General features: G+C 43.6%; 91 protein-coding genes, 13 tRNA genes and 2 rRNA genes (1 of these 106 cut by a window edge). 64 read left to right on the forward strand and 42 right to left on the reverse strand.

Features of this window, described 5'->3' with window-relative positions; translation table 11 throughout:
* Together DS891_RS09860 and rrf are read left to right on the forward strand one after the other, a co-directional pair.
* Window positions 1-2,564: ribosomal RNA gene (locus DS891_RS09860) — 23S ribosomal RNA — on the forward strand (it extends 272 nt beyond the left edge of the window).
* A gap of 239 nt (window positions 2,565-2,803) precedes the next feature.
* Window positions 2,804-2,917, forward strand: a 5S ribosomal RNA gene (rrf, locus tag DS891_RS09865).
* A gap of 925 nt (window positions 2,918-3,842) precedes the next feature.
* On the opposite strand, the gene purU is transcribed toward rrf, so the two are convergent.
* Window positions 3,843-4,673 carry a formyltetrahydrofolate deformylase gene (purU, locus tag DS891_RS09870; protein ID WP_174169706.1) on the reverse strand — a complete coding sequence of 277 codons (831 nt, stop codon included), beginning with the start codon at window positions 4,671-4,673 and terminating at the stop codon, window positions 3,843-3,845.
* Between the two features lie 256 nt (window positions 4,674-4,929).
* On the opposite strand from purU, the gene DS891_RS24370 reads away from it, so the two are divergent.
* The 5 genes from DS891_RS24370 to DS891_RS09900 all read left to right on the forward strand — a co-directional run bounded on the left by DS891_RS24370 (window position 4,930) and on the right by DS891_RS09900 (window position 16,003).
* Complete coding sequence (locus DS891_RS24370; RefSeq protein ID WP_217448626.1) at window positions 4,930-13,113, forward strand: DUF1566 domain-containing protein; 8,184 nt, start codon at window positions 4,930-4,932, stop codon at window positions 13,111-13,113.
* Window positions 13,114-13,255: 142 nt separating this feature from the next.
* Window positions 13,256-13,627, forward strand: a complete 372-nt coding sequence (locus DS891_RS09885; RefSeq protein ID WP_174169707.1) for a four helix bundle protein — start codon at window positions 13,256-13,258, stop codon at window positions 13,625-13,627.
* 15 nt (window positions 13,628-13,642) lie between these two features.
* On the forward strand, window positions 13,643-13,882 hold the full coding sequence (locus DS891_RS24825) for a DUF1566 domain-containing protein (RefSeq protein WP_217448627.1): 240 nt from the start codon (window positions 13,643-13,645) through the stop codon (window positions 13,880-13,882).
* The gene (locus tag DS891_RS09895) at window positions 13,773-15,407 is read left to right on the forward strand and encodes an RNA-directed DNA polymerase (protein WP_254605824.1); all 1,635 of its coding nucleotides are present in this window, start codon (window positions 13,773-13,775) and stop codon (window positions 15,405-15,407) included. The genes DS891_RS24825 and DS891_RS09895 overlap by 110 nt, the downstream gene beginning before the upstream one ends.
* Before the next feature lie 80 nt (window positions 15,408-15,487).
* Window positions 15,488-16,003 carry a DUF1566 domain-containing protein gene (locus tag DS891_RS09900; protein WP_174169710.1) on the forward strand — a complete coding sequence of 172 codons (516 nt, stop codon included), beginning with the start codon at window positions 15,488-15,490 and terminating at the stop codon, window positions 16,001-16,003.
* A 556-nt stretch (window positions 16,004-16,559) separates the two neighbouring features.
* Here the strand turns inward: DS891_RS09900 and DS891_RS09905 are convergent.
* Window positions 16,560-18,938 carry a serine/threonine-protein kinase gene (locus DS891_RS09905; protein ID WP_174169711.1) on the reverse strand — a complete coding sequence of 793 codons (2,379 nt, stop codon included), beginning with the start codon at window positions 18,936-18,938 and terminating at the stop codon, window positions 16,560-16,562.
* Between the two features lie 18 nt (window positions 18,939-18,956).
* Window positions 18,957-19,505 carry an ECF-type sigma factor gene (locus DS891_RS09910; protein WP_174169712.1) on the reverse strand — a complete coding sequence of 183 codons (549 nt, stop codon included), beginning with the start codon at window positions 19,503-19,505 and terminating at the stop codon, window positions 18,957-18,959.
* 220 nt (window positions 19,506-19,725) lie between these two features.
* Between DS891_RS09910 and DS891_RS09915 the strand changes: the two genes are divergently transcribed.
* Window positions 19,726-22,647 carry a hypothetical protein gene (locus DS891_RS09915; RefSeq protein ID WP_174169713.1) on the forward strand — a complete coding sequence of 974 codons (2,922 nt, stop codon included), beginning with the start codon at window positions 19,726-19,728 and terminating at the stop codon, window positions 22,645-22,647.
* A 76-nt stretch (window positions 22,648-22,723) separates the two neighbouring features.
* Here DS891_RS09915 and DS891_RS09920 read toward each other — a convergent pair whose 3' ends face one another.
* Complete coding sequence (locus DS891_RS09920; RefSeq protein WP_174169714.1) at window positions 22,724-26,149, reverse strand: PAS-domain containing protein; 3,426 nt, start codon at window positions 26,147-26,149, stop codon at window positions 22,724-22,726.
* A 411-nt stretch (window positions 26,150-26,560) separates the two neighbouring features.
* Between DS891_RS09920 and DS891_RS09925 the strand changes: the two genes are divergently transcribed.
* The 12 genes from DS891_RS09925 to DS891_RS09980 all read left to right on the forward strand — a co-directional run bounded on the left by DS891_RS09925 (window position 26,561) and on the right by DS891_RS09980 (window position 41,531).
* Window positions 26,561-26,824: a DUF4212 domain-containing protein gene (locus DS891_RS09925; protein WP_010607553.1), complete on the forward strand. Its 264-nt coding sequence runs from the start codon at window positions 26,561-26,563 to the stop codon at window positions 26,822-26,824.
* An 11-nt stretch (window positions 26,825-26,835) separates the two neighbouring features.
* A complete protein-coding gene (locus DS891_RS09930; RefSeq protein WP_010607554.1) occupies window positions 26,836-28,560 on the forward strand; it encodes a sodium:solute symporter family protein in 1,725 nt (574 codons plus the stop codon).
* A 90-nt stretch (window positions 28,561-28,650) separates the two neighbouring features.
* Complete coding sequence (locus DS891_RS09935; RefSeq protein WP_102057515.1) at window positions 28,651-30,489, forward strand: DUF294 nucleotidyltransferase-like domain-containing protein; 1,839 nt, start codon at window positions 28,651-28,653, stop codon at window positions 30,487-30,489.
* A gap of 3 nt (window positions 30,490-30,492) precedes the next feature.
* Complete coding sequence (locus tag DS891_RS09940) at window positions 30,493-31,110, forward strand: 3'-5' exonuclease (RefSeq protein WP_174169715.1); 618 nt, start codon at window positions 30,493-30,495, stop codon at window positions 31,108-31,110.
* Window positions 31,111-31,219: 109 nt separating this feature from the next.
* Entirely contained in the window at window positions 31,220-32,230 is a 1,011-nt protein-coding gene (gene epd, locus DS891_RS09945; protein WP_010607557.1) for an erythrose-4-phosphate dehydrogenase, read from the forward strand.
* A 127-nt stretch (window positions 32,231-32,357) separates the two neighbouring features.
* Window positions 32,358-33,536, forward strand: coding sequence for a phosphoglycerate kinase (locus DS891_RS09950; RefSeq protein ID WP_010607558.1), 1,179 nt, complete (start codon window positions 32,358-32,360; stop codon window positions 33,534-33,536).
* A gap of 198 nt (window positions 33,537-33,734) precedes the next feature.
* Window positions 33,735-34,799 (forward strand): class II fructose-bisphosphate aldolase, encoded by a 1,065-nt coding sequence (gene fba, locus DS891_RS09955; RefSeq protein ID WP_010607559.1) that lies wholly within the window; start codon window positions 33,735-33,737, stop codon window positions 34,797-34,799.
* 529 nt (window positions 34,800-35,328) lie between these two features.
* Window positions 35,329-36,282: a porin gene (locus DS891_RS09960; RefSeq protein ID WP_174169716.1), complete on the forward strand. Its 954-nt coding sequence runs from the start codon at window positions 35,329-35,331 to the stop codon at window positions 36,280-36,282.
* Window positions 36,283-36,583: 301 nt separating this feature from the next.
* Window positions 36,584-37,273: a phosphate regulon transcriptional regulator PhoB gene (phoB, locus tag DS891_RS09965; RefSeq protein WP_010378755.1), complete on the forward strand. Its 690-nt coding sequence runs from the start codon at window positions 36,584-36,586 to the stop codon at window positions 37,271-37,273.
* A 51-nt stretch (window positions 37,274-37,324) separates the two neighbouring features.
* Window positions 37,325-38,653, forward strand: coding sequence for a phosphate regulon sensor histidine kinase PhoR (gene phoR / locus DS891_RS09970; RefSeq protein ID WP_174169717.1), 1,329 nt, complete (start codon window positions 37,325-37,327; stop codon window positions 38,651-38,653).
* Window positions 38,654-38,730: 77 nt separating this feature from the next.
* Window positions 38,731-39,699, forward strand: coding sequence for a PstS family phosphate ABC transporter substrate-binding protein (locus DS891_RS09975; RefSeq protein WP_017216573.1), 969 nt, complete (start codon window positions 38,731-38,733; stop codon window positions 39,697-39,699).
* A 209-nt stretch (window positions 39,700-39,908) separates the two neighbouring features.
* On the forward strand, window positions 39,909-41,531 hold the full coding sequence (locus DS891_RS09980; protein ID WP_010607563.1) for a methyl-accepting chemotaxis protein: 1,623 nt from the start codon (window positions 39,909-39,911) through the stop codon (window positions 41,529-41,531).
* 333 nt (window positions 41,532-41,864) lie between these two features.
* Here the strand turns inward: DS891_RS09980 and DS891_RS09985 are convergent, their stop codons facing one another.
* The 10 genes from DS891_RS09985 to sfsA all read right to left on the reverse strand — a co-directional run bounded on the left by DS891_RS09985 (window position 41,865) and on the right by sfsA (window position 50,064).
* Window positions 41,865-42,272, reverse strand: a complete 408-nt coding sequence (locus DS891_RS09985; protein WP_102057510.1) for a phosphate ABC transporter substrate-binding protein — start codon at window positions 42,270-42,272, stop codon at window positions 41,865-41,867.
* An 11-nt stretch (window positions 42,273-42,283) separates the two neighbouring features.
* On the reverse strand, window positions 42,284-43,477 hold the full coding sequence (locus DS891_RS09990; protein ID WP_102057509.1) for a porin: 1,194 nt from the start codon (window positions 43,475-43,477) through the stop codon (window positions 42,284-42,286).
* A 329-nt stretch (window positions 43,478-43,806) separates the two neighbouring features.
* Window positions 43,807-44,037 carry a hypothetical protein gene (locus DS891_RS09995; protein WP_174169718.1) on the reverse strand — a complete coding sequence of 77 codons (231 nt, stop codon included), beginning with the start codon at window positions 44,035-44,037 and terminating at the stop codon, window positions 43,807-43,809.
* 9 nt (window positions 44,038-44,046) lie between these two features.
* A complete protein-coding gene (gene panC, locus DS891_RS10000) occupies window positions 44,047-44,895 on the reverse strand; it encodes a pantoate--beta-alanine ligase (RefSeq protein WP_010607567.1) in 849 nt (282 codons plus the stop codon).
* A gap of 85 nt (window positions 44,896-44,980) precedes the next feature.
* Window positions 44,981-45,775: a 3-methyl-2-oxobutanoate hydroxymethyltransferase gene (gene panB / locus DS891_RS10005; protein ID WP_010607568.1), complete on the reverse strand. Its 795-nt coding sequence runs from the start codon at window positions 45,773-45,775 to the stop codon at window positions 44,981-44,983.
* A 20-nt stretch (window positions 45,776-45,795) separates the two neighbouring features.
* Window positions 45,796-46,278 carry a 2-amino-4-hydroxy-6-hydroxymethyldihydropteridine diphosphokinase gene (gene folK / locus DS891_RS10010; protein WP_010607569.1) on the reverse strand — a complete coding sequence of 161 codons (483 nt, stop codon included), beginning with the start codon at window positions 46,276-46,278 and terminating at the stop codon, window positions 45,796-45,798.
* Window positions 46,279-47,595 carry a polynucleotide adenylyltransferase PcnB gene (gene pcnB / locus DS891_RS10015; protein WP_029215927.1) on the reverse strand — a complete coding sequence of 439 codons (1,317 nt, stop codon included), beginning with the start codon at window positions 47,593-47,595 and terminating at the stop codon, window positions 46,279-46,281. It abuts the gene before it with no gap.
* A gap of 173 nt (window positions 47,596-47,768) precedes the next feature.
* Complete coding sequence (gluQRS, locus tag DS891_RS10020) at window positions 47,769-48,716, reverse strand: tRNA glutamyl-Q(34) synthetase GluQRS (RefSeq protein WP_174169719.1); 948 nt, start codon at window positions 48,714-48,716, stop codon at window positions 47,769-47,771.
* Window positions 48,717-48,726: 10 nt separating this feature from the next.
* Window positions 48,727-49,170: an RNA polymerase-binding protein DksA gene (gene dksA / locus DS891_RS10025; protein ID WP_017216564.1), complete on the reverse strand. Its 444-nt coding sequence runs from the start codon at window positions 49,168-49,170 to the stop codon at window positions 48,727-48,729.
* Window positions 49,171-49,344: 174 nt separating this feature from the next.
* Window positions 49,345-50,064 carry a DNA/RNA nuclease SfsA gene (gene sfsA / locus DS891_RS10030; protein ID WP_174169720.1) on the reverse strand — a complete coding sequence of 240 codons (720 nt, stop codon included), beginning with the start codon at window positions 50,062-50,064 and terminating at the stop codon, window positions 49,345-49,347.
* Between the two features lie 76 nt (window positions 50,065-50,140).
* On the opposite strand from sfsA, the gene pepB reads away from it, so the two are divergent.
* Entirely contained in the window at window positions 50,141-51,436 is a 1,296-nt protein-coding gene (gene pepB / locus DS891_RS10035; RefSeq protein WP_174169721.1) for an aminopeptidase PepB, read from the forward strand.
* 60 nt (window positions 51,437-51,496) lie between these two features.
* Here pepB and DS891_RS10040 read toward each other — a convergent pair whose 3' ends face one another.
* On the reverse strand, window positions 51,497-51,916 hold the full coding sequence (locus tag DS891_RS10040) for an HPP family protein (protein ID WP_010378791.1): 420 nt from the start codon (window positions 51,914-51,916) through the stop codon (window positions 51,497-51,499).
* 137 nt (window positions 51,917-52,053) lie between these two features.
* Here DS891_RS10040 and DS891_RS10045 point away from each other — a divergent pair, with 137 nt between their 5' ends.
* Complete coding sequence (locus DS891_RS10045; protein WP_174169722.1) at window positions 52,054-52,707, forward strand: DUF2987 domain-containing protein; 654 nt, start codon at window positions 52,054-52,056, stop codon at window positions 52,705-52,707.
* A gap of 21 nt (window positions 52,708-52,728) precedes the next feature.
* Here the strand turns inward: DS891_RS10045 and DS891_RS10050 are convergent, their stop codons facing one another.
* The 5 genes from DS891_RS10050 to gpmM form a co-directional block, all read right to left on the reverse strand.
* Window positions 52,729-53,202, reverse strand: coding sequence for a GNAT family N-acetyltransferase (locus DS891_RS10050; protein WP_174169723.1), 474 nt, complete (start codon window positions 53,200-53,202; stop codon window positions 52,729-52,731).
* Between the two features lie 9 nt (window positions 53,203-53,211).
* Entirely contained in the window at window positions 53,212-53,955 is a 744-nt protein-coding gene (locus tag DS891_RS10055; protein WP_045990310.1) for a divergent polysaccharide deacetylase family protein, read from the reverse strand.
* Window positions 53,956-54,036: 81 nt separating this feature from the next.
* Window positions 54,037-55,248, reverse strand: a complete 1,212-nt coding sequence (locus tag DS891_RS10060) for a S41 family peptidase (RefSeq protein WP_174169724.1) — start codon at window positions 55,246-55,248, stop codon at window positions 54,037-54,039.
* Between the two features lie 38 nt (window positions 55,249-55,286).
* A complete protein-coding gene (locus DS891_RS10065) occupies window positions 55,287-56,432 on the reverse strand; it encodes a murein hydrolase activator EnvC (RefSeq protein ID WP_174169725.1) in 1,146 nt (381 codons plus the stop codon).
* A gap of 12 nt (window positions 56,433-56,444) precedes the next feature.
* Complete coding sequence (gpmM, locus tag DS891_RS10070) at window positions 56,445-57,986, reverse strand: 2,3-bisphosphoglycerate-independent phosphoglycerate mutase (protein ID WP_045990307.1); 1,542 nt, start codon at window positions 57,984-57,986, stop codon at window positions 56,445-56,447.
* 277 nt (window positions 57,987-58,263) lie between these two features.
* On the opposite strand from gpmM, the gene DS891_RS10075 reads away from it, so the two are divergent.
* The 4 genes from DS891_RS10075 to gpsA all read left to right on the forward strand — a co-directional run bounded on the left by DS891_RS10075 (window position 58,264) and on the right by gpsA (window position 60,548).
* Entirely contained in the window at window positions 58,264-58,695 is a 432-nt protein-coding gene (locus DS891_RS10075) for a rhodanese-like domain-containing protein (protein WP_010378806.1), read from the forward strand.
* Window positions 58,696-58,707: 12 nt separating this feature from the next.
* The gene (grxC, locus tag DS891_RS10080; protein WP_010607581.1) at window positions 58,708-58,965 is read left to right on the forward strand and encodes a glutaredoxin 3; all 258 of its coding nucleotides are present in this window, start codon (window positions 58,708-58,710) and stop codon (window positions 58,963-58,965) included.
* Window positions 58,966-59,048: 83 nt separating this feature from the next.
* Entirely contained in the window at window positions 59,049-59,537 is a 489-nt protein-coding gene (gene secB / locus DS891_RS10085; RefSeq protein ID WP_010607582.1) for a protein-export chaperone SecB, read from the forward strand.
* 3 nt (window positions 59,538-59,540) lie between these two features.
* The gene (gpsA, locus tag DS891_RS10090) at window positions 59,541-60,548 is read left to right on the forward strand and encodes an NAD(P)H-dependent glycerol-3-phosphate dehydrogenase (protein ID WP_010607583.1); all 1,008 of its coding nucleotides are present in this window, start codon (window positions 59,541-59,543) and stop codon (window positions 60,546-60,548) included.
* A 32-nt stretch (window positions 60,549-60,580) separates the two neighbouring features.
* On the opposite strand, the gene DS891_RS10095 is transcribed toward gpsA, so the two are convergent.
* Window positions 60,581-60,877, reverse strand: a complete 297-nt coding sequence (locus DS891_RS10095) for a hypothetical protein (protein WP_010378819.1) — start codon at window positions 60,875-60,877, stop codon at window positions 60,581-60,583.
* Window positions 60,878-61,004: 127 nt separating this feature from the next.
* On the opposite strand from DS891_RS10095, the gene DS891_RS10100 reads away from it, so the two are divergent.
* The 6 genes from DS891_RS10100 (at window position 61,005) to msrB (ending at window position 68,981) form a co-directional block, all read left to right on the forward strand.
* The gene (locus tag DS891_RS10100; protein ID WP_174169726.1) at window positions 61,005-61,739 is read left to right on the forward strand and encodes an RNA methyltransferase; all 735 of its coding nucleotides are present in this window, start codon (window positions 61,005-61,007) and stop codon (window positions 61,737-61,739) included.
* Between the two features lie 64 nt (window positions 61,740-61,803).
* Entirely contained in the window at window positions 61,804-65,193 is a 3,390-nt protein-coding gene (locus DS891_RS10105; RefSeq protein WP_174169727.1) for an AAA family ATPase, read from the forward strand.
* Between the two features lie 18 nt (window positions 65,194-65,211).
* On the forward strand, window positions 65,212-65,937 hold the full coding sequence (zipA, locus tag DS891_RS10110; RefSeq protein ID WP_174169728.1) for a cell division protein ZipA: 726 nt from the start codon (window positions 65,212-65,214) through the stop codon (window positions 65,935-65,937).
* 66 nt (window positions 65,938-66,003) lie between these two features.
* Window positions 66,004-68,022, forward strand: coding sequence for an NAD-dependent DNA ligase LigA (gene ligA / locus DS891_RS10115; RefSeq protein ID WP_174169729.1), 2,019 nt, complete (start codon window positions 66,004-66,006; stop codon window positions 68,020-68,022).
* A gap of 4 nt (window positions 68,023-68,026) precedes the next feature.
* Window positions 68,027-68,539, forward strand: coding sequence for a DUF2919 domain-containing protein (locus DS891_RS10120; protein ID WP_010607589.1), 513 nt, complete (start codon window positions 68,027-68,029; stop codon window positions 68,537-68,539).
* Between the two features lies 1 nt (window position 68,540).
* Window positions 68,541-68,981 carry a peptide-methionine (R)-S-oxide reductase MsrB gene (gene msrB / locus DS891_RS10125; protein ID WP_174169730.1) on the forward strand — a complete coding sequence of 147 codons (441 nt, stop codon included), beginning with the start codon at window positions 68,541-68,543 and terminating at the stop codon, window positions 68,979-68,981.
* Between the two features lie 23 nt (window positions 68,982-69,004).
* On the opposite strand, the gene DS891_RS10130 is transcribed toward msrB, so the two are convergent.
* From DS891_RS10130 to DS891_RS10160, 7 genes are all read right to left on the reverse strand, one after another.
* Window positions 69,005-70,636, reverse strand: coding sequence for a response regulator (locus DS891_RS10130; protein WP_010607591.1), 1,632 nt, complete (start codon window positions 70,634-70,636; stop codon window positions 69,005-69,007).
* Between the two features lie 379 nt (window positions 70,637-71,015).
* Window positions 71,016-71,091, reverse strand: a tRNA-Val gene (locus DS891_RS10135).
* 131 nt (window positions 71,092-71,222) lie between these two features.
* A tRNA-Val gene (locus DS891_RS10140) sits at window positions 71,223-71,298 on the reverse strand.
* 130 nt (window positions 71,299-71,428) lie between these two features.
* Window positions 71,429-71,504: transfer RNA gene (locus DS891_RS10145), tRNA-Val, on the reverse strand.
* A 131-nt stretch (window positions 71,505-71,635) separates the two neighbouring features.
* Window positions 71,636-71,711: transfer RNA gene (locus DS891_RS10150), tRNA-Val, on the reverse strand.
* 131 nt (window positions 71,712-71,842) lie between these two features.
* Window positions 71,843-71,918: transfer RNA gene (locus DS891_RS10155), tRNA-Val, on the reverse strand.
* Between the two features lie 65 nt (window positions 71,919-71,983).
* Window positions 71,984-72,059: transfer RNA gene (locus DS891_RS10160), tRNA-Val, on the reverse strand.
* Between the two features lie 521 nt (window positions 72,060-72,580).
* On the opposite strand from DS891_RS10160, the gene DS891_RS10165 reads away from it, so the two are divergent.
* The 8 genes from DS891_RS10165 (at window position 72,581) to DS891_RS10200 (ending at window position 75,568) form a co-directional block, all read left to right on the forward strand.
* Window positions 72,581-72,656, forward strand: a tRNA-Ala gene (locus DS891_RS10165).
* Between the two features lie 75 nt (window positions 72,657-72,731).
* Window positions 72,732-72,807 (forward strand) — tRNA-Glu (locus DS891_RS10170).
* Between the two features lie 99 nt (window positions 72,808-72,906).
* Window positions 72,907-72,982, forward strand: a tRNA-Glu gene (locus DS891_RS10175).
* Between the two features lie 100 nt (window positions 72,983-73,082).
* Window positions 73,083-73,158 (forward strand) — tRNA-Glu (locus DS891_RS10180).
* A 99-nt stretch (window positions 73,159-73,257) separates the two neighbouring features.
* Window positions 73,258-73,333: transfer RNA gene (locus DS891_RS10185), tRNA-Glu, on the forward strand.
* 99 nt (window positions 73,334-73,432) lie between these two features.
* Window positions 73,433-73,508: transfer RNA gene (locus DS891_RS10190), tRNA-Glu, on the forward strand.
* Window positions 73,509-73,607: 99 nt separating this feature from the next.
* Window positions 73,608-73,683, forward strand: a tRNA-Glu gene (locus DS891_RS10195).
* Between the two features lie 295 nt (window positions 73,684-73,978).
* On the forward strand, window positions 73,979-75,568 hold the full coding sequence (locus DS891_RS10200) for a PAS domain-containing methyl-accepting chemotaxis protein (protein WP_174169731.1): 1,590 nt from the start codon (window positions 73,979-73,981) through the stop codon (window positions 75,566-75,568).
* A 121-nt stretch (window positions 75,569-75,689) separates the two neighbouring features.
* On the opposite strand, the gene folE2 is transcribed toward DS891_RS10200, so the two are convergent.
* Window positions 75,690-76,610, reverse strand: coding sequence for a GTP cyclohydrolase FolE2 (gene folE2, locus DS891_RS10205; RefSeq protein ID WP_102057492.1), 921 nt, complete (start codon window positions 76,608-76,610; stop codon window positions 75,690-75,692).
* Window positions 76,611-76,931: 321 nt separating this feature from the next.
* On the opposite strand from folE2, the gene arcB reads away from it, so the two are divergent.
* Window positions 76,932-79,253, forward strand: coding sequence for an aerobic respiration two-component sensor histidine kinase ArcB (gene arcB / locus DS891_RS10210; RefSeq protein ID WP_010607596.1), 2,322 nt, complete (start codon window positions 76,932-76,934; stop codon window positions 79,251-79,253).
* 6 nt (window positions 79,254-79,259) lie between these two features.
* On the opposite strand, the gene arcA is transcribed toward arcB, so the two are convergent.
* The 5 genes from arcA to trmB form a co-directional block, all read right to left on the reverse strand.
* Window positions 79,260-79,979: a two-component system response regulator ArcA gene (arcA, locus tag DS891_RS10215; RefSeq protein WP_010379411.1), complete on the reverse strand. Its 720-nt coding sequence runs from the start codon at window positions 79,977-79,979 to the stop codon at window positions 79,260-79,262.
* 107 nt (window positions 79,980-80,086) lie between these two features.
* A complete protein-coding gene (locus DS891_RS10220; RefSeq protein ID WP_010607597.1) occupies window positions 80,087-80,608 on the reverse strand; it encodes a YfiR family protein in 522 nt (173 codons plus the stop codon).
* Window positions 80,605-82,227, reverse strand: coding sequence for a sensor histidine kinase (locus DS891_RS10225; RefSeq protein WP_174169732.1), 1,623 nt, complete (start codon window positions 82,225-82,227; stop codon window positions 80,605-80,607). The genes DS891_RS10220 and DS891_RS10225 overlap by 4 nt, the downstream gene beginning before the upstream one ends.
* Window positions 82,228-82,391: 164 nt before the next feature.
* Window positions 82,392-83,420 (reverse strand): methyltransferase, encoded by a 1,029-nt coding sequence (locus tag DS891_RS10230; RefSeq protein WP_174169733.1) that lies wholly within the window; start codon window positions 83,418-83,420, stop codon window positions 82,392-82,394.
* 80 nt (window positions 83,421-83,500) lie between these two features.
* The gene (gene trmB / locus DS891_RS10235) at window positions 83,501-84,226 is read right to left on the reverse strand and encodes a tRNA (guanosine(46)-N7)-methyltransferase TrmB (protein ID WP_174169734.1); all 726 of its coding nucleotides are present in this window, start codon (window positions 84,224-84,226) and stop codon (window positions 83,501-83,503) included.
* Window positions 84,227-84,369: 143 nt separating this feature from the next.
* Here trmB and mutY point away from each other — a divergent pair, with 143 nt between their 5' ends.
* Both mutY and DS891_RS10245 read left to right on the forward strand, forming a co-directional pair.
* Window positions 84,370-85,431, forward strand: a complete 1,062-nt coding sequence (gene mutY, locus DS891_RS10240; protein ID WP_174169735.1) for an A/G-specific adenine glycosylase — start codon at window positions 84,370-84,372, stop codon at window positions 85,429-85,431.
* Window positions 85,432-85,496: 65 nt separating this feature from the next.
* Window positions 85,497-85,769 carry an oxidative damage protection protein gene (locus DS891_RS10245; RefSeq protein WP_010379401.1) on the forward strand — a complete coding sequence of 91 codons (273 nt, stop codon included), beginning with the start codon at window positions 85,497-85,499 and terminating at the stop codon, window positions 85,767-85,769.
* Window positions 85,770-85,818: 49 nt separating this feature from the next.
* Here DS891_RS10245 and ispB read toward each other — a convergent pair whose 3' ends face one another.
* A complete protein-coding gene (ispB, locus tag DS891_RS10250; protein ID WP_174169736.1) occupies window positions 85,819-86,790 on the reverse strand; it encodes an octaprenyl diphosphate synthase in 972 nt (323 codons plus the stop codon).
* Between the two features lie 417 nt (window positions 86,791-87,207).
* Here ispB and rplU point away from each other — a divergent pair, with 417 nt between their 5' ends.
* The 7 genes from rplU (at window position 87,208) to glsB (ending at window position 92,014) form a co-directional block, all read left to right on the forward strand.
* Window positions 87,208-87,519 (forward strand): 50S ribosomal protein L21, encoded by a 312-nt coding sequence (gene rplU, locus DS891_RS10255; protein WP_010374575.1) that lies wholly within the window; start codon window positions 87,208-87,210, stop codon window positions 87,517-87,519.
* A gap of 19 nt (window positions 87,520-87,538) precedes the next feature.
* Complete coding sequence (rpmA, locus tag DS891_RS10260) at window positions 87,539-87,796, forward strand: 50S ribosomal protein L27 (RefSeq protein WP_088529763.1); 258 nt, start codon at window positions 87,539-87,541, stop codon at window positions 87,794-87,796.
* A 169-nt stretch (window positions 87,797-87,965) separates the two neighbouring features.
* Window positions 87,966-89,123: an Obg family GTPase CgtA gene (gene cgtA, locus DS891_RS10265; protein WP_010374580.1), complete on the forward strand. Its 1,158-nt coding sequence runs from the start codon at window positions 87,966-87,968 to the stop codon at window positions 89,121-89,123.
* Between the two features lie 379 nt (window positions 89,124-89,502).
* A complete protein-coding gene (folA, locus tag DS891_RS10270) occupies window positions 89,503-89,994 on the forward strand; it encodes a type 3 dihydrofolate reductase (RefSeq protein WP_029215928.1) in 492 nt (163 codons plus the stop codon).
* A 79-nt stretch (window positions 89,995-90,073) separates the two neighbouring features.
* Complete coding sequence (locus tag DS891_RS10275) at window positions 90,074-90,445, forward strand: DUF3718 domain-containing protein (protein ID WP_010607605.1); 372 nt, start codon at window positions 90,074-90,076, stop codon at window positions 90,443-90,445.
* Window positions 90,446-90,653: 208 nt separating this feature from the next.
* A complete protein-coding gene (gene raiA / locus DS891_RS10280; protein ID WP_010374586.1) occupies window positions 90,654-91,010 on the forward strand; it encodes a ribosome-associated translation inhibitor RaiA in 357 nt (118 codons plus the stop codon).
* 86 nt (window positions 91,011-91,096) lie between these two features.
* Window positions 91,097-92,014: a glutaminase B gene (gene glsB / locus DS891_RS10285; RefSeq protein ID WP_174169737.1), complete on the forward strand. Its 918-nt coding sequence runs from the start codon at window positions 91,097-91,099 to the stop codon at window positions 92,012-92,014.
* Window positions 92,015-92,097: 83 nt separating this feature from the next.
* Here glsB and DS891_RS10290 read toward each other — a convergent pair whose 3' ends face one another.
* Window positions 92,098-93,402, reverse strand: coding sequence for an inosine/guanosine kinase (locus tag DS891_RS10290; RefSeq protein WP_174169738.1), 1,305 nt, complete (start codon window positions 93,400-93,402; stop codon window positions 92,098-92,100).
* 259 nt (window positions 93,403-93,661) lie between these two features.
* Between DS891_RS10290 and tadA the strand changes: the two genes are divergently transcribed.
* Window positions 93,662-94,162, forward strand: coding sequence for a tRNA adenosine(34) deaminase TadA (tadA, locus tag DS891_RS10295; RefSeq protein WP_099030450.1), 501 nt, complete (start codon window positions 93,662-93,664; stop codon window positions 94,160-94,162).
* Here the strand turns inward: tadA and DS891_RS10300 are convergent.
* On the reverse strand, window positions 94,159-94,341 hold the full coding sequence (locus DS891_RS10300; protein WP_174169739.1) for a hypothetical protein: 183 nt from the start codon (window positions 94,339-94,341) through the stop codon (window positions 94,159-94,161). The genes tadA and DS891_RS10300 overlap by 4 nt on opposite strands.
* A gap of 129 nt (window positions 94,342-94,470) precedes the next feature.
* Window positions 94,471-95,901, reverse strand: a complete 1,431-nt coding sequence (gene mltF / locus DS891_RS10305; protein WP_069022778.1) for a membrane-bound lytic murein transglycosylase MltF — start codon at window positions 95,899-95,901, stop codon at window positions 94,471-94,473.
* A gap of 201 nt (window positions 95,902-96,102) precedes the next feature.
* On the opposite strand from mltF, the gene purL reads away from it, so the two are divergent.
* The 4 genes from purL (at window position 96,103) to DS891_RS10325 (ending at window position 103,157) form a co-directional block, all read left to right on the forward strand.
* Entirely contained in the window at window positions 96,103-99,987 is a 3,885-nt protein-coding gene (gene purL, locus DS891_RS10310; protein WP_174169740.1) for a phosphoribosylformylglycinamidine synthase, read from the forward strand.
* A gap of 104 nt (window positions 99,988-100,091) precedes the next feature.
* Window positions 100,092-102,644, forward strand: a complete 2,553-nt coding sequence (locus DS891_RS10315) for a YdbH domain-containing protein (protein WP_174169741.1) — start codon at window positions 100,092-100,094, stop codon at window positions 102,642-102,644.
* A 3-nt stretch (window positions 102,645-102,647) separates the two neighbouring features.
* Entirely contained in the window at window positions 102,648-102,827 is a 180-nt protein-coding gene (locus DS891_RS10320; RefSeq protein ID WP_010374602.1) for a YnbE family lipoprotein, read from the forward strand.
* A gap of 9 nt (window positions 102,828-102,836) precedes the next feature.
* Window positions 102,837-103,157: a YdbL family protein gene (locus tag DS891_RS10325; protein WP_010607614.1), complete on the forward strand. Its 321-nt coding sequence runs from the start codon at window positions 102,837-102,839 to the stop codon at window positions 103,155-103,157.
* A gap of 66 nt (window positions 103,158-103,223) precedes the next feature.
* On the opposite strand, the gene DS891_RS10330 is transcribed toward DS891_RS10325, so the two are convergent.
* Window positions 103,224-103,766 carry a DUF1415 domain-containing protein gene (locus DS891_RS10330; RefSeq protein WP_174169742.1) on the reverse strand — a complete coding sequence of 181 codons (543 nt, stop codon included), beginning with the start codon at window positions 103,764-103,766 and terminating at the stop codon, window positions 103,224-103,226.
* A 3-nt stretch (window positions 103,767-103,769) separates the two neighbouring features.
* On the reverse strand, window positions 103,770-105,038 hold the full coding sequence (waaA, locus tag DS891_RS10335) for a lipid IV(A) 3-deoxy-D-manno-octulosonic acid transferase (RefSeq protein ID WP_174169743.1): 1,269 nt from the start codon (window positions 105,036-105,038) through the stop codon (window positions 103,770-103,772).
* Between the two features lie 145 nt (window positions 105,039-105,183).
* Here waaA and DS891_RS10340 point away from each other — a divergent pair, with 145 nt between their 5' ends.
* The 3 genes from DS891_RS10340 to hldE are packed head-to-tail and all read left to right on the forward strand — an operon-like array spanning window position 105,184 to window position 108,711.
* On the forward strand, window positions 105,184-106,629 hold the full coding sequence (locus tag DS891_RS10340; protein WP_174169744.1) for a capsule assembly Wzi family protein: 1,446 nt from the start codon (window positions 105,184-105,186) through the stop codon (window positions 106,627-106,629).
* Window positions 106,630-106,669: 40 nt separating this feature from the next.
* A complete protein-coding gene (locus tag DS891_RS10345) occupies window positions 106,670-107,266 on the forward strand; it encodes an SIS domain-containing protein (RefSeq protein ID WP_010374612.1) in 597 nt (198 codons plus the stop codon).
* The gene (hldE, locus tag DS891_RS10350) at window positions 107,263-108,711 is read left to right on the forward strand and encodes a bifunctional D-glycero-beta-D-manno-heptose-7-phosphate kinase/D-glycero-beta-D-manno-heptose 1-phosphate adenylyltransferase HldE (RefSeq protein WP_174169745.1); all 1,449 of its coding nucleotides are present in this window, start codon (window positions 107,263-107,265) and stop codon (window positions 108,709-108,711) included. The genes DS891_RS10345 and hldE overlap by 4 nt, the downstream gene beginning before the upstream one ends.
* Here the strand turns inward: hldE and DS891_RS10355 are convergent.
* Window positions 108,708-109,421, reverse strand: coding sequence for a 3-deoxy-D-manno-octulosonic acid kinase (locus tag DS891_RS10355; protein WP_174169746.1), 714 nt, complete (start codon window positions 109,419-109,421; stop codon window positions 108,708-108,710). The genes hldE and DS891_RS10355 overlap by 4 nt on opposite strands.
* Before the next feature lie 107 nt (window positions 109,422-109,528).
* Here DS891_RS10355 and DS891_RS10360 point away from each other — a divergent pair, with 107 nt between their 5' ends.
* From DS891_RS10360 to glpG, 6 genes are all read left to right on the forward strand, one after another.
* Complete coding sequence (locus DS891_RS10360) at window positions 109,529-110,596, forward strand: glycosyltransferase family 9 protein (protein ID WP_174169747.1); 1,068 nt, start codon at window positions 109,529-109,531, stop codon at window positions 110,594-110,596.
* Window positions 110,589-111,143 (forward strand): D-glycero-beta-D-manno-heptose 1,7-bisphosphate 7-phosphatase, encoded by a 555-nt coding sequence (gmhB, locus tag DS891_RS10365; protein ID WP_039491386.1) that lies wholly within the window; start codon window positions 110,589-110,591, stop codon window positions 111,141-111,143. Before DS891_RS10360 ends, gmhB begins: the two co-directional genes overlap by 8 nt.
* Before the next feature lie 225 nt (window positions 111,144-111,368).
* Entirely contained in the window at window positions 111,369-112,565 is a 1,197-nt protein-coding gene (locus DS891_RS10370) for a glycine C-acetyltransferase (RefSeq protein WP_010374617.1), read from the forward strand.
* 44 nt (window positions 112,566-112,609) lie between these two features.
* Window positions 112,610-113,635: an L-threonine 3-dehydrogenase gene (tdh, locus tag DS891_RS10375; protein ID WP_010607622.1), complete on the forward strand. Its 1,026-nt coding sequence runs from the start codon at window positions 112,610-112,612 to the stop codon at window positions 113,633-113,635.
* A gap of 104 nt (window positions 113,636-113,739) precedes the next feature.
* Window positions 113,740-114,057 carry a thiosulfate sulfurtransferase GlpE gene (gene glpE / locus DS891_RS10380; protein ID WP_174169748.1) on the forward strand — a complete coding sequence of 106 codons (318 nt, stop codon included), beginning with the start codon at window positions 113,740-113,742 and terminating at the stop codon, window positions 114,055-114,057.
* On the forward strand, window positions 114,054-114,881 hold the full coding sequence (glpG, locus tag DS891_RS10385) for a rhomboid family intramembrane serine protease GlpG (protein WP_010607623.1): 828 nt from the start codon (window positions 114,054-114,056) through the stop codon (window positions 114,879-114,881). The genes glpE and glpG overlap by 4 nt, the downstream gene beginning before the upstream one ends.
* Before the next feature lie 52 nt (window positions 114,882-114,933).
* Here glpG and DS891_RS10390 read toward each other — a convergent pair whose 3' ends face one another.
* Complete coding sequence (locus tag DS891_RS10390) at window positions 114,934-115,329, reverse strand: flagellar basal body-associated protein FliL (RefSeq protein WP_010607624.1); 396 nt, start codon at window positions 115,327-115,329, stop codon at window positions 114,934-114,936.
* Between the last annotated feature and the right edge of the window lie 14 nt (window positions 115,330-115,343).

Consider the following 115,343-nt stretch of genomic DNA (forward strand, 5'->3'; position numbering starts at 1 on the left):
CCGTACACAAAAACTTATCTAAAGTGAAATCGAGTAGGTCGGAGCACGTGAAACTTTGACTGAATATGGGGGGACCATCCTCCAAGGCTAAATACTCCCAACTGACCGATAGTGAACCAGTACCGTGAGGGAAAGGCGAAAAGAACCCCTGTGAGGGGAGTGAAATAGAACCTGAAACCGTGTACGTACAAGCAGTAGGAGCCTACTTGTTGGGTGACTGCGTACCTTTTGTATAATGGGTCAGCGACTTATATTCTGTAGCGAGGTTAACCATTTAGGGGAGCCGTAGCGAAAGCGAGTCTTAACTGGGCGCTTAAGTTGCAGGGTATAGACCCGAAACCCGGTGATCTAGCCATGGGCAGGTTGAAGGTTGAGTAACATCAACTGGAGGACCGAACCCACTAACGTTGAAAAGTTAGGGGATGACCTGTGGCTAGGAGTGAAAGGCTAATCAAACCGGGAGATAGCTGGTTCTCCCCGAAATCTATTTAGGTAGAGCCTCGGACGAATACTTACGGGGGTACCGTAAAGTAATATCCGGGAGACACACGGCGGGTGCTAACGTCCGTCGTGGAGAGGGAAACAACCCAGACCGTCAGCTAAGGTCCCAAAGTGTATGTTAAGTGGGAAACGATGTGGGAAGGCTAAAACAGCTAGGAGGTTGGCTTAGAAGCAGCCACCCTTTAAAGAAAGCGTAATAGCTCACTAGTCGAGTCGGCCTGCGCGGAAGATGTAACGGGGCTAAACATACCACCGAAGCTACGGCTGCGAATATACCACCCAAACTATTTTAAGATTAACGTTGACGCACGAAGTGCCCAACGGTCAAGCGACCAACACGTTGAGTTGGCAAGAGATAGTTTCGGGGTAGCGGGGTAGGGGAGCGTTCTGTAAGTGGCTGAAGGTGTGCCGGGAGGCATGCTGGACATATCAGAAGTGCGAATGCTGACATGAGTAACGACAAGAGGAGTGAAAAACTCCTCCGCCGGAAGACCAAGGGTTCCTATCCCATGTTAATCAGGGTAGGGTGAGTCGACCCCTAAGGCGAGGCTGAAGAGCGTAGTCGATGGGAAACGGGTTAATATTCCCGTACTCGGTATGAATGCGATGGGGGGACGGAGCAGGCTAGGCAAGCATGGCGTTGGTTGTCCATGTGAAAGGCTGTAGGCTGGTGACTTAGGAAAATCCGGGTTGCCAAGGCTGAGAGTCGAGACGAGCCACTAAGGTGGTGAAGTTGTTGATGCCCTACTTCCAGGAAAAGCCTCTAAGCTTCAGTTCATACTGAATCGTACCCTAAACCGACACAGGTGGTCAGGTAGAGAATACTAAGGCGCTTGAGAGAACTYGGGTGAAGGAACTAGGCAAAATTGTACCGTAACTTCGGGAGAAGGTACGCTCTTGTTTGTGAARGACTTGCTCTGTAAGCAAACGAGAGCCGCAGTGACCAGGTGGCTGGGACTGTTTATTAAAAACACAGCACTGTGCAAAATCGTAAGATGACGTATACGGTGTGACACCTGCCCGGTGCCGGAAGGTTAATTGATGGGGTTAGCTTAGGCGAAGCTCTTGATCGAAGCCCCGGTAAACGGCGGCCGTAACTATAACGGTCCTAAGGTAGCGAAATTCCTTGTCGGGTAAGTTCCGACCTGCACGAATGGTGTAACCATGGCCACGCTGTCTCCACCCGAGACTCAGTGAAATTGAAATCGCAGTGAAGATGCTGTGTACCCGCGGCTAGACGGAAAGACCCCGTGAACCTTTACTACAGCTTGGCACTGAACATTGACCCTACATGTGTAGGATAGGTGGGAGGCTTTGAAGCAGRRACGCTAGTTTCTGTGGAGCCGACCTTGAAATACCACCCTTGTAGTGTTGATGTTCTAACTTAGGCCCCTGAATCGGGGTTGAGGACAGTGCCTGGTGGGTAGTTTGACTGGGGCGGTCTCCTCCCAAAGAGTAACGGAGGAGCACGAAGGTTTGCTAAGTACGGTCGGACATCGTACGGTTAGTGTAATGGTAGAAGCAAGCTTAACTGCGAGACAGACACGTCGAGCAGGTACGAAAGTAGGTCATAGTGATCCGGTGGTTCTGAATGGAAGGGCCATCGCTCAACGGATAAAAGGTACTCCGGGGATAACAGGCTGATACCGCCCAAGAGTTCATATCGACGGCGGTGTTTGGCACCTCGATGTCGGCTCATCACATCCTGGGGCTGAAGTCGGTCCCAAGGGTATGGCTGTTCGCCATTTAAAGTGGTACGCGAGCTGGGTTTAGAACGTCGTGAGACAGTTCGGTCCCTATCTGCCGTGGGCGTTTGAGAATTGAGAGGGGCTGCTCCTAGTACGAGAGGACCGGAGTGGACGAACCGCTGGTGTTCGGGTTGTGATGCCAATTGCATTGCCCGGTAGCTACGTTCGGAACTGATAACCGCTGAAAGCATCTAAGCGGGAAGCAGGCCTCGAGATGAGTTCTCACTTTGACTTAGACAACGTTGATAGGCGAGATGTGGAAGTGCTGTGAGGCATTAAGCTAACTCGTACTAATTACCCGAGAGGCTTAACCATACAACGCCAAAGTGGTTTACTAGAATTGTTCCAGACAATTCCTAGCATGACCTCCATCCATGGAGGCCTTAGCTAACAGAAGTTAATAGACTAAAGTAGACAAAAGAATTTAATAGCTTTTCCGGATTTAAGAATTAAACAAGGTGACCAACCTAAGCGGTATCGCGAAATYGGTTCACCTTGCGCAAATGGAATGCTCGTGCGAGGCACGATGTCATTAGACATTTGCACCCAGTTTTCCTGGTGACTATAGCGTTTTGGACCCACCTGACCCCATGCCGAACTCAGAAGTGAAACAAAACAGCGTCGATGATAGTGTGGATTACCCATGTGAAAGTAGAACATCGCCAGGGCCAAATAAGAGAAACCCGTTGCAGCAATGCGACGGGTTTTTTKCTGTTTGGGGTAAAGTACTTCCATGTAGCATCTCCCCTTCTCGCGTCCTTGTGCTCACTTCCTCGAACTGCGAAGCGGTGCTTCGGTTTCTCGTCACCCAAACTCAGAAGTGAAACAAAACAGCCGAAGGGTCGGCCCCGGTCAATGATAGTGTGGATCACCCATGTGACTCTCTATTTAAAAAATGAGAACATCCTACTTCGTAGCGATCCAGGGCCAAATAAGAGGTTGATGAAAAGCGTTCATCCATGAACTTCATCGACATTCGAACACCCATGTACATCAAAACCCGTTGCAGCAATGCGACGGGTTTTTTGCTATGTGTGATTTGAAAATCTCGCGAGGTAAACTCGCTCCCACCACAATATCAGCACAGTGCAACATGCTAAGAGGCGGTTTACCCGCCGAGGGGTTGCAATGAAATTCCGAAAAACCTCGCGAGGTAAACTCGCTCCTACCATAGTATAGGCACAGTGCAACATGGTGGGAGGTGGTTTACCCGCCGATGGCTTACAATGAAAGTTTCGGCTCAAAAGTAATGTGGAACACCCATGTACATCAAAACCCGTTTTAACAATACGACGGGTTTTTTTGCTGTTTGGGGTATAGAAAATCTCGCGAGGTAAACTCGCTCCTATCACAGTATAGGCACAGTGCAACATGGTAGGAGGTGGTTCACCCGCCGATGGGTTGTAATGAAGTTCCGGCAAAAAACCATGTACATCAAAACCCGTTGTAGCAATGCGATGGGTTTTTTGTTGTTTGGGGTATAGAAAATCTCGCGAGGTAAACTCGCTCCTACCACCGAATACACAGCATTGTGGGAGTGCACGCATCCATGCGTTCATTTCCTGAGTTGCTAAACTGCGTTTTTGGACTTGATTATGAAAAGACGACGGTTTTATTGCCGTTAATGAAAAGCTTATGCTCGCAGGCTAATTGTAACGCGTTACAAAATACTGTTTTTTCAATGTCTCTACCGATTTTTGCCATCTCCTCGGCATTTTGAGCATGACTAACTTGCGTGACATTTTGGGCAATAATAGGCCCTTCATCTAATTCATCATTAACAAAGTGAGCGGTAGCGCCAATAATTTTCACGCCACGCTCAAATGCCTGATGGTAAGGTTTTGCACCGATAAAGGCAGGCAAGAATGAGTGGTGAATATTGATAATTTTCCCGTCAAAGCGTGAGACAAATTCCGGTGTTAAGATCCGCATATACTTTGCCAAGCCAACAATATCAGGATCATATTGTTCGATTAAGTCGGCCATTGCACTGTCGTGTTCAGCTCTACTCAACCCTTCATGTGATACCAGATGAAAAGGAATACTAAAGCCTTTAACAAGGGGTTCCAACGTATCATAGTTTGCGATAACTGCTTGTACTTCAATATTGAATGCTTGTTCATATTGTTTAAGCAACACGCCGCCTAAGCAGTGCGCTTCCTTCGTCGCAAGCAGCACCACTTTTGTTCGTTCTTGTCCGTATAGGTTTAATTTGGCGCCAGTTGGTAATGACTGACGAAGTTGTGTCAGAAAGTTATCACTGGGTGTGCCTGTAATCTCTGTACGCATAAAGAAGCGCTGTCCTTCTTTATCTACAAATTCGTTATTACGCGTGATGTTTAGGTCGTGCTCATGGCAAAGGCTCGTGATCTTCGCGATCAGTCCTATGTCATCTTTGCACTCTGTCGTTAGTATGTAACTCATTTCCTCATTCCAATTCGTCCAAGCGAGCTTTCAGAATACTGCTAATTGGCAGTGAGATAAATGCTTACCAACAAAAAACGTTGGTCAATTTTATTTGACCACGACAACTAAAATATCACGTCTTAAAAAAGCACTAAGTGTTGAGAAAGTTCACTTCAAAATACGTGATCAACCTTTTTAAGGTTGGTATTACTGTGGTGACTAATCGTGAATTCGTTTGCAACTTTTGTTGCTTTTACTACCTCAGGGATATTAGATGAGAACTTTTACATTCTGCCTCTATATATTACTACTTTGTGGTTTTTTATCTGCATGCAATGACGCTAATTCAGAAAAAAATGAACAAAACACTAAAACAAGTTATAAAGTGGTCACAACTTATACTGGGGCTGGGTCGATAGTTCCTGAGAGTCTAAATATAGAAGCGGGTTCCTCTGCCACCTTTGAGCTGCGGCCTGACGAAGGGTATTACCTTGCCGATGCTACGGGGTGTCACGGTCTTTTGGACAAGGAGAAGCTTAATTATCATGTCAATAATGTGAATGACAGTTGCAGTATTGACGTTTCATTCAAGCCTTTAAAGTTATCTATAAAAACAAATTTTCCAGAAGGTGCAAGTTTGACGCTGGATAAACCTGACTACTTTTACGGTGATAGTCTTTCTGCTCAACTGATATTGGATGCTAGTCATAAAGTAGAGAGTATAACTGGCTGTCAAGGTCAATTAGTCGGAGAGTATTATCAAGTAGCTAAACTTGTAGAAAGTTGCGAAATATCACTCAAAACCTTAACACCAAAACGAACGTTTACTGATGAAAAAAGCGGTCAGCAACTTCAAGTTAAGGTTCTAGATAATGCTGGAGTTATTGCTACAAGCAGCCAAGGAATTATCTCAAAAGATGAACCAAACTTGCCAGCGATGAGTAACGATATTGTACTGCCATTCCAGTTACTTGCGATAGATATTGCAACAACTCCGGGTGCAGATGTCTTAGTTGAACTAACTTACCCAAGTGCAGTTTCAGAGCAATCTCGTTACATTAAGAGCGATGGGGAAACGTGGTATTTTATGCCTACTGAATTCGCCCAGCTTGCTGCTGATAAGCGTAGTATTGTTTTACATCTCCAAGATGGTGGTTATGGTGATAGTGATGGAGTTGCCAATGGGATAATTAAAGATCCCGGGGGTATAGCAGAATTACAAAAAATAATAGTACAAGGCATTGCTTATGAAGGTGGTAGTATTTCACCTAACACACAAACTGTTAGCTATGGCGACTCAACGATTTTCACGCTTTCGCCTGATGAGGGCTTTGGGATAAGTGATGTTACAGGATGTAGTGGTACTCTGACGGGCAACACATACACTACCGGTATGGTTACTTCTGCTTGCCAAGTCAGCGCTAGCTTTAGTCCGCACACTTTCAATGTAGATGCTAGTGCAGGTGARGGCGGTGGTATTTCACCYAGYACACAAACGRTAAGCTATGGTGATAGCGCCACTTTTACTCTTGTGGCAGATGAAGGCTATGAAATAAGTGGAGTAACAGGATGCAACGGCACGCTTACTGACAACACCTACACCACTGGCGTGATAACGTCTGCTTGCCAAATCAACGCTAGCTTTAGTCAACAAACTTTTACTGTGGATGCGAGTGCTGGTGAAGGCGGTGGTATTTCACCTAGTACACAAATTATTAATTATGGTGATACTACCCGCTTTACTGTAACACCTGATGTTGGATTTAGCATCGCTGAAGTATCTGGGTGTAACGGAACACTTGTTGGCAATGTTTACACGACTGGTCGTATTACCTCAATTTGCCAAATCAGTGCGAACTTTACCCAAGGTTTGCTTACTGTTACGGCAACAGCAAGCGCAGGCGGGAGTATTTCACCCAGTACTCAATCGGTCAGCTATGGTGACACTGCAAGCTTTACCGTTACGCCTGACGATGGCTTTGCAATCGCTAGCGTATCTGGCTGTGGTGGTGTGTTAACTGGCAATACCTATACCACAGGAATAATTACGTCAGCTTGTCAAATCAGTGTGAATTTCAGTTTAGGAAGTTTTGATGTAACCAGTTCCGCGCTGGATGGTTATGGCGTGTCACTTTCTAGTGATGGTGAAAGTTGGCGTGAACTGATAGCTAACGGTACTCGGTTAGAAAAGCGTGCTAATTCAACTTTACAACAAATATATATAAAACTGGATGAACAAGTCTTTGTAACCAGTTGTGAAGTAAGTAATTGTGTGATCACTCCCTTTACATTATTAAAAGCCTATATCGCACAAGCATTTTCTACGAATCAAGCACAATACAGCACTCAGCTCATTAATGAAGTGTTGGGTGTCACCGCGGATCCGTTTATAAGTCAAACGACAAACGAAATGGATAGGGTGAAGTTTGCCAGCTGGGTTACTGAGTCTAGTTTATTGAATGTCATCACTACCTCAGCAGGAGATGCGCTCGACAGCTATCTAGATAGCGACGCTGTAAAACAACTATTTCCGCTTGGCAAAGTAAGGCAAATCGAAACCGTTACCATTGAAGTGGGGGAGCCCCCGAGCTTGGATGAAGGCGAAACTGCGCAGGTCTTTTCTGTTGCAACACAGCAAACAAGTGAGCAACAAGGTAGTACTTCAGGTTATTTGTCAGACTATGTATTACAAACTTCATCTGTGGATGCACAAAGCCAAGAGGTCACAACAGACATTATTTATCTTGGTTTTAATGTAGGTCGTTGGCGCGGACAACTCAATGCTGAAACACACTCATTAACCAGTGTTTTTTTGCTTAATCCGACTTGGCTGTTTTTACCTGAAATTGAAAAAACAGAAATTGCGGAAAAACTACTTGTCAGCTCAACATTCAGCCAAGCCATCACACTTTATCAAAGCATGGTTAGCTCTGGTGATTTTGTCTCTATGGATGACTATACCGCATTGCTAGAGCAAGCCGTTTTGGTACTGCCTGAGTTAGCTTATCCACAACTCAATGTTATTTCTAGCGCTGCAACCAGCTCATACCAAATGAGTGAGTCGTCTTCTGCTATCCATAGTGCCAAACCACAGCACGCTAGAGCGCTACAAGCCGCGCAGCAATGTCAACCGGATTTAAAGCCTAAGCCATTGATTTCAAGCGTACTGATTGACCCGTTAACGTTCGAAAACAAATCTTGCGATGAAACTGTAATCAATTCACGCTTGGCGGTTTGGTATGGCTGGGCAGATAGCGAGACACTGCTTACAAATTCCTTTTGGCAAGAGCTCAGTCACTCACAAATGATCACACCCAAAGAGTTGCTGCGAGTGACGGCTGAGTCGTCACCAGTTACGGTTGAAGTGGGTAAAGAGTATTCGTTATATAAATCACACCCAAATCGTTTAATTTCCAAACCCGGTGTTTTTAATACGGCACGTGGCGTTTCTTTCGTATTTAAAATTATTTTTGGCATGCCGGCCGTTGTTAATAACCAACTCACCGAGAAGATTAAAGCCGTGGCGAAGAAAGCGACAGAGTTTAAAAAGACCTATGAACCGGTTATTACGCTATCAGAGGGGGTAATAGCCTCTTACCAATTGTTATTTGAAGCATTTGAAACCCAATTAAAAGGTCCAGATTCAAATACTGCATTGTATCTAGGCGCAACCAAAGCGCTAAATAACATACAGCTGGGTTTAGATATACTGCAAGAGGTGATAGACACAGGCGCGAATGATGACAACCAGTTTGAGCAGGTTGACTTAAAAGCCTTGTTCGCTGAAATGAAGAACAAAATTAAAAAACGTAATAACTACAAGGTGACTCGACATAGCAAAACCGCAATTCAAATGGCGGTGTTTTATGGCTTGTTGGAGTTTGAAAGTATCGATGGGTATGTGGATATCGGTGGTATCAGGCTTCCCACAAAAGCAGTGGCATACCGTTTAGCCTTGTATGGCTTTCGTAAAGCTTCCTCCGAGGAAGTGATTGTACTTGAAAAGCAGCTCGCGACGGCTGGATTATCAGCAGCTGATATCAAAGCGGTTGTGAATTTAAGCGCAGTAAAAATCAAGGGGCACTTTGCTAAATTATTGACTGATCCTAAATTCAGGAAGGCCTTTTTAGAAACACTCACTGATGTTGACTCTATCGGAAAGGGCGCGGTCGCAACACTCAAGAGCTTGGCATCTGCAACACTCCATAACAAGGATGAAATACTCAAAGCGGTAGTGACGGCGCTACTAGAGAGCACGGCAAATAAGATTTCAAGCAATTTAGTCCCCACCATTATTAAAAGTATGGGTTTCCAGAAGTATGCTCAACTAATTTTATCTGGCGCAGATCTTGGTGTCTTTGCCGCAGATCTTGCGATGAAGCCCGATTTGCTTAAATACACAACTAAAGCATGTGATGATAACGCTGAAAAAGTCTGCTTTGCAGCGGTTGCTCCACCGGTAGAAATATTGCCGTATGTTGTGGCTGTTGAGGACACCAGAGATAACAGCGCCGTTTATTTGCTCGATAGCTCAAATGCGCTGCACAATAGTGTTATTAATAATAGCGAGGCACAGCACGATGACCATAGCTGGCCAGATGGTAAAGGGGTATTCGGGAGTAATATCAATTATCTTGCCGCAACTCCAATCAATAATAACAATAAGAGCAGTGCAATTTTAGCGTTAACGGGGGCAAAATTAAGTTACGAGTTTGATGCCTACATTGCACCTCATCAATTTGAAGCATTTCAGACGTTTATTAAGGGCATGAAAGCCGAGCATCGCAAGCTTGAGTTTGATTGGTTTGTCCACCCATATAAAAACCAATATTGGCAAGAAGCACTTGATGATTTCATCCTTGAGCGCAGCGAAGCTAATGCGCTAAATAACAATTATGTACAAGTACAAGTTGATGCGGCTGAATACGACTGCGACTTGAACAAAACCGGACTACTAAGCCGTAAATGTAAAGACGTGATCATTCGGGCAAAAGCATCCGAGCTCACTAATCCGATTTTAAAGCAGTATGTAAGTACGTTGGAGCTAGTAAATCAGCAACAAGAAGCAGCGCTGCAAGTCGACACTGACAACCTAGCCTTTTTAAGTTTTACTAAAGCGGCCAAAAAAGCCGATTTTGCGGAGGTGGCGACATTCTCAAGTCCAGGTGTGCGCTATGTAAGCTCAAATATGAAGCTTGGAGATGCGACATGGCAAACCGGGGTCAATGTGTTTGTGGTGCCAGATTACAGCAAACATGATGACAGCCACTTGTCCCATCAACAAACCTTTATTAACCAATCTACGCTGTATTACAGTGAACCAAATAACGCGCAGTATTTGGGGGTTAGGCTAGATCGAAGCAGCAGTCCATATAACTACTTTGGTGGCGATACACTAACAACCGACTATCGTATTGATAACCAAGCCTATTACCCAGTCATTTTGGCTAAGCATCAACAAACGAATGAGATAATTTACCTGCAGCACCCTGCGGTGAACGTAAACGGAGCTTCTGAGGATCTCATCAAGCTACATAGTTTGCCCGATGGCTATCGCGCAATAAGCGTATATTTGTACGACTCGGTGTTTGCAAGCTACTTAAATAGCGTTGATGGTGACTTTGTTACTTGGTTTAAAAAGCGCAGGCCAGAAAATCACACACTAATAAATAGCGCTAAAGCTCAGCCAGTTGCATATAACCAATTTGCGGGTCAGCCTTATCTTCGTGTTGACTTAAATAACTCTGAAATCAGTCGTGTAGAAATTACGAATGAGCTCAATCCACCTCAAGATTCAGATGGTGATGGTGTTGCCGATGAATGGGATAGTTTTCCACAGCATAGCCGTTTTGCTTTTGATAGTGATGGTGATGGAATGGCAGACGCGTGGGAAGTATTATATGGTTTTGACCCTTATAGCGCAGAGCCTGATAACGGTATGGGGCCAAATGAAGACTTTGATGAAGACGGTTATTCCAACTTAGCCGAATTTATCAAAACACTGACATTACCAGCAGATTATACAGGCTATGACCCAACGACTAAAACTGCGCAGTGGCAGCAACAAATTTCACCCCTAAGTATTCAACCAAGTCAAACGATCACCAATCTGTTGGCTGACTTTATTACCTTGTATGGCAATCAACAGGTTGCGCAACTCACCTTTAGCTGGCCTGAACAAAGCACTTTGGCATTGCCGCAAGCAACCTTGTCTGCTGATGGGTCAAGCTTGTCGTTTACCATTCCTGCAAGTTGGCCAAGCAATACCAGCTTCACGCTAAATTTGCAGGCACAGCTTAGTTCGGGTGAAATGGTAGTGCGTCAAGTGCTAGCGGATGGCGACGTAACGCCTGAAATCTTTGAATATACTCCACTGACGCTAACAACGTTGGGTGATGGTGTTGACGGCTTTGATTATCCCATCGGCAACAGAGGTTTAGACCAAAGCGGTAACCCAATCCCATTTAGCGAGCATATAGCGGATGAATTAAACCACAGTTATAGCCAAAACTTAGTGACTGACAATCATACTCGTCTCAACTTGGCGACGACTCAGTGGTATAACGCGCAAGATGTGGGGTCATTTTTAGGCAATTATGGCGGAACCCTATTTGGTGGCGTTCACCCCGGTGAGGACTGGAATAACGGCGCTGGCGCTGATGATGCCGGAGAAGTAGTGTTTGCGATCGCCAATGGAGTCATCACGCATTTGCAATCTACCTACCAAAGTGGTTATCAAACGGGTGGTTATACCATGGTGATTGAACACACGCTGGCGGACGGGGAGCAAGTCCACAGTGTGTATACCCATGTAACCGCACACGCCGAAGTCACAGGCACGTTAAGTGCTAGTACAGCTGACTTTCATTTGCAAGTTGGCGATACGGTAAACCGGGGTGATACCATCGCACGAATAGCCACAGGCATGACAGCGGTTTCACCGCACCTGCACTTTGAGCTGCGCAGCATTGCACCGGACACTGATATTTATCCCAATGACAATGGTATAGGTTATTACAGTCACGACGGTAAAAAGCATGTAAGCATGACAGCTGCGCAAATTGTCACGGCATTTAACCGGATGAAAAACGATGAAGGCTTGCTCGACCCCTCCGACTTTATTGATTTTAACCGCAGTGGCGTAACTGGGCGAGTGAACAACATCGTAGTCAACTACCCGCCCAAATTGGGTGAGCAATTTACGCTAATTATTAACGGTCGCAACTTGCCAACCAGCATGGCTGCGGCGGTACATGATGCGACCTGTGGTCCGTTATTCTATATAAGCAGTGATCAAGTTAAGCTAGACTGCACCCCGAACAAAGCGGGCAAGCTTTTTGTCTATGCAAAGCAAACCTCCGGCGGTGTGTATTTGCACGGAGCGGGGAGCTTATGGCTAGATGTTGCAGAGTCAGAAAGTTGGGTACTTGGCGTCGAGTTTGCTGACATCCACTTTGCTCAGTGTGTACGCGAGCACGTAAATAGCCAGCAAGTCACTCGCCTTGCCGATTTAACTGCGCTGAATTGCAGCGGCCGTGGTATTAGCTCGGTGGCTGAGCTTAACCACATAACCGGTCTAGTCAGTGTAAATTTGAGCAATAACACGATTACGACTATTAATCTGGATGGTAATTTAGCCCTGAGCAAGGCGGATTTACGTGGCAATCCATTTGCTCAAGTCACCCTGACTTACTTGGCCAGTGTTACCCATATTGCCGACTTAAAATATCACAATACCGCTCCGCCATTCGGTGGCACCGGCAAACTCAACGACACGGGTATTACCTGGTGCGCCGATGGTAGCACCAACAACCTAGACTGCCCGGTTTCAGGCTATAAAGGCCAAGATGCCGAGCACGGTCGTGATGCGCTGGTCGCTAACGGGCAGTTGCAAAAAGTCGGTGGCGGTAAAGGAGGCTTTGACTTTACTAAGCTTGATGCTAATGGTAACCCGCTACCTGAATCGGCAAGCCAGTGGTCGTGTGTAAAAGATAACCACACAGGGTTAATCTGGGAAGTGAAAACCGACGACGGCGGTTTGCATGATAAAGACGACCACTATAACTGGTATAACCCAGACAGCACCACCAATGGTGGTCACCCCGGATATCAAGATGACGATGGCGATATTTGTTATGGCTATGATGCCAATAATGAAGCCTCCTACTGTAACACCCATGCCTATGTTGAACGGGTGAATACCCAAGGTCTATGTGGCACCAGCGACTGGCGACTGCCCAGCAAAGAAGAGCTGCGCTCAATTGTAGATTACAGCACTACCAATCCAGCAATAGATACCGGCTACTTCCCTCAAACGCGAAGTAGCTACTATTGGTCGAGCTCGCCCAATGCCTACTACAGTAGCAACGCGTGGTTCGTCGGTTTCATGCATGGCCTCGACTACAGCTACGTTAAGAGCAACGCCAGACACGTTCGATTGGTTAGAGCCGGACAGTAATTGGCTTTTGGATTAAGTGAAATGAGCTATAAGCTATGTAGCTGGAGCCGGCGCCGCTCAATAACATCCATGTTATCGCGGCAATGGTGCATCCCTGCACGGCTCAGTAATTGGCTTTTGGTTTAGCGAGGTAAAGTGAGCAATGGACTACAAACAATTACCCATTTGGCGCAAGGCAAATTTGTTGCTAGTTACCATTGAACAGGCTGTGTTGCACTTTCCTCGTTATCACAAATACACCTTGGGGAGTGAATTGCGGCAAAAAGCAATGCGCATTTGCCAGTGTATTCATCGGGCTGTTACTCGCAGGAGCAGTAAAATCAAGCTTGTACAGCAACTTTCAGAGTTAATAGATGATCTTAAATGTCAGGTTCAGTTGGCAAAAGAGCTTCATGCGTTTAAATCATTTAGCCAGTTTCAATCGGTGGTAGAGTTAGTTGTCGGCTTGGGTAAGCAAGCTGGCGGTTGGTTAAAACAAACACGGGCTGAATTGCCTCTCAATAAAGGGAGGTAAGCGTCCCCACTCACTGTGCGCCTCGCTCACTGGTTATCCCGTAATTTATGGTGCCAGTATTACAACGTAATTGGGTGTTACCTAGGTGGATACACTCAACCAACTCAAGTAGCGAGGTTAATTGTGGCTTGGTCGAGCTCGCCCAATGCCAACAACAATAACAACGCGTGGAACGTCAATTTCAATAATGGCAACGACAACAACAACAATAAGAACAACAACAAACACGTTCGATTGGTTAGAGCCGGAAAGTGAGTCAGCTGCACCTTATTTTGATTTGCGCGCGGTTGATACAGCGTATCGCCAGTGCCGCAAACGTAAGCGCAACAAGGTGCGCACTTGTTTGTATGAGCAACAATTATTAGACAATTTGTTGTTAACCAGCCAACAGTTGCAAAACCTGAGTTGGCAACCTTTACCACCGGTTGTCTTTACCGTGCTCAAGCCAAAGGCGCGAGAAGTGTGTGCGGCACAATTTGCCGACAGGGTAGTGCATCACTTGCTTTTTAACTACTTAGAGCCGTTATTAGAAAAAGAATTGATTTATGACGTAGCGTCAAACCGCAAAGGCAAGGGGACCCACTTTGCCGTTAACCGGTTAAAAGGCTTTATGCAAAAATACAGTGGTATTTCGAGTGGCGGTTATTTTTTGCAACTAGATATACGCAACTTTTTCTATTCAGTGCATCAGCACATACTTATAGCACAATTACAACAAAAGCTTAGCAAGTGGGCAAACAAAGGTAACATAACCAAAGCGCTAGCTAAGCAACTATTGTGGTTAACACAGCAAGTTGTGCACCAAAGTATTAACCATTCGGTAGCAGGCGAAAGCTGTATTCGTTTGGGGAGTGCCGCCGAATTTAACCGCATTCCTAAGCATAAAAGGTTAGAAAGTGTTCCTGTTGGGCAAGGGCTGCCTATTGGTAATTTAACCAGTCAACTATTGGCAAACCTGTATTTAAACGACCTTGACCAATTCGTTAAGCACCAGCTGAAATGCAAACATTACGTTCGCTATGTCGATGACTTTGTCTTGTGCCATTCAAATAAACAGCAGCTTCGAGAGTGGCATTTGCAAATTGCTGAGTTCTTGCAGCAGCGCTTAAAGTTACATCTTAAACCCCAATTTACCTTAGCGCCTATTGATAACGGCGCAGACTTTTTGGGCTACATAGTGCGCCCTCATTATACATTGGTAAGAAAGCGTGTACTGGGTAACTTTCACGAAAAAATGCAGTGGTTCGAGCGGTGTATTGTTAAACCGCAAAACCAAGGTGTTTTGTTGGATTTACACCCAGACAATGTAAAAAAGCTAAGAGCGACCCTTGCCAGTTATTGGGGGCACTTTAAACACGCTAATAGCTACCGACTATGTGGGGCATTAGTTAAACGGTACAGTTGGCTTAAACTATTATTTTGCTTTTCATCAGACTGGCAACAAATTTACCCTTTATACGAGCCGCAAACGCCATTGCGATATAAAGGGCAGCAAGGTTTTTTTGCGCAGTATTTCCCGCAATGTTGTTTGTTAATGCAGTGCGGCAATCGCGTACATGTTAACCCTCCAAGGCAGCAACGTAATTACCAAACGTATAGCGTGCCGATGCACAAACTCAATATGCTGCGTCAACAAATGCAAAAGCAGGGGGTACCTTATGTACTCATTACCGAAAACGGGTATGCCCGTATAAAAAATAAACGTCGCGCGGCGCGGTTAATGTCGTTCCCACAAAACGGTTGGCGCGATTATACATCAGCACACCCAACCCCACCTTAGGCGCGATTTGAGATAGAGCAGCGCGCGGAATAAAGCCGCGTCTTCGGTTAACACATTATTAAATAATGAGGAAATAACCTATGAAAACATCAACAACATTTTTACTTACACTACTGGTGTTTGGGGGAGCTTTTAATGTAGCTTACGGGGAATGCAAGGATAATATAACCCCTTCAACCCCAAATAGCCGTTTTGCCCTTAACGAAAACGGCACGGTAACCGATACTCAAACTGGGCTTATGTGGATGCGCTGCAGCTTAGGGCAAACCTGGGATGGCAGCACTTGCACAGGCAGTGCATCTACTTACACTTGGGCACAGGCTTTGGCTAGTGCTGATGAAAGCAACTATGCGGGTTTTAGCGACTGGTATTTGCCTAATATTAAAGAGCTCAACTCAATTGTAGAAACCGCGTGTTATGATCCAGCAATAAATCAAACTGTATTTCCTAACACTCCTAGTAGCGGTTATTGGTCGAGCTCGCCCTATGCCTACTACGGTAGCAGCGCGTGGCTCGTCAGTTTCAGTAATGGCTACGACGGCGGCAACAGTAAGAACTACAACAGGCACGTTCGATTGGTTAGAGCCGGACAGTGACTTAGCTTTTGGCGTTTTGAAATATGCTATGAGTCTCTAGAGCCGGCACAGCTCAATAACATCCATGTTATCGTTGCAAGGGGGCATCCCTGCACGGCTCTGTGTAATCGGATAATCCGCTATATATTCAGTACTTAACTTGGCATGTTAGTTTAAAATGTGACTGGTATACCACAACTTAGTTAGAGCCTCTCGAACAGGGGGGTTGTTCATCGAAGACTTGTTGAGCAACTTCGAGTCGAAATTCAGGAGAATTAGTTGGACGAGTTCTTTTTGTCATGATTGCAACTAATCCGTTATGGTGATTTTATTACCTCTAATCAGGTGACCAAATTTACAGTGCTACTGCACTTTATTTTTAGCATGCTAAGGAGGATTTGTGGGCTCGGGCGAAATGTCACTTAAATAAGTATGGTAAATAAATGTTCAATAATTTCTGTGAGGCTAAAATCTAGCGAAAAGAAAACTCTGATTGAATATAAAGCGGCTATATGCCTATGTTCAATTTACGCTTTCTATTGCCCTTACATTGGGTGTAAGGGCTGTATTTTATACGCTAAAGGCTTTGCACCTCATCTAAACGCTTTTGGACGATTTCAATTAAATGGCTGTCCTGACCATATTGTTTGGTAAAGATGTTTATCGCTTCTCTCCCGTTAGCTATAGCTTGTTCTTTATTTCCCAGTGCTTGGTATACAGGTATACTATTCACTAACACAAGCCCTCTTCTTGGGTGTTCTTGACCATACTCTTGATTGATTAACTCAAGCAGATCTATAAATGCACTTTTCGCTTTTTCATATTGCTGAGTATTTCGATACACAAGGGCTAATCCATTTAATGCGCCTACTTCTAAGTGTGCATCGCTATGCTGGAGCTGTTTGTGGATAGCGAGTGCCTGTTGGAAGTTAGCTTGGGCTGCATCATGTTGTTTTAAGTCCAGTTGTGCATTGCCAAGGTAAGTGTGAGCAAAACCAACATCGGTATGCGGCTCGACATAGAATTGCTGAAGTACATCTTTTGCCTCGGTGAGCATATCAATTGCTTTTTGAGTTTGCTTAAGCTCCGAATAAGTATTTGCAATGTTACTCATTTGTTCCGCAATGATAGGGTGTTTCTTGCTATATATTTCAATGCTTTGGTTGAGCGCTGGCAATGCATATTCTAGAGACTCTTGATATTTACCAATATTGTGCAAGGCAATTGAAACTTCATGTTGAGCATTAGCGATGCTGCTCAAGTCTTCTGGGTAGTGTGTGGTTAATATTTTTAAAACTTGCATTCGCAGTTTTATTGAGTCTTGGTAGCGTGAGAGGTTCAGCAGGTTGATCGCTTGATCAGCGAGTATTTCGGTTTTTTGCTTATGATCGAGAACATAGTTTAATGCTCTGTTATAAAGGGTATCAGCAGATTTATAGTTTTCCAAACCGACTTGGATGCGGCCTTTTAATAAATAATAGCGAGCCAACGCCGACTCGCTTTTGGGTTTACTGCTCAGTAACTCATCAGCTTCGCTGAACTGACTGAGCTGAATACTGTTCTCAGCAATTTCACTGATTAACCAAAAATCGGACTTTTGCTGGTTAGTACTAATAGAAAGAGCTTGCTGGTATGCAACGTTGGCACTCTCATACTCACCTAATGCCGTTAATGAGTCGCCAATTTTTTTGTTTAGTCGATATTGAATAGTCGGATTATCACTAAATTCTAAAATGGTCTTTTTTTGCTGTTTTATGAGTAAGTCTTTAGCGAGAATAGGTTTCCCAAGGTTAACTTCTGGATTGCTTTGATTAAAGGTATCGAACATAAATTCTAAAGCATGATTAGCCAGCTTCTGTTCTTTTTCAAGCGCGCTATTTTGTTGCCATAACGCTGTACTGAAAGCAACTAAAGAGATAATAAAGCTAACACCGAGCATCGACGTTACAGGGTTGCGGCGAATAAACTTGTTACCGCGATAGATATGACTGCTCTTTAAACTGATGGGTTCAATATTACAGTATCGCTCTATGTCTTGCGCTAAAGCCATGACATTGGTATAGCGCTGACTTTTTATATCACAGGCGTGGGCAATGATACTTTTTAGTTCTTCACATTCTGTTGCAAGACTACGCTCAAGCACCTTACCCAAGCTATACACATCACTTTGCGTGGTTAATGGCTCTCCAGCAAGCTGCTCTGGGCTGGCGTAGTCTCTACTTAGCCCATTGATATATGCTGAATAGGTTGCGTTACTTTGCTCGCTTAGCGTATGAGCTACGCCAAAGTCCACCAGTTTTGGCTCGCCGAGTTTATCGACAAGCACATTCTCGGGCTTTAAATCACCATGAATAATTCGGTTTTGGTGAGAGTAGCTTACTGCATCACATATTTTAATCAGCAGCTTGAGTATGTCGTCATCAGTTCGCGTGGCACAAAACTGCTGTAAAGGTTCGCCCTCTATATATTCCATGATTAGGTAAATTAGGCCACTTTCTGTTGTGCCAACGTCGTAAACCTTAGCAATATTGGGGTGGTTTAAGCGGGCCAAATATTGCGCTTCTTTAAACGCGAGTTCTTTTGAGGTTAACAAAGTGATTGATGGCGCAATAATTTTAATGGCGACTTGTTGTTCTAGTTGGCCGTCGCAGCGCTCAGCAAGATACACCACCCCCATACCGCCCGAGCCCAGTAGCGTTTTGAGTTTAAAGTGTTGGATCTGTTCACCGGTGAGTGAAAGCAAATCTTTATCGGTATCTAAAGTATCTACTTGAGCCGCAATGATATTGCTAAACAAAGTTTGCTGCACATTTTGTTCATGTGCTGAGATTAATGCCGTTACTTCATCTCTCAGTTGTGGCGACAATTCGGGTATGCTATTTAAACCCGCGGTCAGGTTTTGAGAATAATTGTCAAGTAAGTGATCAAATACGCTGAGCGCATCATTAAAAGTCATAGGGCTTCCTTTATTATTTTACGCATTTACCCTGATAAAGGCTTTTGCGGCTTTGAGCTCTCTATAAATAGTCGCTGTTGAAATATTAAGTTGTTGAGCCAATTGCTCAGGCTCGAGGCCCAAAAAATAATGCTGTGAAAAAATATCTGCTTTTGTTGGGTGTTGTTTCGCAAGTAGTGAAAGGGCACTATCTAGTGCTAGATATTGATCAGGAGGTGCCTCTGTGGCTTCTTCAATCCAATAAGTAGGTGGTGTTCTCTTTTGTGCTTTTAATTTGCGAATTTCATCTCGTAGCATATTACGTACAAAAAGGCTTAAGTAGCGATTAAAGTGTGTCTTATGCTCAATGCCATAGCTTGGAGGGATCAATTCCATTAAGGATTGGTGCAAAAGGCAGGTAGTATTAGGTAAATGGCTCAGGATGAATGTCGCGTCCACTTGTTTCTTATGTGCTTCAAGGTGCAAACTACACACGGTTTTTAAGTGGTTATAAACTAAGACTTTAAGCTTTTTTTCACTTTCTTTGCAGCCTCTTTGCCAGTCGGCCAGTAGTGCAATGATATCCATACGCATTCCCTATCTTGTTATTACTTTATTATCCTAGCAACAAATAGGTATCAAATGTAATTAATTTCTAACTGGGTGAGAAAATCTCATTGTTTTTTCGTTAGGACGACTTTTGTCAGGCCGTTCTACAGTGAAGCTATCACGTAGGTGTAACTGCATCGCAATGAAAACACGTAAAGAACCGTGTTGCGTTACTTTAAAGGACCGAGGAGGGATATCCATGAAAAATAAATTTACGTTGAGTTGTATTGCCTTGAGTTTGCTATTGGCGGGTTGTGGCTCTGATGATTCATCTTCAGACATTCCAAATAATGATAATTCAGGAGATAAAACCACTGATACTGATAAGGTGCCAGTGATAGCAAACATTTCGGATATAACAGTCGATGAAAAGGCGACAGCAACAATTACAGCAGATGTTGAAGATGAAGGTGAGGTGACTTTTGTTTGGGAACAAATCAGCGGCCCTGATTTGGCCTTAGAGGGGGCGAATAGTAATAAACTTGATGTTACCGCTCCTGCTACAACAGACAATGAAGTGGCAAAATTACGCTTGACGGTGACCGATGCGAGTGAGCAAACGGCTACTACAGATGTAACCGTAAACATTAATCAGCTGTTCGATCAAGTTACATTAGAGGGTAGGGTAATAGGCGTTGACTTGGCGGGGGGGTCTGTCAGTGCTCAGTACGATGAAAACAACAGTGTTGCGCAAATTGATGAAGATGGTGAGTTTAGCGTATCGTTGAAACAAGATGATGACGCACCAACCTCCGCTATTGTTTCTCTATATGCTCAAGGGGTCGATGACAAAAGTACGATCGAGCTGCAGTCCTACACCTTAAGCTTTGCCTCTCTACAATCTCAAGCAGGTGATGACAACAAATTGTCTGATGATGAACTTATACAATTACAATTATCACCGTTTAGCAGTGCAACCGCAGCTTCATTAGAAGCACATAATGGCGATACCATTAAAACTTTAGAGCAACTGCAGCAAAGCTCGGTCAGTATTGATCATGGGCATAGAATGAATAGCGCAATTGTTTATCAATTATATCTAGATGAGCAAAATTTGACTGTGACCTTTCCTCCAGTCAGTAGCCTAGCGAGCGACAGTGATACGGTACCACCTCCAACACCACAAAGCTCCCTAGATTGGCTAAAAGATACAGAGGTATTTAGTCAATACTTGGAAGAAAAAATGGGCTCTCCAGAGTACGCTGACGCTAAAGCAAAATTGTTTGAAACCGAGCAGTTAAGCGTGATCTCATCTTCCCCTGAGACATTGTATTTACCACATGACTTGTATCTGCAAGGAGGGGGAGGTACGAAAGTAACCTTTAGCCCTGATGGTACCGGAACGATTCAGGTTGGCGGTTCAAATGATTCGATAAATTGGCTATTTAAAGAAGGCTCCATAGCGATTACCCCGCAAAATGAGCGTATGCTGGAGTCGAGTTATAGCTATTTTGAATTGGATGAACAAGGTAATGAGACTGAGGTGACTGTTGTCGAGTGGGCGAATAGCATTGCAATTAGTTTAAGAGAGCTTGATCACAAAGCGCTGAGTGCTGAAATGTTAATTAGCGGGAGTAGAGAATATCCAAACGGAGGTGGGGAAAATCGTAATTTTTCCTATATCGCAGAAAGCGCAGCGTATAGTAATAATAATCATCAAAAAATGGATATTACCGTTGGCCAAACGGTTAGCTTACCGTTACTCAGCTACAGTAGTTTAACTGAAGAATCAGGGTTTAGTTCTGCTTTATTCACGTTTGATACTAGCAACAGTGGCACGCTTCATTTATCGAAAGGTGAAACAGCTTCCTTTAATTGGCAGTATTCGGGACAAGGTGTAAATCAAAAAGTCGTAATAGATGTACCAACTTTAGACGTTAACTTTGAATATCAGCTGCTAACACCGCAGGTCGGCAGGTATATGGTTTATGGTAAAGTACAACAGTCAAACGATTCTAGTACTGCCGTCGGAACGGCTTATAATTTAGAACCGGAAGCCAACTGGGATAGAGAAGAAGTCGTGGGCGTATGGAGTAAGCGGTATGCAGGGAACTATTTTGATTCGTTTTGGTATGAGCTCTATGATGATGGTAAGTCGTACTCGGTTTACACTTTTGACTCCAATTATGACGGCTCTCTGACAGAGAATGAGGTTATTGTAGGCTTTGGTAGTTGGGAGCTGGAAAATGGTGAACTTACACTTCATAGCTATCCTGATCCCAACTGTACATTTACTGGCTGCCAAGTATTAAACTCACGTACCTTTACTATTTTGAGTAAAACACCACATAAATATGCTATCCAAGCAGAAGTTAACTATGTCGGTGGTTGGTCTGTCCATCGAGCCTTTGATTTAACGGCTCATACAACCCGTCCATTAAGCCAGTATTTACCTGAGTCACTGATTGGCACTGTGCTACCACAATTTGCACCTAATCATCATGTTCCAAATTTGGTTGATGTTGAGTCATTAATCGATAAAGAGCTCTATACCCTCGAACATGATAACTGGAGTAACCAAGTGATCAGTTCACTCTATTTAGAGCAAGGTGGAGAGTTTACTTATTCAGGAACTCAGGATATGACCGGAGATTACGACCTTAAGGCAGATCACCGTGTTCGTTTAGAGGTTGATGAACGTAGTTTGTATTTTGCTATTTTAGCAGAGCAGGACAACACTTATCTAAGCGGGTTTGATGGTAATGTAAGTCCATATTTTACCCAAAAAGGCAGTGCCGAGCGCTATGCAAAGGCAGTGAAACAAACGGAACCTGTAGCCTCTTTTAAAGACTTACAAGGCCGGGCCATTTTTATGGCTGATAGAAGCCAAGAAGGTGATTGGGTAATTACTTACTTTGTTGTAAATGAAGAAACAATCACAGTATATGCCGATGCTGACTTTAGCGAAGTACAAGCGACGATGGACTACACTCTAAACGAAGATGGCAGTGTAATTATTTCCGGTAATAAATTGTTTATTGCACAGCATAATAGTCAGTTTAGTACAGTGGTCACTGTTGACGGTGAAGGAAGAGATTTTAATTACTTCTTTTATACAGCCGAACAAGTTAGCGACTTCGTAGAAGCTGCAAATCAATTACAGGCACTGGCATTACACTAGTTCTTGCTTAGCTTTACAATAATGGTAAAGCTTTGATATCCGCGACTAAAGCCTAAGTTTACTTAGGCTTTTTTGATCACCGCCCATGGTTGAGCAGAGCCTTGAGTTTTGCTGGCTTTACTGGCTTAGACAGATAATGGATCTGGTCATTCTTAGCGGCGACTTTTACTTCTTCATCCCTCACAGCGGTAATTAAAATAGCAGGAACCGTATCTTGCCACACGGTGCGTAGCGATTTGATCAAAGAGATCCCATCACAGTTATCGTTAAGTTGGTAATCCATTAAAATAACATCTGGTGCGGAATTATGTTTTGCGTAAGCAAGCGCGTCTTCTACTTTGTAAAACAGCTGATAGTGGCAATGCCATTTATCTAGCAGGCTCGCCATGGCTTCTAGGTTTTTCGGGTCGTCATCAACCGCGATGACATTAAGTTGAGTTTTGCTTTGCGGTTTCTGACTAATATCTTCTTTTACTTGGAGTAAATCCACATTGCCATAGGGTATGTCTATGGCAAAGCGGCTGCCTTGATTGACAACCGAGTTCACTGAAATTGTGATGGATAAGAGATCGCATAGACGTTTTACAACACCAAGCCCAAGCCCAATACCTTTATTATCGCCCGCTTGAATACGATAAAAATCGTTAAATATCTTATTTTGCTCATGGTTTGAAATACCTGGACCGGTATCCCATACTTCAAGCCTCAAACTATGTTTACGGCGTCGACAGGCGATAAGCACTTTGCCACTGTCGGTATATTTAACGGCATTGGAAACCAGATTTTGAATGATTCGGCGTAGGTAAGTGGTGTCGCTGTGTACAATGCTGTGGGAGCTTCTTACCTTAAGTTCGAGACCTTTCTCTTTTGAAATGATGGCATACTCATTTGCCAGTGGTAATAAGATATCGTCAATGTTGAAGTGCCTAGGAGTGGGCTTCATTGCACCTTGCTCAAGTTTTGCAATATCCAAAAGCGCGCTCATCAGGTGCACGGTGGAGTCTAGGCTATCGGTGAGTTTTTCAAAGTTACCCTGATCTTTACTTATTAGATTGTGGGTATCAATCGCTGCTAAGTACAGGCGTGCGGCATTGAGTGGCTGCAAAATATCATGACTGGCAAGCGCTAAGAAGCGAGTTTTACTCTCATTTGCTTGTTCTGCTTCTTTTTTAGCGGCCATTAGTGCCTGCTCTGTTTCGTGACGATTGGCTATTTCCGCTTTAAGATCCATATTAATGGTGCGGATCTCTTGGGTTCTGGCTTCAATACGGTTCTCTAGATCCATATTGATTTCTTCCAGTGCGTTTTGCGTCGCAATATGCGTGGTGATATCTGAAAAACTCGTCACAAACCCGCCTTCAGGAAGCGGGTTTCCCGTCATCTCAAATACTTGGCCATTACGGCGGTGGCGAATAAAGTGGTGAGGAGTGCCATTTTTCAGATGTTGAACTCGTTTATCGACGTGTTTATCAATTTCTCCAGGTCCGCATTCACCGCGCTCGGCGTTAAAGCGGATCACTTCTTCTATCGGTTGTCCTACTTCTAAGAAACCATCAGGGTAGGCGAACATCTCGTGATAACGCCTGTTCCATGCAACTAGTTTTAGATCTTTATCAACAACCGAAATCCCATGGCTTAAATTTTCTAATGAGGTATAAAGTAGGTTTTGGTTGAACTGTAATGCTTGTGTGGTTTCATCAAAAAAGTTAACCACCTCTTCAAATGCCATTTGGCGACCCGATGACACGGTACGGATCAGAGCTTGGGCTGATGAAGCACCGAGCACTCCCGTGAGTGCGCGCTCGCAGAATGAGATAAATTCAGGAGCTGGGTACGCGTCATTATCTTCTAAAATATTATTTTGAGCATAGTGCCCGAGCAATTGCTGACTGCGCTGAACCCCCAAGAAGGTTTGTAGTAGCACTTTAAAGTCATACACGGTAGCGCGAACTTGTTTATTCAAGCGTTTAGAGAGCGCAGCCTGATCTTTAGGGTTTACGAATGCCGCGGCCTGAATACGGTCGATTAGGCGCTCCTGTGCGCCGATAGAAAAGCTAATATAGCAACTAATGTTGGCGAGCAGTGCAAGTAAAGTTCCTCGGGTGATAAGGGTCTGGCGCATTTCGTAATCAAGTAATCCTCCAGCTTCCAGAATTGGAAACATAAGAAATAGCATCCAGCAGATAAAACCTGCGATGAGCCCCGCATATACGCCATACGCATGGCCTTTGCGCCAATAAAGTCCACCGACAATTGCAGGCAATAGCTGAGTCACCAATGAGAAGGCAACTAACCCCATATTTGCGAGTGCTTCACCATGACCAAACCATTGCTGGTACATATATGAAAGTAATAAGATTGCGGCGATAACAAAGCGTCGGACTAAGAGTATTTGACTCTTAAAACTGCTGTTAAGAATGTTCTTCTTAAATTTACGCTTGAACAACAGAGGCAATACCACATCGTTTGATAACATGGTACTAAGTGTGAGAGTCGCAACGACTATCATGGCCGTTGCCGCAGATAAACCGCCGATAAATACAAATGTAGCTAGGATCGGATGCTCCATCATGATAGGTAAAGCGAGTACGAAACTATCCGGTGCCGCACCATAGCCAATATCGGGGTGGATAGCGGCGGTAGCGATTGGGATGATCATGGCTGCTATCAATAACAAGTAAAGCGTAAATGCCCAACGTGCGGTTTTTAAGTGTGAAGTATTGTGGTTATCTACCACCACAACATGAAATTGTCGGGGCAAACAGACGATGGCAGCCGCTGCCATAAGCGTTTGTCCAACGAAGTTGAAGTTAAAGAAGTCAAAAGATTGCCAATGTTCGCTCAATGCTTCAAATGAGTCTGGAACTTGAGCTAAAGATTGCCATGCAAGCACGGCAACAATACCGAGTGCGAGTAGTTTAACGATAGATTCAAAAGCAACGGCCAACATCAACCCTGAGCGATACTCAGTCACATCTACCTTTCTGGTGCCAAAGAAAATCGCAAATAATGCCATGATCAAGGTGCCAGCTAATGCGAGCGCAGTGCCAGACACTTGCTCATCCTGCTGTAATAACAAAAAGCTACTACTCAAGGCTTTGAGCTGGAGTGCAATATATGGAATGGTTGCCAATAGGGCTATCATCGTTACCATGACGGCCGTAGTTTGGCGTTTACCGTATCGTGCCGAAATGAAGTCTGCAATGGTGGTGATATTCTGCTTTTTACTGACCAATATGAGTTTGCGCAAAAACCCCTGACCGAACAAAAACAGTAAAATGGGCCCCAATAGAATAGGGAAGTAATGCCAGCTACTGGTGGCCGCAGTACCTACCGAGCCGTAATAAGTCCAAGAGGTACAATAAATCCCTAAGGAAAAGGCATAAACAAACGGATGATGACTAATTTTGAGTGCGCGGGGGGTGGTTTTATCTCCCCAGTTGGCGAGCCAAAAAAGTACACCAATATAAGCAGCGGCAACAAGGAGTAAAATGGCAGTCATAATGTTTGTTATAGTTTTTGGGTGTTAATATTGTCATACTTTAGCAAACAAATGGCACCCATAGTCTAGTTTGCTCTATAATTTTATTTGAGATTTATATCTTATTTAAAATCAAAGTATTAGAGTTTTATTTGGTGAGTAAAGAGGTTCATTCACCATTCAAGTTAGACTAATGTCTTACTGTCGTATCCACTCATTGAAAATACATCTTTATCCAACCTGTTTTGACTTATCTATTTGTTTATAAAGACTTTTTAATTCTAATGAATACCACGTATCTGCAGTTTACGTAAACGTTAATTTGCCGTTACGACTAAGGTCTCAATTTCAACTTACCAAGCCGTTGCTACTCTCATTAAGGTCTATTAACACAGCTTGCTCCATGTTGGAGCGGGTGATAGGAGATTTAAAATGGCTTTTAAAAGTGAAGAACAAGCGAAAGCATATTGGTCAGAAAATCTCGCCTTGATGTTTAAGCTACTCGCTATCTGGTTTGTCGTTTCATTTGGATTCGGCATCCTGTTAGTTGATGTGCTCAACGAAGTTCGTTTTTTTGGATTTAAACTCGGATTTTGGTTTTCTCAGCAAGGCGCAATTTATACTTTTGTTGCGTTAATTTTTGTCTACGTTTCAAAAATGAATGCGTTGGACAAAAAATACGGCGTGGATGAGTGAGGAGCTAATCGATGGATGTTCAAATTTTAACTTTTATTATCGTCGGCCTTAGTTTTGCGCTCTATATCGGTATCGCTATCTGGGCGAGAGCTGGGTCCACGAATGAATTCTATGTTGCTGGCGGCGGTGTACCTCCTGTTGCAAACGGTATGGCAACTGCTGCAGATTGGATGAGTGCAGCGTCCTTTATTTCAATGGCGGGGATTATTTCCTTCGCTGGTTACGACGGCGGTGTTTACCTCATGGGGTGGACCGGCGGTTATGTATTACTTGCCCTGTGTTTAGCACCTTATTTGCGTAAATTTGGTAAGTTCACGGTACCAGATTTTATTGGTGATCGTTACTATTCTCAGGTTGCACGTGTGGTTGCGATCCTGTGTGCTATCTTCATTTGTTTTACCTATATTGCCGGTCAAATGCGTGGTGTTGGTGTGGTGTTCTCTCGTTTCCTCGAAGTGGATATTGAAACGGGTGTTTACATCGGTATGGTGATTGTATTCTTCTACGCGGTACTTGGCGGTATGAAGGGGATCACTTATACACAGGTCGCTCAATATTGTGTACTTGTCTTTGCTTATTTAGTTCCTGCTATTTTCATCTCACTGATGATGACGGGCCATTTACTTCCACAAACCGGTTTTGGCGCTACGTTGGCTGATGGCTCGGGCACCTACCTACTCGACAAGCTAGATGGACTCAGTACCGAGCTCGGTTTTGCGCAGTACACCGAAGGCTCTAAGAGTATGGTTGATGTGTTTGCTATTACCGCTGCACTTATGGTTGGTACTGCTGGTCTGCCACACGTAATTGTTCGCTTCTTTACCGTTCCTAGAGTAAAAGACACTCGTATTTCAGCCGCTTGGACCTTAGTGTTTATTGCTATCGTATATACAACAGCACCTGCTGTTGCGTCGTTCGCTCGCGTAAACATGATCGACACTATCAACGGTAAAGATGGTAGTGGCACGGTATATGAAGAAGCACCACAATGGGTGAAAAACTGGGAAAGAACGGGCCTTATCGTATTCAATGATAAGAACGGTGATGGCAAAATGCAGTACTCTGCAGGCAAGATTGATGATCCTGCAAGTGCAAACGAAGTGAAGATTGACCGCGATATTATGGTATTGGCAAATCCAGAAATTGCGAATCTACCTGCGTGGGTGATTGCATTGGTCGCTGCGGGTGGTATTGCTGCGGCGCTCTCGACAACCGCTGGTCTGCTACTGGTTATTTCAACATCAGTATCACACGACTTGTTGAAGCGTACCATTAAGCCGGATATCAACGATAAACAAGAACTGCTAGCCGCGCGTTTAGCAGCGATGGTAGCGATTGGGATCTCAGCATATTTTGGTATAAACCCGCCAGGGTTTGTTGCCTCGGTGGTTGCATTTGCCTTCGGGCTAGCTGCGGCGAGTTTCTTCCCTGCAATTATCATGGGGATATTCTCTAAGCGAATGAATAAAGAAGGTGCGATTGCCGGCATGGTAACGGGTATAGGTTTCACTGCGGCTTATATTATTTACTTTAAGTTTGTTAGCCCTGAGCTAAATGCCCCTGCAAACTGGTTGTTTGGGATTTCTCCTGAAGGGATCGGTATTGTAGGTATGCTAGTGAACTTCGTTGTAGCTGCACTGGTTATGAAGGTGACTGCGGATACACCTGAAGAAGTCAAAGTGATGGTTGATGGGATCCGTAACCCTAAAGGGTCTAGCGCTGCTCACGCACACTAAGCAATGCTAATCTAATTTGCCCAGCCAGCGTGCTGGGCAAATTTGTTTTTGATAGTGCAAAATTGTAGACGATTAAAAGGACAGTTAGGTATGACGCCAGAAATTCAAGATGTCTTCCAGTTTGTTTATAAACAAGCTCCGTTTTCTGAATTGCCCGAAGCGGCTGCCAGCTACTTTTCAAAACATATCGAAATTGTTTATCTTAGCCAGACGAATCAACAAGATTGGCTTCAAGATGGCAAGCCAAATCTATATCTGCTGCGCTCAGGTGTGGTTGATCTGATCTCTGCAAAAGACGAAGTCATTGGTCGTATGAGTGAGGGAGATTACTTTGGTTATCCTTCTTTATTAACCGGTGATGCCATTCAAAATCGCATCGAAGTTCAAAAAGATGGCTTGGTTTATATTCTCAATGAGCAGAACTTTGATTTTTTGCGCCGAGAATATAAACCTTTTGAGCAATACTTTGTTAGAGCACATGCTAACCGACTACTTTCTTCTCGTTATAAACAGCAAAGCGAAACTTGGTCAGAGCGGAAAATATCTGAGCTAATGACTAAAGACGCGGTTACTATCGCGCCGACAGCGAGTATTCGTGACGCTGCCAAATTGATGAGCCAGCATCGTGTTTCATCAATTATGGTCACGGAGCAAGCGCGCTTGGTTGGCGTTGTGACGGATAGAGATCTGCGCAATCGAGTTCTAGCGCAAGACAAAGATCCCAGTGCTCCACTTGCTGAGATCATGACGGAAAAGCCAAAACATATTTTCGAAAACAACCGTGTGTTTTCGGCCCTGCATTTAATGCTTAAGCACAATATTCATCACTTGCCAGTGTTAAATGAAGCATATAAACCATTGGGCATGCTGACCAGCACCGATCTGCTGAGACAGCAAAAAAGTGATCCGGTGCAACTTATTGGCAGGATCTATAAAGCGCAAAATCTTCTGGCTATCAAAAACTGCGCTCAGGAGATCCCGGATCTATTGCGTCAATTTTCCTATCATATTGAAGATATTTCACTGATTGGCAAGCTACTAAGTGGCCTCACTGATGCACTAACATCAAGGTTAATCTATTTATATCAACAGCAGCACGGTGCTGCACCATGCCGTTTTGCGTGGATCTGTTTTGGCTCTCAGGCACGAGAAGAGCAGACCTTACATTCAGATCAAGACAATGGTTTGTTGCTACCAGACAATATTAGCGAAAACGATCGTCGTTACTTTGCTGCTTTAGGCGCGTTTGTCTGTGAACAACTCAACGAGTGCGGTATTCAATCTTGCCCGGGAAATATCATGGCTAGTAATGCAGATTGCCGTGGCACAGTTGCCCAGTGGACCGCCAAATTTAGCAAGTGGATCTTGTCTCCTACGCCAAAAGCGATGCTTAATTGCAAGATCTACTTTGATATGCGTTTTATTGATGGCGCCAGTGATCTCTATGCGACCCTGCGCCAATCTTTGGATCAGATCAGTCGAAACGAGTTGTTTTATGCGGCGATGGCGACAGACATCAACGCAAACTCGGTACCGATTGGGATCTTTCAACAATTTAAGCTGGAAAAAGACAAGAGCAAACATAAGTATTTAGATCTGAAAAAACGTGGGGTTGCCATTATCAACGATGTGGTTAGGTTGTATGCGCTAAAGGTTGGGGTTGCAAGAGCTAACACATTAGAGCGCCTAGAGGCGCTGACTAAAAGCCCATTACTTGCTAAGTCGGATATCGACAATCTAAAAGACTGTTGGCGATTCTTAACACAATTGCGGTTAAAGACTCAAATCAACCGTGAAGGATTACCAGGAAATTGTATAAACCCAGAAAATCTCTCTTCTCTTGAACGCCATCAACTCAAAGAAGCATTTTATTTAGTAAAACAAGCACAGCAGGCGAGTGCGTTTAAGTTTGCTCGAGGGAGTTTATAAGCAATGAACTGGTTTTCTCACTCAGTTGCTAAGTGGCGCTATAAACATCTGCCGTTTGCGCAAGCCGAGTTGGTGGTGCTTGACCTTGAGCTCACAGGTCTTGATCCTAAGCGCCATGAAATTGTGTCGGCTGGTTGGTTGCCGATTAAAAATATGCGGATCCAAGTGAAAGATGCACAGTATCATTTGAACAGTGAGGTGCAATCGCTTGCACAGAGTCCAGTTTTCCACGGTATTGATAGTAGTCGATTGGCTGACGGTGAGTCCTTACAAACTCTGTTGCTGGCGCTTCAGCGCACGCTCCACGGTAAAGTGTTGGTATGTCATAACGTACAGATGGATTGGGCGTTTCTTAAGGCGGCATTTCAGCGCTTTGAGCTAAACGTAAGACCTGCCTTGCTGTTAGATACCATGCAGATAGATAAGCGTCGTGTGTTAAAGCAAGGCTATCCGCTGGCGCAAGATGCGTTAACACTAAACGCTTGTAGAATGCGTTATGGTTTACCTCCTCACCAATTGCATGATGCGCTTAGCGATGCTTTAGCGACAGCGGAGCTACTGTTGGCGCAATCTCTGGCCATCTGTGCCGGTGGTAAATGTAAAATTGCGGACTTAACTTGAGTTAAAAAATTGCCCTAGCCCCTTACACATTTCACTCAGGTCGATTACAATAGCGCCATCAAAACGAAGGGGAACTTTCGTACTTGCGACTTCATGGATTTTCAATTTAATGACAATCAAGCTTGCAATTAATGGCTTTGGTCGAATAGGGCGTAATATCGTAAGAGCACTCTATGAGTCGGGTCGTCACCACGAAATACAAATTGTAGCCATCAATGAGTTGGCGGATCCTAAAGGGATCGCGCATCTTCTAAAATACGATACCTCACATGGGCGTTTTGCTTTTCCAGTTTCGTTAACAGAATCTTTTTTGGAAGTAGCTGAGGATAAGATCCAGTTATTTTCAGAGCCAGATCCAAGTCACCTGCCTTGGCGCGCGCTGGATGTTGATGTGGTGCTCGATTGCACTGGCGTCTATCATTCTCGTCAGCACGCACTTGCGCATATTCAGGCTGGGGCAAAGAAAGTACTGTTTTCACACCCCGCGGATGCTGATGTTGATGCGACGGTGATCTTCGGTATCAACGAAGAGATATTGTTACCTGAGCACACCATTGTGTCTAACGGCTCATGTACAACAAACTGTATTGTTCCGGTAATTAAAGTGCTAGACGATAAGTTTGGTGTTGAGTCCGGTGCTATTACGACTATTCACGCCTCTATGCATGATCAACAAGTGATTGATGCTTATCACAGTGATTTGCGGCGTACGCGTGCGGCAAGCCAATCCATCATTCCTGTTGATACTAAGCTGGCTCGCGGTATTGAGCGTATTTTACCTAAGTTTCAAGGTCGTTTTGAGGCGATCGCGGTACGGGTGCCAACAATCAATGTTACGGCGATGGATCTGAGCGTTACGCTCAATGAAAATGTCACAATTGATGCGGTAAACTCGGTTCTAAAGCAGGCCGCTGGTGGTCGTTTAGAAGGGGTATTGAGCTACACTGAAGAGCCGCTAGTATCGGTTGATTTTAATCACGATCCACATTCTTGTATTATAGATGGTACGCAAACTCGAGTGAGTCACAAGCGCTTGGTTAAGCTGCTAGTTTGGTGTGATAACGAGTGGGGTTTTGCTAATCGTATGCTTGATACCGCTTGCGTGATGATGCGTGGCTAATCATTTGTTTCAGACGCTGTTATAATCAAATTGTCTGCACAAAATTAAAACAATAATTCAAACCGAGGTAGCAAACGATTGCTGCCTTGTAGATAACAAAATGTATCGTTCTTTAAGGAGATGTCCAATGTCAGTCATTAAGATGGCGGATTTAGATTTAAACGGCAAGCGTGTGTTGATCCGCGAAGACCTAAATGTGCCAATTAAAGATGGCAAAGTCGCGTCGGACGCGCGGATCCGTGCTGCACTACCTAGTATCAAATTAGCGCTAGAAAAAGGTGCTAAAGTGATGGTGATGTCTCACCTTGGTCGTCCAACCGAGGGAGAATATGATGCACAATACTCCATGCAGCCGGTTGTGGATTATCTTAATGATGCGTTATCTCAAGATGTACGTTTAGTGACTGACTATCTAGACGGCGTGGATGTACAAGACAATGAAGTTATCGTATTCGAAAACGTGCGTTTTAACGTTGGCGAGAAGAAAGACGATGAAGTACTCGCGAAAAAACTAGCTGCGCTTTGTGATGTCTACGTGATGGATGCCTTTGGTACTGCGCACCGCGCACAGGCTTCAACACATGGTGTTGGCTTGTACGCAGAGGTGGCTTGTGCAGGTCCATTGCTTGCAGCTGAACTCGACGCGCTTGGTAAAGCACTAGATAACCCAGCTCGTCCTTTGGTGGCCATCGTTGGCGGCTCTAAAGTATCAACTAAACTAACCGTGCTTGATTCATTGTCTAAGGTTGTTGACCAACTCGTTACTGGTGGTGGTATTGCGAATACTTTCATTGCTGCAGCGGGTAACCCTGTCGGTAAGTCGCTGTACGAAGCGGATTTGATCCCTGAAGCGAACAAGCTAGTGGCCGCTGCTAGAGCGAATGACGGTGATATTCCTGTTCCGACTGATGTGGTTGTCGGTAATGAGTTTTCAGAATCTGCAGTTGCTACCATTAAAGATGCGAGCGAAGTTTCAGACGAAGACATGATCTTCGACATCGGTCCTGATACTGCAACTCAACTTGCCGAGATCATTGCAAATGCTGGCACTGTGGTTTGGAATGGCCCAGTGGGTGTATTTGAGTTTGATCAATTTGGTAATGGTACTGAAGCGATTGCCAATGCTATCGCTAAGTCGTCAGCATTCTCAATTGCTGGTGGTGGTGATACGTTAGCTGCTATCGATAAGTATGGTGTTGAGCAAGATATCTCTTATATTTCTACAGGTGGTGGTGCTTTCCTTGAATTCCTTGAGGGTAAAACGCTTCCTGCGGTCGCCATGCTTGAGCAGCGAGCTAGAGACTAAAATCGATTGAGGTAGCGTTAAGCTGCCTCTTAATATCAGGTAAACATCACTCTCTCACATACTTGATGTTTGCTTGACGACGCGTAGCGTCCGGTTAGCCAACAAATAAAGTGGTTAACTTCATCAGCGTTGGCTGGTGTAAACATATTATCCGTTCAAACCGATAGCGGTGGCTATCAACAATTGGAGAAAAGCAATATGGCTTTAATCAGTATGCGTCAACTTCTCGATCATGCAGCTGAGCATGGTTATGGCGTTCCGGCATTCAACGTGAATAACCAAGAGCAAATGCGTGCGATTATGGAAGCTGCGGACAAGACAAATAGTCCGGTTATCGTGCAAGGTTCTGCTGGTGCACGTAAATATGCTGGTGCACCATTTATCCGCCACATGATTTTAGCGGCTGTAGAAGAATGGCCTCATATTCCAGTTGTAATGCACCAAGATCATGGTACTTCACCTGCTGTATGCCAGCGCTCAATTCAACTTGGTTTCTCATCAGTCATGATGGACGGCTCTCTAATGGAAGACGGTAAAACGCCTTCAAGCTACGAGTATAATGTGGACGTTACTCGTCGTACTGTTGAAATGGCGCACGCTTGTGGCGTGTCTGTTGAGGGCGAGTTAGGTGTACTTGGTTCTCTTGAAACCGGTGAAGCTGGTGAAGAAGACGGTATTGGCGCTGAAGGTAAATTAACAGAAGATCAGCTACTGACAGATCCTGAAGAAGCTGCAGACTTCGTCAAGAAAACCAATGTAGATGCGCTTGCTATTGCATGCGGTACATCACACGGTGCTTATAAATTTACTCGTCCACCAACGGGCGATATCTTAGCAATTAACCGCATCAAAGAAATCCACGCTCGTATTCCTGATACTCACTTAGTAATGCATGGTTCGTCTTCAGTACCGCAGGATTGGTTAGCAATCATCAATGAGTTTGGTGGCGAAATCCCTGAGACTTACGGTGTACCGGTTGAGCAAATTGTTGAAGGTATTAAATTCGGTGTTCGTAAAGTCAATATCGATACCGATCTACGTTTAGCATCAACAGGTGCGATTCGTCGCCATCTTGCGCAAAACCCAAGCAATTTCGATCCACGTAAATTCTTAGCGGAAGCAACGAAAGCAATGACTGAGATCTGCGTTGCGCGTTATGAAGCGTTCGGCACAGCAGGTCAAGCAGCTAAGATCAAGCCAATTTCACTTGATGATATGCACTTGAGGTATCTAACAGGTGAGTTAGATCCTAAAGTGAAATAACTTACCGGATCAAAATTTGACTAAGTAAAATTGTGCACTGCACTTTGATACTTCAAAAAGCCTCTGAAATAGAGGCTTTTTTGTATCTGATCCTTGATTGAAAGCCAATGTTTAATAGGGCTTGCAAGGTGAAAATACACTTGGACCGCCATTTTACTAGCGAGGTAAATAGGGATCAGATCTTTACTAACAAAGATCATTGTTTAACTAAGTAGATATATTTCAAAACCTCAGATCAATAAGTTAGCCTCGCTTAGATCATTTTTATACCAACGTGATCCAGTGTTAAGTAGTAAGAGGTTAGTAAGAAAATGATCTTGGGGACGATCTTGTTAGTAAAAATCTGATCCTGACTATGGATGATCCCTACCAGTTAATAAAATACTGATCCCAGAGTCAGTTTCTTGATCTCCAGCTAAAAGTGTCTAACTTTAACAATACGAGATCTGTTCGCTACGTCCTCTCTGTCTGGCTTCGGCATCTCAAACCTTGTTGTACTGCGCCCAAATACTATCCAAGGTGATCAAAGATGAAAATGAAATACCTACCATTTGTTGCTCTAAGCCTTTGCTCTATGAGTGTTTGTAGTTATGCAAACGAAGCTGTATCTCTATACGGTAGAGCTCATGTCGGGGTGCAAAACTCTGATAAAGACGGTGATAGCGATACTTCAATTGAGAGTTATAACTCTCGCATGGGGTTAAAGGGATCGACAAAGCTGCAGGATGGGCTTGAGGTCTTTTATAAATATGAATTCCAAGTTGAGATCACAGATCAAGACAAAGATGGTAAGTCAGGTGATAACCTTACAGCACGCTCTCAGTATCTTGGGGTTAAAGGGAGCTATGGTCAGCTCCTGATCGGCCGTGATGATACACCGATGAAAAAGTCGCAAGGCAAAGTGGACTTAATGAATGACTTTTCTGGTGATATTAATTCGTTATTTGTTGGTGAAAATCGCCTTGGTGACACCGTGCAATATACGACCCCGGCTATTAATCATTTGCAGTTTACAGTGAGTTATATTGCCGAAGACAACAGCAAACAAAACGGCGAAGATGGCTTATCTTTGTCGGCAAGTTACGGTGATAGCAAACTCAAGAAAACTAATGTATATGTTGCTGTTGCCCACGACAATAAAGTTGCGGGACAAGACATTAATCGCGTGACGGTACAAGGAAAACTGGGAGACTTTAAACTCGGCGGTATGTATCAACAAAATGAAGCGATTGATAGTGATGAGGAAGTAGATAGCTTCATGGTGAGTGCTGCTTACCAGATTGAGTCATATACCTTACTTGCCCAGTATCAAGATTCGGATGGGGCTGCAGGTAAGCTGAAAGACTCTGGCAATGCAGCCTCAGTAGGTGTGGAAAAAAGTCTAAGTAAACAAGCTCGTATGTATCTTTGGTATTCGAAATTTTCTTTGGATAACAACGAAGATCACAACACGATGGCGGTCACATTGAGATATGACTTTTAATTTACAAAGGCGTAAGGCTATTTACAAAAAGTATGCTGATTTTGCGGTGAATTGCAGCGTAGTTTTTGTAGTATGGTTTGGAGATCGTAGTCCATATTTCGAAAACACTATTTTGAGACCAATATTTTAGTATAAAATATATTTAAAATCATATTATTACAAATAAATAAGGTATTCCCTTTGTAGCCAAAAAAGAGATTTTTTTGGCTTGTTTTGCGTTTACACGTTACACTTTCATAAAAATGTCACAGTTAGTCATAATAATGACATCAACAACGTCGGTAACGAGAGAACATTGGGAATGTCACGTAAAGTACTTGTAGTTGATGATGAAGCACCTATCAGAGAAATGTTGGTGTTCGTACTAGAGCAAAATGGTTTTCAAGCAATTGAAGCGGAAGACTATGATTCAGCAGTTGCTGCTATGGTAGAACCTTATCCAGATATGGTGCTACTAGACTGGATGCTGCCAGGAGGCAGTGGTATTCAAATTGCTAAAAAGTTTAAGCAAAGTGAATATACCCGTCAGATCCCAATCATCATGCTAACGGCAAGAGGTGAAGAGGAAGACAAAGTTAAAGGATTAGAGGTTGGTGCGGATGATTATGTGACAAAGCCTTTCTCTCCTAAAGAGCTAATGGCTCGTATTAAAGCGGTAATGCGTCGAGTTTCACCGACGTCGCTAGAAGAAGCGATAGAAGTTCACGGATTACGTTTAGACCCTATTTCTCACCGAGTGACATCCGCGGGCACTGAGTTAGATATGGGGCCGACAGAGTTTCGTTTATTACATTTCTTCATGACACACCCTGAACGTGTTTATAGCCGTGAACAGCTGTTAGATCACGTATGGGGCACTAATGTGTACGTTGAAGATCGCACTGTAGACGTTCATATTCGTCGCTTACGTAAAGCTATCGCACCGCTTGGCCACGATCGCTTAGTGCAAACCGTACGTGGTGCAGGTTACCGCTTTTCGAGTAAACTGTAATTAGTATTCCAAGAGGAACTGAATTATTTGGTTCCTAAATGGATTTAGTCTATGTATCGAGTGATTGATAAACAGGCGTTAACGAGACGCCTGTTTTTGTATTTCCTACCACTAGCCTTAATTGGCTATTTAGTCAGTGCACCTTTTCTGTTTCTTTTCATAGGTGCTTTCGTCTTATTAGTTTGGCATTACAAACAACTCTATCGTTTGAGCGACTGGCTGCTCAATCAACGTAGTTTTAATCCACCTGAAGGTAAGGGCGCTTGGGAGCAAGTGTTTGAAGGGATCTATCAGCTTCAGCAACGTAATCGTAAAAAGCGTAATGAGCTCGCGGAACTGATCCGACGCTTTCGTGAGGGGGCTGAAGCTATCCCAGACGCGGTCGTTGTACTGCAACAAGATCTCAGTATTGTGTGGTGTAACCAATTAGCTTTGAAAGTGTTAGGTTTGCAATGGCCTACAGATCATGGTCAAAGATTGGATAACCTTATCCGAGATCCTAAATTTGTAAAATACATGCATGAACATCGCTTTGATGAAGCATTAGAGCTTGAGACCGGACTTGCACATGAGCAAGTGTTGGAAATACGAGTCATGCCTTATGCCGAGCAGCTTATGCTAGTGGCGCGTGATGTCAGCCGACTAAAGCAATTAGAGCAAATGCGCAAAGACTTTGTCGCAAATGTATCTCATGAGCTAAGGACGCCGCTAACCGTCATGGCTGGCTATCTAGAGATGATGGATAGCGATAATATGCCACCCCCCGCGATGTGGGCTAAAGCACATGGCACTATGATAGATCAGTGTAAACGGATGGATAGTCTGGTAAATCAACTTCTTTCCTTGTCTCGAATCGAAGGGGCGAGAAAGCAAGACAATGACAAAGCCGTGAATATTCCTGCCATGCTTGATCTTATTCATACCGAAGCGAAGTCACTTAATCAGGAAAAGGGCCATGAGCTCGTTTTTGATATTGATCCGACTTTGGATATCAAAGGGGCTGGGGATGAGTTACGCAGTGCTTACTCAAATTTAATTTTTAATGCTATTCATTACACTAAACCCGGTGGGCACATTCGTGTACGTTGGTATTTAGAAAACGACTTGCCGACCTTTAGTGTCGTCGATAATGGCGATGGTATCGCGCCTGAACACATTAACCGACTAACTGAACGTTTTTACCGTGTGGATAAAGCACGAAGCCGAAAAACAGGCGGCTCGGGCCTTGGTTTAGCAATTACTAAACATGTGTTGTCTCGTCATGACTCAGCTTTACATATTGAAAGCAAAGTGGGTGAAGGCTCTCGCTTTTGGTTTACTTTCCCCAAACAAAAGCGAATTTTTATGACAAATGATGAAAGTCATAAAAGTGTAATTTAAGAGTAATTTTATTGTCATTTTATCGCTGCACAATGAGCTGCGTAAAATAACTGGGACCAACAACTGGAGTGACCCCAATGAAATTTAAAAGCTTAGTTGCCGCAATGGGTGTGGCTATTACTACATTAGTTTCTACTCAAGTATCTGCTTTAGACGAAAAGTTACCAGAGTATAATAAAACCAGCGGTATCTCAGGAAACTTCTCTTCTGTAGGTTCTGATACGCTTGCCAACATGATGACGTTTTGGGCAGAAGAATATAAAAGAATTTACCCTAACGTAAATATCCAAATCCAAGCTGCTGGTTCTTCTACTGCGCCACCTGCACTAACGGAAGCAACGGCAAACTTCGGCCCAATGAGCCGTAAGATGAAATCAAAAGAAATCGAAGCTTTTGAAAAGCGTTATGGTTATAAGCCAACAGAAATCCGCGTAGCAATTGATGCGCTCGCAGTATTTGTACACAAAGATAACCCAATTGAAGGCTTAACAATTGAACAGGTTGATTCAATCTTCTCTTCAACGCGCAAGTGTGGTTCGGCAGCACAGGCAAATCGCTGGAGTGATGTTGGTCTAACGGGTGATTGGGCAGCAAAAGATATTCAGCTTTATGGTCGTAACTCAGTATCTGGTACTTATGGTTACTTCAAGAAAAAAGCGCTGTGTAAAGGTGACTTCCGCAATAATGTTAACGAGCAGCCAGGTTCTGCCTCTGTAGTACAGTCTATCTCGTCTTCAGTGAATGCGATTGGTTATTCTGGTATCGGTTATAAAACGTCAGGCGTACGTACCGTACCATTAGCGAAAAAAGGCACGAACTACGTTGATGCAACATTAGAAAATGTGGCACAGGGCAAATACCCACTGTCTCGCTTCCTATATCTATATGTGAACAAGCACCCTAATAAAGAATTAGCACCTATCGAGGCTGAATTCTTGAAGATGGTATTGTCTAAAGAAGGTCAAAAGATTGTTGAGAAAGATGGTTACGTTCCTCTTTCTAGCGAAATGGCGACACGTGAATTGAAAAAGTTAGGTTTACTTTAATCAATTACTCAACCCGCTAATTACTTGTTGTTATTGATGCCGCTCATTGAGCGGCATTTTTTATTTTCACACTTATATGTTCCCAGATTGAATAATTTGTTTAAATCTTCATCCTCAAGCGGCAAAAAAGCTGGAAATATTCTATATTTAGTTAAAATTTATAATAAATCAGTCGATAATGAACTCGTCTTACTTCAAAAGGTGTATATATGAGTCTAGGTACTGCTTTTGCTGATCTTAGTATCACCAAAAAGATCCACGCAATTACGCTCGTTGCGGTTGTCGCTTTTGTGGTTATCGTGTTTGTTAATTACAACGCTATTAGTTCTAACCAAAGGGCCTTAAATGAATTAGAGGAGCAGACATACAAAATTCTTAACCTCGCCACAGAAAACGCAAATAAGCTGCAGAATTTAGATGAGCTATTCACTCAAGCTGTAACCTTCGGGGATGCTGAATTACTAGATAAAGCAAAAGAATATCAACAGCAAATCCAAGCTAACTTGCAAAAAATTGAGTCGGTACAAAGTGGCTTTATGCCCTCAGATAATAGCGATGAACTTACGCAGTACGGCAAAATTGCGCAACAAATTGCTGGAGGAATGATAGATGGTACAGCTGATTTTTCCCGTATCCAAGAAGATGCCAAAAAGAAAACTGAAATCTACGAAGGCTTAGTCGCAGATTTTACCAAGGCTAAAACGAACGCGAATGATCGTTTTGTTGAATTACTTCAAAATACCGAAGAGCGCTCAGCAAACGCGCTCACGATAATGTTGATTGTGGCCGTTATTTCTTTACTTGTGCTGGTTTTCTTAGCGGTTATGATCGCAAGAGGTATAGGCAACTCAGCTAAGGATGCGGCGCAAAATCTGAAACTATTAGCGCAAGGGCAGGGTTCTTTGTCCACCACGCTCAATGTGCGCTCTCACGATGAAATTGGCCAGGTATCCATAAACTTTAATGAATTTGTCGGGTTACTAAAAGGGGCTGTTGTTGAGGTGATGAGTGTCGTCGAACCTTTGATGAAAGACTCAAGTCGCCTTATTCAGGGGATGGAAAAAGCTGAAGGGGCAACGAATCAACAAACGCATGACGCGGAAGTAGTACGTCAGTCTATGGAAGAAATGCGGTTAAGTGTGGGTGATATCTCTCATTCAGCGTCACAAGCTTCTGATGCTGCTCAGCTGGCAGAACAAGAAGTTGAGCAGAGTAAGCGCCAAATTCAGGTGTCAGTTAACGAATCACAAGCGTTAAGTGAAGAAATTAATCATGCAGCAGAGACGATCAATAAGCTAGCTGATGATACACAGAACGTGACGCAAATCTTAAATGTGATCACATCAATTGCAGAGCAAACCAATTTACTTGCCTTGAATGCTGCGATTGAGGCGGCTCGTGCTGGTGAGCAAGGTCGAGGTTTTGCGGTGGTTGCTGATGAAGTCCGCGAATTAGCCTCAAGAACAGCAAAGTCGACCAATGAGATAAGAGAACTTTTAAATGTGCTAACAGAAGCAGCAAATCAAGCGGTGAAAGCAATGACAAGTGCAAGCAGTATGGCAATTAATAATGCTGAAGCTGCTGCACAAACTGGGCAGTCGATTGAGCAGATAGCAGCACAAATCTTGTCAATTAATAGCATGAATGGTCAAATTGCTGCGGCAACGGAGGAACAGACCTCGGTAGCCGCTATGGTAGTAAACAATGTGACATCTATGCACCAGTCTTTCCAAGACACAATGCAAGCGTTGAATGAAGTACAAGACGTTGCTGAGAATCTCCATGTACTGTCCGACAACTTGAAAGATGCAACCTCAAAATTTAGAGTCTAATGCTTTAATTTTTAAACGATAAATAAAAACAGCCACATTAAGTGGCTGTTTTTATTTGATGAGGAATATTAGGGCCTGTTTATCTTTCAAGTTTGCTTTTGCAGCAGTTTGATTGGTATTTATACAAGGCAGAGCCTGCGTAGCATAGTCATTCTATGTGAGTCAGGCGAGAACACAGTAGAAATGCCAATCAAGCGCTGCCCTTTGGGTTCACCTGAGTGCGCTTTGTTCATTGTTGCTCAACTTTTGCCTAGATCACTAGGCGGCAAGTCGGGCGTCGCGACCAAAACCCACTCAGAAGAACAAAAATCAAACAGCAAAGGTCAACAGGCCCTAGTATTTACCAATCACTTTGACGGCACCGGTTACTTTAGTAGCATCGATATAACCAATTGCGTCTGCATTGCTCGAAACAAAATCGATTACCGCTTGATCGCTATCTAGCTTCTTCGGAGGTGTTCCCTTACCGGTGAATACTAATTTAGACCAATGGGCATTTAGCTGAGAGCTAGATTTACCAATCACTTTGTCGTTAAACTCGTCAAATACCGCGTTACCATCCTGATTCACAGGGGTCGCACTACTACCATCGGCAAATGATTTGCTTTTGCCAAGGAATAATTTTTTGATAGTACCATCATCTACAGTAGATGCATTTGCTGAGTTCACGATAACAGCAACATCTGCTAAAACTGCCTGACTGGCTAATAGTAGCCCTAAGGTCATTATTTTTTTAATCATATTAACCTCCGTTAGAATACTAAATCGATACCGAAGCTCAACAGTTCAACTTTTTGATCTGTTAGCGTGTTATCGAATTGGTTTAGTTCAATCTTGAATGCTGCTGACGGATGGAAGTCATAACGTGCACCAATACTCCACGTTTCTGATTCTGCACGAGCGCCTGCAAGCGCACCATTAACAAGTGTTCTTAAATAAGGTGCATTTGGATTGGTTGGATCGGTCGTGACAGGAATGGTTACACCATTTGGAGCGGTGATGGTGAGTGGGACAGAGTTAAACTCGTCGTTGTCATTCTTATCTTCATTGTGTTCGTAGGTTAGGTGGACTGTCCATGCATCAATACGGTAACCGAGGGAAGCGTAATACTGCTGTTGTTTAGCAAGTATGCTGTTATCCACTTCAAACTGAGTGTATTCTGCATCGAATAAGATATCGTTGTAGTCGATAGCAATACCAATCGCGGCAAAGTAAGCATCATCTTTATCGACAGCAATATCATCCGCTTGTTGCGTTAGCCCGTAGCCAGTTAACCCTGCCAATAATCCCGATAGTTCAGGGCTATTAGCTGCGCTAATGCTCGCTTCGGTAGCAAAGTAGGCCGCACGCGCACTGAACCAATCTCTGCTTAGTGTCCAGTTAATACCTACCGTGTTATTTAACTCAGCTTCATCTGAGTAGGTAATAGCAACAATGTCGTCATCTACGCTGCCTAAAGCTAGCTGTACAGTGCTTTCCCACTCCCCTAATGTCGAGTTATGGATATAACTCAATCCGTTATAGGTGCTAAAGCTTAGGTTATATACAGATTGAGGTGGTTTAACCCAGCGGTATGCATAGCCCACATCTAAAAAGTCAGAATAGCGATAGAATGGTATACGCATTTTACCTGCGCTTATCTGCGAAGAATCTGAAATCGCATAAGTTAAGTATGCCCATTCAAACTCGGCATCAAAGTCATTCTGGCCACGACCTACGATCTGTGCTGTGGCAGTTAGACTTTCTTGTAGATCGGCGGACAGCTGTAAAGCAAATAAGCTACGATTTTCCATATCAAAATCATTATCATAGCCATATAGTGTGTCGTCACTATCTAGCGTTTGACCACCAATAATGGAAGCAAAACCATTAATTCTGATCTCAGCGGCACTTTGAAAACTCACTGTCCCAAGCGCTATCGCTAATGCAATTGCAGATTTTTTCATATTGATTCCCATTTTCTTTGCAAAGAGTCGTGTCTGTAACACGCATTAAAAGCACTGATACTGAGCTCAACAGTCGTGTTACTTTTGTCTTAGAGATTAGAATAAAAACCAGAAATAACAAGTTATTAAGAAAAGTTAGTGCTTACAACCTGCATTGTTTAGTAAATCAAGCCTTAAGCCAAGCTAAGTTGGTGTTGTATGTCTATCTCATCAGACCAGTTTATTGTATCGCAAAATATTCTAAAAAGGTGAATAAAAAATAACTGATGGAGTCAGGAGGTATTTGTATTTAAAAGAATAAAGGGGATTTTTTGCTAAAAAAAAGCAAACTATCGTTTGCTCTCGGTAATTTTTTCAGCCTGTACTTTGCAGGCATTATACTGCTCAATACATTTATCCGTGCATATCTGTAACGACATTGTCTCTGGCGTGTTTTGCATCTCACAGTTGCGCTCGCATTGATAATTCTGTTGTGCACATTGATTCAACTCAGGTGAGATAGAGTTACTACACCCCAGTAGGGTGCTAGAAAGTACTAACAAGGCGAACGCAATTTTCATTATTATTCCTTAGACTGTGACTTGAATATTATCAATCAGTCTGACTTTACCGAGAAAAGCTGCGGCAAGAATGACGAGTTGACTATCCTCGAGTGTAGCAGGTTTCAAGCTATCTTTTTGACAAATGTTAAAATAATCCAACTTTAAACCTGCATTATGCAGCATTTCTGTTGCATTTTTTGTTACCTTCGAAAAATCTTTTTCGCCATTTTCTATAGCGCCAGCTGCTGCTTTTAGTGCTTGAAAAAGTACTTTAGCAGTATCTTTTTCTGATTCCGAGAGGTAGCCATTACGTGAGCTCATCGCCAGTCCAGAAACTTCTCTTTGAGTCGCAACACCAATCACTTCAACAGGAATAGACAGGTCTTTCACCATTGTTTTGATAACCTGTAACTGTTGAAAGTCTTTTTCACCAAAGCAGGCAAAATCAGGTTGTACTAAGTTAAACAGTTTAGTGACAACCGTTGCAACGCCACGAAAGTGTCCTGGGCGTGTGCCACCACAATGTCCTTCTGATACTCCTGGTACATCAACAAAACTTTGCGCATTTAGGCCGTTAGGATATATGGTCTCAACGGTAGGCGTAAACACAATATCAGTTTCTAGTTCTGCAAGGCCTTGCTTGTCTTGCTCAAGCGTACGTGGATAGCTGTCGAGGTCTTCGTTCGCACCAAATTGCATTGGATTTACAAAGATACTGACAACGACTTTATCCGCTAGGGTTTTTGCTTTTTCTACTAAGGAAAAATGACCACGGTGAAGGTTGCCCATCGTTGGTACGAAGGCAATGCTCAACCCTTGTTGGCGCCAAGCTTTAATCTGGCTTCGTAACGATTTAATCTCAGTAACTGATTGCATGTTGTACTCTAACTCAATAATAACAATACTAACCCAAACAAAACGCTTGGATCAGACTCAGCGATAAGCATCGCTCATCGCAAATTTAATTAAATTCGTGATCAGGCCCCGGGAACTCACCTGATTGCACGTCTGCACAAAACTTTTTCACCGCATCTGGCATGTTGCCAGTTTCGAGCAGGAAGTTCTTCGAAAACTTAGGAATATATCCTGCAGAAATACCAACCAAGTCATGCATAACCAAAATTTGGCCATCGGTCTCTTTACCTGCGCCAATACCAATGACTGGAATTGTCACTGCGTCGGTAATGCGTTTAGCCAGTGCTGAAGGTACGCATTCAATCACAATCATTTGTGCACCAGCACGTTCTAACGCTTGTGCATCGGCTATCATCTTTTGCGCTTGTGCTTCTTCACGACCTTGAATTTTAAAGCCGCCAAACACGTGCACTGATTGTGGGGTTAAACCTAAATGACCACAAACTGGGATCCCTTGCTGAGTAAGCAGTGCAATGCTGTCGTAAAGCCATTCACCACCTTCAAGCTTAACCATATTAGCACCAGAGCGCATCAAGGTAGCTGCATTCTGACAGGCTGACTGCGGATCTGAATAGCTCATAAAAGGCATATCGGCGATAACGAATAGCTCTTTACTACCAGCTCTGACACAACGGGTGTGATAGGCAATGTCATCCGTGGTAACGGCTAAAGTGTCTTCACCACCTTGTAAAACCATACCCAGAGAATCACCCACTAAGATGACATCTACGCCATTGTCGTGAAATAACTTTGCAAAACTTGCATCGTATGCGGTGAGGGCTGTTATTTTTGTTCCTTCACGCTTCATTTTGGCAAGTGTTGAGACGGAAATTTTTGCCATGGTAAACCCCTTGGATTGGTTTATTTGAGGATTGTTAATCCGTTAAGTGGTAACTTTTGTGTTAAAGAGCTAAGCTCAGTGCCATCAGGTAATTTGAGTTCTGGCGCTATCTCTAACAGTGGATAGACGACAAATTCTCTTTCTTTCAAGCCGTAATGTGGCACCGTCAGTCTATCACTGTTAATGGTGTCGGTATTAAAAAGCAGTATATCCAAATCGAGCGTGCGCGGTCCCCAGCGCTCAGCTTTGCGTACACGACCATGTTCAAGCTCTATTTGTTGCAACACATCGAGTAAAGATGCTGCTGTTAATGATGTCGCTAGTTTTGCTACGGCATTCACATAATCAGGTTGATCTTGAGGGCCCATAGGTTTTGAGCCATACAGGCTAGAGTGCTGGACAAGCGAGAGGTCTGGATGGGCGGCGAGCACATCGAGTGCTCGCTGTATTTGTGCCATCGGTTCGGATAGGTTTGCACCCAATCCAATGTACGCAATATTCATTTAATCTTCTTTCGGTTTTCTTTTTGGCTTACGTCTATTATAACGACGCTTAGGTTTGCTTTGGTTACCTAAGTTGCGCACCATGTCTTTTTGGCCGGTGACGTCATTCTTGAGGTAGTCAGTCCACCAAGCTGCAAGTTCTTCTTGCTCTTGTTCACCACTTTCAACACGCAATAATAGGAAATCATATGCGGCTTTGAATCTCGGCTGCAAGCTTAGGCGGTATGCACGCTGGCCTGAACGTTTATCTAGGCGTTGTTGAATATGCCAGATATCTCGGGCACCTAAAGTAAAGCGTTTAGGCACTGCAACGTGTTTAGCATTTTCAGCAAGGACGTGATTAATGGCTTGCATAAAGGCATCATATTCATTCATACCTTCGGCCGCGAGCGCTTCGCTTTTAGCTAAAATAGGGAACCATAAAAGTGCTGCATAGATAAATGCAGGGGTTACTTTTTTATCCGCGTTGATACGGCTATCCGTATTGGCAAACATTTGCTGAATAAAGCGACGCTCAAAGTCATTATCAGGCTGTGCTAGGATTTTATCTAACGCCGGGAATAATTGTGCAAACAAGCCGTATTCACGCATCTGAAGAAAGTTTTCTTCCGCTTTACCATTTAAAAATAGCTTTAGCGTTTCTTCGAACAAGCGTGCAGCTGGAATATGCCCAAGTAACGGCGCTAGTGCTTTAATCGGAGTGCGGGTCGGGGTAGCAATCTCCATATCCAGTTTGGTTGCAAAGCGGATAGCTCTGAGCATACGTACCGGATCTTCGCGATAGCGAGTTTCAGGATCGCCAATCAGCTCAATTTTACGTGCTTTAATGTCAGCAACACCGCCGGCAAAGTCGCGTAAAGTAAAGTCATTGATCGAATAATATAGCGCATTGATAGTAAAGTCGCGGCGCTCGGCGTCTTCTTCAATACTGCCGTAGACATTGTCGCGTAATAGCTGCCCGTGTTCGCTGGCTTGACTTGTCGTGGCACAAGAATCATCACTTTGATGGTGGCCACGCATGGTGGCAACTTCAATAATTTCTCGTCCAAAAACAATGTGCGCAAGGCGGAAGCGACGACCTATTAAGCGACAGTTACGGAAGAGCTTTTTGATTTGTTCAGGTGTTGCATTGGTAACGACATCAAAGTCTTTAGGCTCTATTCCTAGCATGATATCGCGTATACAACCACCAACTAGGTAGGCATCATAGCCACCGTCTTTTAAGCGATAGAGCACTTTGATAGCGTTAGGGCTAAATTGTTTACGAGATATACCATGCTCGCTGCGAGGAATTATCGCAGGTGTCGGGCTGGCCATTTTCACCGTCTCATCGCCTTTTCCAGTTACAAACTGGCGGCAAAAGTTTACAAGCTTGGAAATAATAACTCGTCTCCTGAGCAATCAAGTTTTCTATTCTAGTCGTTGTGAACCACTGCTTTTGTCTTAAAACAGGTCGCATTTAAGGCTCGCTATCATATACTCAAATGAGACTAAATTGAAGTACTTGAAAACAGTGGGCGAAAAGCAAAATCACCATTTTCTAGAGAGTCTAGTTGAATTTCTTGTACTTTAGGAACGCTATCTAGACTAAAAATATCAATAGCGTGAGTCAGTAATGCCTCAACATCTTGATAATTATGGAGAGAATCAACCGGCACATGCAAATAACGCAGCGCGGCATAAAGGGTTGGTAACGGGTTATGGTTATCAATAGCTGGAGCATGATTCTGCTTAGATAACTTATATCCGGGCTCTGCGACAGCCAGTGGTACGTGAGCGTACTTAGGTGATGGCTGATTGAGTTGCCGAAATAAACTAATTTGTCTTGCTGTGGGTTCTAGCAGGTCGGCACCACGCACGATATGACTAATCTTTTGCTCTATGTCGTCAACGACCACCACCAATTGATAAGCAAATAAGCCATCGCGGCGTTTAACGATGTAATCTTCATGCGCAATTGCAGGGGGAATGACAACCATGCCCTGTATTGCATCATTAAATTCAGTAACTGGACAGCGCTGCTGTAGGCGTAAAGCATTATCTTGCCAACTTAGCGCTAAAGCTCGGCAATGATTGTCGTAAAACCCACCCATTGCTTTAATTTGCTTTCTTGTACATTGACATGCATACACAAGGGAGTCTGATTTCAGTGTCGTCAAATAGGCTTGGTATAGAGCATGGCGCTGTGATTGATAGGCAACGTCTTCATCCCAATAAAGGCCATATGCTTCAAGAGTGGTTAATATATTGTCGGCAGCACCCGCAACTACGCGCGGTGTATCTATGTCTTCGATGCGAACGAGCCATTTACCTTGATTGACTTTTGCATCTAAATAGCTACTCAGGGCGGCCACTAGAGAGCCGAAATGAAGCGGTCCAGAAGGCGAGGGAGCAAATCGACCGCGATAGCTCCCAGTTTGCTTTAAGCTTGGGGACACAGGGCTGAGATTATCCTCTGCCTTGTTGTTTTTCTTTGATTTCTGCGAGAGATTTACAATCAACACAAAGATCAGCTGTTGGACGCGCTTCTAAACGGCGAATGCCGATTTCAATACCGCACGACTCACAAAAGCCGAAGTCATCATCTTCGATAAGTTGAAGTGTTTTCTCAATTTTCTTGATTAGCTTACGCTCGCGGTCGCGAGTACGCAGTTCAAGAGAAAACTCTTCTTCTTGCGCTGCACGGTCCACAGGATCAGGAAAGTTTGCCGCTTCGTCTTGCATGTGTGTCTTAGTACGATCTACTTCATTACGTAGATCGGCACGCCATGCTTCTAATATCGCTTTGAAATGAGCACGTTGTGCTTCATTCATGTATTCTTCGCCTGGCTTTTCTTGATAAGGTTCTACACCGGCTTGAGCCAATAACCCTAGTTTTTTCTGGTCTGGCATACCATTCTCCTAAATCCTTAATACATAACCCCAGCTTTCGCCGGCGGGTATAAATAGCAAAATCTTTACCCCTTAGCAAACACTTTTTTACTGCAAATGTCAGCCACTTTTTTCAATGTTTAACTATTTGGGGGAGAAAACTATCACGGCTATATGTGGGCAGCATGAAAAAAGTCAAGCGTAATCAAAAGGAATTTCTTCAATTAATTGTACTTGGTTGTCGTCAATATGCGCTCGGTAAGCAATGATTTCTACCCCATGAGAAATTGCTTCTTTTACTAACGCTGCATATTTTTGATCGATATGGCTGGCTGGTTTGACACAATTTATCCCTGTATGGAGCGCGGCAAACAGTAACACCGCACGATGACCTTGCTGTTTAATGTGGATTAATTCTCTAAGATGTTTTTGACCTCTTAAGGTTTCTGCATCAGGGAAAAAACCTTGCTGTTGCTCGAGCAAAGTCACCGACTTTACTTCAACGTAGCAGAATTGCGAGGATTGTCCATTTTCGAGGTCGCTCAACAAAATATCAATTCGGCTATTTTCAGCCCCGTATTTCACCTCAGTTTGAAGTGTTTTGTAGCCTTGCAGTTGCGTTATTCTTCCTTGCTCTATGGCCTCAACAGACACTTTATTGGCCACCGCTGTATTTACACAAATAAAATGACCATCATTATCTTGCGTCAGCTCCAACGAATGAATGTACTTTCGTTTAGGGTTATCGCTGGTGGAGTAATAGGCCGTAAATCCCGGGTCAGCACAATTGGTCATTCTACCAGTATTGGCGCAGTGTACGGTGAATTCGTTACCACTTGGGGCGCGTAAATCGACAAGAAAGCGTTTATATCGTTTGAGCAAGGTTGCTTGTTGTAATTGCCTAGAAAACTTCATTGGTCGCTTTAGGTTGGGTGTATTTAGTGGCTAGTGTACACTTAACCACACTTACAAGCACAAGAGTGAAAAGAGAATGTCAGAGAAATTTATTGTACGACTGAGTGAAGACGCAAAACCAGAGTATTTATCTGCTGGTGCTGCATTGTCGTTTGAAAAGGACGGTGCTTTTATCCATTTACAACAAGACGAAACGCTGAAGAATATTCAAAAGGCGGCTCGTAGCATCGCACAACAAGGGATTAAACAAGTTCATCTAGAAGGTGGCTTGTGGTGTACTGAATCTCAATGGGCTTTTTATCAAGGTTTTGTGTCACCAAAAGCATTAGATGGTGTGGTGTTTGTTGACAACGACCAGTCAAGTCTTAAAGAACTTGATGCATTAAAAGCGTCGGCAACATGGATGCGTCAGATGATCAACGGGACGGCCGAAGATATTTATCCTGAAAGCCTCGCTGGAAAAGCGGCTGAGTTTATTCAGTCATTGGCACCTGAGCATGTTAGCTATCAAATTATTAAAGGCGATGCGCTGTTAGAGCAGCAATGGATTGGTATCCACGAAGTGGGACGCGGCAGTGAGCGTCCTCCTGTGTTGCTTGAGCTTGACTACAACCCAACAGGTAATGATGACGCACCAGTTAGCGCAGCACTTGTGGGTAAAGGGATCACGTTTGACTCAGGTGGCTACTCGATTAAGCCAAGCGAAGGCATGCTTACGATGAAGTGTGATATGGGCGGGGCCGCAACCGTAACGGCTGGTTTAGCGCTGGCTATTCAACGTGGTTTTGACCGTCGTGTTAAGTTGTTCCTATGTTGTGCTGAGAACCTTATCTCAGGCCATGCCTATAAGTTAGGTGATATTCTTACCTACAAAAATGGTACCACAGTAGAAATCGTAAATACGGATGCAGAAGGTCGCTTAGTGCTTGCTGATGGCTTGATGGCTGCCGGTGAAACAGGCGCAGAGCTTATCATTGATGCCGCAACATTAACGGGCGCTGCGCTCGTTGCTGTAGGCCAAGAGTACAATGCGTTATTTGGTTTAGACAAAACACTTGTCGGTGATGTGCAGCAGTTCGCGAGTGACGAATTTGAAGCCGCGTGGCCATTGCCTCTAGAAAAGTGGCACCAAAATAACTGTCCATCGCCTTATGCGGATACTGCTAACAGCCGAGCGCAAAAAGGTGGCGGTTTTGGTGGTGCATCAAATGCAGCGGGTTTCCTATCTCGCTTTGTACCAAATGAAGGTCAAGGTTGGGTGCATATCGACCTTGCGGCTTCTTTCCAAAATAGCGCTAGTGGTCAATGGGCTGCGGGTGCAACGACTTTAGGTATGAGAACTGTAGCGAGAACGCTCCAAGAAAAAGCGTAATCATGCTAATAGCTGAGTGTATTCCGCGAGTCAGTGGAATACACTCGCTTGTTACCACGTTTAAGACAAGAGTGCAGCAGCGAGTCGCACAAAGTCTGATGAAGTCAGTATACCAACCAATTTGTTTTGCTCGTCTACCACAGGCATACAGCCATGGCGATTATCGACAAAAAAGCGCACCACATCTTGTAGTGATTGGCTTGGGCGCACGCTCGCAAAATCGGTCGCCATAATATCTTGTACTTTTGTTTGCTTTTCTTTTCTTGCAAGCGCATTTGCGCCATAGGTTGCCATTATTCCCATTACCTTGGCGATCATAATCTTTTGCGTGAGCATACCAACCAAGGCTCCTGCTTCGTCAATCACTGGAATGTGACGAACATTTTTTTCTTTCATTAAATTGTGCGCATCTTGCAAGGTATTTTCAGCAATCACTGCGAACGGATCTGGGGTCATTAAATCAGCTACGGTTTGGGTCATCTGCTACTCCTTTTCACTCCATATGCCTATGTTGAGTTTAGCCTGATCTATTTGGCATGTATGGAATTGAGATCAAGTTTTGAACTATTTCTCGAAGAACTCCTCATATGAAGACAACAATAATAAAGGATAACCCAATGAAAAAGTTACTGATGTTAGGTGCTGTTGCGAGCTTACTTTGCAACTCTGTTTTCGCCGCTGAGCGAAGTGTTGAATATGGTGAGATTAATCAAATTCTAGATTTAATCGCCAACAAAGCGCAGTCGCAATATATCTTGTCTAAATTTACTGTGGAAGTGAAGCAGCCTGATATCGCGCTAGAGGATGTTAAACTTTGGCTGGAGCAAGATGACAAGATCATTGCCAACGGTATCATAGACAAAGACGGCAATATTGATTTACCTATTCTCCCGCAGTCTCGTGCAGATCAAGTTAATTTAGTGATCAATCAAGAAAAAGGTGCCGTTGCGATTCTGGTCAATACCGATATAGCGCCGTTGACTAAGCAGCAGGTTATGTATCGCGATTTGTTTATTCTTTTAGAGGATATGGACGCTTTTGTTGAGTTGATGGCAGGTAGCTTGTCTTGGTTTGCTCCAAGCTTTGATGAACTAGAGTTTACATTTACCGAGCCTGCATCAATTCAGTTTGTGAATGCCAAGGGTAAAACCCAAAAGTTTGTGACGGATGATGAATTTAAGATCCAAATCCCTAATAAGAAAACGTGGATGAAGCAAAATCCATCCTTGCAATTTAGTGCCTTACCCACGCGGTTTGCGCCCATAGATTAGGGAAGAAAGTTCGTATGCCTGCTAGCAGGCAGGCATACTCTTTTCCATCAGGTAATTAGTTAACACTTCGCCACGAACCGTCACTTGTTGTTCCTTTATCACTTGGAAACCAAAATATTCAAAGAAAGGTTTAGCCGTTTTACTAACATGGGAAAATAAGCGCGTTGTGTTGGTTATTTTGCTGTGTTCTAAGAGTGCGAGCATAAGTGCTTTACCTATGCCTTGGCCTTGATGTTCCGCATGGCAAAAAAAGTGATCAATAAGACCGTCAGCTTGGATATCGGCAAAGCCAACAATTTTACCATTTAGTACGGCGACAAGGGGCTGATTGTTCCTTAATCGGTCTTGCCAGCCTTTATCGGCAACGTCGCTATGTGCCCATGCATTAACTTGGCTATTGGAGTAATGCTGTACATTTACCGAGCGTATTGTGTCAAACATAAGCTTGCGTAGCACGGCTTCTTCGCCGTTTTGAAACTGTCTGATGATAATCATTGTTAATCTTTATTCTTGGAGTCTTAATTGTCCGGAAATAGCATGCTGCTCAGCAATTTCTGCAAGTCGTACGTATTTTTGTTCAACCAGTTGAGAGACGGGTACCAGTTTGGCATCAATACTTTCAAGCTCAGCTAACTTGGCTGCAAGAAAGGCGGCGGTTTCCTTATATGGGTGCGCAATGATAATAACATGCTCGTGATTATCAAGTAGCTTAAGCATATGTTGCCACTGCTTGTTGAGCGCCTCAGTGGATATATCATTATCTAGAAAGACCTGTCGAGCGACGTTTTTTACGCCGTAAAGGTTGGCAGCATATTGGGCTTGACTGTGGCTAGTGGTACGGCTATCCAAAAAGTATAATCCGCGCTTTTTTAGTATTTCCATTGTCCATTTCATTGGCTCTATTTGTTCTGTTAATGCTGAGCCCATGTGATTGTTTACGCCTTTAACCTGAGGCAGTGTCGATAGCGCATTGCCAAGTGTCATTTGCAACTGCCACTTTTCCATATCGGTGGTTAATGCGCCCGGACCAAGGGCCTTTTCCGTGTCTTGTGCCTGCATTGGCACATGCAATAAAAGCTCGCGTTGTTGGCGGCTGGCTGCAAAGGCAAATTGTTGAGAAAAAGGCGTATGGGGCAGGATCGAAAAGGTGATCCCACCCGGTAAGGACAGCAACTCTAAGTCACGTTGGTGATTGCCAATATCGTCTATAACAATGGCAAACTGTTTTGCTGGCACTGCAAAAGTCATGCAGGCCAGTATTATCCCGATTATTTTTTTTAGCACACAAATTATTATTATAGTTTACAGCCCTACAGGACCGTTTTTTATTTACTGTGATTGAACTAACGCCAGTGCCTTAGGCCAATGCGAGGCAAGTTGTTCAATACCTGTTGTTTTGATTGATTCTTCACCAGTGATTATAGCGCTTTTATCCAACAGGGAAAGCGCTTGTTTGGTAAAATATACATCGGGCTCTATGCCTTTACCTTCAATTGATGTACCTGCAGGTGTGTAGTATCTCGCTGTCGTTAACTTTAATGCAGTAGTGCCATTGCCAATCGGGATCAAGGATTGAACCGAGCCTTTACCATAGGAACGTAAGCCAACGACTAAGGCACGTTTATTATCCTTGAGTGCGGCGGCTAAAATCTCGGCAGCTGAAGCGGAATTATTGTTGATTAATACCAAAATAGGCGCACCATTTAAAATATCTCCCCGCTTTGCAATGTAAGCCTGATTGGCGTCATAGAAGCGGCCTTTGGTCGTGACGATTGTGCCACTATCTAAAAAAAGATCTGAGATTGCCACGGCACTATTAAGTGTACCACCTGGGTTGTCACGTAAATCAATAACCAGCTTTTTCAACGGACTACCTAACTGTACTTGTAGTCGGTTTATGTGTCTTGCAACATCATGATAGGTGTGATGATTAAAATTGTTGACGCTTAAAAAACCGGTACCGTCGTTTAAGAGTTTACTGGCGACACTTTCAATGACTATCTCTCGACGTTTAAGCTCAAGTGCAACCAGCTCGTCTTGTCTTAATACTACTAAATTGATGAGATTTTTATTTGCAGCTTTGAGTAGGGCAGACACTTCTTCTATCGATTTGCCTGCAACATTAGCGCCATTGATTGCATGGAGTTTATCACCGCTCTCTATGCCTGCTTGGGCTGCTGGTGAATTGGGCAGGGTATCCAAGATAATCACGTAATTACCTTGCTCTTCGACTTCAATACCAAGCCCTGTGTAGCGCCCATTTGCTGCACTGAAGATGGATTCCAAGTCTTCCTCGTTGAGGTATTTAGAGTAGGGATCTAAATTATCAAAGAGGCTCGATAAGTTGCCCGCGTTGTAGCGACTCAGAGGCAAGTCTTCAACATAATAGGTGTGAATATGATACAGGATTTCATCGATTTCTTGAGCCGAGAACTTTTGTGTAGACGCGTGACTAAAAGCGCTAAAACTTAACAAAAGCAGGAAGCTTAATAATGCAACATAGCGCGCTGCGAGCGCGTAAAAACGGGTTTGTCTATTCATGTGCTGCTCCTCATCAAGGTGCAGCACGGGTTATTCAGTTAACTGGATCTGCACCATTTTATCGGATCTACAGCGCTTCCCTTATGCCGTATTTCAAAGTATAGACCAGGATCTCTTTGTCCGCCGCTTTGTCCTACCAAAGCGATCACTTCACCACTGCGAACTTGATCGCCAACATCGCGAAGCAGCGTTTGTGCGTGGCCGTATAGACTCATAAAACCATGACCATGATCGAGCACAATAACCCAGCCAAAGCCATTTAACCAATCTGCATACACAACTTGACCGGGGGCGACACTCGCAATTTCAGCCCCTTCTTTTGCACCAATGAGGACGCCCTTCCAATTCATACCTGCATGTTTGCTTTGGCCGAATTTATGTTTAATTCGACCTTTGGTTGGTAAGCTCATTTTGCCTTTGAGTTTGGCTAGCCCATCTAAACGTACTTCGGCTTCTCTTTGTGCCTTGGCAAGCTCTTCTAACGTTTGGATTAAGGTTTGTTCATTTTCTTTTAAATAAGCAATGGCAGAGCGTGTTTCACTGAGTTTGTTATTTAGGTTTGCAAGCTGGTTTTGACGTTCTTGCTGCGCCTTCTTGAGCGCTTCCAAGCGTTCATTCTGATGGTTTTGTAGCGCTTCTAAGCGTGCTTGTGTTCTTGCTAACTCAGCTTGAGTCTGTGCCAATTCTTGGCCGATAGATTTCAGTTGTTCGAGTTGTTTAATACGTGCTTTATTTAGGTAATCATAATAGGCAATGGTGCGCTCGAGCTTTGTTGCATGCTCTTGATTAAGTAACATTCTAGAATAATCATGAGAGCCCGTCATGTAGGCACTTTTTAGCTGAGCCGCAAGGATCTTTTCAAATTTTTTCTTGTCGTTTAACAGCGTGCTTTCTTGCTTTTTAAGTTCGGCCTGCTCGGTTTGGTTTTCTTTGATCCCGATTTCTGTGAGTGAGATAGCTTTGGCACTTTTGGCAATATCAAGTTCGAAGGCTTTGAGCTTTGCTTCGTGACTGTTAATTTCACCGCGCTGCTTTTCTAATGCTTGTTGGCTAGCTTTAAGCTGTTGCTGAACTTCGCTTAAGTCTTGTTTGGTTCTAGATTCGTTGGCAACAGCGGGCGCTGTTGTCATGAGTAACGCCGCACCGAGAAGTGCGGCATAGTGAAATGTCGTTTTTAACGGCATACAGGCAGGCCGTTATTTTAAACGCATAATTGGAGTGCCTGTCATCTCGCTAGGCTGCTCCATACCAAGTAAATGCAGCATTGTTGGTGCAACATCGCTTAGTGCTTTTCCTGCTTGTGGCTCTGCATCACGACCTACATAAATAAACGGTACAGGCTCACTAGTGTGTGCTGTATGAGCTTGGCCCGTTTTCGGGTTTTGCATTTGCTCAGCATTGCCGTGGTCTGCTGTGATCAAAGCTTCACCACCGGTTTCTTTTAACGCTGCAACCACACGACCGATACACTTATCAACGGCTTCACATGCTTTTACTGCGGCTTCAAATACACCAGAGTGTCCAACCATATCACCATTCGGGTAGTTACAGATAATGACGTCAAACTCACCGCTATGAATGGCTTCAACTAACTTATCAGTTAGCATTTCTGAGTTCATTTCTGGTTGTAAGTCGTAAGTGGCAACTTGTGGAGAAGGAATAAGTTCACGTTTTTCACCTTCAAAGAGATCTTCGCGACCGCCGCTGAAGAAGAAAGTGACATGGGCATATTTTTCCGTTTCTGAAATACGCAGCTGAGTTTTGTTGTGCTTAGCTAGCCATTCACCTAGCACATTGACAAGTGCTTCAGGCGCGAAAGCGATAGGGGCTTTAATGTCGGCAGCGTATTCAGTCATCATAACAAACGCACTTAAGTCCGGTGCTTTGCGTTTTTCGAAGCCGTTAAAGTCAGCATCGACAAAAGCACGGGTCATCTGGCGCGCTCGGTCTGCACGGAAGTTCATAAAGATAACCGTATCACCATCATTGATAGTAGCGGCAGGTTGCCCAGCTTCGGTGATCACTGATGCTTTAACAAACTCATCATTTTCATCACGCGCGTAAGCTGCTTGTAGCGCTTCAACGCCATTACTATAAGTAAAATCAGCGTCGCCACTTACCATCAGGTTGTATGCAGACTCGACGCGGTCCCAACGATTGTCACGGTCCATAGCATAGTAGCGACCAATAATAGACGCTAGTCGGCCACAATTGAGTGACTGCATCAAGGCTTCCATTTTTTCAATTGATGCTTGTGCGCTGCGAGGTGGTGTATCGCGGCCATCCAAAAATGCGTGCAAATAAACGGTTGCACCGCGCTCAGCTGCTAATTTAATTGCCGCAACAATGTGATCTTCATGGCTGTGAACGCCACCTGGGCTCAATAACCCCATTAGGTGAACGGCTTTTCCCTTTGCCACGGCTTTGTCGATATTCTCAACCAGAGCTGGATTGTGCTCAAACTCACCATCGTCAATCGCTTTAGTGATCCGCGTGAAGTCTTGATAAACCACACGTCCTGCACCGAGGTTAACGTGGCCAACTTCGGAATTCCCCATTTGTCCATCCGGTAGACCAACATCAAGGCCTGAACCTGAAATCAAGGTGTGCGGAGCAGAGCGCCATAGTTCATCTAATACTGGGGTATTGGCTGCTAAAATAGCATTGCTCTCGCTTTCTTCGCGATAGCCCCAACCGTCTAAAATCATTAATACCAATGGCTTTTTCTTAGCTGTCATTTGCGCTCCTGAAATCCTGAATTAGGCACGATGTTGATGTCTTATAGCAAACGCTACAAGGTTAGATTTACTAACTTGGGCTGCAGCGCTTCGATAAGCTTGCTCTGGTTGCTGGTAAGTAGAATACCTGTTTTTGTATGAATATTCAGCCCCACAGTGATGAATTATCAACTTTGAGATTGATATTTGCTCATGTTGAACAAGTCTGTTTTGTCGAGAATAAAGCAGGTATACTTGCTGCCACTTTATCGTTTAATAATTTTTGGTTGATAAATTAATGGAACAATACGTTGCGTTTTTAGGTAACCATCCGGTACTTAGCATCATTTGGGTTGTGTTAGCCGCGATGTTAGTGAGTAGTTGGTTTAAGAGTCAGTTTTCTAAAATTAGACAAATTAACCCCCAGCAGTTGACTATGCTTGTTAACCGCCAAGATGGTCAGGTACTCGATATGCGTGCAGCAAAAGAGTTTAACCAGGGTCACATTGCAGGTTCTGAGCAGGTGAATGCGGAAAAACTCAAGCAAAAAGATTTTGCTGGTCTTGAAAAACATAAATCTAAGCCCATTATATTGGTCTGTAACACAGGTATGACGGCATCTGCTGTTGCTGATAACATGCACAAAGCTGGATTCGAGCAAGTGTACGTATTATCAGGTGGTATTGGCGCATGGCAAAGTGCGGGTTTACCAATCTCTAACGGAAAATAACTGAGGTCTATGATGAGCCAAGTCGTAATTTACACCAAAGACTATTGTCCATTTTGTCATCGTGCAAAAGCACTATTAGATGCAAAAGGTGTCACATACACTGAGTATGATATTGGCGCACAGCCAGAGCTTCGTGACGAGATGATCGAAAAAGCCAACGGTGGCTATACCGTGCCACAAATCTTTATCGCTGAGCGCCATATTGGTGGTTGCGACGATATTATGGCGCTTGAAGCGAAAGGCGAACTCGATAAGCTATTACAAGCATAAGATTGATTGAGCTTTGGCTCAGCTTACTTTTTATAATGACTGCTAGGAACTAGCAGGATCACAACAGAATTTAGGAAATTATCATGGCAGAACAAAACCAAGCAGCAGAACAACAACAAGAAGGCGCTCAGTTCAACATTCAACGTATCTATACTAAAGATGTATCGTTTGAAACGCCAAACTCACCAGGTATCTTCCAAAAAGAGTGGACACCAGAAGTTAAGCTAGACATGGACACACGTTCAGCAAAGCTTGATGACAACGTTTTTGAAGTTGTTCTCGCGCTAACGGTAACGGCAACTATTGGTGAAGAAACTGCATTCCTATGTGAAATCCAACAAGCTGGTATCTTTGCAATTGCAGATCTTGAAGAAATGCAAATGGCACACATGCTAGGCGCATTCTGCCCTAACATCCTATTCCCATATGCGCGTGAAGCGGTAGCTAGCCTAGTTAACCGTGGTACTTTCCCACAGTTAAACCTTGCGCCAGTTAACTTTGACGCATTATTCGCTCAGTATATGCAGCAACGTGCGGCTCAAGCACAGCCTGAGCAAACTGCTGACGCATAATTGATGAGTACAGCAAAATCAGCTGTAACTGTATTGGGGGCGGGGTCTTATGGCACCGCCCTTGCTATTTGTTTCGCCCGAAATGGTCACCAAGTGACACTATGGGGACGCAATAGCGAACACGTTGAGGCGCTAGCAGCTGAGCGCAAAAACCAACGTTATCTTCCTGACATCCAGTTTCCAAACACGCTTGAACTTGAGGCCGATTTAGAAACGGCTGTTAAGTCTAGCGAGCGTATTTTGGTGGTTGTGCCAAGTCATGCGTTTGCAGACACCTTAAAGAAGATTAAACCTATGCTACTTGAGAATGCAAAAGTAGCTTGGGCAACCAAGGGGCTCGAACCAAATACTGGGCGATTATTGCAAGAGGTTGCACTGGATGTGTTAGGTGACGATGTGCCGCTGGCGGTGCTAAGTGGACCTACTTTTGCAAAAGAAATGGCCGCAGGATTACCTACTGCTATTTCAGTGTCTTCGATTTGTGCAAAGTTTCGTGAAGAGCTCGCAGAGCTGTTGCATTGCGGTCGCTCGTTTAGGGTGTATAGCAACGAAGACTTTATTGGTATTCAGCTCGGCGGCGCGGTCAAAAATGTTATCGCAATTGGCGCGGGCATGTCTGACGGCTTTGGTTTTGGTGCGAATGCTAGAACGGCGCTTATCACCCGAGGACTCGCTGAACTTTGTCGTTTAGGATGTGCGTTAGGCGCGCGCTCTGAAACCTTTATGGGTATGGCGGGGCTTGGTGACCTGATTCTCACTTGTACGGATAACCAGTCGCGTAATCGCCGTTTTGGCCTTGCACTTGGCTCGGGAAAGTCGGTCGATGAGGCGATGTCGAGTATAGGTCAGGTGGTCGAAGGTTATCGCAATACCAAAGAAGTTTATCTACTTGCCAAACGCACGGGTATTGAAATGCCTATCACTGAGCAGATCTATCAAGTGCTTTATGAGCAAAAAGATGTGAAAGAAGCCGCAATGGCGTTACTTGGTCGCGAGAAGCGAGCTGAGTGATAATCGAATAGAGAGGCGTAGCTACCTCTCTATTACTCTCCAAACTTAATGTTATAGCGACGCTTAAACCACAGTAAAAATGGGATTTCAATCACGCTAAATGCGACAATCGTAAACACCACCCAATTACTCTTAAAAAACACTAACGAAAATTCGATATCCTTGCCATAGTACAAACTTCCAGACACGACTAAAGAAACCGCAGTAACCAATAAATCTTGTTTGCTGATACTGGCGAGACTTTTCTCTTTTAACTTTGGGTAAACGAATACGTAGGCCACAAAAAGTAGAATAAAGTTGAGTAAAATAAGCGTTAGCTCAGGTGACATGATTACCTCTATGCCTTGTGTGTCATTCGGCACAAGATAACATAATTTCTTAGCTTAATGCCTCGTGGAAACGCTTTTTATCTGATACTGAACAGGTATAATGGTGAATCCAACTTTTGAGGTGCACATGATCTCCAAGAATCAACAAAAACTACTTCGTGCTTTAGGGCAAAAAAAATATCGCAAACAACATGGCCTGTATTTAGTACAAGGCGAAAAGAATGTGATTGAGTTAGTTGATGCTGGGTTGGCTGTTGAACAGCTGTTCGCGACCAATGAGTTCATGAAAAAGTATAAATCCAAACTCGTTAATATTGACTGTGTAGAAGCAGAAGAGGAAGTGTTGAGCAAGGTGAGTACTTTGGTGTCAAATAATGCGGCGATAGCGGTCGTTGCAATGCCGCCAGCAGAAGAAATCAATACTGCTGGGCTGGTGTTGGCATTAGATGGAGTCTCAGACCCGGGTAATCTCGGTACCATTATTCGTCTTGCTGATTGGTATGGATTAACGCAGCTCGTGGTAAGCGAAAACTGCGCCGATCAATTTAACCCTAAAGTGATCAGTGCCACTATGGGCTCATTTGTGCGTGTTAATGTGGTGAGAACCGATCTCGAGGCCTTTTTAAAACAATATCAAGGCGAGTGCTATGGTGCATTCCTTGGTGGTGAGAGCGTACATCAGTGCCAATTTAGTCGTAATGCCGTGTTGGTCATGGGTAGCGAGTCTCATGGTATTAGCGATACCATAGCGGCGCACATCAATAAAAAGGTGACTATTCCTGCGTTTGGTGGTGCTGAATCATTGAATGTGGCGATGGCTACCGGGATCATTTTGGATAATATTAAACGCTGTCATTGCTAACTCATAGATCTTACTAATGAATTGTCTTATTCTCAAAAGTAACCGCGAACAATAATAATAAGCTATGCGACTGAGTAGCATCAAACTGGCCGGCTTTAAATCTTTCGTAGAGCCAACCAAGATCCCGTTTCCTGACCAGATGACATGTGTGGTTGGGCCAAACGGCTGCGGTAAGTCTAATGTTATTGATGCAGTTCGCTGGGTACTGGGAGAAAGCTCCGCGAAAAACCTCCGTGGCGATGCCATGACGGACGTTATTTTTAACGGTTCGACCAAACGTAAACCTATCTCGCAAGCTTCTGTAGAACTGATTTTTGATAATACTCAAGGCCGGTTGCCCGGCACGTTTGCAGATCGTAACCAAATTGCCATTAAGCGCTTAGTGACGCGAGATGGCCAATCTCTTTATTTTTTAAATGGTAGTAAGTGCCGTAAGCGCGATATCACGGATATCTTTTTAGGTACTGGCCTAGGTCCTCGCAGTTACGCAATTATCGAGCAAGGGATGATCTCTCGCTTGATCGAAAGTAAGCCGCAAGAGTTAAGAGTTTTTTTAGAAGAAGCCGCCGGAATTTCAAAATATAAAGAGCGTCGACGAGAAACTCAAACTCGCATCAAGAGTACTCGCGAAAACATGGAGCGTTTGCTCGATGTTAGGCAAGAGCTACAGAGTCAGCTAGATAAACTGGCACTTCAAGCACAACAGGCGAGCGAATATAAGTCTTTAAAGTCGCAAGAGCGTGACTTAAAGTCGTGGATAGCAATTTTAAAGTGGCAAAGCCTTGAGCAAAAGCAGGCAATAAAAGCCAAAGAAATTGCCAAACTCAACGAAAAATTAGCATTTTTTAATGAAGCTCACAGTGGCCATGACAGCATTTTGGCGACGCTAGAACATGAAATTAAGCATTTCAATGATGGCTATGAGCAAGCACAACATAGCGTGCACCGAATTGAAACCCAGTTGGCAACGCTTGAGCAACAGAAGGTCAATCTAACTGAAAAAAAGCGTCAGCTTATTGAGCAGTCCCAAATACTGAAATCACAACAGCAAGAAGTGATTGAGGCGCAAGACGAGCAAGCCGAGTATGTGGTGAGCAGTGCTGAAAAAGTCGCTGAAGCTTCTGAGCGACTTGAGATTGCGCTATTGCAATTGGAAGAAATTCAACTCACAAATGAGCAAAGTGACACAGAGCAAACTCAATTAGAAGCACAGTATAATGACGCGCAGAAGCAGTATCAACAAATACATGCTCAGGTACAGCAAGGGGCAAGCCAATTAGCGCAACAACAGCAAGCTAAACTGCACATAGATAAGCGTCAGGCTGAGTTGCAGGAACAGGCTGACGCGCATCACGCATCTATGTTGGAAAATGACTTGGCTAAAGCTCAGGATGCACATCATCAGTTAGTTCAAGCGATGGCTAAATTACAAAGCCAAGCTGGTAAGTTGCAAGGTCAAGAGAAAACCAATAAAGAAGAAATCTTACAGGCACAGACTCATGCTCAAAAAGCGCTTCAGGCGTTACAAGAAGTGCAATCTGAAATAAAGGCGTTATCACGCTGGGCAGAGGAAACGTCGGAGACTTCTGCTACGACTATGTTATCGCAGCTTGTTGTTGAGTCTGGGTATGAAGAGTGCGTGGAGGCGGCACTGCTTGGGTTGACGCATTTAGTCGTTGAGCAACGCGAAATGAATACGCTATGGCCCACTGAACTCGAAGTTCCCGCTGATTCCGTTGCGACAAAAATAAGCTCAGGGCTGTTCCCCAGCTTTTTAACGAAAATAAAATTATGTGCTGAATCTACAGACTTTAAATCGTGTGAACAATTCCTTCTCGGCGTGACGGTCGGTGGCATTATTGTGGGAGATAACTTTAAGGCCAAGACGAAAAGCAATGAAGAGAGTGGCGCGTTAAAACGCTATGCCCAATTGCAGTCATGTCATACTCAACTTCCTCATTTGCAACAACTCGCAGAAGAGGCTGAACAGGTTGTAGCACAAAAGCGTATTGCTCTTGAAGACACGCAAGTTGGTTTATTAGAAATACAGCAATGTGTTCACGAAAAGGCCCAAGCAATCGCCAGCCATAAAACCAAAGTTGAAATGCTGGATGAGAATCTGAGCGCTTGGCGTGAGCAAGGACAGAAAATTCAGGAACAGCTTGATGTCATTGCTCAAGAACGAGGCGAGGTCATCGAACAACTTGAGCTTTATACTGAACAGCAATTACAACGTGATGAGCTGCTAGCGCAAGCACAACAAACACAACAGCTGGCCGAGGCTAAGTTGACCGAGTTCAAGCAATATAGTCAATCTCGACGGGCCGCATTACAAGAAGCGCAGCAATTAGTTCATACCACTAAACTTGCGTCGCAGCAGGCAGAAAGTGAACTACAGCTCAGCAATTCTAAGTTGGAACACTTGCAACATCGTCGCGATGAAATAAACCAGCGCATCGAGCAAACACAAGAAGATATTTTGCTTTGTGAAGAGCCGCTCGCGGAGGCACATGAAGACATTGAATTATTGCTCGCCCAACATCTAGAAGCTAAGGCGCAAAAGCAAACGATGTTGGATACGCTCAACCAAGCCAAGGAAAACCTTTCCCAAAAACAAGCGGCATTAAAAGATGCACAAGGCGAAGTGAGTAAACTCAATGAGTCTTTGCAACAAGTGAAACTTGAAGAGCAAAGCTTGATGATAAAGGCGCAAGCGGTACTTGAACCTTTGCAGGAGCTTGGTCGGACGCTAAAAGCGGAACTGGCGGAATTACCTGAAGACGCAAACTTGGGCCAGTATCAAGCCAATTTGAGTCGAGTCAGTAATGATCTTGGTAAGTTAGGGGCTGTAAACTTAGCCGCAATTGAAGAGTTTGAAGAAGCGAAGGTACGTAAAACCTATTTAGATACACAGCTGGATGATCTCACTAATGCGTTAGAAACGTTAGAAGCGGTGATCAGAAAAATTGATAAAGAGACCAAAACCCGCTTTAGTGCCACCTTTAATCAAGTGAATGAAGATTTAGCTGAGTTGTTTCCTAAAGTGTTTGGTGGAGGGAATGCATATCTAGAATTGACTAGCGATGACCTGTTAGAAAGTGGTGTTTCTATCATGGCAAGGCCGCCTGGTAAGAAAAACTCGACAATTCATCTGTTAAGTGGTGGAGAAAAAGCGCTGACCGCATTATCATTGGTGTTTTCAATATTCAGGCTTAATCCAGCCCCATTCTGTATGCTGGATGAAGTAGATGCACCGCTTGATGACGCAAACGTAGGGCGATTCTGTCGTTTGGTTGAAGAAATGTCGCAAACAGTGCAATTTATTTATATCAGTCATAACAAGGTCGCTATGGAAATGGCGGGTAGACTGACGGGGGTAACCATGGCAGAACCCGGGGTGTCGCGCATGGTTGCCGTAGATATAGAACAAGCGGTGCAAATGGCACAGGCATAACAACAAAAAAGGTGAGCAATGGCCACAGAGTTAAGATGGGCATTAATCGTGATCAGTGCGTTGGTCATAGGCGGGTTACTCATACATGGACTTTGGTCTGTTCGTAAGAAGAGCAGCGATAAAGCTTCTAAAAAGGAGCCCAATGAACTCAAAGAGCAAACGCCGAATCACGATAAAGAGCCTGACGAACCTGAAATTGGAGAGATGACCTTTAGTGCGGTAGATGACGAGCCTGCGACTGAGGGCATTATAACGACGGAAGAGTCTGAAACTGAGGTGCAAACTGAGAGCAGTGGATCTGAAGAGGCTGAGCCTGAAGAGAGTACATTAGAGCCACAAGACTTTATTATTCTTCACGTTGATATGCCTGAAGGCCTGAAAATGGCAGGTTCAAGGTTGTTACCAACCGTGTTAAGCCTTGGATTTAAATATTCTGATGAGGGCTTCTTCAATCGCCATTTAGAGCCGTCCGGAAACGGTCCTGTGTTATTTAGATTGGTAAACATGTACAACCCAGGTACGTTTGATATCGATAACATGGAGCAATTTAGCACCGCTGGCATTAGCCTATTTATGACCTTACCTTGTGAAGGCGATAACTTGGCTGCATTTAATATGCTTCACAGTGCATCGAAAAAACTAGCTGAAGAGTTTGGCGCAACTGTACTTGATAAAGACCGCGAACCGTTAACGGTTGAAGCCGTGCGCGGTTATGTTGAAAAAGTGCGTGAATTCGCCGCTTAATCGCTACTTAGAATCATTTTTAAGCCACTGGCATCCGCTGGTGGCTTTTTACGTTTAGAGGTTTAAATGTCAGACAACATTGAAAGCCAAGTTGCAGCTCTTAGGCAGCAACTCGAAGATTACAATTACCAATATTATGTTTTAGATAACCCAAGTGTGCCTGATGCGGAATATGATCGTGTGATGCGCCAGTTGATGGCGCTTGAGCAGCAGCATCCTGAGTTACAAAGTCCTGATTCCCCATCACAGAAAGTGGGTGGTGAAGCGCTTAGCAAGTTTGAGCAAGTAACACACAGAGTACCTATGTTGTCGCTCGATAATGCCTTCGACGAGAGTGAATTTACGGCATTTAATCGCCGTTTAAAAGAGCGCCTATTGACAAGTAAAGATGTTACTTTTTGCTGTGAACCAAAGCTCGATGGCTTGGCGGTGTCTATTTTGTATCGTGATGGTGTGCTCGTTCAAGCGGCGACAAGGGGAGACGGTCAAGTTGGGGAAAATATCACTGAGAACGTCAAAACCATTCGCAATATTCCGCTGAAACTGCGTGGAGAACATATTCCGCATGAAGTAGAAGTGCGTGGTGAAGTCTTTATGGATACCGCGGGTTTCATTAAGCTAAATGAAACGGCGCAAGCGAAAGGTGATAAGACCTTTGCAAACCCAAGGAATGCGGCAGCGGGAAGTCTGCGCCAATTAGACTCAAAAATTACCGCTAAGCGTCCATTGATGTTTTATGCTTATTCTATGGGTTTAGTTGAAGGCGGTGAGCTGGCCAACGAGCACTATGCGCAGCTACAGCAATTACAAGGTTGGGGCTTGCCAATGAGCCCTGAGACAAAGCTTGTCGATAATGCACAGCAAGCTTTGGCTTATTATCAAGATATCATGACGCGCCGTGCTGAGCTTCCCTATGAAATTGATGGCGTAGTGATCAAAGTGAATGATAAAGCGCAGCAAGAGCAGCTTGGTTTTGTTGCTCGTGCGCCGCGCTGGGCGATTGCATTTAAGTTCCCTGCACAAGAAGAGATCACTCAGCTGCTTGATGTTGAGTTTCAGGTCGGTCGTACTGGGGCGATCACGCCCGTCGCACGCTTAGAGCCTGTTTTTGTTGGTGGTGTTACGGTATCGAATGCCACGCTTCATAATGGTGATGAAATTGCGCGTTTAGGTGTAAAGATTGGTGATACCGTTATTGTACGCCGAGCTGGGGATGTGATCCCTCAGGTAACTCAGGTCGTGTTAGATAGGCGTCCTGATGATGCCAAAGAGATTGAGTTCCCAGATACTTGTCCGGTGTGTGATTCTCATGTTGAACGTGTTGAAGGAGAAGCGGTTGCGCGTTGTACTGGCGGTTTAGTGTGCCGTGCACAACGTAAAGAAGCAATTAAGCACTTTGCATCGAGAAAGGCCCTCGACATAGATGGCCTTGGCGACAAAATAGTTGAGCAGTTAGTTGAGCGCGAGCTAATCAAAACCCCTGCCGATCTGTTTATCTTAAGACAAGGGCATTTTGAGTCTCTTGAACGTATGGGACCTAAGTCTGCTAAAAACTTGGTTGCGGCACTTGAAGAAGCAAAGCAAACAACGTTAGCCAAATTTTTGTATTCGCTTGGGATCAGAGAAGTCGGTGAAGCGACAGCACAAAACTTGGCAAATCACTTCCTGACGCTTGAAAAAGTGATGGCCGCCTCCATTGATACTCTACAGCAAGTAAGTGATGTTGGTGTTGTTGTTGCGCAGCACATTCATAGCTTTTTTGCCGAGCAGCACAATCAAGAGGTGGTAACTGCATTGATTGAAGTGGGTGTAACTTGGCAAGATGTGGCAGCACCGTCAGAGGATGCACAGCCTTTAGCAGGGCTAACTTATGTGTTGACTGGAACCTTGAGCCAACTGAACCGCAACGATGCTAAAGCGAGATTGCAAGCGCTTGGCGCTAAGGTCGCGGGTAGTGTGTCGAAAAATACGGATGCAGTTTATGCTGGCGAAAAAGCAGGCTCTAAGCTCACTAAGGCACAAGAGCTAGGTGTTGAGGTGTTCGATGAAGAGGCGCTGATCGCACTGTTAAACAAATACGAGTAGTAAAATGAAATCAGTAACACGATACGGCCCTGAATACTGGGATAAATATGGCGTTTATCGTACGCCAATCGCTTTTAATTTAGCGCTGGTTGTGTTGCTCCGCCCGTTGCTTATTTGGGTGTTTTCCGCACTTGCGAGACGCCCTGACTTGGATTTGATGTCGCTATTCTTTGAGTCTAAGTTTCACTTTTTTGTCGCGACAGGGATCGCTTGTATCACGCTCATACCAACCGTTGTGTTTTCTCTTAGGCGGCCAACAAGTTCTCCAAAGCTCGCTGCCGTCTGGCGTTATATGCGTTTGCCACTTATATTAACAGCTGTACTCGATTTAGCGTGGTTGATCCTGCAAGCTGGGAAAACTCATTATAGTTTTTCTCCTTATATTGCCGTACAAATTGTGTTGGTGAGTTGGGTACTTTTATATTTAATTAAAAGCCGCTATCTAAGTTGCTTTTTTGGCGATTGGCCCCTTCCTGTTGAAGAGCAAAAGACAGAGGTAAACAAGAGAGAGAATTGAGATGTTAAAGTGGTTAGATATACTAAACTTTGCCAGAAATGGTAATCCTGTTGCTCCTCGCAGAGTTGATAAATCGGACCAGCAATGGCAATCAGAGCTTGCTCCAGAAACTTACATGATCACTCGGAAAAAGGGGACCGAGCGACCGTTTAGTTCACAAAGTTGTCAGCTTTTTGAACCTGGTAAATACTACTGCGTATGCTGTGGCGAGCTGTTATTCGATGCCGAAGAAAAGTTTGATAGTGGCTCTGGTTGGCCCTCGTTTACACAGCCTGCAGCAGTGGAAGTGGTGGCGTATCATGGCGATAAGAGCCATGGAATGACGCGCATCGAAATCACTTGTAACGTGTGTGATAGCCACTTAGGTCACGTATTCCCTGATGGCCCTGAACCAAGTGGACTGCGTTATTGTGTTAATGCCCTTGCAATGGAAAAGAAATAGCTCAATTGCGATAAAACAAGTGATTACTCAAAGTCGAGTTTCATTTCATGTAGTTTAGCTTTGAGTTTACCGTAGCGGATCTGCTGTTCACTATCCAACTCAGACTGATTTAGCAAGGTAGTACAACGCTTTGCTAAATTGGAATTAAAAGTACTTCCTGACTTAGCACAACTATCACTCATACATTGCAGTAAATTTAGCGCTATTCCTGAGTTTTTAGGCATAATTCTAAATGCTTGAGTGAATGCCTCCAAAGCGGTTTCATATTGTCCTTTGTTAAACTGTGTGACCGCATGATTATTGAGCTCTCTTGGGCCCATGGTGATCTCTTTTTTCTCTTGCTGCTGCTGATATAGATAGTGCATTGTGATGGGATCTGCGCTTGAGTTATGGCGTTCACAGTGTGCAATAACTTGACTAAATAGCTCCTGAGCTTTGTGGTTTAATCCCACCTCATGTAGTGCTTTTGCTTTGTCTAAAGTGGAATCTACCGAGCGAATAACGGGTTCATCTTCTAACTGTTCTAGCAGTTGTTTCGCTTTTTTATGCTCATCTTTTAGATAATGGACGCGGGCGTTGAGGACATCGATTTGCGCTTGAGTTTGCGCGTTTGGAAATTGCTGTTTTAAATCACTCAGGTATTGTTGCGTTTGCCTTGTGAGACGAGTGACTTGGTCTGATTGATCGGTACTCAAGGCAAAGTCTATTCCTGCTCGTGCGGCGTTCAAATACACTTCTGGTTTGTCATGGATCGAGTAGCGCGCGAAACTTGCGATATCTTTATGCGCTTTATAGCTGGCTTCATAGTCGTGATTAATTTGCGCAACTCGACCAAGTGACTGTTGCCTATTTATGTTTCTGGGTGCCATCTCAATTGCTTGCTCTAACAATTGTTGGGCATTTTCATATTGGTTTAGTTTTATTTCGAGTTTGCTTAATAAATCGAGCGCAGGAAGACGAGTTTCCGGTCGCTCTATTAAGGTTTTCAACATCTTCTGAGCAATAACATCTTCATTGTTGGTAATAAGCGCCTCGACCAAGCCTAGCTTTGCCCATGTAAACTTTTGCAGAGCCAAAACCGACTTGTAAAAAGACTTTGCTTCTTCTAATTGATTGAGTCTGAGTAGAAGTTCTCCTTTTAGCTTTAGGAGTAGGGAAGTGTAGTTATGATCTTTGTTGTCTAGTTCTAGATCTAGCGCTTTTAAGGCCTTTGAATAGTTCTTATCGTCTACAAGCAAGTTTATATGCCTTAAAGCCTGTTTACGCTTTAAAACTCGTTCTATACGGTTTTGTAGTTCTTTTATTGAAAAGGGCTTAACTAAAAAGTCATCGGGTTGGAGTTCGATAATACTATGGACTAACTCGGGGCTAGTTTCAGAAGAAATAAAAATAAAAGCGGTACTTGAGCGAATTAACTGTTTGGACCGTAACTCTTCATAAAATTGATAGCCATTTTGCTTTTTTGCTAAACCAAAAGAGCATACGATGAGATCAAACTTATTGATAGTGCAAAGCTCTTTTGCACTGTCTGCACTTTCTGCAAATTTTAAATTTCTGAAATCTAACTGTTCTAAAGATTGTTTCATATAGCTCAATGCTAATGGTTGATCTTCAACGATTAACATTTTGGCATTTTGAATAGATGGAGCTGACATAGAAACAATTTTTAGACAATGGCTTTGCTTCTAGTCTAGTACTTAGGTGTAGTTTTGAAAACAAAAATTAACTCATTTTTAGTAGGTTAGTCTATTTAGCTTGTCCCAACTATTTACTGAGGTTAGTGTCAAAATAGTTAAGGGTATAACCAAAATTTGGGAGGCTGAGTAGAGTATCTAATTAGTTAGTAAATGAGAAAAACGAGGTTGTTTCTATGGACTTTATGGCAGGTTTAAGTTTATTCAGTTTGATGTGCTGTTTGAGTATGTGATAAGTAATAACGACTGTACGGAAAGTGAAGTGGTGTAATGGATTTAAAGCTGTGACTTTAGCCTTAGTGCGATGTTTTGCATAGACCACTCTATCTAGAAAATAAAGTGGTGGGTTGTACTGGACTTGAACCAGTGACCCTCGCCTTGTAAGGGCGATGCTCTCCCAACTGAGCTAACAACCCGAATTGTGTTTCAATTTATACTCTTGAATAGAGTTATGGTAGGTTGTACTCGACTTAAACCAGTGACCCTTGCCTTGAACAGGCTTAGTGCGATGCTTTGCATCGACCACTCCATCTAATAAAGGATAAAGTGGTGGGTTGTACTGGACTTGAACCAGTGACCCTCGCCTTGTAAGGGCGATGCTCTCCCAACTGAGCTAACAACCCAAATTGTGTTTCAATTTATACTCTTGAATAGAGTTATGGTGGGTTGTACTGGACTTAACCAGTGACCCTTGCCTTGAACAGGCTTAGTGCGATGCTTTACATCGACCACTCCATCTAATAAAGGATAAAGTGGTGGGTTGTACTGGACTTGAACCAGTGACCCTCGCCTTGTAAGGGCGATGCTCTCCCAACTGAGCTAACAACCCAAATTGTGTTTCAATTTATACTCTTGAATAGAGTTATGGTGGGTTGTACTGCATTTAAAGTAGTGACCCTTGCCTTGCTCAGGCTTAGTGCGATGCTTTGCATCGACCACTCTATCTAATAAAGAATAAAGTGGTGGGTTGTACTGGACTTGAACCAGTGACCCTCGCCTTGTAAGGGCGATGCTCTCCCAACTGAGCTAACAACCCAAATTGTGTTTCAATTTATACTCTTGAATAGAGTTATGGTGGGTTGTACTGGACTTGAACCAGTGACCCTCGCCTTGCTCAGGCTTAGTGCGATGCTTTGCATCAACCACTCTATCTAATAAAGAATAAAGTGGTGGGTTGTACTGGACTTGAACCAGTGACCCTCGCCTTGTAAGGGCGATGCTCTCCCAACTGAGCTAACAACCCAAATTGTGTTTCAATTTATACTCTTGAATAGAGTTTAATGTCCAATTCTAATCTAAGAGTAGAAGTGGTGGGTTGTACTGGACTTGAACCAGTGACCCTCGCCTTGTAAGGGCGATGCTCTCCCAACTGAGCTAACAACCCAAATTGTATTACAACGTCTGCCGTTGTGGGGCGGTATTATAGGTTTAGTTTGAAAAGAGTCAACACTTAACTTTAAAAAACTATACTGTGTGATGTTTTTATGCTCAATGCTTTAAGCTCTTCATTATAGAAGAGGTGAGGGGCCTTATATTTTTGGTCCAAGAATCATCTTATTTTGGGGGAAAGTAAGTTGCTGTGCTTTGCATGTTATAGCGAAAAATTAAGCAGGGTTGGATACCATGCGGAATAAGAAAAGAGCCGTAAATCACTCTGGCCTAATTGGATTTAAAACAAAAAGGCAGAGGTTCGGTAACTATGCGTTTTAAATTGTGTAATAAATAATCCAATTCAAGGTGTTAGGCTTGCAAAGGGAAGTGGTTTGGTTATATTCTACGCTTCTTGATTTAAAATGAATCAGTTAGAAAAAACTTTCATAAAAGTTGTTGACTTTATTTTTGCTCCTGCATAGAATGCGCCCCGCACTCAGCGATACAGGCTAGCAGTTCAGGTCTGACTATTATGGGGCTATAGCTCAGCTGGGAGAGCGCTTGCATGGCATGCAAGAGGTCGACGGTTCGATCCCGTCTAGCTCCACCAATTTATCGTTAGTGCATATGTCCTAGTACATAATTCAAATGGCAACGCCTCGAGTGCGAAGTTGTTTGATATTGTGTCCCCTTCGTCTAGAGGCCTAGGACACCGCCCTTTCACGGCGGTAACAGGGGTTCGAATCCCCTAGGGGACGCCACTTACTTTGGTAATTAACTCGGTTAGCAAGAGAATAAACCGCTAAATAAAGTCCTAGTGACACAGAAATAGCAAGTCTGTGATTTGCAAAAAATTCTGCGTCCCCTTCGTCTAGAGGCCTAGGACACCGCCCTTTCACGGCGGTAACAGGGGTTCGAATCCCCTAGGGGACGCCACTTACTTTAGTAAGTAACTCGGTTAGCAAGAGTATAAACCGCTAAATCAAGTCCTAGTGACACAGAAATAGCAAGTCTGTGATTTGCAAAAAAATTCTGCGTCCCCTTCGTCTAGAGGCCTAGGACACCGCCCTTTCACGGCGGTAACAGGGGTTCGAATCCCCTAGGGGACGCCACTTACATTAGTAAGTAACTCGGTTAGCAAGAGTATAAACCGCTAAATCAAGTCCTAGTGACACAGAAATAGCAAGTCTTTGATTTGCAAAAAATTCTGCGTCCCCTTCGTCTAGAGGCCTAGGACACCGCCCTTTCACGGCGGTAACAGGGGTTCGAATCCCCTAGGGGACGCCACTTACTTTGATAAGTAACTCGGTTAGCAAGAGTATAAACCGCTAAATCAAGTCCTAGTGACACAGAAATAGCAAGTCTGTGATTTGCAAAAAATTCTGCGTCCCCTTCGTCTAGAGGCCTAGGACACCGCCCTTTCACGGCGGTAACAGGGGTTCGAATCCCCTAGGGGACGCCACTTACATTAGTAAGTAACTCGGTTAGCAAGAGTATAAACCGCTAAATCAAGTCCTAGTGACACAGAAATAGCAAGTCTGTGATTTGCAAAAAATTCTGCGTCCCCTTCGTCTAGAGGCCTAGGACACCGCCCTTTCACGGCGGTAACAGGGGTTCGAATCCCCTAGGGGACGCCACTTACTTTCCATCTTCTATTCTAATCATATTCATATTGCCTTTCTTAGTTGTTTAAGTTCAGAACTCTGCTAGCTTTTATATTAACTTTCTGTTGTTCGTTAAGCATTCATACCAATTTGTCTTAGTACTTGATCCTTCAAAATAGCACACTTAATTGTGTAAATTGGTATCAAATCATATTTCACTATGATCTCAATCAGTCTTTTGGTGAAATCTCTTACGGTTTTTAAGAAAGTAATAATTTATTATCTATTGCCCTTTTTAATTATTGCCCTTTTTAATCGAGAGCGAGCTATGACAAAAGGTAGAGCTGATTACACAGGAAAAGAGAATGATTATCCAAGTTCTTACAATCTACTTTCAACGACAAACGTAAAAGGTCAGATAAAGTATGCGAATTCGCAGTTTTGTGAAGTTGCAGGGTTTTCACTTAGCGAGTTAGAGGGGAAGCCTCACAATATCGTTAGGCATCCAACAATGCCTAAAGCCGCTTTCAAGAACCTATGGGATTATATTGAAGCGGGTAAACCTTGGATGGGAATGGTTAAAAACCGCTGCAAGAATGGTGATCACTATTGGGTTAATGCTTTTGTCACTCCTATTAAAGATGCATCCGGTAAGATTGTCGAATATCAATCAGTGAGGACAAAGCCAAGCCGGGAAGTTGTCAACCGTGCAGAGAGCATCTATGCCGATTTAAATAATGGTGTTTCACCAAGTAAATTTACTCGAGCCTCTTGGTCCTTATCAGCTCAAATGATGGCAATAATAATTGTTTTCTATGCCTTAACCATGTTGATCTCAGCTTTATCATCACCTTGGAATTACCTCGCTGAAACTCTACTTACTCTTGCTGTTTTATTTATTACTTATTCTCGCCTTGCTCCAGTGCGGTCGCTCAGCGAAAAAGCAAAAAAAGTATACGATAACCCTCTGATGCAAAAAGTGTATCTCAATAAGGTTAATGATGTTGCATCTATAGAGCTTGCTTTACTCGCTAGAGAATCCGAGCTTCGGGCTGTGCTTGGGCGTGTTAAAGATGCTAGTGCCACCGTTTCAGAATACGCAACCAAAACGATGCAAGAATGCAAAACGAGTTCTGATATTTTAAATCGACAGCAAGCGCAAACCGGCTCCTTAGCAACAGCAATTAATCAGATGTCTGTTTCGATTGGTGAAATAGCCTCTAATACTAACAATGCAGCGCAGCAATCCGAAGCGGCGCTTGAATCCGTTGTGAGAGGCAACAAAGCCGTTGATGACAATATGGAGAATAATTATGCTTTATCGGAAGAGCTATCTCGCACTCAAAAAGACATAGAAGATCTTAATGCGCAAACGGTTAACATCGAAGGGGTTGTTGATGTGATCCGTGGGATCTCCGAGCAAACCAACTTACTCGCTTTAAATGCTGCTATCGAGGCTGCACGTGCAGGGGAACAAGGCAGAGGGTTTGCGGTTGTTGCTGATGAGGTAAGGGCGCTTGCGCAAAGGACACAAGATTCGACAACCGAGATTAATGGTATTATTGCCGATCTGAGGCAACGAGCAGAGAGGGCAGTTACTGCAATTCAAAGTGGAGTAGAGCGTTCTTCTGAATGTGTAGTAAAGGCAGAAGGCACTAAAGTGAGCCTTGAAACGATCAACACAATAGTAAATGAAATATCAGGTTTGAACTATCAAATTGCGACATCGACAGAAGAGATGTCGAGTGTTTCTAATGAGCTAAACGCAAATGCAGTGACAATTTCAGGCCTTGCGGATGAGTCTATGAAAAGTGCGCGCAAGACGCATGAAACGATGAAAAATACAGAGCAGGCTTTAGAAAACCAAGAAGTGCTCGTCGAGCAGTTTATTCGCAAATTAAACCGTGCCCACCGTTGAGTGGATAACTTACGGTAATACAGCACTTACTTCGTTGTGTATGGGAGGAGATTAATCAGAGCTATCTAGCTCTGATTAATAATAGTAGTCAACGGAGCGGCTCTAATACCAATTGCTATAATTAAACGTTGTAGCCGTCTTCAACCCCTTTCACGGCATAAGCTACAGCATCATGGGCGTGAAGGGATTCGTAATGGTTGATTTTAACGTAGAAATCTAAATAAGTTTGCTGGTTTAGCAATGCTTTTAACTTCCTCGCTGCATCTTCACAAAACATTAGGTTTTGGCCGTTAAGGCGTGCAAATTCTTGTTCATCTTCTCGTTTTACTGCGGCTTGAACAGGAGTTTTTAACTCGTTTTCAACCAATTCGATCAGATCTAAAATCTCAAACTCACTACTATTATCTGTAAGCTTAACTTTTATATTTGCAATCGAGCGCTGAGAGTGGGGGGTTGCAACGATCCCTTCTGTGCTACCTAGCCAGTCATGCACACTATGGAAATCTAATTGTTTACCATCAAAAGCTTGTTGGAAAGCGTTTTGGATCAGTTGACGAGACAGTGCAGCTGAACAGGGGCAAGTAGACGAGTAAGCAACGTCAAGTGCCAGTTCTAGCTTGTAAATACCGTTTATCAACGTCGCATCAAGGGTAATTGGGTATGATTTCCATCCCATTTTTTTACTTAAAAGCGAAGGGCGTCTGATAGGCAATTCAAACTGTAGTGTTACTTTTGCACCTGTACTTAAGTCGTTATGCGTACTTAAAAAGTTATCTAACAACTGTTTTAGAGTTTTTGGTGTAAGTATTTGCTCACAAGAAAGCGTGTCAAGAGCAAGAAAGAGGCGTGACATGTGAATGCCTTTTGCGTCTTCTTTTTGCAAATTAACAAAAGCATCGGCTTTGGCTGTAACAGTAACTTGATTTAGGCCTTTGCTTTCTAATACTAAAGGCAACTCTATGTTACCCATGCCTACCCAGTCTAAAGTTCCCGTTTGTAACGCACTAGCACTGTGTGCAATGTCTGGCATGTTATTTTGCATCGACGTTCTCTTTTCTCACGACTTAAAAAACGGGCATATTACACGAAATCAGATTAAGTTGGGATGGTGAGCTTAAATCTATCCGCACTAAATTAGATGATTTGTGCATTTAGTGATACAGAGTCTCATTTCTGTTATCTATCATTCTGCTTTGCGTACATGAAATTGACTGAATGATCTGACCCTGCAATTTCTATACTCGCTTATTACTAGGGCTTTTGTATAATATTTACTTTGAGGGCTTGAAAAGCAATTCAGTCAGGCTCAAGCGGTAGAATATAAACTTGCCTGACAAGTGTTTAACAATGGTGAAGTAATAATATGACAGAAAATTCGTTTGGCTCATGGGCTCGAATTTTATCAAACTTGGTAGAAAAATACGGCAACAAGCGGGCGTTTGCCATCGCTTATGCTTTTACGCTCTTCGTTGCAGTTATTCTATCTTGCATGTTTTACTATGTTGCATTAGGTGTAGTTGAAATTGTCGATATATCGGCACTCTTTTTCTTAACTGCTGTTATTGCGCCCGCTCTCATCATGATGTCCGTCGCAGCAATGCGGGAGGTACATTCATCCAAGGCTTATTTGGAGTCGGCAACACAACAAGAAAAGATGCTGAACCAAACGCTAAAGGACAATATTAATCGTTTAAATAGTGAGATTGACGAGCGTAAAATTGCTCTGCATGCTAAACACCGCGCGATAGATGAATTAAGAAAAGAAATTGCAGAACGTAAAAAGACCCAACAAGAACTTGCGCAGCAAGGTATGTTGCTGCGGAGTATTGTTGATTCATCTCCTGATCTGTTCTATTACCGCGATGAAAACGGTGTATTCGCAGGTTGTAACAAGATGTTCGAATTAGTGATGGGCAAAAGCAGTGAAGAACTAATTGGTAAGTCAGTCGAACAGATATATTCAAAGCAATACCTTCCAAAAGTACTAGAAACAGATAGCCAGGTATCAGAAACACAGCAACCATTAACACTTGACGTTGAGTATCCTGTTGAAGGCGAGTCTCGTTGGTTTGAAATGCGTAAGCTGCCATTTATCAACGATAACGGCGAATATATAGGCTTGCTGGCCTTTGGCCGTGATATTACAAGTCGTAAAGAAGCTGAGCAGGCGTTAGAAACTGCGTATAAGGATAAAGGAAAGTTTATTGCTACGCTAAGTCATGAATTAAGAACCCCGCTTAATGGTATTGTTGGTCTGACGCGCATGATGTTAGACACTGATCTGACGGCGCAACAAAAAAGCTGGTGTAATACTGTGTTTTCAAGTGCGGAGACGCTTGGCAATATTTTTAACGACATCATTGATCTAGATAAAATTGATAGGGAGCAGCTAGATATTGCAACGGACAGTATCAATGTCTCTGATTTTATAAATGATGTGGTCAACTTTGCAGGCCTAATTGCTGATCAAAAGGGCCTAGAGTTTACTATCAATCGCTCTGGAATATTGGACGTTTACGCATTACTCGATCCGACACGTTTGCGTCAGGTACTCTGGAATCTAATTAATAATGCGGTGAAGTTTACCCACAAGGGTAATGTGACGCTGGAATGTCGCCGCGAGAATCGAGATGATGGGCCATGGCTGACAATTAGTGTTATAGATACTGGTATGGGAATATCTGGAGATCAGCTTGAGCGGATCTTTGAAATGTATTACAAGGCTCCGGATGCATCTGGTAGCAATGCAATTGGTTCAGGAATTGGCCTTGCTGTTACTAAAGCTCTCGTTCAGGCTATGAAAGGAACGATAGCGGTTACTAGCCAAGAAGGTAAGGGGAGTCGTTTTGATGTTGAGATCCCATTACAGCTATGTAATGCACCGAAAGAACAGAGCTATGCTGGTAGAAGTTTGTACATTTTACTTGTTGAGGATGTGCCGTTAAACGCGGAGATTGCGACAAACTTATTAGAGCAGCGTGGACATGAAGTTATTTGGGCTGAAACTGGCGAGGATGCACTCTCATTTGTTGAGACTGAGGATGAGCTAGACCTAATTCTATTGGATATGCAGTTACCAGATATAAATGGTGACGTAGTCGCGCGTCAAATAAGAGAAGACAGTCACTTCGATCACTTACCGATTGTAGCCTTAACCGCGAATGTTAGAAGCGCTGAGCAGGAGTTAGAGGGGATCAGTGTTCAGGGGGCTTTGGCCAAACCAATAAATACCACTAAACTCGACAAAATGCTCGCAGAATTATTTGGAATTGAGGCACAGAAAAACAAACAAAGCATTGATATTCGAGAAGCATTGTCACAGCCCGAATACTCAGATTTAGATATAGAGACCATTTGCGATTTTGTTGAGTCTATGGGGGCTGCTGCATTCCAAAGAAGCTGTGACCTATTTACCAAGCTCAATCCTAAGTACTGTCAAGAACTCAGAGAGGCTGTTGCACAAAATGATATTGAGGAATACGGTGCGGTTGCACATAAAGTTAAAGGTGCTGCTGGCTCTGTAGGGTTGCAACTTGCCCAATTACAAGCAAAGAAAATGGAATTAGAGTCAGAGGGTAAAGAGGAAGCGACACTATTGGATTGGGTATCTGAGTTAGAGGTTAAAATAGAAGAAGGGCAAGAAGCCCTTCATCCATTAATTGCAAAACTCGCTGAAGATCAGTAAAAACGATTATTGAGCGTCGAGTTTACCAATGAAACGGTAACCTTCACCGTGAATTGTACTGATTAATTCAGGCGTGTTGTTATCAGTTTCGAAATGCTTACGAATTCGACGAATAGTAACGTCAACAGTGCGGTCATTTGCGCGAAGTTCACGACCTGTCATGTGCTTGATAAGCTGTTCACGGCTAAAAATACGGCCTGGAGAATCTAGCATTAGACGGAGTGCTCGATATTCACCTTTTGGTAGGCGCTTTGAATCACCTGTTGGGGATGTTAAACAGCGACTGTTTTCATCTAGCTCCCAACCATTAAAAGTAATAACGCCGTTGCTATCAATTGTTGACTCTTCTGCAGACGTGCCAGTACGAGAGATCAGGTTGCGAGCACGAATCGTTAGTTCACGCGGGTTAAATGGTTTTGTGATGTAATCATCAGCACCAATCTCAAGACCAAGAATGCGGTCAACATCATTGTCACGACCTGTTAGGAAAATAAGGCCGATGTTTTTCTTCTGGCGTAATTCACGCGCCAAAATTAAACCATTTTTACCAGGAAGGTTGATATCCATGATTACAAGGTTTACATCATCATTTGATGTCAACTTGTCATGCATGTCATCGCCATCAATGGCTTCGATTACTTTGTAACCTTCCGCTTCAAATAAACTAACGAGGTTCAGTCGAGTTACGTCTTCATCCTCTACAATTAGAATGACTGGCGTTTGCATTATTAATTAACCTTTTCGGAATATATAATTTACAATGTGTCCGGACTTATATAATAAATCCGAATATTTACGATTATAGGAGCTTATCCAATTGTTAACAAGTAAAATCAGTTGGGATGAAACTTGGATACGGCAAGCAGCCTTGAGCGCACGATGAAGTACTGTTTTTCTAGGGCTTGCTTATTTATATACAGTCGAATTTTGCTCCCTTCTTGGACCAAAGAAGCAATCCCGCCTCTTTCTAAAAACTCAATACTTTCGCCCACGGTCAACATGTTTGACTCTATTGTATCGGTCCAAGCGGACAGTATATCATTTTCGTTAGTTTCATCAATGTATGTGATATCGCAAGCGCTGGAAAGTTCCTTATAGCTCCACGTTTTTTTTGCTTCTACGAGTTTAATCGGTTTTCCTCGCACGTTCAGCTTTGTTGCACTTTTTAGTTCAGAAGCGGGTCCTGATTCGAGAGAATAAAAACAGAATTGGAAACTGGACTTTGTGTTTTCGTCGGGAAACTCGACGAATTTTGCCATCTGATAGAGAAAAGCTGAGCGAACCTGATCTGGGGATTTTGCAGCTGAATATAAGGAAACAAATAAAAGCAAAATAGTCAGATTAATCAACCTCATTTTAGATCACCTGAAAGAGGGAGCGTTATAATAAATTTGGCACCTTGGCTAAATTCTTCATCTAAGGTGATTGTTCCCCCAAGTGCTTGAGTTACTAAGTTATAAACTAAATGCATACCTAGACCGCTTCCACCCTCACCTCTACGAGTGGTTACAAACGGATCGAAGATACGCTTTTTAATTGCTTTGGGAACACCCATCCCGTTGTCTGCATATTCAATCGCGAGTTGCCCCATTGATGACTTTACTGTAATTGAAATGCTGTTGTTTTGTTGGTCTTTAAAGCCATGGAGTAAGGAATTAGATATAAGCTGCTCTAGCACTTGTTGTAATGGTCCTGCTTTACTCTCGATGGCAAGTCCAGTGTCACAGTCAATGGTCACTTCAGGCTGTTTCGTGGAGAGTTCAGCTCGCATAGATGCTACGACTTCATTAAGCAGGTTTGACAAATCTATTCGTGAGTTCACTTCTAGATCCTGGCTTACGGCAAGGCGCTTAAAGCTAGAAACCAACTCAGCCGCTCGGTTTAGGTTGCGGTAGATGAGATCAAGGTTTTCAATTCCATCGTTAACAAAGCGCTCTAACTGTTTGGAGGTTAAAGACTTCGTTTGAAACGCTTCGCGAATATCGGATAATTTATCTCTTAATAGCGTAGATCCTGTAATACCCAAGCCGATAGGGGTATTTACCTCGTGCGCAACGCCAGCCACCATCTGCCCCAGCGAAGCCATTTTTTCGTTCTCGATGATTTGGTTTTGATATTGATGCATACGCTCTAAAGCGTTCAGCAGTTCTTGGTTAGCCTCTCTTAGCGCAATTGTGCGTTGATTAACTTTTTCCTCCAAGCTCTGATTGAGTTGTTTTATTTCTTGCTTGTCAGCTTTATGACGCTCTAGTTGATTTTCGGTGCGAGCTAACATGATATTTAAATTATTCGCCAGCACGTTTAGTTCTGCGATATTGCTGCCAGGAGCTCTTGCACTGTAATTATGGTTCTTCGAAACGTCTTGCAATAGCGTTGAGAGTTCTTCAATTGGCGTCGCTATACGCTTTTGGATCCCTCTTGAAACTAGCAATACAAGGAGCAGGACGAATAAGGTGAGTGCAATATCTACCAGTATTTTTTTATTAATATAGTTAGAAAGTCGCTCAAGACCCCCGCGAACATACACATAACCTTCAATATTGCCTTCATAAACAACAGGTTTGATTAGTTCAATGTAATCTTCTGAGACCTTAGGGGTCTTCAACTCCTCTATTTGATTAACTTTTAGCGGTACCGGTGGTGTTCGACTAGCGTTGTAACTGGTAAAAAATACAGGGGTGTTGGTTACGTCATCCATAGCATATATATGGATGTTTTTAATTATGTCTACTTGCTGAAAAGATTTGAGGCGTGCATCTTCAGTCTTTCGATCATCGAACAAAATAGTGATCTGAGAATTAAAAGCAACGATGTCAGCTATCATCTCTATCTTATTGATGATTAATTGCTTTTGTTCTTTTACATCAAGGTAAGTGGAAATAGAAATGGATAAAGAGAGACACAGCGCAGTTACAAGCATCACTGCGCTGATCAATACTTTTCTAATGCTTGTTTTTGTTAATTGCTTACTCATTCTTATTCCAGCTGTATGATCAGCCTTGGCTGCGGCTACAGAGCTTTTGAGATTCAGTAACTCATTATAATAAAGTAGAGCAAATCTTTGAAAATGAAAAGATAAAAGGTCGGTTTGAGTGAAGGTTTACTTGATATATGCAAGTAAACCTTAGAGCTAGTAAACTACTGCGCTTTATAGATGGCAAATTTAGTGTTTTTAGTGACAACTTCAAACTGTTCAAATTGAGCTTCTAAAATAGGAGGATATTTTAGGAAGCTATTTGCAACCAACTGAATATTAGACTTGGTATCCATATGACGCTTGATGTTATGTAGAAATTGTTCAGCGATATCATAGTCTGTTGAAAGGCCCGTATGAAATGGTGGGTTGCTCAATATAAGGTTGAATTTACCGTTTAGCTCACTTAAACCATCGCTAAGCAGCAAAGTTGCACCGAGGTTGTTCAAAGCCAAGGTTTGCTGCGTAGCATATAGCGCAAGTGCATTGACATCTAAACAGGTGAATTTAAGTGTTGGGCTGTTCAATAAGGCGTAGCAGGCGATAAGCCCGGCACCACAGCCAAAATCTAACACTTTGCCTTTATAGGGAAGGATGACATTTTCCAGTAATAGCTGAGTCCCAGCGTCGAGCTTCCCATGATTAAATACACCGGGCAAACTCGCGGCGGTGAACTCGGTCTTGGCGATACGCACTGAAAATGTCTGTATGTAATGGCTTACGTCAAAATTTGGGTTAGTAGTAAGCTGATCAAACTCATATAAAATACAGTGTTTTGCGCTTTCTAATTTATAACAGTGTGCAGCGTGCTCTTTAAGTTGCTTTTCTGCACTTTTAACCCCACTTTTGTTTTCGCCAACAACGAGTAACCTAGTTTCAGCCGTGCTCAAGTGGCGGATGTTATCAAATACCATTTGCGCTTCAGGTTTTGATTTAGGGTAATAATAAATAACTAAATCAATATCTTGCAATTGCGGTAGTTGATGGTCTACATAACTCTTAACATCGGCGATTTTATCGGCGTGAAGGTGGTCTGCAAAATCGAAACTAAACGCATGAATTGCCGAACTTGGATTGAGCGCTTTTAATTCACGTAGGAAGCCATCGCGCTGATGGTTAATAACCAGAATATTGTTGGCAATAAGCTCTTCTTCATTACGAAGTAGTAATAAACTCGGGTTGGTAAACTGCAACGCTAACTCCTAGTGAATGTACTCAAATAGATGGGCGATGAAGCAGCCTGTTGAGCCGCTCCATTATAAAGCGGGGTTGTTTAGCTAATACGCTTGAACATTAAATCCCAAACGCCATGTCCTAAACGATGGCCTCGTTGCTCAAACTTAGTCAGCGGTCTAAAGTCTGGACGAGGAACATAGTCATTGCTTTGCGACTGGTTTTTATAACCAGGTGCTGCACTCATCACTTCAAGCATATGCTCGGCATAGTTTTCCCAGTCAGTTGCCATATGGAACACACCACCGACTTTAAGCTTTTGGCGTATTTTTTCAGCAAACTCAAGTTGTACAATGCGACGTTTGTGGTGACGCTTTTTATGCCACGGATCAGGGAAGAATAACTGTAATTTAGCAAGGCTGCCATCAGCGATACAATCTGCTAAGATTTCAACAGCATCATGTTCAAAAACACGTAAGTTAGTGATGCCTTGTTCATCTGCATCCATCAAGCAGGCACCTACACCTGGACGGTGTACTTCTATGCCAATAAAGTTTTGTTGTGGGTTATTTCTTGCCATCTCAACGAGAGACTTACCCATACCAAATCCAATCTCAAGAACGACATCATTGCTGTTACCAAATACTTCAGTAAAGTCTAGCAAACCTTGTTGGTGTTCCAGTCCCATTGTTGGCCAGCATTTTTCTAGCGATGCTGCTTGGCCTTTAGTAAGACGTCCTTCACGCTTAACAAAGCTACGCACTTTTCTGATGTACTTGCCTTCTTCCTGCGCCTGTTCGAGCGCACTTTTGCTTGATTCGTTCATGGTCATTTCTATGCTCGTGAAAATGGTCGCATATTATCGTCATTCAGTTGGCAATAAACAAGTATAGAGTGAAACTTTACGTGGTGACTATTAAAGCGATTGTGATTACACTGGCGGCTTTGTAACAAGTACTAGTCAAGTTTATGAAAGTTAGCCAGCAACAAGCTAAGTGGTTTGGTGAGCAAGTTGTGTCTTGGTATCACCTTCATGGTAGAAAAACACTGCCGTGGCAACTCGGAAAAACGCCGTATAAAGTATGGGTTTCAGAGGTGATGTTACAGCAGACTCAAGTAACCACAGTTATTCCTTATTTTGAGCGCTTTATGGCGCGCTTCCCAACGGTAATTGCGTTGGCCGATGCACCGGAAGATGAAGTGTTACACCATTGGACTGGGCTTGGTTATTACGCCAGAGCAAGAAATCTTCATAAAGCTGCAAAGGTGATCAGAGATAGTTATAAGGGTAAATTCCCACAAACATTAGAAGCGGTGATGGACTTACCGGGCATTGGTCGCTCTACCGCAGGTGCGATACTCTCTCTTGCGCTTGGTCAGCATCATCCAATACTCGATGGTAATGTTAAGCGGGTCTTAGCTAGGTTTTATATGGTTGAGGGCTGGTACGGAGTAAAAAAGGTCGAAAATCAGTTATGGTCTTTGAGTGATGCCGTCACGCCAAGCGGTGATGTAAGAGCGTTTAATCAGGCTATGATGGATTTAGGTTCAGGCGTATGTACCAGAAGTAAGCCAAACTGTGATGTTTGCCCACTTGTTGAGGAATGTTCAGCGTTCAAAAATAATCGGGTTAAAGAGTTTCCGAACCCTAAACCCAAAAAAGAGAAACCAAAAAAGCGTACTCACCACTTAATAATTAAATGTGATGATAAAGTGCTGATGGAGAAGCGCCCTTCCAGTGGAATATGGGGTGGGTTATTCGGCTTTTTTGAGTTCGCAGAGCGAAATGAGTTAGACGCGTTTATTAAGCAGCAAGAACTTAAACTTGAATGTACAAATACACTTGAACCCTTTGTGCATATTTTTACGCATTTTGAGTTAACTATTACCCCCGTGGTTGTAGAAGTAAAAAGCATACCGGATTGTGTGCATGATCAGCAGTTGCTGTGGTTCGATACTCATAATCCACCAGAGGTTGGGCTTGCTGCGCCGACTAAAAAGTTGGTTAAAGTATTAACCGCAATAGGGTAAACTGACGCTATCACTGGTGCTGACTCTCATTGAGTGCACGATTAAAATTGAAGAGGTAGATACTCATGGCACGTACGGTATTTTGTCAAAAGTTACAAAAGGAAGCGCCTGGACTGGATTTTCAACTGTATCCAGGAGAAGTTGGTGAACGTATATTTAATAACATCTCCAAAGAAGCTTGGCAGCAATGGCAGCATAAGCAAACTATGCTAATCAACGAAAAGCATCTTAATATGATGGATCCTGAGCACAGGCAAATGCTTGAAGAGCAGATGGTCGGCTTTTTGTTTGAAGATAAAGAAGTCGAAATTGAAGGCTACAGGCCACCAGAAAAATAAAGGTCGCATCAACGACCTTTTTATAGCTCATAAACTGGTTAGGAGACGATTAATACTCTCTATCCACAGAAAGTTTAGCAAGTCCTATAAGCGCTTCTTTGTGCACTGAGTCAGGTAAAACGCTCAATTGTGCAATCGCTTTTTGGGCTTCTTCTTGGGCTTTAGCCATCGTGAAGTCAAGTGCTTTGGTCTCGGCTAGTGTTGCTAAAATATCTTCAAGATAATCAAGTCCATTACCACTTTCTATCGCTGTTCTGATCTGAGATGATTGCTGAGCATTTGCATACTGCATTGCATAAATAAGCGGAAGCGTAGGTTTACCCTCGGCGAGATCATCGCCAATATTCTTGCCAAGTAATTCTGCGTTAGCACTGTAATCAAGAATATCGTCTACAAGTTGGAAGGCAGTGCCTAAATGCATACCGTAAAGCTTAAGCGCAGTTTTAATTTCGTCGGATTGCTCTAGCACTACAGCGGGTAGTAAAGTTGCAGCTTCAAATAGCTTTGCCGTTTTGCTGTAGATAACCTGCATATAACTCTTTTCAGTTGTATCAGGGTCATTACAGTTCATTAACTGTAACACCTCGCCTTCTGCGATGATATTAGTCGCATCGGCCAAAATCTGCATGACTTCCATATTACCAAGACCAACCATCAACTGGAATGAGCGAGTGTAGATAAAGTCACCGACTAATACGCTTGCCGCATTTCCAAATTCAGCATTTGCAGTCGGTTCTCCACGGCGCAGCAATGACTCATCAACCACGTCATCGTGGAGTAAGGTTGCTGTGTGAATAAACTCTACAATTGTCGCTAGTGTGATGTGTTTATCACCTTCGTAACCTAATGCTCGTGCAGCCAAAAGGGCCAACATTGGGCGGATGCGTTTTCCTCCGCTATTTACAATGTATAAACCTAGCTGTTTTACAAGTGCAACATCAGATTGCATTTGTTGATGTATAAGTTGGTTGACGTCAAGCATATCTTGCTCAACCAAATTTTGGATAGTTTTTATATCCATTGCGCTCCGAGCCAATCTATTAACCGAAAATGAATAAACTCGGCGATTGTACTACAAAAAAATCATCGACTCGATAAATTGTCGTAGTTGCTTATAAAAAAACGTTTTTATGCTTACTTTTTGTGCTTTCAATGGTTTCGCAAGGGGTGAAATAGGTACGGTGAAATCTCATTTGGTACTGTATTAGGTAAACTATAGAGTCGCCTTTTGTCTAATGAATTGAGAGAAAAAAGAGCTTGGCTTTGACATTTTTTTGACTAGAATAGGGGAAAATATTTGATTGCCCTCATACGAGCTAAATTTTATTCACTTTCTTCAAATTTGCTCTTGCGCCAAGATACGCATTAGCGTAAACTTCGCGCCCTATTGAAGAATATTAAGTTGCGTCGATTTGAGGGCGCACAGACGGAGTTAATTATGTACGCGGTTTTCCAAAGTGGTGGTAAACAGCACCGTGTGACTGAAGGTCAAACAATTCGTTTAGAAAAGCTAAACGTTGAAACTGGTGCAGCAGTTGAATTTGATTCAGTACTTCTAATTGCTGATGGTGAAAAGATCGAGATCGGTGCACCGTTTGTTAACGGTGGTAAAATTACAGCTGAAGTTGTATCTCACGGTCGTGGCGAGAAGATTAAGATTGTTAAATTTAGACGTCGTAAGCATTCTCGTAAGCAGATGGGCCACCGTCAGTGGTTCACTGAAGTTAAAATCACTGGCATTAGCGCTTAATTTTTAGAGGTACAGAGAGATGGCACATAAGAAGGCAGCTGGTAGTACTCGTAACGGTCGCGATTCAGAAAGTAAACGCTTAGGTGTTAAACGTTTTGGTGGCGAATCAGTTTTAGCGGGTAGCATCATCGTTCGTCAACGTGGTACACGTTTCCACGCTGGTTCTAACGCAGGTATCGGTAAAGACCACACAATCTTCGCAAAAGCAGACGGTAAAGTTGTTTTTGAGCAGAAAGGTCCTTTAAACCGTAAATACGTTAGCATCGTTGCTGAGTAATCGGTATTAAATACTAAAAAACCCCGCTTAGGCGGGGTTTTTTGTTTTCAGCACATCAATTACCAAATTAGCTATACCAAGGCGTATTAATACAATTGGTATTAGGAGCGATTTGTCGCTGCTGCTATAATGGTGTAGTGAATTCAGACAGAGTTAAAGAGTTTAAACCATGAAGTTTGTCGATGAAGTAGAGATTAGAGCGGAAGCCGGAGATGGGGGCAGTGGTGTCGTTTCATTCCGCCGCGAAAAGTTTGTGCCAGATGGTGGCCCAGACGGTGGTGATGGTGGCGATGGCGGTAGTGTATTCCTGCAGGCTGATGAAAATTTAAATACGCTTATCGACTATCAGTTTGAACGCTTTCACAGGGCTGAACGTGGTACCAATGGCCAAGGCCGTAATTGTACAGGTAAAAAAGGTCAGGACTTAGTACTTAAGGTACCAGTTGGTACAAGAGTTACAGATGTCGATACTGAAGAGTGTTTGGGTGATTTGACCAAAAATGGACAAAAGCTGATCGTAGCGAAAGGTGGGTATCATGGTCTTGGTAATACGCGTTTTAAGTCAAGTACTAATCGCGCACCAAGACAGAAAACGCTGGGTACTCAAGGTGAAGTTCGTAACCTTCGCTTAGAATTAATGCTGCTTGCGGACGTTGGCTTATTAGGTCTGCCCAATGCAGGTAAATCTACGTTTATCCGCAGTGTATCTGCTGCCAAACCAAAAGTCGCTGACTATCCATTTACCACGCTAGTGCCTAATCTAGGTGTTGTAAGACCAGAAGCGAGCAAGTCATTTGTAATTGCTGATATCCCAGGCCTAATTGAAGGTGCAGCGGACGGCGCTGGCCTTGGCATTCGTTTCTTAAAGCACTTAGAGCGCTGTCGAGTGTTATTGCACATTATTGATGTGATGCCGGTTGACGGTAGTGATCCTGTCGAGAATGGCTTCGCTATTATTAACGAACTGCATCAGTACAGCCCTAAATTAGCGGAAAAGCCTCGTTGGTTAGTGCTAAATAAAGTGGATTTATTGCTTGAAGAAGAAAGAGAAGAAGTATGCGCTCGTATTGCTGAAGAGCTAGACGCAGAAAACTTTTATATGATCTCTGCTGCAAACAAGTTAAATACGCAACCTTTATGCTTTGATATCATGAACCTTCTTGAAAGCATGCCAAAAGATAAATTCGAAGAAGAGCAGCAAGAAGAAGTTGAATTTAAGTGGGACACATACCACAGACATGCAACTAAAAATGATAAGAGCGACGATGATGACTGGGATGATTGGGATGACGACGACTATGATGTTGAAGTTATTTACGAGCGTTAAGTTACATTGAATTTATTCTAGAGGCCCATTAAATGGGCCTTTTTTATGCCTATTTGAACGGTATATTACTTCAACTCAGTATTCTCGCCGCAATTGTATTGAAGATGATATACTAATCAACCTGAACTCGGGATAACAACTTGTTCTCTAGCAGCTGTTATCCCTTACTACTGCGTTAAATTTGTTTGCAATAGGCCAGCTATTGATGCACAAATTTGCCTTGTATTAAGAAATAACTTCTGGCTAGAGTGATACTACGCTTTTGAGCTTAGTGATTTTAGTGGATTAACTTACTTCTTATCCCGAGTTCAGGTTAATCAAACATCTTGCATGCTAATTGTATGTATAAACTAATACTAAAATACTATAAAGGTGCGTTGTGGTAATTTCAATGATAGCTGCGATGGCAAATAACCGTATTATCGGAAAAGATAACGATATGCCGTGGCACTTACCTGCAGATCTTCAACATTTCAAAAAGGTTACGCTAGGTAAACCTGTGATCATGGGTCGAAAAACATTTGAGTCTATTGGTAGGCCTCTGCCGGGTCGTAGAAACATAGTGATATCCAGAAATCTTGACTACACTCAGGAAGGTATAGAGGTCGTCGCTTCGCCTGAAGCCGCATTGAGTACTGTTGAAGGGTGTGACGAAATTATGATAATTGGTGGTGGTCATATATATGACATATTTCTACCTTATGCTCAGCGACTCTATTTGACCTTCATCGATTTAGAGGTTGAAGGGGATACTCAATTTCCTGACTACGAGCAGGTTGCTGAATGGGAAGTGCTTGAAACTGAGTGTAACGAACCTGACGAGAGAAATAACCATAGTTATAAATTCGTAACTCTGAACAAAAAACTATGAGTTTCTTGCTAACAATTGTTTAGGTTGCTAAAATATAGCCAGTTATATGCTACGAATAAAGTATTAAAGGGTCTGTGTAATGAAATTAACTACCGTGCTACTGTCAGCTTCCATCGCTGTTGCTGCTTTTTCTTTCAGCAAACCGGTAAGTGCAAACGATCAGTTGGCGCTTTCTATATGTGAATATATCGCTGCGGACGATAAAAATCGCATTCGTAACGCTTTGAAAACATCACGCCTTAAAATGCGTAATGTTTACGATGCAATTCAGTGCAACGGTAATAACTTACTAAGACATGCAATTGCTAGTAACGCAAACGATGCTGGGGAATACATTATTAAAAGTATTCCAAAAAGCGCGTTAGAAGACGGTAAAGATTTAGCATGGGCTGAGTCAAACCACGGTGGTTCAGCATTGATTGCTGTCATCAAAGAGCGTGCAGGCCTTTAATTGTAAAGTTTAACGCAATATGAAAAGAGCCCTTACTAGGGCTTTTTTTATGCCTGGATTTATTATCGCGTAATTTTTCTAGAAATGTTTTTTTGATTAGAATCAGCTTCCTTCCAATTTTTGTAATAAATTTTTGCTAAGGCTCTTGAGAAATCGAGTAATCGTGCCAATACTATTGTTAAGGGTAAACGCAAAAGAAGGATTGCATATGAAGATTAATTTATCTGGCCATCACGTAGATGTAACCGATGCTGTTAAAAACCACGTTCATGAAAAGTTTGCCAAGATCGCTAACCATTTTCCGTCGTTGTTATCCCTAGACATCATCGTCAGCAAAGAACATAAACAATTTTACACGGAGATAAGTACAAACTACGCTGGTAGCCGAATATCGGTAAAAGGTGAAGACGAAGTGATGTATCCTGCTATTGCCAAAGCGTCTAAAAAGTTGGATGCAGCTTTGAAGCACCGAAAAGGTCAGTTAAAAGCCAATAAACATCAGAAGCCGGTGAGTACAACGCCACCTATTGCGCACGAGATCATTCAAGAAATGGAACTGAAATAACCATAGTTTCAGATAAACATCAGGCCCTACGGGGCCTTTTTTGATACACTTCCCCAATCATCCTAGCTAGCCTTAATTACGAGCATATGCCAAATTACCAAGAAATTTTAGAACAGGCTGTGCAGCGAGTTCAACCGTTGTTACGCCAAGGCAAAGTTGCTAACTATATTCCAGCTTTAGCTGAGCAGCCATTAGAACAATTTTCTGTTTCACTGCATACGGTAGATGGCGAAACTTATAGTGCCGGAGATACTGAAGCCCGATTTACGATTCAATCAGTATCCAAAGTAATGACATTGACGTTAGCGCTGCAGCGCTATGGTGACGAGCTTTGGAGTCGGGTAGGGAAAGAGCCTTCGGGTACAGCTTTTAACTCCTTAACTCAGCTTGAGTTCGAAAATGGCATTCCAAGAAATCCATTTATAAATGCAGGTGCCATTGTAACTTGTGATGCGCTGTACTCTCGTTTATCTGCTCCAATTCATACCATGCTAGAAAGCTATAGAGCGATGTCTGGTAACGACAAGCTGTGTATTAATAAGGTTGTGGCGCAGTCTGAATATGATCACAGGTATAGAAATGCAGCGATGGCTTATTTGATGAAGTCATTTGGCAATTTTAATAATGAAGTCGAGGATGTGTTGTGGTCATATTTCAATTTTTGCGCAATTGAAATGAATACCACTGAGTTGGCGAAGTCATTTTCCTATCTGTCTAGTCAGGGTTACTGCAACTTATCAAAACAGCGGATACTTACCAAAAAACAAACCAAGCAAATGAACTCGCTGTTGTTTACGAGTGGTCTTTACGATGCAGCTGGTGACTTCGGTTATCGAGTGGGGATGCCTGGCAAGTCTGGTGTCGGGGGGGCGATAATCGCCATCGTACCCAATCGTTTTACGGTTTCGGTATGGTCGCCAGGGCTTGATAAAGTTGGTAACTCTTTGGCTGGGATCGCGGCATTAGAATACCTATCCAACGAACTTGGTACTGCTATTTTTTGATGCCAAGTTATATACAAACTAGATGATATAAAAATAGCGACCGAAGTCGCTATTTTTACCAATCCTAAACAAGCTAAGAACCGTTATTGTTCCCAGTATGATTGCTCTAGTGAGTCTTCACGCTCAGGTAGGCCTCGCGATAACCTTGGAGAGTGTTGAACGAGTACCTCGTAGCTTGCACGGTTTGCATACTTGCTTATCTGTGCCAGCGATGAATAGGTAATTGCACTTTGCTCATGTTTTGCTGAGTTTGGTACATTTAGTTTATGGTATTCATTGGCACAAATATCATGCAAAACAGCGGCAAGAGCGCAGTCACCTGCACCATTAGTATTCTTGATGATGTCTGGTCCACCCATATAAGGAGCGGTATGGCTGTATGCTCTGATAGGCTGTTCACACTGGGCTTTTTTCATTGCGCGTGAGAATTCGTAGCGATTAAATTCAGGAATAGCACCGGGAAGTAATGGGTATTCAGTCACACGCTTACAGCAGTCATCAACATAACCCGCCATAAACAACCCTTTAGGGCCCGCAGTACAGATGACCAGATCAACCCAGTCCAGTGCTTTATCCGCAGCGAGAAGTGGATCGCTAAAGCCTGTGATCGCCTCTCCTTCTTCTTCGTTCATCGCAAGGATATCAACATGTTTAGCAACGAAGTCAGCCCACCATTTGGGGTCTTGTTCAATTAAGAACTTAGTACCAAGCGTCAATACTACGGGTATGCCGGCATTATTGGCATACTCAACCGCCTGCATTGTTGCTTGTGTCATGGTTTCATCGCCACTTGTACGCATTAAGTAAGCGCTGATCACTAACGCCGATGATTCTTCGATAAGCGTTTGGCAAATAGACTCAGGACGTAGGTGATTCATTAATCCTGCGCTGATAGCAAAAGTTCGCTCACCACTGTCATCAATAAGTGTAAAACAACGACCAATGGGGCCATCAACTGGCTGCAAGTAGTCTAGATCAACTCGGCTTGAGGTGTTACATAAAAATTTATAGGCGTAGCTGCCAATTTTTATGTTTTCACTCATCACCCCAAGTAGGACTGAGCGGTCATCTGCTAGCACCGAATAGTTGTGCATGGTGTTACCTATGGTACCGCCGGCAAATTCATAGTCGATCATGTCATCACGTTTTAGCCTATCATAAAGGGCGTTGGTGACATCATTGTCTATCACTTGTGACATACCACGCTGTAAGTGGAATTCATCAAGAAAAGCTTGATCCACTTTCGCTTCAATATCAACGACGATTTGATCTATACCACAGATATAGCTCCTTTTTAGCCGATCATCAGCGTGTAACTGGTTAATAAGCGGATCTTTATCTTCCACCGGAAAATAGTGTTTATGCCTACGGCGTCCCGGAAATTTCATATTCTACCCGTGTGTTTTTGAGCTTACGAAATAAAAAAAGCGGCGAATTATAGCGTAAATCCAACCCTGTGAGCCACGGCAAAATTGCGAAAATTATCAATAATGTCCGCAAAATATTAAAAAGATGTTGGTAACATCCTGAGTTTGCTTATAAAAGCAGCTGTATTGGTGACTGTGATTATTTAAGAATAGCAGCTTAACCAGAGCTCTGCAGGAGGTGATATACTCCATTTTAGGTGAGGACGACTATAAAATTACCATGTCAGAAGTAAAAGATGATCAATATTGGATGAAAGTGGCGTTAGCATTTGCTGACAAAGCTGAAGCGGAGAACGAAATTCCTGTCGGTGCTGTTGTAGTGAAAGATGGTGAAATGATAGCTGCGGGTTGGAACCGTTCAATTACCTGTCATGATCCTTCGGCTCACGCTGAAATGATGGCTATTCGAGAAGCTGGCAAAGTCGTTGAAAATTATCGGCTGATTGATTGCACTTTATATGTGACGCTTGAGCCATGCCCTATGTGTGCCGGTTTACTGGTCCATAGCCGCTTGAGCCGAGTGGTGTTTGGAGCCTCTGACGCAAAAACGGGCGCGGCCGGTTCGATAATGAACTTGTTACAGCATGAAAAGCTCAACCACCAACTAGAAGTTACATCGGGCGTACTGGGTGAGGCATGTGGCGAGAAGCTGTCTGCATTTTTCAAGCGCAGACGCCAAGAGATTAAAGCAGCAAAAAAGTTGAAAAACGGTAGTACTTAGGGTTGTACTACCGCAGTGGCTGTTTTCGCATCCCTTTGCTCTTCCATTTGAATTAGCGCAAAAATACGATGGCGCAAGAGCATTTTACGGTGTGTATTTTTCATCATTACACGGCGGCGATTTGGCGACGTGTATTTGGTGTTACGTTTAAATTGATGATTCCGACGTCTTCTCAACATAGAACCTCCGAATGTGAGAGATTAGGTGGGGGTACCGCCCCCAAATATTAATTTAGTATAAATACGCTATGCCTATGACAGATTTATGACCTTTTGAAGCATTTATCAAGCCAGTTTAGTAAATATAAATTACTGCTGCTTCTCGACTTCACTTGCTTTGTCTGGATTATCAACCGGAGTCGTTTGCGAAGAGGCTTTACTGCTGTCAGGTAGGAGTGCACCGTTGTCTTCCAACCATACAAGTGCATCATAATAGCGGCGAATATTATCTACATACGTTACCGCAACATCACCACGAGCATATCCATATCTTGTATTTCGATAGTAGCGCTTTTTAGTAAGTAGTGGTAGTCGTTTTTTAACGTCAGCCCAGTTATTCGGATCGCCTCCTTGATCCGCAGTAATGTTACGTGCATCTCGCACATGTCCCCAGCCCACATTGTAAGAAGCAAGGGCAAGCCAAGTACTATCGGGCTGCTGTATTTCTTCAGGCATACGGTCGAATAAAATACGTAGGTATTTGGCGCCACCTTCAATATTTTGCTGCGCATTGAGGCGGTTTGTCACGCCAACTTTTTTAGCCGTGGGTTGTGTTAGCATCATGATGCCACGAACCCCTGTTGGAGACTTAGCTCTGGGATCCCACATCGATTCTTGATAGCTGACTGCAGCCAGCAAACGCCAATCGATATTGTGCTGTTTCGAATAACTTTTAAACCACTTGAGATAGGTGGGTAAGGTACTATGTACAGCTTCGACAAAAGCTAAGGTGTTTACATAGTTAAACTCTTCGATATGACCAAAATACTTCTCTTCGAGTGTGGCCAAAAAGTTGTTTTGTTGTACTCGGGCAAAAAATGCAGGCAGCAACGCATATAACGAATCGTCTTTTTCGTTACGCATCATCCACGCCACATGTTCATCTTTTGTAACTGAAAACGCAATACTGACGGTTGGGTGGTAGCGTCTAAATAGGGCCAGTGAATGTGAGTCTGTGATGGTGTAGTCAATCTCTCCGTCAATGATGGCCTGAAGCAGCTCTTCTTCACCTTTATCTGAGACAACTTCCCAACTCAAATGAGGATGGCTTGTTTTTGCTTCTTCGAGGGCAATAACATGGTTGCTGTGTGCTAGTACGGTAATTGGCGCTTTAATATCATCAAAGTCTCTTGGCCATTCTCTCCCTTGTTTGTACACGAGCTTTTGACTGATCATTCTATACGTCGGGCCAAAACGATATTGCGCTGTTCTTGATGGGTGAAAGCTTACTGCGGAGGCAACGATATCTAAGTCCCCGGCATCTAGCCTTGCAAATAACTCATCTAAATTAAAGTAAGGAACGATGTGTAATTCAACACCAAGCTCATTGGCAAATTCACTCGCCAGTTCATATTCGAACCCTTGTTCTCCAGTGGTGCCTTGGTAGTAGTTTCCCGGGCCCGCGAGCGTGCCAACACGTAATACCTTATTTTGTTTTACATGTTGCAACTGATTAAGAGGGGCTTTGTCGCACCCAACTAAACAGATGACAACAAAGCACATAAAGATGTATTTAAACATGACCTAGGTTCTCTTTTGCGCTCGAAATCCCAACTTACCGCAGCAAAATCATAATTGCAAAAGCCGAATTAACTTAAGGTAATGATAGATTTGCATGATATTTTCTAGTTTTGACAAATTAGTGTTAATTCCGCGCGCTATTTCCACTATAATGAGCGCCCAAAGATATCGTTCAATCCTTAACCCCGGATGAAAATACCTATGTTAATCCTACGTGGTGCACCTGCACTTTCAGATTTCAAAGTCCAAAAGATCCTTAAAACCTGCGCTGCAGCTCAATTACCAGTTATCAATGTTTATGCCGAGTTTATGCATTTTGCTGATTTAACGGCTGAGCTTTCAGAGGCTGAGTTAACTAAGCTAAACAGCCTGTTAAAGTATGGACCGACTATTACGGAGCACACGCCAGAGGGCAAACTGATCTTGGTAACACCAAGGATCGGAACTATCTCTCCTTGGGCTTCTAAAGCGACAGATATTGCAAACAACTGTGGTCTTACGCAAGTACACCGTGTTGAGCGTGGTATTGCTTATTATGTTGAGGGTGAACTTACACAAGCTCAGTTCGAAGAAGTTGCACAGTTACTTCATGACCGCATGACCGAATCTGTTCATGCAGAGCTTGATGATGCTGCTAAATTATTCCGCACGGAAACGCCTCGCCCGATGTCTTCAGTGGATATTCTTGGCGGCGGCCGTGAAGCACTTGCGGTTGCGAACGTTGAGCAGGGCTTTGCACTAGCTGATGACGAAATTGACTACTTAGTCGAAAGCTTTGAAAAGCTAGGTCGTAACCCTAATGACATCGAACTGTTCATGTTCGCTCAAGCAAACTCTGAGCACTGTCGTCACAAAATTTTCAACGCTGATTGGACTATCGATGGTGTAGAGCAGCCTAAGTCGCTGTTTAAAATGATTAAGAACACCTACGAAACCAATAGCGACAATGTATTGTCGGCTTATAAGGATAACGCGGCAGTAATGACTGGCTCTAAAGCGGGTCGTTTCTTCCCAAATACTGACGGCGAATACGCTTACCACGAGGAAGATATCCACATTCTGATGAAAGTGGAAACACACAATCACCCAACGGCGATTGCCCCATTCTCTGGCGCATCAACAGGTTCAGGTGGTGAGATCCGCGATGAAGGTGCAACCGGTCGTGGTTCTAAGCCAAAAGCAGGTCTTGTTGGCTTCACGGTTTCTAACCTTCGTATTCCGGGTTTTGAGCAACCTTGGGAAACTAACTTTGGTAAACCAGGACGCATTGTTAATGCATTAGACATCATGCTTGATGGCCCACTTGGTGGCGCTGCATTTAACAACGAATTTGGTCGTCCAAACCTATTGGGTTACTTCCGTACTTACGAAGAAAAAGTAGAAAGCCATAATGGCGCTGAAGTACGTGGTTACCACAAGCCAATCATGATCGCTGGTGGTTTAGGTAACATCCGTGAAGATCACGTGCAAAAAGGCTCAATCCCTGTAGGTGCTAAGCTAATCGCACTTGGTGGTCCTGCAATGAACATCGGTCTTGGCGGTGGGGCTGCTTCATCAATGGCATCTGGCCAATCAAACGAAGATTTAGACTTTGCTTCTGTTCAGCGTGAAAACCCTGAGATGGAACGTCGTTGTCAGGAAGTGATCGATAAATGTTGGCAGCTTGGTGATGATAACCCAATCGCGTTTATTCATGATGTGGGCGCGGGTGGTTTATCAAATGCATTTCCTGAGCTTGTCGACGACGGCGGCCGTGGTGGTAAATTCCAGCTGCGTAACATCCCGAACGATGAACCAGGTATGGCACCACACGAAATCTGGTGTAACGAGTCGCAAGAGCGCTATGTATTGGCTGTTGCAGCGGAAGACTTTGCTCGCTTTGAAGCAATTTGTAAGCGTGAGCGCGCACAATATGCGGTAATCGGTGAAGCGACGGAAGAGCGTCATCTAACAGTAGCTGATAGCCACTTTGATAATAATCCTGTGGACCTGCCACTAGACGTATTACTTGGCAAGCCACCTAAAATGCATCGTGACGTTGAGTCAAAGCGTGTAGTGGGTACAGCATTAGATACAGCTGGTATTGAACTTGAAGATGCAGCTAAGCGTTTACTTCGCCTACCTACGATTGCTGAGAAAACATTCCTTATCACGATTGGTGACAGAACCGTAACGGGTCTGGTTGCACGTGACCAAATGGTTGGCCCTTGGCAAGTACCAGTCGCTAACTGCGCGGTAACTGCGGCAACTTACGATACTTACCACGGTGAAGCGATGTCGATGGGTGAGCGCACCCCTGCGGCACTACTTAACTATGGAGCATCAGCGCGTCTAGCAGTAGCAGAAGCGTTAACCAATATCGCTGGTGCTAATATCGGTAGCCTAAACAACATTAAGCTTTCTGCAAACTGGATGGCGGCTGCGGGTCACCCAGGCGAAGATGCGGGTCTGTACGAAGCGGTTAAAGCGGTTGGTGAAGAATTATGTCCGGCATTAGGCCTTACAATCCCAGTTGGTAAAGACTCAATGTCGATGAAGACAAAGTGGGATGAAAATGGCGAAGAAAAGTCAGTGACTGCGCCATTATCGCTTATCATCACTGCATTTGGTCGTGTTGAGGATATTCGCAAAACAGTCACGCCTGAGCTTCGTACTGATAAGGGGGAAACCAGCCTATTCCTACTTGACTTAGGTGCTGGTCAAAACCGTCTTGGCGCGTCAAGCTTAGCGCAAGTGTACAAGCAACTTGGCGACAAGACACCTGACGTTGACAGCCCTGAGCTGTTAAAAGGCTTCTACAATGCGGTACAAACATTAGTTGAGTCTGGCAAGCTTATCGCTTACCACGACCGCTCTGACGGTGGTCTATTCACCACTGCCGCGGAAATGGCGTTTGCAGGCCATACAGGTGTGAGCATTGAATTAGATGCGCTGCAAGGTACAGACTTAGAAGTGCTATTCAATGAAGAACTTGGCGCAGTATTGCAAGTTCGCAATGATGACATTGCAGCGGTTGAAGCGGTATTTGCCGAACACGGTATTGCTGATATTGCACATCGCATCGGTACGCTAAATAGCGAAGATAAAATTATCTTTACTCGTGGCGGTCAGGCAGTACTTGAAAATACTCGCACAGAGCTTCGCACTACCTGGGCTGAGACAACTTACCAGATGCAAGCGCTACGTGATAACCCTGATTGCGCGAAGCAAGAGTTTGACGCTAAGTTCGATGACAAAGATCCGGGCCTTAACGTTAAACTAAGCTTTGATCTAAACGAAGATATCGCAGCGCCTTACATTGCAAAAGGGGTAAAGCCTCAAGTTGCCATCTTGCGTGAACAAGGCGTTAACTCACATATCGAAATGGCGGCTGCATTTAATCGTGCTGGTTTTGCGGCAATCGACGTACACATGAGCGATATCCTTGAAGGTCGCTTAACACTAGAGCAATTCAAAGGCCTAGTGGCATGTGGTGGCTTCTCATACGGTGACGTATTAGGTGCTGGTGAAGGCTGGGCGAAATCAATCCTATTCCATGACTCAGCACGTGAGCAATTCCAAGGCTTCTTCCAACGCCAAGATACTTTCAGCTTAGGTGTTTGTAATGGTTGTCAGATGCTTTCTACATTAAAAGAGCTGATCCCAGGCACGGAAAACTGGCCACGTTTTGTCACCAACAAGTCAGAGCGTTTTGAAGCGCGTTTCAGCTTAGTTGAAGTACAGCAAAGCCCGTCAATCTTCTTTGATGGTATGGCTGGCTCTCGCATGCCAATCGCGGTATCACATGGTGAAGGTCATGCTGAGTTTGCAAGCGAAGCGGCGGTACAAACGGCACTGAATTCAGGTTCAGTTGCTGTGAAGTTTGTTGATAACTACGGTGATCCAACCACTCAGTATCCAGCTAACCCGAATGGCTCACCTGCTGGTATTACAGGCATGACGTCAACAGACGGTCGTGCAACTGTGATGATGCCGCACCCTGAGCGTGTATTCAGAGCAGTTGCAAACTCTTGGCACCCAGATGAGTGGCAAGAAGATAGCCCTTGGATGCGTATGTTCCGCAATGCGCGTAAGCTAGTAGGCTAACATATTTGAAAAAGGTCACTTCGGTGACCTTTTTTATTCATGGCTCGATAATTATCTATCGGGTACACTGAAAGGGAAATAGCAATCATATTTTAGGGATACGAATGAAAAAATGGCTTTGGAGCTTAGCGTTGATACTCAGTGTTTTAGTGGGTGTTTACCTTGCCAGAGTTCCTTTGTCGCTCTGGGCCATTAAACATTTTATACCAGTTAATGAACTTCAGGTCAGTTGTCTTGACTGGCGCTTGTCGGGCTTCAATCGTATCCATATTACAAAAGCATGTGTGCAGACAGATGCGTTTAATGCCCAGCTTTATGATGCGCAACTAAGCATGCGCCAAGTCAATATTGAAAAAGCGAACATTCAACTTCTTCCGTCCAAAAATTCAGATGCAACTCAGCCACAGCGCCTTACATTGCCACTCGACATCACCAGACCCAAAATGCATGTTGCCAAGCTCTCTATATCTGGTGAGCCATTACCAAAGCCATTAGTCGTGTCGATTTCGGAGTCCGAGCTGAATCAATTTGTAGTTTCAGGTGACATCGCTGCTGAAGTTACATTGCAGCCAGAGCGTATTGCTGCAAATGTTGACCTTAGTGGCGAGTACCTCAGCGCTTTGTTACCTCCTCAGATCCAAGCACTTTCAGGAACTAGCCAGCTTGAATTCGATGGTCTGGCTATAGACGCAGAGCTAGAACTTGAAACTCTAGTGGCGCTTGAACAGGCTGAGTGTAAAGGTACCTTTGCGTATATAGGTGCTGTGTCTGGGCGGTATGATTTTGCCACGCAGCAGGGGAAGATAGCACTTGCCGAACCGATTTCAGCGAAATCAATGCTTGATTGTCTTACTTCTGAATATAGCAAACTGTTACCGACCACTTGGCAGCTTCGTTTACCGAGTGAAATCACTATTTCTGCGGATTCAATCGCGACAGGTTTACTTGAAGTGGCAGGTAAAGATAAACCGTTACAGCTTGAAGTTAATGAGTTAGCAGTCGACTTAACTGAGCTTTTCGTCAATGGTGGTATTCACCTTGAATTTTCCGATGAAAAGTGGGGCGCGTATACACTGGTGGGAGCGCTTAGTGCGCGGCCAAATTTTGTTAATATGAGTGGGGAAATCACAAGTGACCTTCAAAAGCTTACACTGCAAGATGTTATTGCTGAGAATCTCGAGCTCAATAGCCGCTTCAAAATATCGGGTGATCCAACCGAGCTAATTACAGTTGAGGCTAAGCCGGCCATATTCTCAACCCAGTTGTCGACATCAGATTTGGTGATTGATAATCCATCTCTGACGTTTGATTTACATGTGCAGCTAGATGTGCCAAAGCTCAAAAGTGGACATCTACTACACAGAGTCTTACCTGAAGGAATGAGTTTTGCGATAACGCTTGATTCAAAACTGCAAAACCTGAGTGTTGAGAATGTAACAGCAAAACAGAGTGCGTTGAGCGGGCGAGTTGTGCTTGAGCCTACACATGATTTTGATATCAACCTCACCTTAACCAGTGCACAGATACAACAGCAGAGTTATAAACTGAATGAGTTTGCACAGACACTGCACTGGCAAGGCTCAGTCGCGACCGGAGAAATCTTTTCAACCTTGTCGGGCAATACTAAGGTAGCAGAAGTTAACTTAGCTGATCTCAGTTTGAAAAACGTGAGCATTGACAGCAAAGGGCAGCAAAGCCGCGGATTGATGGCGTCACATGTGGTTAATATTGATGGTGTAAAGGCGTTGCTTGAGCATCAATATTCAAGCTTAAAACATCCAGCACAAATACACGTGCCCACGCAGCAGCTCACTCAACTTCAGCCATATATTGACGCATTTTTACCGAACTTAAAAATTACCCATGGTAACTTCTATGCAGTACTCGAAGGGGATTTATCCACGCGCATATTTACCTTAGACGGGAGCGTTCAAAACGGCTCTGCGTTATTTAATGAACGGCTTATTCAAAATGCAGCGATTGATGTCTTTGGTCTAATAAGTTCAGCTAATATTCAACTCAAGCCAACCACACTGAGTGTTGAAGAGTTGAGAGCTGGTGTTATCGTTCAAGCAATAACAGGCCAACTATTCAGCGAAGCAGGCGTGGCTAAACTAAAAGATATTAACGCACAGGTTTTTGCCGGTAACGTGGGGATTGATGAAGTTAGTTTGGTCTCAACGCCGCAGGTCGTTCAGGTGTCGCTAGATAAACTGAGTTTAGATCTTATTGCCGCCTCTGGGCATGATGCAGGCGTTGAGCTCAGAGGGCTGATCTCAGGCAAGTTACCAGTACAAGTATCTTCATCTGGGGTGCGTATTGATTCTGGCCATATCCATAATGTTGGTGAAGGGCTATTAAAGGTTGAAAACAATGCATCAATTAATGCGCTAAAAGAGCAGCAACCTAGCTTACAAACGGTGATTGGTGTACTTGACGAGTTGACCATTGAGCAATTGAGTAGTGGCGTAAATTTAAGTGAAGACGGCTGGTTGGACTTAGATGTTAAAATTACAGGAATTAACAAACTCCAACAACAACCAGTAAACTTTAACTATACACACTCAGAAAATGTGTTTACCTTATTACGAGCCCTACGCTTGAGCGACGAGATTACGCGCGAAGTGGAAAATGCGTTAAATAAAGAGGAGCGTTAGTGAATGAAATGGATGCTAGTGATATCAGCTTTATTGGTATTGAGTGCTTGTACTCATAAGGTGCAAGTAGAAACCAAAGAGCCTATTACGATTAACTTAAATGTAAAAGTAGATCATGAGATCCGCGTGAAAGTGGATAAAGAACTCGACAATTTATTCAGCGAAGACAGCGAGCTATTCTAAGGAGGATTTATGAAGCTAAAAGCAATCTCTACCCTAATTATTGGGCTCAGTATGAGCTTCGCCGCATTCGCAATTTCCATTGACGATGCTAAATCACAGGGTTTAGTTGGCGAAACTACATCGGGCTATCTTGGCGTGGTTAAAAATGGCCAAGGTGTACAGCAGCTAGTTGATGAAGTGAATGAAAAGCGCAAACAGAAATACCAGCAATTAGCGAAAAAGAACGGTATCACGCTTGAGCAAGTAGAGGCTTTAGCGGCTAAAAAAGCGTATAACAAAACGCAATCAGGTCATTATATTCAAGTCAATGGCAGCTGGGTGAAAAAGTAGTAATTCAAAACCTTACAAGAAAAGGCTGGCTAAACCAGCCTTTTGACTATTTAACCGTAGCTTAGGTTATTTAACCTTGTGGCATTGCTGCAGCAAATGCTGCCAAAACGCTTCCCCTTTACGTCTTGCGAGGCGGATATTATTTTCTGGGATCTGTTCAGGATCGATATAGTCTTCTAATGCTTGGGCCATACTTTCTTCGCGGATCAAGTGGAGTGTTGGGTAGGGCGCGCGGTTAGTATAGTTTGCTGCGTCATGCTCATCGCTATCAGCAAACACATAATCTGGATGAAAAGTGGCAATTTGATAAGTGCCTTCAAACCCTTGCGCTACTAATAAAGCGTTTGCTAGGTCGACGAGATCCAAAAAGTCATCAAAATTACTAAAACCCTTATCAAATATAACTAGTGTTGTTTCTCGCTCTGGCTCATGGTTTAACTCTGAGCACTGCTCTAACATATCCATTACGGCATCGTCGTGGCTTATCGCTTGAGACACGAAATAATGAATGCTGTTACTTTCAACTTCCTGTCGAGCAAACGGGCAAAAGTTGTATTTTACAATGACTTGGCTAACCCAGTTTTGCATTGTAGAGATGACTGTATTCATGAATTATTCCAAGCTCTTATTGATTAGTGTCATGGTTTTAGAAATAGCCCCGGTATTTTCAACTAGTACCGATTGAGCGTTAGCACCGATTTGCGTTCGAAGCGATTTATCTTCAAATAGCGTAATAATTTGAGCGGCAAGCTTGTCCTCATCATCAACTACGATGGCACCTTGTTGCGCGATAAGTTGAGGGTATATATGCGCAAAATTATAGGTATGTGGGCCGGTTAATATTGGCACACCATGAGCCGCCGCTTCTAGTGGGTTATGACCGCCGCGCTCAATCAAGCTACCTCCAATATAGGCGATATCAGCACCACCAAATAGCCACTTTAATTCCCCTAAAGTATCCGCTAACAAGACCGAAGCTTCTGCGTCTATACCGTTACTACTCTTTCTGGTAAAAGCGATCTCTTGTTCACTGAGGTAGTCAGCAACCGCTTGAAACTGCTCGGGATGGCGAGGCGCGATAATAAGTAACGCATTACTTATCTGCTCTAATACTCGTTGATGGGCAGCAATGACTTGCTCATGCTCCTTAGGATGCGTAGATCCTGCAAGCCAAATTAACCGCTCGGGGTAATTTTCTTGAAACTGTCTTGCCTTTGCAATTTCTTCTTCGGTGATTGAGATATCAAACTTGATTGAGCCAGTAATGTGAAGCTTAGATTGAACAAGCCCGAGCTTGATGAAACGCTTGCCGTCTTCTTCATTATGGGCTGCAAGCAGATCTATGTTGCTCATCAAGCCTTTCGTTAACCAAGCATGCTTTTTATAACCTTGGTATGATTTTTCAGAGAGTCTGGCATTGACTACCAAGGTTTTACATTGGTTTTGTTTGGCGTAATAAAAAAGATTAGGCCACAGCTCAGTTTCCATCACAATAAGGAGTTTGGGCTTCAAGGAATTGAAAAATTTTCTGACCGCAAAAGCAAAATCTATAGGTAAATAACAGACATGTACCTGAACCTGAGCGCGAAAAGCTTTTGTTATCTCTTCTCTACCTGTTGGGGTGTTACAGGTGATAATGATTGATGTGTTCTCAGAAGCATTCAATATTGACTTTATAAGCGGGGTTGCTGCAAGCACTTCACCAACAGAAGCACAATGGATCATAATACTGTGTTGTGGCAGCTTGCTAATATTTCGGCCAAAGCGCTCATTAAAATGCACTCGATAACCTTGGTTTTTTCTACCTCGAATAAAATAGAGATAGCTCAATAACAAAGGGGCTAACACTAGCAACAGCAGGGAATATAAATGGCGTGCCATAGAAATTGCTTCAGCTCAAAAATCAGTATTTTACCTTGTTCCAGGGCGAAATTGAATGAACAACACAATTTTACACAGTTCAACAGATGCCTAGGGGCTTTTGGTTTGGTAGTATTTAGCGCATTAAAAGTAATGGAATAACAAAATGAATTTAGCTCGAGTACTCGCTTGCTGTAGTTTATTAGCTTCGAATCTCGCTTTAGCGAGCCCAACAGCCTATTTACCCATTGGGCAAGATCCGCTGTTGGAATATCAAATCGATAAAATGTTTGCGTTGACCGTTGGTACGCCTATGGCAAAGCCTTACCGTATCAGTGAAATCAAGATGCATTTGATGAAGCTTAGGCATATTGACGCCACATTACAACAGAGTATTAGTCAGGGAATTGCACCTTACTTACAAGATGACGCACTAACGCAAAGATCTGTCACATTGCGTGTTGATAGTGGTGAGGAAAAACAAATCGCCAACGACAGAGGTAATTATAGTGGTGAATATGCCGAATTGGGATTCGCTGGAGTATGGCGAGGCGGTGACTCGAGTATTCTACAAATAGGTGCTGAGTATCGAGTAGAAGCAGACAAGCTGGTGGCGTATAACACTTTTTACGGGCTATCTTATGGCAATTTACAGCTTAACCTAGGTTATAAAGAACATTGGTTCTCGCCATTTAAGCATTCGGCTCAGGTCTACTCTAATAACGCTAAAAACCGGCCTTCTATTTCATTGGGGTTAGTTGTTCCACTTAAAAACTGGTGGAATTTTGATGTTGAATTGTTTTATTCAGAGTTAGATAAAGTCGAAAAGGGAATTCGTTTTCAAAATACATTGCATGATGGTACACCGAAAATTGCTGGTACACACTTTAGTATTGAACCAATCGATGGTTGGAAAATTGGTCTAAATCGAGTACTACAATTTGGTGGAGGCCCTAGGAAGGTGGATTTTGAGGACTTTATTAAGGCCTATATAGATCCTGCTGGCAATGACAATAAAATCGGCGACCTGACTCAAGATGATGAACTTGGCGACCAATGGGCAACGATCACCACGAGCTTCACTACAAATTACGGTACCAGAGCACAATGGTATCTAGAGTATGGTGGGGAAGATACTAATAACCATAAGAACTATTTGTTTGGTAATACAGCGACTAGCGTAGGCATTTTCCTACCGAATGTAAGTTCAACCACCTCATTACGCTATGAATTTACCGACATGGAAAGTCTTTGGTACGTCAATGAAATTTATCAAACTAAAGGCAATACGATTGATGGGTTTGGTGTGGGACACTTTGCTGCCAACCATCGCCAGTTCGATGATGGTGCACCGACGCAGATCCATGTACTAGAAGGTACTTATCAAGCAGATTACCGTTCTTTGTGGCGAGCTAAGCTGTCGGTTATTGATAACGAAAGTAAATACTTCAACGAATTAAATGAGCTTGGTGCTGAATATGAAACTGGTTATGAATTTGAGCTGGCGCATATTGGTGAAGCTTATAGCAAGCAAGTCGAAACTAAATTAACCTTGGGTAAAGATGTCTTCGGTGAGAATTACACTTGGTTATCAGTCCATGTATACTGGTAGGTATCACGCGGGACAAGCATAGAATAGTTTAGGAACAAATATGTCATTGAATGAACAAGTAGCACAAAGCTACTTCGCAAGCTTACAGCGCCATGTTGATGTTTTTGAAACAATGGCAAACTATCACCAAGAATGTGTTGAGCTACTTGAAGCATGCCAAAGTACATTAGCAGCAGGTGGTAAGGTCATTTGGTTTGGTAATGGTGGCAGCGCGGCAGATGCGCAGCACCTAGCTGCAGAATTTGTGGTGCGTTACAAATTAGAGCGTGGTCCTTTGGCTTCGATTGCACTGACTACCGACACCTCAATTTTGACCGCGCACAGCAATGACTATCACTTTGACTCCGTATTTGAACGTCAAGTTCAGGCACTTTGTAAACCGGAAGATATGGTGATTGGTTTAACCACATCAGGTACGAGCCCTAATATCAATTTGGCACTTCAAGCCGCAAATGAAATTGGCGCGTTTACTGTGGCATTGACTGGCAGAACTGGTGGCAAAGTTAAGGATATTGCTAAATTACCGATTATTATCGCAAACGACGAGACAGCGCGTATTCAAGAAGCGCATATGTTTATTGGTCACTGGCTATGCGAAGCGGTCGATATGCTCGTTGCGGCGGAGCAAGAGGCATGAAGTTAGCGGCGCTTCAACAGCTAAATCAAGCCAAGGTATTGGTGGTTGGCGATGTGATGTTGGATAGATACTGGCATGGAGATACCGGGCGCATTTCTCCTGAGGCTCCAGTACCTGTGGTGAAAGTCAGCGCGTTGGAAGACAAAGCTGGTGGTGCGGCGAACGTTGCCAAAAACATCGCTCACCTAGATGGTAAAGTGGGTTTGCTTGGGCTTATCGGCGAAGATGACAATGGCAAAACGCTTGAGGCTATTCTTACCAAAGAAAACATTGAATCTAGCCTAGTTAACGTCGTTGAGCTGCCGACTATCGCAAAAATGCGTGTGATCAGCCGTCATCAGCAAGTAGTCCGACTCGATTTAGAAGAACCCTTTCAGTTATCTCACAGTCAACTACTGCTTGAGCGTCTAAAGCAAGAAGTTGATAAGTATGACTTTGTGTTGTTTAGCGACTACAACAAAGGCGCTTTATGCGCCATTTCAGATATGATTGCGGTGGCTAAAGCTGCTGGTAAAACGGTACTTATTGATCCCAAAAATAGTGACTTGAGCCTTTATCAAGGTGCTGATTTTATCACGCCTAACTTAAACGAATTTAAACTCGCAGGTGGAGATACAAGCAGCGAAGAGGGACTCACCTCTAGTGCGCGCGAGCTCCTGAAAACGTCAGGGATCGGCGCTATGTTGCTGACGCGCTCCGAGCAAGGTATGTCTTTGATAACCAATACTGAAAAGTTTGATTTCCCAGCTCAAGTACAGGAAGTAAGTGACGTTACGGGAGCTGGCGATACCGTGATCGCCACACTGACGACGATGTTAGGCGCAGGAATGTCTGCTAAAGACGCGGTGGAGGTTGCAAATATTGCCGCAGGCATTGCCGTGAGTAAGTTAGGTGCTGCAACGGTGTCACCGGAAGAGTTGAGTCGCAAACTGGGTCAATATCTTAGAGAAACGGGCGAGCACTACCAAACGCCGTTTGAAGAAGTGCTTAAGCACATTACTTTTGCCAAGCAAAACGGCGAAACCATTGTGTTTACCAACGGCTGCTTTGATATTCTCCATGCAGGCCATGTGCGTTATTTAGCGCAAGCTAAAGCGATGGGAGATAGACTCGTCGTTGGGTTAAATAATGATGAATCAATCTCGCGTCTCAAAGGGCCTGAACGTCCAATCAATCCATTGAAAGAGCGGGCAATGGTGTTATCTGCACTCGCTTCTGTGGATTGGGTTATTCCGTTTGGCAGTATTGAAGAAAATGACACACCAGCTAAGCTGATAGAAATGGTCTGCCCTGACATTTTGGTCAAAGGTGGTGACTATAAAGTGGAAGAGATTGCAGGTGCAGAGCATGTGCTTAATCAAGGTGGAAAAGTCGAGGTGTTAGCATTTTTGGATGGCTGCTCGACTTCCAATGTGATTAAAAAGGCACAGCTACAAAAAAGTTAACGTGCGCTGTGATAGGCTTGCATCAATACTTGCCATTGATTTTCATCAAAATAAAAGGTCGGCCATTTGCCGGCCTCTTTTGTAAATGAACGTTGCAAACGCTCCATGTTTGCGTGCTGCCAACTTGAGTTTGGCTGCATGATTTTGCCCTTATCAAAATCAATTAGAAATACTTTGCCGTTGGCATCAAACAAAATATTGTTGATGTTCAAATCATCGTGATAGGCACCTGCTTGGTGAAACTGAGCAATGGTGTGGCCGATACTTTCCAGTTCATTTGTACTAAGCGTTCTTGCTTGCAAAATTTCGCAAACACTGGTGGCATCAGACACCGCTTCGGTCAAAATATCTGCACGATAAATACCAAAATGAAGCGATATTCTTGCGCCAAGTGGTGTTGGGACTGGTAAACCTTGTAGTTGTAGTTGCTCTAGCAAAGCAAACTCTTGATATACGCGAGTATTTTCTAGTTTGGTAAAAATATATTGATCACTCAACAGCTTGCCGATTAAGCCACCACGATAATAGTGCTTGAGTACCGCTATGCCTTGATTAAACCGCACGAACCACGCCGTTGCTCGGCCTTCTTTCGAGCCGACAATCGCATTATTTTTCTGCCAATATTCAGGGTCAAACATTTCTTCTGAAACATCATAATCTAGGGTTGAAGGCGTTAGTAAATAGCTATGCGGCTGTTTGGTGATTTGCACAATATAGGATTCTTAAGAGTCAATTGTGGCATTCTAACGATTTTTCATCCTCAGTGAAACTTGCAAACTTGTTTGATTAATTTAAGATCAAGCGCTTGTTACTTTCCATGAGAACTATTGTTTTGAGCAAATCCTTGACCTCTATTTGTATTTTGCGACTTTCTGCGATTGGCGACGTGTGCCATGCAGTGAGTGCTGTACAGGCGATCCAACGCGCACATCCGCAAGCGAAAATAACGTGGGTGATAGGTAAAGTGGAAGCCATGTTACTGGCTGACCTACCCGGTGTTGAGCTCGTCGTATTTGACAAAAAGCAGGGTAAAGCCGCGCTCAAGGCGTTAAAGGCAAAGTTCAAAGGGCAAAAGTTTGACGTATTACTACATATGCAGGTTGCGTTAAGAGCCAACCTTGTTGCGCGAGTTATTCCTGCAAAGCAAAAAATAGGCTTTGATAAAGGGCGCTCAAAAGAGTTACACAGCTTGTTTATTAATAAGCGGATCGCACCTCAAAAGTCGCCACATGTGCTCGAAGGTTTCCAAAACTTTGCCCGTGCAATTGGTGCTGAGTGCGGTGAGCCAACATGGCAGATGCCAGTGACGGCAGCTCATCGAGCTGCGGCAAAATCGCTATTACCTGAAGGCAAGGTTTTTGTGATATCGCCTGCGGCAAGTAAAGCCGAGCGCAATTGGCTTCCTGAGCGTTATGCTAGGGTTGCAGATCATGCTGCTGCATTGGGGTTTCATGTGGTGATAACGGGTGGCCCAACGGAGCTTGAGCAAAGCTTAGCAGCCGAAATTCAAAAACACAGTCAAGCTGAGTTATTAAACTTAGTGGGAAAAACTGATTTGAAAACCCTACTTTGTGTGTTGGATCAAGCCGAATTGGTGCTAGCACCTGATACTGGGCCTGCTCATATGGCTGTGACAGTTGGAACGCCGGTGATCGGTTTGTATGCTCACTCCAACCCAACTCGCACAGGGCCATATCTGTATCAAGACTATGTAGTTGAGGTTTATCATCAAAACCTCATTGCGCAAAAGGGTAAAACTGCTGAGCAATTACCCTGGGGAACACGGGTAAAAGGTAGCGAACTCATGTCTCAAATTTCTGTTGATGCAGTAATTACGATGTTTGAGCGAGTAATAAAAGAGCAGGAGATCGTGACCAATGCATAAGGCTGTATTTTTAGACAGAGACGGCGTTGTTAATAAAGATCACGCCTATGTTCATAAAATCGCGGATTTTGAGTTTATCGATGGGGTATTCAGTGCCTGCCAAGCATTTAGCAAAGCCGGTTATAAAATTGTGGTCGTGACGAATCAGTCGGGCATTGGCCGAGGTTACTACGATGAAGCACAATTTCACGCGTTAAGCGAGTGGATGTGCGCGCAGTTTATGGCGCATGGTGTTGACATCGCTGGTGTTTATTTTTGTCCTCACCATCCTGAAAAGGCACAAGGCCCATATAAAGTAGAGTGTGACTGTCGTAAACCAGAACCCGGGATGCTGCTGCAAGCGATAGCCGAGCATGACTTGGATCCTGCGCAAAGTATTATGATTGGTGACAAAGTCTCAGACATCAAGGCTGCCCGCGCTGCTGGCGTAAAAACAGCCATTTTAGTTGAGTCTGGGCAGAGTTTTAGTCAAGAGCAACAACAGCTCGCGGATAAAGTATGTGCGTCGTTGGCGGAGGTACCAGCCGCACTATGTTTGTCTGAGTAAAATAAAGTTTGCTGCCAGTTGTCGCAAATCGTGCATTTATTGTGTGAACCTTTTAAAATAAAGATATCTTTTAATGTACCAGGTATGATTGAATTGGTACGTTCCAATTAACTTGAGCTAATTAATATAGAATAAGCCCAAGCGTTAACTTCTGATAGTGAGAATGACAACCGCCTATGGCGATGCGTAGCTTACTATCACCGTGCAAAAAATGGAGACTCCCAGATGAGAGCATCGGCCTTCTACAGCCAGCTTCAGCAACAAATTGAAGAAGTAAAAGCTGAAGGATTATATAAAAAAGAGCGTATTATCACTTCTCAGCAGCAAGCTGAAATTGCAGTATCGACTGGCGAAAGTGTAATTAACTTCTGTGCAAACAACTATCTAGGTTTGGCGAATCACCCAGAGCTAATTAAAGCGGCGCAAGGCGGCCTTGATGACCATGGTTTTGGTGTCGCGTCGGTGCGCTTTATCTGTGGTACGCAAGATATTCACAAAACGCTTGAAGCAAAGATCAGTGAATTTTTAGAAACAGAAGATACTATCCTTTACTCTTCATGCTTTGATGCCAATGCTGGTTTATTCGAAACTATCTTAGGCCCTGAAGATGCAATTATCTCGGACTCATTAAATCACGCTTCCATCATTGATGGTGTGCGTTTATGTAAAGCTAAGCGTTTCCGCTATGCTAACAACGATATGGCTGATCTTGAGCAGCAGTTAATTGCTGCTGATGAAGCTGGTGTGAAAACCAAGCTTATCGCGACCGATGGCGTATTCTCAATGGATGGCGTTATTTGTAACTTAAAAGCGGTTTGTGACTTAGCGGATAAGTACGACGCTTTAGTGATGGTTGATGATTCACACGCGGTGGGTTTTGTTGGTGAAAATGGCCGAGGAACACCGGAATACTGTGGTGTATTAGACCGAGTGGATATTATTACAGGAACGCTTGGTAAAGCACTTGGCGGTGCATCTGGCGGTTATACCTCTGGTAAGAAAGAAATCGTAGAGTGGTTACGTCAGCGTTCACGTCCTTATTTATTCTCAAACTCGCTAGCGCCTTCAATTGTTACAGCTTCAATAAAAGTGCTAGACATGATGAAAGAAGGCGATGCCCTACGTGCTAAACTATGGGATAACGCAGCCTATTTCCGTACTAAGATGGAAGCCGTCGGCTTTACTTGTGCGGGTAAAGATCACGCTATTATTCCGGTTATGTTAGGCGATGCCAAAGTAGCCTCAGAAATGGCTGACAGATTGCTAGCTGAAGGGATCTATGTGATCGGTTTCTCTTATCCTGTCGTGCCAAAAGGTCAAGCTAGGATCAGAACACAAATTTCAGCTGCGCATACTACTGAGCAGCTAGACAAAGCAATCGAAGCCTTTACCCGTATTGGTAAAGACCTAGGCGTCATTTAATTTTGCCACCGGCATTAAGCCGGTGCAGCTAACGAGCGAATACTATGAAAGCATTATCCAAGTTGAAAGCTGAAGAAGGAATTTGGATGGCGGATGTGCCAAAACCGGAAGTAGGGCACAACGATCTATTGATCAAAATCCGTAAAACAGCAATTTGTGGTACCGACGTACACATCTACAAATGGGATGAGTGGGCACAAAACACGATCCCAACTCCAATGGTTGTGGGACACGAATACGTAGGTGAAGTGGTCGATATGGGCCAAGAGGTGCGTGGTTTTAGCATTGGCGACCGAGTATCTGGTGAAGGTCATATCACATGTGGTCACTGTCGTAATTGTCGTGCTGGTCGTGTTCACCTATGTCGTAACACCATTGGGGTAGGCGTTAACCGCGAAGGTTCATTTGCAGAATACTTGGTTATTCCTGCTTATAATGCGTTTAAGATCCCTGACAATATTTCTGACGAACTCGCTTCTATCTTCGACCCATTCGGTAATGCAGTGCACACCGCATTGTCGTTTGACTTAGTTGGTGAAGATGTCCTCATTACTGGTGCGGGTCCAATTGGTATTATGGCTGCGGCAGTGGCGAAGCACGTCGGTGCGCGTCATGTGGTGATCACAGATGTAAACGAATATCGCCTTGAACTTGCCACTAAAATGGGTGCTACGCGAGCAGTAAATGTTGCCAACGAAAGCCTCGAAACGGTTATGAAAGATCTTGGTATGACAGAAGGGTTCGATGTTGGGCTTGAAATGTCAGGTGTTCCTTCTGCATTTAAGGGCATGTTAAACAGCATGAACCATGGTGGTAAGATTGCAATGCTGGGCATTCCTCCTTCTGACATGGCGGTGGATTGGAACCAAGTGATCTTCAAGGGTCTAGTGATCAAGGGGATTTACGGCCGTGAAATGTTTGAAACTTGGTACAAAATGGCAAGTTTGATCCAGTCAGGCTTAAACCTTGACCCAATCATTACACATCAGTTCCATGTTGATGACTTCCAGACTGGCTTTGATACGATGATTTCAGGGCAATCAGGTAAAGTGATTCTGAATTGGGATTAATGCTCAACTTTGCTTAGTGCATGAATGAGTAGTTATAATAGAAAGACGGCTAGGTCGATAAGGCTTAAGCCGTCTTTTATTTTTTAGTTTTAAATGGGTAACACATGTCTTTTAAACATATTTCAGTAGCAGACACACAAGCGCTTTTAGGCAATGATGATGTAGTGGTAGCAGACATCCGCGATGAAAATACTTTTGCACAAGGGCATATCCCAGGCGCTGAGCATTTATCTAACACTAATCTTGCGCATTTTATGCAGGAAAAAGAGTTTGACCAACCTATTGTTGTGGTGTGTTATCACGGGATCTCCTCACAAGGCGCTGCTAACTACCTAGTTGAGCAAGGCTTTGAAGATGTTTACAGTATGGATGGCGGTTTTACGCAGTGGGCGAGTGAATTGCCAAACGAGATTGAAAAGTGAAGTTAATAGCCCATTATCACAATGCACGACTAGCACAAGGTGCGGTCGATTATTTTAAGACGCAAGGGGTTTATTGTGTTTTGCAAAGTCACGATGGGCAACAAGTTGAAGTTTGGCTAGAGCGTGGTGATGAAGCGCTTGCTATGCGTCTTTGGCAAACGTTTTTGGAGCAACCTGAGGCTGAACTATATCAAGCGGCTTCTTGGCAAACCGGAAGTACACAGGGGTTATTTAGCTACCAAGGCCAAAACTTAAACTTAGTAAAGCGCTTTTTGGGATTGAACTGGTTATTACAGGGCGTTTTTGGTGTCAGTATTATTATTTTTGTCGCCATGTTATTTGGTGACGCTAATGGCATCTTTTCTGCGCTACGTTTCTCCCTAGATAAACCTTGGACTTGGATAGCGCCTACACTGATACATTTTAGCGCCATACATTTGATTTTTAATTTAAGCTGGTGGTTACACCTTGGCGCGCAAATTTCAGAGAAACTAGGGCTCTGGGCGTTAGTTTGCATCTACTTTGTAACCGGCTTAACCAGTAATTTTATGCAGTACCTATTTGTTGACGCTAATTTTGGTGGACTAAGTGGCGTGGTCTACGGACTACTAGGCTTTTGCTGGGTAATTGGTCATCGAAATCCTGCCGGAGCCGCTTTGGTCTCTAAGCCAGTTATTGGTTTTATGCTGCTTTGGATGCTGTTTGGATTTACGGATATGTTTTTCATCAACATGGCTAACTGGGCACATTTGTTCGGACTGCTATCAGGTATGTTGGTTGCGGTATTTTGGCCTATCAACAGGCAACTCAAAGAGAATAGCTAGTTACTTCGAACTCGGATCTAGCGCTTCCGAGTTCTTGTATGAGTTGATTCGGTTAGTGATATAAATATTTGGTAAAAAGCACATCTCGAACAATTTCCTGCCCAGTTTCTTCTTTTAGCAATGTCTTTAGCTTTTCAGCACAGCGCTTTCTGATTTCTTCTCTGCCAGTTAATGATTTAATGGTTTCTTCGTTTTCTTTACTCAGGATCTGTACAATTGCATCTCTTAGTAAAGGTGTATGGTGCTCAACCACGGCAATATTCGCAACGTCATTCAGCATTAGGTCAACGGTGACTCGGACATAGCCAAGCTTTTTATTAGATTGGCCTATGTAGTTCGTGATGATATCTGGCTCAAACCCGAAATACCCAATAGTTGAATCCGCTTTTACAGGGGAAGCCGCGGTTAATGCAATGCACAAAGTGAGTACAACAGCCAACAGTCTCATGTTTTATCAGGTAT

Origin of the sequence: Pseudoalteromonas sp. JC28 (genome assembly GCF_013319255.1) — a bacterium.
GTDB lineage: Bacteria > Pseudomonadota > Gammaproteobacteria > Enterobacterales > Alteromonadaceae > Pseudoalteromonas.

Coding starts and splice junctions, on each gene's coding strand:
- DS891_RS10360 (WP_174169747.1), top strand. CDS start 109,529: ATGAGAACTATTGTTTTGAGCAAATCCTTGACCTCTATTTGTATTTTG.
- ispB (WP_174169736.1), bottom strand. CDS start 86,790: ATGGATATAAAAACTATCCAAAATTTGGTTGAGCAAGATATGCTTGAC.
- dksA (WP_017216564.1), bottom strand. CDS start 49,170: ATGCCAGACCAGAAAAAACTAGGGTTATTGGCTCAAGCCGGTGTAGAA.
- DS891_RS10045 (WP_174169722.1), top strand. CDS start 52,054: ATGAAAAAGTTACTGATGTTAGGTGCTGTTGCGAGCTTACTTTGCAAC.
- zipA (WP_174169728.1), top strand. CDS start 65,212: ATGGCCACAGAGTTAAGATGGGCATTAATCGTGATCAGTGCGTTGGTC.
- DS891_RS10370 (WP_010374617.1), top strand. CDS start 111,369: ATGAGAGCATCGGCCTTCTACAGCCAGCTTCAGCAACAAATTGAAGAA.
- arcA (WP_010379411.1), bottom strand. CDS start 79,979: ATGCAAACGCCAGTCATTCTAATTGTAGAGGATGAAGACGTAACTCGA.
- DS891_RS09885 (WP_174169707.1), top strand. CDS start 13,256: ATGGACTACAAACAATTACCCATTTGGCGCAAGGCAAATTTGTTGCTA.
- DS891_RS10325 (WP_010607614.1), top strand. CDS start 102,837: ATGAAGCTAAAAGCAATCTCTACCCTAATTATTGGGCTCAGTATGAGC.
- DS891_RS09950 (WP_010607558.1), top strand. CDS start 32,358: ATGTCAGTCATTAAGATGGCGGATTTAGATTTAAACGGCAAGCGTGTG.
- DS891_RS09980 (WP_010607563.1), top strand. CDS start 39,909: ATGAGTCTAGGTACTGCTTTTGCTGATCTTAGTATCACCAAAAAGATC.
- rpmA (WP_088529763.1), top strand. CDS start 87,539: ATGGCACATAAGAAGGCAGCTGGTAGTACTCGTAACGGTCGCGATTCA.
- DS891_RS10340 (WP_174169744.1), top strand. CDS start 105,184: ATGAATTTAGCTCGAGTACTCGCTTGCTGTAGTTTATTAGCTTCGAAT.
- DS891_RS10345 (WP_010374612.1), top strand. CDS start 106,670: ATGTCATTGAATGAACAAGTAGCACAAAGCTACTTCGCAAGCTTACAG.
- DS891_RS09895 (WP_254605824.1), top strand. CDS start 13,773: ATGCCAACAACAATAACAACGCGTGGAACGTCAATTTCAATAATGGCA.
- DS891_RS10225 (WP_174169732.1), bottom strand. CDS start 82,227: ATGAGTAAGCAATTAACAAAAACAAGCATTAGAAAAGTATTGATCAGC.
- panB (WP_010607568.1), bottom strand. CDS start 45,775: ATGGCAAAAATTTCCGTCTCAACACTTGCCAAAATGAAGCGTGAAGGA.
- gpsA (WP_010607583.1), top strand. CDS start 59,541: ATGAGTACAGCAAAATCAGCTGTAACTGTATTGGGGGCGGGGTCTTAT.
- pcnB (WP_029215927.1), bottom strand. CDS start 47,595: ATGGCCAGCCCGACACCTGCGATAATTCCTCGCAGCGAGCATGGTATA.
- trmB (WP_174169734.1), bottom strand. CDS start 84,226: ATGAACGAATCAAGCAAAAGTGCGCTCGAACAGGCGCAGGAAGAAGGC.
- tadA (WP_099030450.1), top strand. CDS start 93,662: ATGTCAGAAGTAAAAGATGATCAATATTGGATGAAAGTGGCGTTAGCA.
- DS891_RS10105 (WP_174169727.1), top strand. CDS start 61,804: ATGCGACTGAGTAGCATCAAACTGGCCGGCTTTAAATCTTTCGTAGAG.
- ligA (WP_174169729.1), top strand. CDS start 66,004: ATGTCAGACAACATTGAAAGCCAAGTTGCAGCTCTTAGGCAGCAACTC.
- DS891_RS09935 (WP_102057515.1), top strand. CDS start 28,651: ATGACGCCAGAAATTCAAGATGTCTTCCAGTTTGTTTATAAACAAGCT.
- DS891_RS09985 (WP_102057510.1), bottom strand. CDS start 42,272: ATGATTAAAAAAATAATGACCTTAGGGCTACTATTAGCCAGTCAGGCA.
- DS891_RS09990 (WP_102057509.1), bottom strand. CDS start 43,477: ATGAAAAAATCTGCAATTGCATTAGCGATAGCGCTTGGGACAGTGAGT.
- DS891_RS10095 (WP_010378819.1), bottom strand. CDS start 60,877: ATGTCACCTGAGCTAACGCTTATTTTACTCAACTTTATTCTACTTTTT.
- rplU (WP_010374575.1), top strand. CDS start 87,208: ATGTACGCGGTTTTCCAAAGTGGTGGTAAACAGCACCGTGTGACTGAA.
- DS891_RS09915 (WP_174169713.1), top strand. CDS start 19,726: ATGAAAAATAAATTTACGTTGAGTTGTATTGCCTTGAGTTTGCTATTG.
- DS891_RS10390 (WP_010607624.1), bottom strand. CDS start 115,329: ATGAGACTGTTGGCTGTTGTACTCACTTTGTGCATTGCATTAACCGCG.
- DS891_RS10055 (WP_045990310.1), bottom strand. CDS start 53,955: ATGACTTTTGCAGTGCCAGCAAAACAGTTTGCCATTGTTATAGACGAT.
- folE2 (WP_102057492.1), bottom strand. CDS start 76,610: ATGCAAAATAACATGCCAGACATTGCACACAGTGCTAGTGCGTTACAA.
- mutY (WP_174169735.1), top strand. CDS start 84,370: ATGAAAGTTAGCCAGCAACAAGCTAAGTGGTTTGGTGAGCAAGTTGTG.
- DS891_RS10290 (WP_174169738.1), bottom strand. CDS start 93,402: ATGAAATTTCCGGGACGCCGTAGGCATAAACACTATTTTCCGGTGGAA.
- DS891_RS10040 (WP_010378791.1), bottom strand. CDS start 51,916: ATGACCCAAACCGTAGCTGATTTAATGACCCCAGATCCGTTCGCAGTG.
- DS891_RS10120 (WP_010607589.1), top strand. CDS start 68,027: ATGAAATCAGTAACACGATACGGCCCTGAATACTGGGATAAATATGGC.
- DS891_RS10275 (WP_010607605.1), top strand. CDS start 90,074: ATGAAATTAACTACCGTGCTACTGTCAGCTTCCATCGCTGTTGCTGCT.
- folK (WP_010607569.1), bottom strand. CDS start 46,278: ATGAATATTGCGTACATTGGATTGGGTGCAAACCTATCCGAACCGATG.
- DS891_RS10315 (WP_174169741.1), top strand. CDS start 100,092: ATGAAAAAATGGCTTTGGAGCTTAGCGTTGATACTCAGTGTTTTAGTG.
- epd (WP_010607557.1), top strand. CDS start 31,220: ATGACAATCAAGCTTGCAATTAATGGCTTTGGTCGAATAGGGCGTAAT.
- phoB (WP_010378755.1), top strand. CDS start 36,584: ATGTCACGTAAAGTACTTGTAGTTGATGATGAAGCACCTATCAGAGAA.
- DS891_RS09900 (WP_174169710.1), top strand. CDS start 15,488: ATGAAAACATCAACAACATTTTTACTTACACTACTGGTGTTTGGGGGA.
- hldE (WP_174169745.1), top strand. CDS start 107,263: ATGAAGTTAGCGGCGCTTCAACAGCTAAATCAAGCCAAGGTATTGGTG.
- DS891_RS10220 (WP_010607597.1), bottom strand. CDS start 80,608: ATGAGGTTGATTAATCTGACTATTTTGCTTTTATTTGTTTCCTTATAT.
- DS891_RS09975 (WP_017216573.1), top strand. CDS start 38,731: ATGAAATTTAAAAGCTTAGTTGCCGCAATGGGTGTGGCTATTACTACA.
- DS891_RS10100 (WP_174169726.1), top strand. CDS start 61,005: ATGATCTCCAAGAATCAACAAAAACTACTTCGTGCTTTAGGGCAAAAA.
- pepB (WP_174169721.1), top strand. CDS start 50,141: ATGTCAGAGAAATTTATTGTACGACTGAGTGAAGACGCAAAACCAGAG.
- purU (WP_174169706.1), bottom strand. CDS start 4,673: ATGAGTTACATACTAACGACAGAGTGCAAAGATGACATAGGACTGATC.
- DS891_RS09930 (WP_010607554.1), top strand. CDS start 26,836: ATGGATGTTCAAATTTTAACTTTTATTATCGTCGGCCTTAGTTTTGCG.
- arcB (WP_010607596.1), top strand. CDS start 76,932: ATGACAGAAAATTCGTTTGGCTCATGGGCTCGAATTTTATCAAACTTG.
- DS891_RS10050 (WP_174169723.1), bottom strand. CDS start 53,202: ATGATTATCATCAGACAGTTTCAAAACGGCGAAGAAGCCGTGCTACGC.
- DS891_RS10130 (WP_010607591.1), bottom strand. CDS start 70,636: ATGTCAGCTCCATCTATTCAAAATGCCAAAATGTTAATCGTTGAAGAT.
- DS891_RS10075 (WP_010378806.1), top strand. CDS start 58,264: ATGGAACAATACGTTGCGTTTTTAGGTAACCATCCGGTACTTAGCATC.
- tdh (WP_010607622.1), top strand. CDS start 112,610: ATGAAAGCATTATCCAAGTTGAAAGCTGAAGAAGGAATTTGGATGGCG.
- DS891_RS10300 (WP_174169739.1), bottom strand. CDS start 94,341: ATGTTGAGAAGACGTCGGAATCATCAATTTAAACGTAACACCAAATAC.
- DS891_RS09905 (WP_174169711.1), bottom strand. CDS start 18,938: ATGACTTTTAATGATGCGCTCAGCGTATTTGATCACTTACTTGACAAT.
- msrB (WP_174169730.1), top strand. CDS start 68,541: ATGTTAAAGTGGTTAGATATACTAAACTTTGCCAGAAATGGTAATCCT.
- gpmM (WP_045990307.1), bottom strand. CDS start 57,986: ATGACAGCTAAGAAAAAGCCATTGGTATTAATGATTTTAGACGGTTGG.
- DS891_RS09920 (WP_174169714.1), bottom strand. CDS start 26,149: ATGACTGCCATTTTACTCCTTGTTGCCGCTGCTTATATTGGTGTACTT.
- DS891_RS09940 (WP_174169715.1), top strand. CDS start 30,493: ATGAACTGGTTTTCTCACTCAGTTGCTAAGTGGCGCTATAAACATCTG.
- DS891_RS10060 (WP_174169724.1), bottom strand. CDS start 55,248: ATGAATAGACAAACCCGTTTTTACGCGCTCGCAGCGCGCTATGTTGCA.
- grxC (WP_010607581.1), top strand. CDS start 58,708: ATGAGCCAAGTCGTAATTTACACCAAAGACTATTGTCCATTTTGTCAT.
- DS891_RS09910 (WP_174169712.1), bottom strand. CDS start 19,505: ATGGATATCATTGCACTACTGGCCGACTGGCAAAGAGGCTGCAAAGAA.
- DS891_RS10330 (WP_174169742.1), bottom strand. CDS start 103,766: ATGAATACAGTCATCTCTACAATGCAAAACTGGGTTAGCCAAGTCATT.
- DS891_RS10065 (WP_174169725.1), bottom strand. CDS start 56,432: ATGCCGTTAAAAACGACATTTCACTATGCCGCACTTCTCGGTGCGGCG.
- cgtA (WP_010374580.1), top strand. CDS start 87,966: ATGAAGTTTGTCGATGAAGTAGAGATTAGAGCGGAAGCCGGAGATGGG.
- glsB (WP_174169737.1), top strand. CDS start 91,097: ATGCCAAATTACCAAGAAATTTTAGAACAGGCTGTGCAGCGAGTTCAA.
- secB (WP_010607582.1), top strand. CDS start 59,049: ATGGCAGAACAAAACCAAGCAGCAGAACAACAACAAGAAGGCGCTCAG.
- panC (WP_010607567.1), bottom strand. CDS start 44,895: ATGCAATCAGTTACTGAGATTAAATCGTTACGAAGCCAGATTAAAGCT.
- DS891_RS09925 (WP_010607553.1), top strand. CDS start 26,561: ATGGCTTTTAAAAGTGAAGAACAAGCGAAAGCATATTGGTCAGAAAAT.
- mltF (WP_069022778.1), bottom strand. CDS start 95,901: ATGTTTAAATACATCTTTATGTGCTTTGTTGTCATCTGTTTAGTTGGG.
- DS891_RS09995 (WP_174169718.1), bottom strand. CDS start 44,037: ATGAAAATTGCGTTCGCCTTGTTAGTACTTTCTAGCACCCTACTGGGG.
- phoR (WP_174169717.1), top strand. CDS start 37,325: ATGTATCGAGTGATTGATAAACAGGCGTTAACGAGACGCCTGTTTTTG.
- waaA (WP_174169743.1), bottom strand. CDS start 105,038: ATGGCACGCCATTTATATTCCCTGCTGTTGCTAGTGTTAGCCCCTTTG.
- glpE (WP_174169748.1), top strand. CDS start 113,740: ATGTCTTTTAAACATATTTCAGTAGCAGACACACAAGCGCTTTTAGGC.
- sfsA (WP_174169720.1), bottom strand. CDS start 50,064: ATGAAGTTTTCTAGGCAATTACAACAAGCAACCTTGCTCAAACGATAT.
- DS891_RS10320 (WP_010374602.1), top strand. CDS start 102,648: ATGAAATGGATGCTAGTGATATCAGCTTTATTGGTATTGAGTGCTTGT.
- gmhB (WP_039491386.1), top strand. CDS start 110,589: ATGCATAAGGCTGTATTTTTAGACAGAGACGGCGTTGTTAATAAAGAT.
- purL (WP_174169740.1), top strand. CDS start 96,103: ATGTTAATCCTACGTGGTGCACCTGCACTTTCAGATTTCAAAGTCCAA.
- DS891_RS10200 (WP_174169731.1), top strand. CDS start 73,979: ATGACAAAAGGTAGAGCTGATTACACAGGAAAAGAGAATGATTATCCA.
- raiA (WP_010374586.1), top strand. CDS start 90,654: ATGAAGATTAATTTATCTGGCCATCACGTAGATGTAACCGATGCTGTT.
- DS891_RS09960 (WP_174169716.1), top strand. CDS start 35,329: ATGAAAATGAAATACCTACCATTTGTTGCTCTAAGCCTTTGCTCTATG.
- DS891_RS10245 (WP_010379401.1), top strand. CDS start 85,497: ATGGCACGTACGGTATTTTGTCAAAAGTTACAAAAGGAAGCGCCTGGA.
- fba (WP_010607559.1), top strand. CDS start 33,735: ATGGCTTTAATCAGTATGCGTCAACTTCTCGATCATGCAGCTGAGCAT.